General features: G+C 62.8%; 98 protein-coding genes, 1 tRNA gene and 1 pseudogene (2 of these 100 cut by a window edge). 59 read left to right on the forward strand and 41 right to left on the reverse strand.

The window, feature by feature from the left end; genetic code table 11:
• The 10 genes from holA to V6M87_RS10855 all read left to right on the forward strand — a co-directional run.
• On the forward strand, positions 1–1,006 hold the 3' portion of the coding sequence (gene holA / locus V6M87_RS10810; RefSeq protein WP_332876626.1) for a DNA polymerase III subunit delta. 8 nt of this gene lie to the left of the window's left edge; 1,006 of the gene's 1,014 nt are visible here — the last part of the coding sequence; its start codon lies off the left edge, out of view; its stop codon occupies positions 1,004–1,006.
• Positions 1,007–1,021: 15 nt separating this feature from the next.
• Positions 1,022–2,287 carry a glutamate-5-semialdehyde dehydrogenase gene (locus tag V6M87_RS10815; protein ID WP_332876726.1) on the forward strand — a complete coding sequence of 422 codons (1,266 nt, stop codon included), beginning with the start codon at positions 1,022–1,024 and terminating at the stop codon, positions 2,285–2,287.
• Positions 2,288–2,294: 7 nt separating this feature from the next.
• Complete coding sequence (locus V6M87_RS10820; protein ID WP_332876627.1) at positions 2,295–2,705, forward strand: CopD family protein; 411 nt, start codon at positions 2,295–2,297, stop codon at positions 2,703–2,705.
• Between the two features lie 174 nt (positions 2,706–2,879).
• Positions 2,880–4,094 carry a THUMP domain-containing class I SAM-dependent RNA methyltransferase gene (locus V6M87_RS10825; RefSeq protein ID WP_442920572.1) on the forward strand — a complete coding sequence of 405 codons (1,215 nt, stop codon included), beginning with the start codon at positions 2,880–2,882 and terminating at the stop codon, positions 4,092–4,094.
• 153 nt (positions 4,095–4,247) lie between these two features.
• Positions 4,248–5,522 (forward strand): multidrug effflux MFS transporter, encoded by a 1,275-nt coding sequence (locus tag V6M87_RS10830; protein ID WP_332876629.1) that lies wholly within the window; start codon positions 4,248–4,250, stop codon positions 5,520–5,522.
• 208 nt (positions 5,523–5,730) lie between these two features.
• A complete protein-coding gene (locus V6M87_RS10835) occupies positions 5,731–7,875 on the forward strand; it encodes an HDOD domain-containing protein (RefSeq protein WP_332876630.1) in 2,145 nt (714 codons plus the stop codon).
• Positions 7,875–10,127 carry an EAL domain-containing response regulator gene (locus V6M87_RS10840; RefSeq protein WP_442920573.1) on the forward strand — a complete coding sequence of 751 codons (2,253 nt, stop codon included), beginning with the start codon at positions 7,875–7,877 and terminating at the stop codon, positions 10,125–10,127. Before V6M87_RS10835 ends, V6M87_RS10840 begins: the two co-directional genes overlap by 1 nt.
• A gap of 4 nt (positions 10,128–10,131) precedes the next feature.
• On the forward strand, positions 10,132–11,727 hold the full coding sequence (locus V6M87_RS10845) for a tetratricopeptide repeat protein (RefSeq protein WP_332876631.1): 1,596 nt from the start codon (positions 10,132–10,134) through the stop codon (positions 11,725–11,727).
• Between the two features lie 282 nt (positions 11,728–12,009).
• On the forward strand, positions 12,010–13,239 hold the full coding sequence (locus V6M87_RS10850; RefSeq protein WP_332876632.1) for a putative DNA modification/repair radical SAM protein: 1,230 nt from the start codon (positions 12,010–12,012) through the stop codon (positions 13,237–13,239).
• Positions 13,236–14,720 (forward strand): UdgX family uracil-DNA binding protein, encoded by a 1,485-nt coding sequence (locus tag V6M87_RS10855; protein WP_332876633.1) that lies wholly within the window; start codon positions 13,236–13,238, stop codon positions 14,718–14,720. The genes V6M87_RS10850 and V6M87_RS10855 overlap by 4 nt, the downstream gene beginning before the upstream one ends.
• A gap of 144 nt (positions 14,721–14,864) precedes the next feature.
• Here the strand turns inward: V6M87_RS10855 and V6M87_RS10860 are convergent, their stop codons facing one another.
• Positions 14,865–16,703, reverse strand: a complete 1,839-nt coding sequence (locus tag V6M87_RS10860) for a phytase (RefSeq protein ID WP_332876634.1) — start codon at positions 16,701–16,703, stop codon at positions 14,865–14,867.
• On the reverse strand, positions 16,703–19,228 hold the full coding sequence (locus tag V6M87_RS10865) for a TonB-dependent receptor (RefSeq protein ID WP_332876635.1): 2,526 nt from the start codon (positions 19,226–19,228) through the stop codon (positions 16,703–16,705). The genes V6M87_RS10860 and V6M87_RS10865 overlap by 1 nt, the downstream gene beginning before the upstream one ends.
• Positions 19,229–19,488: 260 nt before the next feature.
• Between V6M87_RS10865 and V6M87_RS10870 the strand changes: the two genes are divergently transcribed.
• Complete coding sequence (locus tag V6M87_RS10870; protein ID WP_332876636.1) at positions 19,489–20,367, forward strand: GGDEF domain-containing protein; 879 nt, start codon at positions 19,489–19,491, stop codon at positions 20,365–20,367.
• Complete coding sequence (locus tag V6M87_RS10875; protein WP_332876637.1) at positions 20,364–21,377, forward strand: AraC family transcriptional regulator ligand-binding domain-containing protein; 1,014 nt, start codon at positions 20,364–20,366, stop codon at positions 21,375–21,377. Before V6M87_RS10870 ends, V6M87_RS10875 begins: the two co-directional genes overlap by 4 nt.
• On the opposite strand, the gene V6M87_RS10880 is transcribed toward V6M87_RS10875, so the two are convergent.
• Both V6M87_RS10880 and V6M87_RS10885 read right to left on the reverse strand, forming a co-directional pair.
• On the reverse strand, positions 21,366–22,589 hold the full coding sequence (locus V6M87_RS10880) for a sensor histidine kinase (protein WP_332876638.1): 1,224 nt from the start codon (positions 22,587–22,589) through the stop codon (positions 21,366–21,368). The two genes, V6M87_RS10875 and V6M87_RS10880, sit on opposite strands and share 12 nt — an antisense overlap.
• Complete coding sequence (locus V6M87_RS10885) at positions 22,586–24,139, reverse strand: ATPase domain-containing protein (protein ID WP_332876639.1); 1,554 nt, start codon at positions 24,137–24,139, stop codon at positions 22,586–22,588. Before V6M87_RS10885 ends, V6M87_RS10880 begins: the two co-directional genes overlap by 4 nt.
• Before the next feature lie 137 nt (positions 24,140–24,276).
• Here V6M87_RS10885 and V6M87_RS10890 point away from each other — a divergent pair, with 137 nt between their 5' ends.
• The 3 genes from V6M87_RS10890 (at position 24,277) to V6M87_RS10900 (ending at position 26,944) form a co-directional block, all read left to right on the forward strand.
• A complete protein-coding gene (locus V6M87_RS10890; RefSeq protein WP_332876640.1) occupies positions 24,277–24,813 on the forward strand; it encodes a pyridoxamine 5'-phosphate oxidase family protein in 537 nt (178 codons plus the stop codon).
• A 154-nt stretch (positions 24,814–24,967) separates the two neighbouring features.
• The gene (locus tag V6M87_RS10895) at positions 24,968–25,591 is read left to right on the forward strand and encodes a PEP-CTERM sorting domain-containing protein (protein ID WP_332876641.1); all 624 of its coding nucleotides are present in this window, start codon (positions 24,968–24,970) and stop codon (positions 25,589–25,591) included.
• A 135-nt stretch (positions 25,592–25,726) separates the two neighbouring features.
• Positions 25,727–26,944: a GGDEF domain-containing protein gene (locus V6M87_RS10900; protein ID WP_332876642.1), complete on the forward strand. Its 1,218-nt coding sequence runs from the start codon at positions 25,727–25,729 to the stop codon at positions 26,942–26,944.
• On the opposite strand, the gene V6M87_RS10905 is transcribed toward V6M87_RS10900, so the two are convergent.
• On the reverse strand, positions 26,941–28,407 hold the full coding sequence (locus V6M87_RS10905; RefSeq protein WP_332876643.1) for an aminotransferase-like domain-containing protein: 1,467 nt from the start codon (positions 28,405–28,407) through the stop codon (positions 26,941–26,943). The two genes, V6M87_RS10900 and V6M87_RS10905, sit on opposite strands and share 4 nt — an antisense overlap.
• A gap of 9 nt (positions 28,408–28,416) precedes the next feature.
• Positions 28,417–29,001: a LysE family translocator gene (locus V6M87_RS10910; protein WP_332876644.1), complete on the reverse strand. Its 585-nt coding sequence runs from the start codon at positions 28,999–29,001 to the stop codon at positions 28,417–28,419.
• A gap of 1,062 nt (positions 29,002–30,063) precedes the next feature.
• Here V6M87_RS10910 and V6M87_RS10915 point away from each other — a divergent pair.
• The 5 genes from V6M87_RS10915 to V6M87_RS10935 all read left to right on the forward strand — a co-directional run bounded on the left by V6M87_RS10915 (position 30,064) and on the right by V6M87_RS10935 (position 36,668).
• A tRNA-Gly gene (locus V6M87_RS10915) sits at positions 30,064–30,137 on the forward strand.
• 17 nt (positions 30,138–30,154) lie between these two features.
• The gene (ltrA, locus tag V6M87_RS10920) at positions 30,155–31,822 is read left to right on the forward strand and encodes a group II intron reverse transcriptase/maturase (RefSeq protein ID WP_332876645.1); all 1,668 of its coding nucleotides are present in this window, start codon (positions 30,155–30,157) and stop codon (positions 31,820–31,822) included.
• A 421-nt stretch (positions 31,823–32,243) separates the two neighbouring features.
• Positions 32,244–34,544, forward strand: coding sequence for an FdhF/YdeP family oxidoreductase (locus V6M87_RS10925; protein ID WP_332876646.1), 2,301 nt, complete (start codon positions 32,244–32,246; stop codon positions 34,542–34,544).
• Between the two features lie 144 nt (positions 34,545–34,688).
• Complete coding sequence (locus V6M87_RS10930) at positions 34,689–35,342, forward strand: EAL domain-containing protein (protein ID WP_332876647.1); 654 nt, start codon at positions 34,689–34,691, stop codon at positions 35,340–35,342.
• A gap of 6 nt (positions 35,343–35,348) precedes the next feature.
• Positions 35,349–36,668, forward strand: coding sequence for a DASH family cryptochrome (locus V6M87_RS10935; RefSeq protein WP_332876648.1), 1,320 nt, complete (start codon positions 35,349–35,351; stop codon positions 36,666–36,668).
• 12 nt (positions 36,669–36,680) lie between these two features.
• On the opposite strand, the gene V6M87_RS10940 is transcribed toward V6M87_RS10935, so the two are convergent.
• From V6M87_RS10940 to V6M87_RS10955, 4 genes are all read right to left on the reverse strand, one after another.
• Complete coding sequence (locus V6M87_RS10940) at positions 36,681–38,915, reverse strand: xanthine dehydrogenase family protein molybdopterin-binding subunit (protein ID WP_332876649.1); 2,235 nt, start codon at positions 38,913–38,915, stop codon at positions 36,681–36,683.
• Positions 38,916–38,924: 9 nt separating this feature from the next.
• Positions 38,925–39,953, reverse strand: coding sequence for an FAD binding domain-containing protein (locus V6M87_RS10945; protein ID WP_332876650.1), 1,029 nt, complete (start codon positions 39,951–39,953; stop codon positions 38,925–38,927).
• Positions 39,950–40,468 carry a (2Fe-2S)-binding protein gene (locus V6M87_RS10950; RefSeq protein WP_332876651.1) on the reverse strand — a complete coding sequence of 173 codons (519 nt, stop codon included), beginning with the start codon at positions 40,466–40,468 and terminating at the stop codon, positions 39,950–39,952. The genes V6M87_RS10945 and V6M87_RS10950 overlap by 4 nt, the downstream gene beginning before the upstream one ends.
• A gap of 146 nt (positions 40,469–40,614) precedes the next feature.
• The gene (locus V6M87_RS10955; protein ID WP_332876652.1) at positions 40,615–41,898 is read right to left on the reverse strand and encodes a sugar MFS transporter; all 1,284 of its coding nucleotides are present in this window, start codon (positions 41,896–41,898) and stop codon (positions 40,615–40,617) included.
• Between the two features lie 219 nt (positions 41,899–42,117).
• On the opposite strand from V6M87_RS10955, the gene trmB reads away from it, so the two are divergent.
• The 5 genes and pseudogenes from trmB to V6M87_RS10980 all read left to right on the forward strand — a co-directional run bounded on the left by trmB (position 42,118) and on the right by V6M87_RS10980 (position 46,053).
• Positions 42,118–42,798, forward strand: coding sequence for a tRNA (guanosine(46)-N7)-methyltransferase TrmB (gene trmB / locus V6M87_RS10960; protein ID WP_332876653.1), 681 nt, complete (start codon positions 42,118–42,120; stop codon positions 42,796–42,798).
• Between the two features lie 100 nt (positions 42,799–42,898).
• Complete coding sequence (locus V6M87_RS10965; protein WP_332876654.1) at positions 42,899–44,107, forward strand: sensor histidine kinase; 1,209 nt, start codon at positions 42,899–42,901, stop codon at positions 44,105–44,107.
• Positions 44,104–44,850 carry a LytR/AlgR family response regulator transcription factor gene (locus V6M87_RS10970; RefSeq protein WP_332876655.1) on the forward strand — a complete coding sequence of 249 codons (747 nt, stop codon included), beginning with the start codon at positions 44,104–44,106 and terminating at the stop codon, positions 44,848–44,850. The genes V6M87_RS10965 and V6M87_RS10970 overlap by 4 nt, the downstream gene beginning before the upstream one ends.
• A 239-nt stretch (positions 44,851–45,089) precedes the next feature.
• A pseudogene (locus V6M87_RS10975) lies at positions 45,090–45,401 on the forward strand (2OG-Fe(II) oxygenase); the annotation flags it as partial.
• Positions 45,388–46,053 (forward strand): 2OG-Fe(II) oxygenase, encoded by a 666-nt coding sequence (locus V6M87_RS10980; protein WP_332876656.1) that lies wholly within the window; start codon positions 45,388–45,390, stop codon positions 46,051–46,053. The pseudogene V6M87_RS10975 and the gene V6M87_RS10980, both read left to right, overlap by 14 nt.
• Positions 46,054–46,067: 14 nt before the next feature.
• Here the strand turns inward: V6M87_RS10980 and fliD are convergent, their stop codons facing one another.
• The 4 genes from fliD to V6M87_RS11000 form a co-directional block, all read right to left on the reverse strand.
• The gene (gene fliD / locus V6M87_RS10985) at positions 46,068–46,913 is read right to left on the reverse strand and encodes a flagellar filament capping protein FliD (protein WP_332876657.1); all 846 of its coding nucleotides are present in this window, start codon (positions 46,911–46,913) and stop codon (positions 46,068–46,070) included.
• 80 nt (positions 46,914–46,993) lie between these two features.
• Complete coding sequence (locus V6M87_RS10990; protein WP_332876658.1) at positions 46,994–48,112, reverse strand: succinylglutamate desuccinylase/aspartoacylase family protein; 1,119 nt, start codon at positions 48,110–48,112, stop codon at positions 46,994–46,996.
• A 205-nt stretch (positions 48,113–48,317) separates the two neighbouring features.
• Complete coding sequence (gene recQ, locus V6M87_RS10995) at positions 48,318–50,138, reverse strand: DNA helicase RecQ (RefSeq protein WP_332876659.1); 1,821 nt, start codon at positions 50,136–50,138, stop codon at positions 48,318–48,320.
• Between the two features lie 7 nt (positions 50,139–50,145).
• Positions 50,146–50,979 (reverse strand): undecaprenyl-diphosphate phosphatase, encoded by an 834-nt coding sequence (locus tag V6M87_RS11000; RefSeq protein WP_332876660.1) that lies wholly within the window; start codon positions 50,977–50,979, stop codon positions 50,146–50,148.
• Positions 50,980–51,136: 157 nt separating this feature from the next.
• On the opposite strand from V6M87_RS11000, the gene V6M87_RS11005 reads away from it, so the two are divergent.
• Positions 51,137–51,460, forward strand: coding sequence for a low molecular weight protein tyrosine phosphatase family protein (locus V6M87_RS11005; protein ID WP_332876661.1), 324 nt, complete (start codon positions 51,137–51,139; stop codon positions 51,458–51,460).
• A 143-nt stretch (positions 51,461–51,603) separates the two neighbouring features.
• A complete protein-coding gene (locus tag V6M87_RS11010) occupies positions 51,604–51,876 on the forward strand; it encodes a DUF7660 family protein (protein WP_332876662.1) in 273 nt (90 codons plus the stop codon).
• 12 nt (positions 51,877–51,888) lie between these two features.
• On the opposite strand, the gene V6M87_RS11015 is transcribed toward V6M87_RS11010, so the two are convergent.
• Positions 51,889–52,143: a YkgJ family cysteine cluster protein gene (locus V6M87_RS11015; protein ID WP_332876663.1), complete on the reverse strand. Its 255-nt coding sequence runs from the start codon at positions 52,141–52,143 to the stop codon at positions 51,889–51,891.
• Positions 52,144–52,265: 122 nt separating this feature from the next.
• On the opposite strand from V6M87_RS11015, the gene V6M87_RS11020 reads away from it, so the two are divergent.
• From V6M87_RS11020 to V6M87_RS11035, 4 genes are all read left to right on the forward strand, one after another.
• Positions 52,266–52,931, forward strand: coding sequence for a TetR/AcrR family transcriptional regulator (locus V6M87_RS11020; protein ID WP_332876664.1), 666 nt, complete (start codon positions 52,266–52,268; stop codon positions 52,929–52,931).
• A gap of 155 nt (positions 52,932–53,086) precedes the next feature.
• Positions 53,087–53,740, forward strand: coding sequence for a protein-L-isoaspartate O-methyltransferase family protein (locus tag V6M87_RS11025; protein WP_332876665.1), 654 nt, complete (start codon positions 53,087–53,089; stop codon positions 53,738–53,740).
• Between the two features lie 11 nt (positions 53,741–53,751).
• Positions 53,752–54,075, forward strand: a complete 324-nt coding sequence (locus tag V6M87_RS11030) for a rhodanese-like domain-containing protein (protein WP_332876666.1) — start codon at positions 53,752–53,754, stop codon at positions 54,073–54,075.
• Between the two features lie 39 nt (positions 54,076–54,114).
• Positions 54,115–55,461, forward strand: coding sequence for a TolC family outer membrane protein (locus V6M87_RS11035; protein WP_332876667.1), 1,347 nt, complete (start codon positions 54,115–54,117; stop codon positions 55,459–55,461).
• A gap of 47 nt (positions 55,462–55,508) precedes the next feature.
• Here the strand turns inward: V6M87_RS11035 and gloA are convergent, their stop codons facing one another.
• The 4 genes from gloA to V6M87_RS11055 form a co-directional block, all read right to left on the reverse strand.
• Positions 55,509–55,919, reverse strand: a complete 411-nt coding sequence (gloA, locus tag V6M87_RS11040; protein WP_332876668.1) for a lactoylglutathione lyase — start codon at positions 55,917–55,919, stop codon at positions 55,509–55,511.
• A 62-nt stretch (positions 55,920–55,981) separates the two neighbouring features.
• Positions 55,982–56,410 carry an OsmC family protein gene (locus V6M87_RS11045; RefSeq protein WP_332876669.1) on the reverse strand — a complete coding sequence of 143 codons (429 nt, stop codon included), beginning with the start codon at positions 56,408–56,410 and terminating at the stop codon, positions 55,982–55,984.
• A 72-nt stretch (positions 56,411–56,482) separates the two neighbouring features.
• The gene (locus V6M87_RS11050) at positions 56,483–57,841 is read right to left on the reverse strand and encodes a PQQ-dependent sugar dehydrogenase (protein WP_332876670.1); all 1,359 of its coding nucleotides are present in this window, start codon (positions 57,839–57,841) and stop codon (positions 56,483–56,485) included.
• Complete coding sequence (locus V6M87_RS11055; protein ID WP_332876671.1) at positions 57,841–58,137, reverse strand: hypothetical protein; 297 nt, start codon at positions 58,135–58,137, stop codon at positions 57,841–57,843. The genes V6M87_RS11050 and V6M87_RS11055 overlap by 1 nt, the downstream gene beginning before the upstream one ends.
• A 145-nt stretch (positions 58,138–58,282) precedes the next feature.
• On the opposite strand from V6M87_RS11055, the gene V6M87_RS11060 reads away from it, so the two are divergent.
• The 3 genes from V6M87_RS11060 to recN all read left to right on the forward strand — a co-directional run bounded on the left by V6M87_RS11060 (position 58,283) and on the right by recN (position 61,871).
• Entirely contained in the window at positions 58,283–59,170 is an 888-nt protein-coding gene (locus tag V6M87_RS11060) for a DUF3667 domain-containing protein (RefSeq protein ID WP_332876672.1), read from the forward strand.
• A gap of 133 nt (positions 59,171–59,303) precedes the next feature.
• Complete coding sequence (locus V6M87_RS11065) at positions 59,304–60,206, forward strand: NAD kinase (protein ID WP_332876673.1); 903 nt, start codon at positions 59,304–59,306, stop codon at positions 60,204–60,206.
• A gap of 12 nt (positions 60,207–60,218) precedes the next feature.
• Entirely contained in the window at positions 60,219–61,871 is a 1,653-nt protein-coding gene (gene recN / locus V6M87_RS11070; protein ID WP_332876674.1) for a DNA repair protein RecN, read from the forward strand.
• Positions 61,872–61,886: 15 nt separating this feature from the next.
• Here the strand turns inward: recN and V6M87_RS11075 are convergent, their stop codons facing one another.
• Positions 61,887–63,272 (reverse strand): FAD-binding oxidoreductase, encoded by a 1,386-nt coding sequence (locus V6M87_RS11075; protein ID WP_332876675.1) that lies wholly within the window; start codon positions 63,270–63,272, stop codon positions 61,887–61,889.
• A gap of 105 nt (positions 63,273–63,377) precedes the next feature.
• On the opposite strand from V6M87_RS11075, the gene V6M87_RS11080 reads away from it, so the two are divergent.
• The gene (locus V6M87_RS11080) at positions 63,378–63,518 is read left to right on the forward strand and encodes a hypothetical protein (protein ID WP_332876676.1); all 141 of its coding nucleotides are present in this window, start codon (positions 63,378–63,380) and stop codon (positions 63,516–63,518) included.
• A 162-nt stretch (positions 63,519–63,680) separates the two neighbouring features.
• On the opposite strand, the gene V6M87_RS11085 is transcribed toward V6M87_RS11080, so the two are convergent.
• Genes V6M87_RS11085 through V6M87_RS11105 form a run of 5 tightly spaced genes read right to left on the reverse strand, consistent with a single transcriptional unit; the run spans position 63,681 to position 70,018 of the window.
• Positions 63,681–64,700, reverse strand: coding sequence for a DUF4438 domain-containing protein (locus V6M87_RS11085; RefSeq protein ID WP_332876677.1), 1,020 nt, complete (start codon positions 64,698–64,700; stop codon positions 63,681–63,683).
• Positions 64,701–64,714: 14 nt separating this feature from the next.
• A complete protein-coding gene (locus tag V6M87_RS11090; protein ID WP_332876678.1) occupies positions 64,715–65,803 on the reverse strand; it encodes a hypothetical protein in 1,089 nt (362 codons plus the stop codon).
• 2 nt (positions 65,804–65,805) lie between these two features.
• Positions 65,806–67,701 (reverse strand): hypothetical protein, encoded by a 1,896-nt coding sequence (locus V6M87_RS11095; protein ID WP_332876679.1) that lies wholly within the window; start codon positions 67,699–67,701, stop codon positions 65,806–65,808.
• A gap of 32 nt (positions 67,702–67,733) precedes the next feature.
• Positions 67,734–69,041 (reverse strand): hypothetical protein, encoded by a 1,308-nt coding sequence (locus tag V6M87_RS11100; RefSeq protein WP_332876680.1) that lies wholly within the window; start codon positions 69,039–69,041, stop codon positions 67,734–67,736.
• A gap of 14 nt (positions 69,042–69,055) precedes the next feature.
• Complete coding sequence (locus V6M87_RS11105; RefSeq protein ID WP_332876681.1) at positions 69,056–70,018, reverse strand: hypothetical protein; 963 nt, start codon at positions 70,016–70,018, stop codon at positions 69,056–69,058.
• Positions 70,019–70,487: 469 nt separating this feature from the next.
• On the opposite strand from V6M87_RS11105, the gene V6M87_RS11110 reads away from it, so the two are divergent.
• From V6M87_RS11110 to V6M87_RS11180, 15 genes are all read left to right on the forward strand, one after another.
• Positions 70,488–72,101 (forward strand): methyl-accepting chemotaxis protein, encoded by a 1,614-nt coding sequence (locus V6M87_RS11110; RefSeq protein WP_332876682.1) that lies wholly within the window; start codon positions 70,488–70,490, stop codon positions 72,099–72,101.
• Between the two features lie 125 nt (positions 72,102–72,226).
• The gene (gene hemH / locus V6M87_RS11115) at positions 72,227–73,336 is read left to right on the forward strand and encodes a ferrochelatase (protein ID WP_332876683.1); all 1,110 of its coding nucleotides are present in this window, start codon (positions 72,227–72,229) and stop codon (positions 73,334–73,336) included.
• Positions 73,337–73,698: 362 nt separating this feature from the next.
• Positions 73,699–74,244 carry a nucleotide exchange factor GrpE gene (gene grpE, locus V6M87_RS11120; protein ID WP_332876684.1) on the forward strand — a complete coding sequence of 182 codons (546 nt, stop codon included), beginning with the start codon at positions 73,699–73,701 and terminating at the stop codon, positions 74,242–74,244.
• A 78-nt stretch (positions 74,245–74,322) separates the two neighbouring features.
• A complete protein-coding gene (dnaK, locus tag V6M87_RS11125; protein ID WP_332876728.1) occupies positions 74,323–76,296 on the forward strand; it encodes a molecular chaperone DnaK in 1,974 nt (657 codons plus the stop codon).
• A 128-nt stretch (positions 76,297–76,424) separates the two neighbouring features.
• On the forward strand, positions 76,425–77,555 hold the full coding sequence (gene dnaJ / locus V6M87_RS11130) for a molecular chaperone DnaJ (protein WP_332876685.1): 1,131 nt from the start codon (positions 76,425–76,427) through the stop codon (positions 77,553–77,555).
• Between the two features lie 183 nt (positions 77,556–77,738).
• A complete protein-coding gene (gene tssE / locus V6M87_RS11135; protein ID WP_332876686.1) occupies positions 77,739–78,230 on the forward strand; it encodes a type VI secretion system baseplate subunit TssE in 492 nt (163 codons plus the stop codon).
• On the forward strand, positions 78,227–80,074 hold the full coding sequence (gene tssF, locus V6M87_RS11140) for a type VI secretion system baseplate subunit TssF (protein WP_332876687.1): 1,848 nt from the start codon (positions 78,227–78,229) through the stop codon (positions 80,072–80,074). The genes tssE and tssF overlap by 4 nt, the downstream gene beginning before the upstream one ends.
• Positions 80,074–81,096 carry a type VI secretion system baseplate subunit TssG gene (gene tssG / locus V6M87_RS11145; RefSeq protein ID WP_332876688.1) on the forward strand — a complete coding sequence of 341 codons (1,023 nt, stop codon included), beginning with the start codon at positions 80,074–80,076 and terminating at the stop codon, positions 81,094–81,096. Before tssF ends, tssG begins: the two co-directional genes overlap by 1 nt.
• A gap of 21 nt (positions 81,097–81,117) precedes the next feature.
• Positions 81,118–83,922, forward strand: a complete 2,805-nt coding sequence (locus V6M87_RS11150) for a type VI secretion system Vgr family protein (RefSeq protein ID WP_332876689.1) — start codon at positions 81,118–81,120, stop codon at positions 83,920–83,922.
• A 10-nt stretch (positions 83,923–83,932) separates the two neighbouring features.
• Positions 83,933–85,789 (forward strand): esterase/lipase family protein, encoded by a 1,857-nt coding sequence (locus V6M87_RS11155; RefSeq protein WP_332876690.1) that lies wholly within the window; start codon positions 83,933–83,935, stop codon positions 85,787–85,789.
• On the forward strand, positions 85,789–86,883 hold the full coding sequence (locus tag V6M87_RS11160; RefSeq protein WP_332876691.1) for a T6SS immunity protein Tli4 family protein: 1,095 nt from the start codon (positions 85,789–85,791) through the stop codon (positions 86,881–86,883). The genes V6M87_RS11155 and V6M87_RS11160 overlap by 1 nt, the downstream gene beginning before the upstream one ends.
• A 147-nt stretch (positions 86,884–87,030) precedes the next feature.
• The gene (locus V6M87_RS11165) at positions 87,031–87,297 is read left to right on the forward strand and encodes a PAAR domain-containing protein (RefSeq protein ID WP_332876692.1); all 267 of its coding nucleotides are present in this window, start codon (positions 87,031–87,033) and stop codon (positions 87,295–87,297) included.
• Positions 87,298–87,303: 6 nt separating this feature from the next.
• Positions 87,304–87,459, forward strand: a complete 156-nt coding sequence (locus V6M87_RS11170; protein ID WP_332876693.1) for a hypothetical protein — start codon at positions 87,304–87,306, stop codon at positions 87,457–87,459.
• Between the two features lie 71 nt (positions 87,460–87,530).
• Positions 87,531–88,238, forward strand: coding sequence for a carbonate dehydratase (gene can, locus V6M87_RS11175; protein WP_332876694.1), 708 nt, complete (start codon positions 87,531–87,533; stop codon positions 88,236–88,238).
• Positions 88,239–88,275: 37 nt separating this feature from the next.
• Positions 88,276–88,659 carry a nucleotide pyrophosphohydrolase gene (locus tag V6M87_RS11180; RefSeq protein ID WP_332876695.1) on the forward strand — a complete coding sequence of 128 codons (384 nt, stop codon included), beginning with the start codon at positions 88,276–88,278 and terminating at the stop codon, positions 88,657–88,659.
• A 132-nt stretch (positions 88,660–88,791) separates the two neighbouring features.
• Here the strand turns inward: V6M87_RS11180 and V6M87_RS11185 are convergent, their stop codons facing one another.
• Positions 88,792–90,246: an NAD-dependent succinate-semialdehyde dehydrogenase gene (locus tag V6M87_RS11185; protein ID WP_332876729.1), complete on the reverse strand. Its 1,455-nt coding sequence runs from the start codon at positions 90,244–90,246 to the stop codon at positions 88,792–88,794.
• 145 nt (positions 90,247–90,391) lie between these two features.
• Between V6M87_RS11185 and V6M87_RS11190 the strand changes: the two genes are divergently transcribed.
• From V6M87_RS11190 to V6M87_RS11200, 3 genes are all read left to right on the forward strand, one after another.
• Positions 90,392–91,156, forward strand: a complete 765-nt coding sequence (locus V6M87_RS11190; protein WP_332876696.1) for a gamma-glutamyl-gamma-aminobutyrate hydrolase family protein — start codon at positions 90,392–90,394, stop codon at positions 91,154–91,156.
• A 16-nt stretch (positions 91,157–91,172) separates the two neighbouring features.
• A complete protein-coding gene (locus V6M87_RS11195) occupies positions 91,173–92,543 on the forward strand; it encodes a glutamine synthetase family protein (RefSeq protein ID WP_332876697.1) in 1,371 nt (456 codons plus the stop codon).
• Between the two features lie 63 nt (positions 92,544–92,606).
• On the forward strand, positions 92,607–94,013 hold the full coding sequence (locus V6M87_RS11200) for an aspartate aminotransferase family protein (protein ID WP_332876730.1): 1,407 nt from the start codon (positions 92,607–92,609) through the stop codon (positions 94,011–94,013).
• A gap of 102 nt (positions 94,014–94,115) precedes the next feature.
• Here V6M87_RS11200 and V6M87_RS11205 read toward each other — a convergent pair whose 3' ends face one another.
• From V6M87_RS11205 to V6M87_RS11240, 8 genes are all read right to left on the reverse strand, one after another.
• Entirely contained in the window at positions 94,116–95,579 is a 1,464-nt protein-coding gene (locus V6M87_RS11205; protein WP_332876698.1) for a sodium:solute symporter family protein, read from the reverse strand.
• A 123-nt stretch (positions 95,580–95,702) separates the two neighbouring features.
• Positions 95,703–96,218 carry an RNA 2',3'-cyclic phosphodiesterase gene (gene thpR / locus V6M87_RS11210; protein WP_332876699.1) on the reverse strand — a complete coding sequence of 172 codons (516 nt, stop codon included), beginning with the start codon at positions 96,216–96,218 and terminating at the stop codon, positions 95,703–95,705.
• A gap of 6 nt (positions 96,219–96,224) precedes the next feature.
• On the reverse strand, positions 96,225–97,091 hold the full coding sequence (gene panB / locus V6M87_RS11215) for a 3-methyl-2-oxobutanoate hydroxymethyltransferase (protein WP_442920574.1): 867 nt from the start codon (positions 97,089–97,091) through the stop codon (positions 96,225–96,227).
• Positions 97,092–97,189: 98 nt separating this feature from the next.
• Positions 97,190–97,663 carry a 2-amino-4-hydroxy-6-hydroxymethyldihydropteridine diphosphokinase gene (gene folK / locus V6M87_RS11220; RefSeq protein WP_332876700.1) on the reverse strand — a complete coding sequence of 158 codons (474 nt, stop codon included), beginning with the start codon at positions 97,661–97,663 and terminating at the stop codon, positions 97,190–97,192.
• A complete protein-coding gene (gene pcnB / locus V6M87_RS11225; protein ID WP_332876701.1) occupies positions 97,660–99,075 on the reverse strand; it encodes a polynucleotide adenylyltransferase PcnB in 1,416 nt (471 codons plus the stop codon). Before pcnB ends, folK begins: the two co-directional genes overlap by 4 nt.
• Complete coding sequence (locus V6M87_RS11230) at positions 99,068–99,742, reverse strand: HAD family hydrolase (RefSeq protein ID WP_332876702.1); 675 nt, start codon at positions 99,740–99,742, stop codon at positions 99,068–99,070. The genes pcnB and V6M87_RS11230 overlap by 8 nt, the downstream gene beginning before the upstream one ends.
• Positions 99,739–100,419, reverse strand: coding sequence for a DnaA regulatory inactivator Hda (gene hda, locus V6M87_RS11235; protein WP_332876703.1), 681 nt, complete (start codon positions 100,417–100,419; stop codon positions 99,739–99,741). Before hda ends, V6M87_RS11230 begins: the two co-directional genes overlap by 4 nt.
• A 33-nt stretch (positions 100,420–100,452) precedes the next feature.
• Complete coding sequence (locus V6M87_RS11240) at positions 100,453–101,535, reverse strand: AI-2E family transporter (protein WP_332876704.1); 1,083 nt, start codon at positions 101,533–101,535, stop codon at positions 100,453–100,455.
• 103 nt (positions 101,536–101,638) lie between these two features.
• Here V6M87_RS11240 and purM point away from each other — a divergent pair, with 103 nt between their 5' ends.
• A complete protein-coding gene (purM, locus tag V6M87_RS11245; protein ID WP_332876705.1) occupies positions 101,639–102,682 on the forward strand; it encodes a phosphoribosylformylglycinamidine cyclo-ligase in 1,044 nt (347 codons plus the stop codon).
• Positions 102,683–102,751: 69 nt separating this feature from the next.
• Here purM and V6M87_RS11250 read toward each other — a convergent pair whose 3' ends face one another.
• From V6M87_RS11250 to V6M87_RS11275, 6 genes are all read right to left on the reverse strand, one after another.
• Positions 102,752–103,975 carry a 6-phosphofructokinase gene (locus V6M87_RS11250; protein WP_332876706.1) on the reverse strand — a complete coding sequence of 408 codons (1,224 nt, stop codon included), beginning with the start codon at positions 103,973–103,975 and terminating at the stop codon, positions 102,752–102,754.
• Between the two features lie 108 nt (positions 103,976–104,083).
• Positions 104,084–106,102, reverse strand: a complete 2,019-nt coding sequence (locus V6M87_RS11255) for an alpha/beta hydrolase family protein (RefSeq protein WP_332876707.1) — start codon at positions 106,100–106,102, stop codon at positions 104,084–104,086.
• Between the two features lie 59 nt (positions 106,103–106,161).
• A complete protein-coding gene (locus tag V6M87_RS11260) occupies positions 106,162–108,240 on the reverse strand; it encodes a sodium:solute symporter family protein (RefSeq protein ID WP_332876708.1) in 2,079 nt (692 codons plus the stop codon).
• Complete coding sequence (locus V6M87_RS11265) at positions 108,237–108,536, reverse strand: DUF4212 domain-containing protein (protein WP_332876709.1); 300 nt, start codon at positions 108,534–108,536, stop codon at positions 108,237–108,239. The genes V6M87_RS11260 and V6M87_RS11265 overlap by 4 nt, the downstream gene beginning before the upstream one ends.
• Positions 108,529–110,052 carry a sensor histidine kinase gene (locus V6M87_RS11270; protein ID WP_442920575.1) on the reverse strand — a complete coding sequence of 508 codons (1,524 nt, stop codon included), beginning with the start codon at positions 110,050–110,052 and terminating at the stop codon, positions 108,529–108,531. Before V6M87_RS11270 ends, V6M87_RS11265 begins: the two co-directional genes overlap by 8 nt.
• Positions 110,049–110,762, reverse strand: coding sequence for a response regulator transcription factor (locus V6M87_RS11275; protein WP_332876710.1), 714 nt, complete (start codon positions 110,760–110,762; stop codon positions 110,049–110,051). Before V6M87_RS11275 ends, V6M87_RS11270 begins: the two co-directional genes overlap by 4 nt.
• 191 nt (positions 110,763–110,953) lie before the next feature.
• Between V6M87_RS11275 and recA the strand changes: the two genes are divergently transcribed.
• A complete protein-coding gene (recA, locus tag V6M87_RS11280; RefSeq protein ID WP_332876711.1) occupies positions 110,954–112,075 on the forward strand; it encodes a recombinase RecA in 1,122 nt (373 codons plus the stop codon).
• Between the two features lie 6 nt (positions 112,076–112,081).
• Positions 112,082–112,552, forward strand: a complete 471-nt coding sequence (gene recX, locus V6M87_RS11285; RefSeq protein ID WP_332876712.1) for a recombination regulator RecX — start codon at positions 112,082–112,084, stop codon at positions 112,550–112,552.
• Positions 112,553–112,680: 128 nt separating this feature from the next.
• Here the strand turns inward: recX and V6M87_RS11290 are convergent, their stop codons facing one another.
• Entirely contained in the window at positions 112,681–113,130 is a 450-nt protein-coding gene (locus V6M87_RS11290; protein ID WP_332876713.1) for a DUF4124 domain-containing protein, read from the reverse strand.
• Between the two features lie 312 nt (positions 113,131–113,442).
• On the opposite strand from V6M87_RS11290, the gene V6M87_RS11295 reads away from it, so the two are divergent.
• The 3 genes in view from V6M87_RS11295 to sucD are tightly spaced (at most 15 nt apart) and all read left to right on the forward strand, a layout consistent with a single transcriptional unit that may run on beyond the window.
• Positions 113,443–114,081 (forward strand): DUF2889 domain-containing protein, encoded by a 639-nt coding sequence (locus tag V6M87_RS11295; RefSeq protein WP_332876714.1) that lies wholly within the window; start codon positions 113,443–113,445, stop codon positions 114,079–114,081.
• Positions 114,078–115,247 (forward strand): ADP-forming succinate--CoA ligase subunit beta, encoded by a 1,170-nt coding sequence (gene sucC / locus V6M87_RS11300; protein ID WP_332876715.1) that lies wholly within the window; start codon positions 114,078–114,080, stop codon positions 115,245–115,247. Before V6M87_RS11295 ends, sucC begins: the two co-directional genes overlap by 4 nt.
• A gap of 15 nt (positions 115,248–115,262) precedes the next feature.
• A protein-coding gene (sucD, locus tag V6M87_RS11305) for a succinate--CoA ligase subunit alpha (RefSeq protein WP_332876716.1) crosses the window boundary here: on the forward strand, positions 115,263–115,343 show its 5' portion. It continues 801 nt past the right edge of the window; the window shows 81 of its 882 coding nt (coding positions 1–81); the start codon lies at positions 115,263–115,265; its stop codon lies beyond the right edge, outside the window.

Raw genomic sequence — 115,343 nt, forward strand, 5'->3', positions numbered from 1 at the left:
GCGGCCGGAAGCGCTCGAGGGTCACCTGGCCAAGACGATTGCGCCCCTGTACGTGATCGCCAGCGACGAACACCTGCTGGCGCTGGAAGCGGCCGACAAGATCCGTCGCGCCGCGCGCGCCAACGGCTATTCGGAGCGTGACGTGCTCACCGTCGAGCGCACCTTCAAATGGGGCGAGCTGCTGGCCGCAAACCAGGCCTTGTCGCTGTTCGGCGACAAGAAGCTGATCGAGCTTCGCATCCCGACCGGCAAACCGGGCAAGGATGGCAGCGCGGCTTTACAAGCGTATGCGAAGGACCTCAGCCCCGATAACCTGACCCTGGTGACCTTGCCCAAGCTGGACTGGCAAAGCGCCAAGGCGTCGTGGGTCACGAGCCTGCAGCAGGCCGCCGTCTACATCGACATCCCGAACATCGAACGGGCCGCGCTGCCGGGCTGGATCGGTACGCGCCTGGCCGCGCAGCAGCAGAGTGCCGACCGCCAGGGGCTTGACTTCATTGCCGACCGCGTCGAAGGCAACCTGCTCGCGGCGCACCAGGAAATCCAGAAGCTCGGCCTGCTGCACGAACCGGGCAGGTTGACGTTCGAGCAGATCCACGACGCGGTGCTGAACGTGGCGCGCTACGACGTGTTCAAATTGTCCGAAGCGATGCTGGCCGGCGACCCGGCGCGGCTGGTGCGCATGCTCGAGGGTCTGAAAGGCGAGGGCGAAGCGCTGCCACTGGTTTTATGGGCAGTGGCCGAAGAAATCCGCACGCTGTTGAAACTGAAAGCCGGCATGGAACAGGGCCGTCCGCTGGGCGCACTGCTCAAGGAGCACCGTATCTGGGGCCCGCGCGAACGCATGATGGAGCCGGCCCTGCGGCGCTTGTCGCTGCCCGTTCTTGAAGCGGCGCTGCAGGATGCGGCGCAGGTCGACCGGATGGTCAAGGGTTTGCGCGCGAAGGCCTACGCGGGCGACGCGTGGGACGCGATGCTGCAACTGGCCCTGAAAGTGGCAAGGTAAAAAATGGAGCACATGATGGACATCACCGCTTACATGCAGCAACTGGGCCGCCAGGCGCGCGCGGCTTCGCGCGCGATGGCGCGCGCATCGAGCGCGACCCGCAACCAGGCCTTGCTGCTGATTGCTGCCGCGATCGAACGCGAGGCCGACCTGCTGCGCGCCGCCAATGCCCTCGACCTGAACGCGGCCCGCATCGCTGGCCTGGAGCCGGCGCTGCTCGACCGGTTGGCGCTGTCGGATAAAGCGATCGATACGATGGTCGAAGGCTTGCGCCAGGTTGTCGCGCTGCCCGATCCGATCGGCGAAATCAGCAACATGAAATACCGCCCGAGCGGGATTCAGGTCGGCCAGATGCGCGTGCCACTGGGCGTGATTGGCATCATCTACGAAGCGCGTCCGAATGTGACCGTCGATGCGGCCGGCCTGTGCATCAAGAGCGGCAACGCGGCCATTTTGCGCGGCGGCTCGGAGGCGATCCATTGCAACCGCGCGTTGGCGCGGCTGGTGGCCGAAGGTCTGCTGGGCGCCGGCTTGCCGGCCGACGCCGTGCAGGTGGTCGACACGACCGATCGCGCGGCCGTCGGCGCCATGATCACGATGCCGGAATATGTCGACGTGATCGTCCCGCGCGGCGGCAAGGGCCTGATCGCGCGCTTGATGAAAGAGTCGACCGTCCCGATGATCAAGCACCTCGACGGCATCTGCCACGTCTACATCGACGCGCAAGCCGACCTGGCCAAGGCGCTGCCGATTGCGCTCAACGCCAAGACGCACCGCTACGGCACCTGCAACACCATGGAAACGCTGCTGATCGACCGTGCCATCGCCGCGACCGTGCTGCCGCAACTAGCACCCCTGTATGCGGCGAAAGAAGTGGAACTGCGCGCCGACCCGGATGCGTACGCGCTGCTGACCGGCTATCCGTATCTGGCGCATGCGCTTGAGGCAGACTGGTCCACCGAATACCTGGCGCCGATCCTGGCCATCAAAATCGTCGACGGGATGGATGCGGCGATCGACCATATCAACACCTGGTCGTCGAAGCACACCGATGCCATCGTCACCGAGAACTACAGCGATGCGCTGCGCTTTTTGCGCGAAGTCGACTCCGCATCCGTGATGGTGAACGCCTCCACGCGCTTTGCCGACGGCTTTGAATATGGCCTGGGCGCCGAGATCGGCATCTCCAACGACAAGCTGCACGCGCGCGGCCCGGTCGGGCTGGAAGGTTTGACGTCACTGAAGTACGTCGTGTTCGGTCACGGCGAAATCCGCCAATAAGGAATCTATGCTCTGGATTAAAGCACTGCACATTGTTTTTGTCGCCTCCTGGTTCGCCGGGCTGTTTTACCTGCCGCGCATTTTTGTGAACCTGGCGCAGGAAACCAATGCCGCGGCGCTCGAGCGCCTGCTCGGCATGGGCCGGCGCCTGTACCGGTTCACCTCGATCCTGATGATTCCTGCGCTGGTGTTCGGCCTGTGGCTGTGGCTCGGCTACGGCTTCAAGGGCGGCTGGCTGCATGCAAAACTGGCGCTGGTGATCCTGGCGATCGGTTACCATCACGCCTGCGGTTCGCTGCTCAAGAAATTCGAGCGCGGCGCGAATACCAAGTCGCACAAGTGGTTCCGGTGGTTCAATGAAGTGCCGGTCATCCTGCTGCTTCTGATCGTCATCCTCGTTGTCGTCAAACCGTTTTAACCAGTTAGCAATCACGCGTAATTATCGTCACCACCTCATTAAAAACCGTCATTCCCGCGCAGGCGGGAACCTATACCCCTGATGCTGGTGACGCGCACCTCCGAGTGCTGCACGCGTGCTATGGGTCCCCGCCTTCGCGGGGATGACGGGTAAACAACGGATAAAAGGTCCCCCATGGCATCCTATTTTTGCCCTTGCCCACGCGGCATGGAAGCAGCACTCGCTGAAGAACTTGGCGAAATCGCCCAACTCTCCACCACGTTCAAAGTCCACAACCAGGTCCCCGGCGGCGTGCATTGCTCCGGCGCTCTGGAGGACGCCTACCGCGTCAACCTGCACTCGCGCATCGCCTCGCGCGTGTTGATGCGCATGGGCCACTCGAGCTACGCCAACGAAAACGATATCTACGACCTGGTCATGGAGCAAAAGTGGGAAGACTGGTTCGACGTCGACCACACCATCCGCGTCGACGTCACGGCCGTCAAATCGCCGCTGCGCAGCCTGGAATTTACGACCCTGAAAATCAAGGACGCCATCTGCGACCGCTTCCGCGACCAGTTCGACAAGCGCCCGTCGGTCGACACCAAGGAACCCGACATGCGCATCGTCGGCTTCCTTGACCAGCGCAACTTCACGATCTACCTCGACACCTCCGGCGAAGCGCTGTTCAAACGCGGCTGGCGTGAAGAGACGGGCGACGCGCCATTGCGCGAGAACCTCGCCGCCGGCATGCTGCGCGTGGCCGGCTGGAAGCCGGGCACCCCGCTGTTCGACCCGATGTGCGGCTCCGGCACCATTCTGGTCGAAGCGGCGCAAATGGTGCAGGGCATCCCGCCCGGCGCGCGGCGCCAATTCGCGTTCGAAAAATTCCACGGCTTCGACAAGGCGGTTTGGCAAGACATGAAGGCGTCGATCAAGGCGCTGCCGCTGCCGCTTGAGCCAACCATCTTCGGCTCCGACATTTCGGGCGACATGATCGCGATGACCCGGCACAACCTGAAAGTGGCCGGTATCCTGTTCGATGTGCCGCTGAAACAGATCGAAGCCCAGCAGGTGCAGGCGCCGACCGAACAGCCGGGCATCTTGCTGACCAACCCGCCGTACGGCGAGCGGATCGGCGTGCGCGGCGACACCACCATTCCTGCCGACGACATGGCGGCCGGCTTCTATTCTGCGCTGGGCACGACCCTGAAACAGCGTTTCGCCGGCTGGACGGTGTTCCTGTTCACCGCCGACCTGACCTTGCCGAAGCTGCTGCGCCTGAAAGAAGCGCGCAAAACGCCATTTTTCAACGGTGCGCTGGAGTGCCGGCTGTTCAGGTTTGATATGGTGTCGGGATACAACCGGCGCGAGCAGGCCAAGCCGGTAACTGACGCGCCGACGCAGTAATCCGCGCCTTTAAAACCGTCATCCCCCCGAAGGCGGGGGCCCATAGCACCTTCGATTCGCTGCAGCACTGGGCGTAAGTGGTATGGGTCCCCGCCTGCGCGGGGATGACGGGATAACGATATCTGTTCTGGCCGCGGCCGGGCCAAGGTAAACATGTTCCCTCCAGAGCCCGACAACGTCCCTCCCGATCACCGCGTCCCGGTCCCGCTGCCGCCGCTGCGCTACATCGCTCCCTTGAGCTTTGGGGCGCTGGCGACCGTGCTGGCGGCACTGTCGATGCTCGGCCCGTTTTCGATCGACGCCTACCTGCCGGCGTTCCCGCAGATTCAGTCTAACCTGCACGCCTCGCTGCTCGAAGTCCAGCAAACGCTGTCGATCTACATGCTGGCGTTTGCCGGCATGGTGCTGTGGCATGGCGCCTTGTCCGATGCCTTCGGGCGCAGGAACGTGATCATCGTCGCGTTGATCGTGTTCGCCCTGGCCACCTTTGGCTGCGCCGCGTCGAATTCGGTCCACTACCTGTGGATCTTCCGCATTTTGCAGGGTGTCTCGGCCGGTGCCGGCGTGGTGGTGGGCCGCGCCATCATCCGCGACCTGTATGCCGACGCACCGGCCGCGCGCCTGTTCTCGCTGGTAACGATGATCTTTTCGATCGCGCCCGCGGTGGCGCCGGTGCTGGGCGGCTGGATCGTCACCTTGTTCGACTGGCGCGCAATTTTCCTGGCGCTGTTCGTCTACACCGTGGCGCTGGGCCTGTACTGCTGGCGGTGCCTGCCCGAAACGCTGCCGCGCGAACGCCGCCAGCCGTTCAATCCACGCTTCGTGGCGCGCAACTACCGCGCCATCTTCGGCTCGTTTTTATTCCACATGAAGGTCGGCGTGATTGCGCTGAACTTCGGCGGCCTGTTCCTCTACATTTCCGCGGCCCCGGTGCTGCTGCCCGAGCACCTGCACCTGGGACCGTCGCAGTTTGCCTGGCTGTTCATCCCGAGCGTGTCCGGCATTTTCCTGGGCGCGCTGGCGGCCAACCGCATCGCCGGCAAGGTGCCGTTCGTGCGCCAGATCGGCATCGGATTCTGTTTCATGCTGGCCGCCGTGACCTGCAATGTGGCCTATCACGCCTTCCTCCCGCCGGCGTTGCCATGGACAGTCCTTCCCTTGTTTTTTTATACTTTCGGTAGCTCCCTGATCGGGCCGGGCGCCACGCTGATGGCGCTCGATCTGTTCCCGCACATCCGCGGTACAGCCGCTTCCTGCCAGTCGTTTATGGTGACCCTGACCGGCGCAATTGTGGCGGGCGTGGTCGCGCCGGCCCTCTCGCACTCGGTGCTGGCGCTGGCGCTGGGGCAGGCCGCCTTTGCCGTGGGCGCCTTGTCCCTGTGGCTGAGTGCGCGTCATTACAGGCGTATTCTGGCCCGTCGAATGTAACGGATAGTAACGTGGTTTTAGCGTAACACTTCTACTAAAGAACTATTTCCACTCAGGAAATTTTATGTGTTTATGCTAAGATGGATACTTAAAGCTTTGAACATCGTTGTAAAAAACAGCATGTTCTGGCGATGAGATACCAATTAGTGGTGGGGGCCTGCAATCGGCGTCTCCGCTCTTCCATCGTTGTGGCCGCCTTGCTGAGACCATGCACCAACCTGATCAGGATATTCGCAATCGCTTGTTGATTGCCCGTCTGCCGGCCATGCCGCAGATTCTTATCAAGCTGCTCGGCCACCTCCAGGCCGATGACCTCGGCATGCCTGAACTGGCGGCGCTCATTGCCAACGACGCCGGCATGACGGCCAAGCTGCTGGCCGTCGCCAACAGTTCGGCCTACCACCGCAACGGCCGCACGGTGAACCTGGAGCAGTCGCTGGTCTCGCTCGGCACCGACATGATCAAGACGCTGGTGATCAGCGACTCCGTGTTCCAGACCTTCAACAGTTTCCCGCATTCCGGCAGCACCGACCTGCGCGCATTCTGGAAAAACGCCCTGACCACCGCCGTGATCGCGCGCGAGCTGGCCAAGAGCATGCAGTACGCGCACCAGGAAGAAGCCTACCTGGCCGGCCTGCTGCACAATGTGGGGCGGCTGGCGCTGCTCGCCACCGCGCCCAAGGAATACGCCTTCAATTTCACCGCGCGCGATGACGAAGACCTGTGCGCGGTCGAGCAGCGCACCCTCGAAATCACCCATACCGAAGCGGGCGCCTGGATGATCGAGCGCTGGCAGCTCGACTCCTTCCTGGCCGACGCCGTGCTGTACCACCACGAGCCGAGCGCGCGCCTGGCAGCTAGCCATCCCTTGATCCGCATCGTGCGCCTGGCGCATGTGCTGTCATCACACAGCCTCGACAACGAGCAGGTGGAACAGGCTGGCGTCTTGTGTGGCATCGACGCCGATGAAGCGCAAGTGATGCTGACGCGCGCCGTGCGCCAGGTAGAGAAAGCGGCGCTACACCTGGGCATCGACCTGGCGGGCGCCGACGATATCCCGGCCCCGGCCGCCTTTGCGCCGGTCACAATCGACCCGGTCCAGCAACGCCTGGCCGACGAAGTGCGCAACCTGGTGCTGGTGTCGGAGATCGGCCAATCATTCGCGCGTCAGCTTGATTCGGGAGACTTGCTCGAATGCGTCACCCGCTCGGCCCGTATCTTGTTCGACTTCGACAACACCTGCATTTTGCTGGAAAATCCGACCGGCCACGCCCTGGTGGGCGCCCCCACCGGCACCCAGCAGCGCATCGGCCAGTTTTCCATCCCGCTGCAAAAAGGCGGCCTGGTGGCCGACAGCGCGCTGGGCCGCAAACTTGCCTTCATCCGGCGCGACGGCCAGACGCTCGGCCTCGCCGAAGAACAATTGTTCCGCATCTTGGGAAGCGAAAGTCTGGTCTGCCTGCCGCTGGTCACTGGCCAGCGCTGCCTGGGCGTCATCATCGGTGGCGTGGCCAGCTGGCAAGTGCCGTCCGTGCAAAAGCGCGAGCGTTTCCTGCAATCGTTCGGCACCCAGGCGGCCATCGCTTTGGACAGCGCACTGGCCGAGAAGGGCCAGAGCCGCCAGCAACTGGCGCAGGTGGCCGACGATTACCGCGAAGCCACCCGCCGCGTCGTGCACGAGGTGAACAACCCGCTGTCGATCATCAAGAATTACCTGAGCGTGCTCGACCACAAACTGGCGCAGCGCGAACCGGTCACCGGCGAAATGTCGATCCTCAACGAAGAAATCGACCGCGTTGGGCAACTGATCAGCGGCCTGGCCGATTTAAAGCCCGATCCGGATGCGCCGCGCACGGCCGACCTGGCCAGTGTGGCCGAGGAAGTCATGCGCCTGTTCCGCGCCACCGCGTTCATCCCGGACAATGTCGAGATCGTCGTCAACATGCACGAACCGGCGCGCCGCATCGACGGCGATCCGGACGTGGTCAAGCAGATCCTGGTCAACCTGGTCAAGAACGCCATCGAGGCGCTGGCGCCACGGGGCGGGCGCATCGACATCATTAACCGGGGCCATATCAACCGCGACCGCAAGCTGTACCTGGAGCTGGTCGTCAGCGACACCGGTCCGGGTTTGCCAGCCGACGTACTGGCCAAGCTGTTTTCCGAGGTCAGCAGCAGCAAGCGCGGACCGAACCACGGCCTGGGCTTGTCGATCGTCGACAGCCTGGTCAAGCAACTGGGCGGGCAGATCGCCTGCCGCAGCAGCCGCGCCGGCACCTCGTTTGAAATCCTGCTGCCAGCGAACAGCAACCTGGGTGTTGCGCCGACGCTGCGCGCACTGGGGGCCGCCTGATGCCGCCCCCGGTCAATCTGGTGCCGCTGATGCCGGCGCCGAAGGGCATCGACATTGAAGCGGCCCCGACGCACCTGTTCGACGACGACAAGCCACGCCTGCTGCTGGTCGACGACGAGCCGCGCCTGCTGTCCTCGCTGTATGAACTACTGCGCCCGTTCGACTACAACATGGTCACCGCGACCAACGGCGCCGAGGCGCTGGCGCAGCTGACGCGCGTGCGCTTCGACCTGATCCTGCTGGACTTGCGCCTGCCCGACATGAGCGGGCACGACATCATGGATTTCATCAATGAGAATGGTATCGACGGCGATGTCATCGTGATGAGCGGCGAAGTCGGCATCGACGCGGCCATCGGCGCGCTCAAACGCGGCGCCTACGATTACCTGCGCAAGCCCTACAGCCGCGAAGAGCTGCTGAAAACCGTCGGCAACGCCTTGCAGAAGCGCCGCCTGGCGGTGGCCAACGCGCGCATCGCCACGCAACTGGAAAACTCGGAAAAGCTTTATCGCTACCTGGTCGACAGCTCGCCGGATATCATCTACACGCTGAACCACGAAGGCAAATTCACTTTTGTAAACGACCGGGCCTACCAGCTGCTGGGTTTTACGCGCGAAGAGCTGATTGGCCAGCATTACTCGATCCTGGTGCACGACGACGACTTTGAGCGCGCGCGCTACGCCTTCAACGAGCGCCGCGTCGACGAGCGCGCGTCGCGCAATGTCGAACTGCGCCTGAAGTGCCATCGGGGTCACAGCGCCGCCAGCGGCGAGCGCACCTTCAACACCACGCTGATGACGATTTCGCTCAACGCGATCGGCATGCACCTGCCCGACCAGGATATCAAGCGCCTCGAGTTCTTCGGTACCTACGGCGTCGCGCGCGACATCACCGACCGCAAGCGCGCCGAAGAAGTCATTTCGTACCAGGCCTACCACGACATCCTGACCGACCTGCCGAACCGCATGCTGTTCAAGGACCGCCTGGGCCTGGCCGTCATCCAGGCCAAGCGAAAAGTGACGGAACTGGCCGTGATGTTCATCGACCTGGACCGCTTCAAACTGGTCAACGACACCCTCGGCCACGTCAAGGGCGACGAACTGCTGCAGCAAACCGCCTTGCGCCTGAAAGAATGCCTGCGCCGCGGCGACACGCTGGCGCGCCAGGGCGGCGACGAATTCACCATCGTGCTGCCCGAATTGCGCGACCGTGACGACGCCAAGGCGATTGCCGAAAAATTCCTCGAAGTGCTGCAGGCGCCGTTCGACCTCGATGGCCACGAAGTCCATATCTCCGCGTCGATCGGGATTGCGGTGTACCCGAGCGATGGCGAATCGATCGACGAATTGCTGCGCCATGCCGACATCGCCATGTACCAGGTCAAGGCACTCGGTAAAAACGGCCACAGTTTTTATCACGAGTCGATGCTCGACGTCTCGCATCAGAAGATCGCGCTGGAACAAAGCCTGCGCCGCGCGCTCGAGCACAACGAGCTGGAAATGTATTACCAGCCGCAGATGGATGTCATCACCGGGCGCATCGTCGGCGCCGAGGGGCTGATGCGCTGGAATCACCCGACCCGCGGCTTGCTCAGCGCCGGCGAGTTTTTACCGTTCGCCGAAGAAAACGGCCTGATGCTGCCGATTTCCGACTGGATGATCGGTGCCCTGTGCCGCGACATGCTGATCTGGAATGCGGCCGGTGGCCAGGCGATCCGGCTGTCGCTGAACCTGTCGCCACAATATCTCGACCGCGGCGACTTCTTCGAAAAGATGCGTGGCGCCCTGGTGCGCTACAACATCTCGCCGGACCAGATCGAAGTCGAAATCACCGAAAACATCTGCATCCGCAATCCGCAATACGCGATCGACCAGTTAAACAAGCTGTGCCAGCTGGGCGTGTCGGTGGCGATCGACGATTTCGGTACGGGTTACTCATCGCTGTCGTATTTGCACCGCTTTCCGATCCACACCATCAAGATCGACCAGTCCTTCGTCAAGGAGATCAAGGAAGAACACGGCCACTATCCGGTCATTCTGGCGATCATCTCGATTGCGCGCGGCCTCGGTTTGAACCTGATTGCGGAAGGCGTCGAAACCGATGTGCAGTCGCGCTATCTGAAGGCAAACGGTTGCCTGACGATGCAGGGTTACCTGTATCACCGCCCCATCTCGCTGACCGAATTCATGGGCGTGCTGCACACCCAGCTGGTGCCGATGCGCGGCAGCATCGCCGTCGCCAGCCGCGCATAGGGCCATGCAGAACCTGTCCGCCGCCCCGTCCGGGGTCCGTCCCTCCGTGGTTGCTGCCGAATCCCAGCACACCGCTGAATTCCTGCGCACGAAGGGGCTGGCCGAGCGCGGCGTGGCCAACGCCCAGCACAGCCTGGGATTCATGTACGTGAATGGCCAGGGTGTCGCCAGGGACGACCTCATGGCGATCCATTGGTACCGCCAGGCCGCGGCAGCGGGCCTTGAGCAGGCCCAGTACAACCTCGGCGTGATGTTTCAAAAAGGGCAGGGCGTGGCCAGGGATGAAGGTCAGGCCGCCTACTGGTACGAGCGCGCGGCCGAGCAGGGTTACGCACCGGCCCAGTACAACCTGGGCTGGATGTACGCCAAGGGCCAGGGCGTGACAACCGATACGGCGCAGGCCATGCACTGGTTCAGCCAGGCCGCTGAACAGGGTGACGCCGGCGCGCAGCACAACCTGGGCATGATGTACGAAACCGGCAAGGGTGTGCCGCAAGATGTACGCGAAGCCATCACCTGGTACCGGCGCGCGGCCGACCAGGGTTACGCGCGCTCGCAGTTCAACCTGGGCCTGCGCTACGACAGCGGCCAGGGCGTGACGCGCGACGCGCAGCAGTCGATTGCCTGGTTCCGCAAGGCCGCCGAGCAGGGCCACGCGCCGGCCCAGTTCAACCTGGCGCTGCGCTACGACAAGGGCCAGGATGTGCCGCAGGACAGCCAGAAGGCCATCAGCTGGTACCGCAAGGCCGCCGGGCAGGGCCACGCCAGCTCGCAGTTCAACCTGGGCCTGATTTACGACAGCGGCCATGACGTGATCCGGGACGAAACCCTCGCCCTTGACTGGTTCCGCAAGGCTGCCGAACAGGGCCACGCGGGCGCCCAGGACAACCTCGGTTTGCGTTACGAACATGGTCAGGGCGTCGAGCGCGACCTGGCGCAGGCGGCGCACTGGTACCGTCTGGCCGCCGAGCAGGGCTTCGCCAGCGCGCAGTACCACGTCGGACAAATGCTGGACGCCGGCAGCGGCGTCAAGCGGGACCCTGCCGGTGCGGTCGGCTGGTACCGCAAGGCCGCAGAACAGGGCCATTTGCGGGCCCAGTTCGACCTCGCGCTGCGTTACGAAGCGGCGCAGGATTATGTCGGCGCAATGGATTGGTACCGGCGCGCGGCCGAGCAGGATTACGGCCCGGCCCAGTACATGGTCGGTGCGCTGTTCGACCGTGACGACGCGGGCATGCGCGATCCGCGCCAAGCCTATGGCTGGTACCGCAAGGCGGCCGACGGCGGCCACGCGCTGGCCCAGTTCGCGCTGGGCCTGCGTTACGACACCGGCCACGGCGTCGAACGCGATTTCGAGGCGGCGCATTTCTGGTACCTGTGCGCAGCGCGCCAGGGGCATGCGCGGGCGCAATTCAACCTGGGCGTCATGTACGCCAGCGGCCAGGGCGTGCTGCGCGACCTGGTGCTGGCCCACGGCTGGCTGCAGCGGGCCGCGGGCGTGGGGCTGGCGACAGCTGCACGGTACCTGGAGCGGCTGGTGCTGAAGATGGATGAGGCGGAATTGACGCAGGCAAGAAGGCTGGCGCCAGAACCGGTTTAGTGCCTATCCCAGTAGTGCGGAGTCGCTGCTGCTGCGCCTGACAAGTGTGGACTGGCCGTCATATATGACTTGCCTCGTCGTAGCGTGGCTAGCCATGCGTCCTCCTCTCGCCTTGCCCACACTCGCCATGCATCGCGGACGCGCATGTCGGCATCCGCTTCCTCCTACCTACTGGGATAGGCACTTAGGCGAACCGCGTCTGAACCGAACCCGGCGTCAATACCAATTGTGCGCACGCAGGGCTGATATATACTGTACATCCATACAGTCAGCCCTGCGCCCATGGAACTTACCGACAAGCTCGAAATCCTGGCCGACGCCGCCAAATACGACGCCTCCTGCGCCAGCAGCGGTGCGCCCAAGCGCGGCTCCGAGGGCAAGGACGGCATCGGCGCCACCACCGGCATGGGCATTTGCCACAGCTACACGCCGGATGGGCGCTGCGTTTCGCTGCTCAAAATTCTGCTGACCAATTTCTGCATCTACGATTGCCAGTATTGCGTCAACCGGCGCAGCTCGAATGTGCCGCGGGCCCGCTTCGCCGTAGCCGAAGTGGTGAAACTGACGCAGGATTTTTATTTGCGCAATTACATCGACGGGCTGTTCCTCAGTTCGGGCATCATCCGCTCGGCCGACTACACCATGGAGCAACTGGTGGCGGTGGCGCGTGAACTGCGCGAAGTGCACCAGTTCCGCGGCTACATCCATCTCAAAACCATTCCCGACGCCGACCCGGCCCTGATCGAACTGGCCGGCAAGTATGCCGACCGGCTGTCGGTGAATATCGAGTTGCCGACCCAGGACAGCGTGACGCGCCTGGCGCCGGAAAAGAGCGTGCACACCATCAAGTTGGCAATGGGCAATATCCGGCGCAAGCTGGACGAGAAGGAACAGGAGCCAAAGGCGCCGAAGTTTGCACCAGCCGGCCAGAGCACGCAAATGATCGTCGGCGCCGACGCCAGCGACGATCAAACCATTTTGAATACAGCCGAGACGCTGTACAGCAGCTATAAACTGAAGCGGGTTTACTATTCCGCCTTCAGCCCGATCCCGCAAAGCCCGGACAGCGTGCCGCTGGCGCCGCCGCCGCTAATGCGCGAGCACAGGTTGTATCAAGCCGATTTCCTCCTGCGCAGCTATGGTTTTCAAGCGCGTGAACTGTTGCCGGTCGCGGGCAACCTCGACCTCGACATCGACCCGAAACTGGCGTGGGCGCTGGCGCACCGCGAGCATTTTCCGATGGACCTCAATCGCGCCGACGCGAACATGATTGCGCGCGTACCCGGCATCGGCCTGCGCAACGCGAAACGGGTTATCGAATTGCGCCGGTTGCGCCGGGTGCGCTGGGAAGATCTCTCGCGCCTGCGCTGCAGCATGAAGAAAATCGCGCCCTTCATCATCACGGCCGATTATTCGCCGGTGCAGGGCGCGGCCAGTTCCGACACCCTGCGGCGCGCACTGGCCACGGCGCCTGAGCAAATGAGTCTGTGGCCGGAGTTGAAGGCGGCATGAATAGCGCGGCAGCGTCGGGCGCAGCCGGCCTCGCCGCTGTCGAGACGGTTGCCGCGGGCGAGCCGCTGCTGGTTGCCAATTTTATCGAATGGCGAGACGCGGCGCGCGCGCTGCTGGCGCACGCCATTGCCCCCGACGCGATCACGTGGGCCGGGCAGGATGGCGCTGCCGATTTGCTGATGAGTGCGCCTGTGCCCGCAGCGACGCCGGCGCAGGCCAGGGTCAGCATTCCACGCAGTTTGATGGACATGCTGCAGAACGCCGCCTGCTGCCGCCAGCATGATCGCTGGGCCTTCCTGTACCGCGTTGTGTGGCGCTGGACGCATGGCGAGCACGATGTGCAATCTGCCGCCGACGTCGACGGCGCGCGCCTGCACCAGATGGCGAAAGCCGTGCGCCGCGAGGAGCACGACATGCATGCCTACATCCGCTTTCGCGAACGTCCCGAGGAAGCCGGCGCGCCGCGCTTTGTCGCGTGGTTCGAACCGGCCCACGACGTACTGGCGCAGGTGGCCGAACATTTTGTGGCGCGCATGGGTAAGGTCAGCTGGCTGATTGCCACGCCCGACGCCAGCGTCATGTGGGACGGCGCCACCTTGCACAACACCGGCGCGCTGGTGAACAGTGGTGCCGAGCTGGTCGACTCCGGCGAAGCGCTCTGGCTCACCTATTACCGCAGCATTTTCAATCCTGCGCGCCTGAATGCGCAGCTATTGCAAAGCCACATCCCGTCGCGCTTCTGGAAAAACCTGCCGGAAGGCGCCGTGGTGCCGGAAATGATCAGCAACGCCGCCATGGGTGCGCGCCGCACCGGCCAGATGGAAGCGGTGGGCAGCCGGCGCGGCACCACCATTCCGATTGCGCCGGCCGCTGCGCAACCCGGGCGCGCGCAGCCATCGAGCCTGGACCAATGCCGCCGCTGCGACTTGTGGCAGCACGCGACGCAGGCCGTGGCGGGCGTGGGGCCGGCCACGGCGCGCATCATGGTGGTGGGCGAGCAGCCGGGCGACCAGGAGGATTTGCAGGGAAAACCGTTTGTCGGGCCGGCCGGGCAGTTGCTCGAGCGCGTGTTCGGCGATGCGGGCGTGGCGCGGCGCACGATCTACCTCACCAATGCAGTGAAACATTTTAAATGGGAGCCGCGCGGCAAGCGGCGGCTACATAAAACGCCGGCGCAACAGGAAATCGAGGCTTGCAGTTACTGGTACGAGAAGGAGCTGGAAACGGTGCAGCCGGAGGTGATCGTGGCGCTGGGGAGTACGGCATTGAAGGCGGTGCTGGGGACGAATCACGTAGCGCTGAAGGATACGCTGGGCACGCCGATCCGGCACCAGGGCAGGTGGGTGGTGACCGTGTACCACCCGTCGTATGTATTGCGGGTGCCGGATCAGGCGGCCAAGGACCAGGCTTTCAAGGTGATGGTGGAGGGCTTGAAGATGGCGCAGGGCTTGCTGGATCAAGCGGCGGCGCCGGGACTTTAAACGAGCCACTGCCCTTAAAACCGTCACCCCGACGAAAGTCGGGGCCCATGCTGAGCTTGCAGTTATGCGCTCTGTACGACTTCGGCAGCGTGATATGGGTCCCGGCGTTCGCCGGGATGACGTTTGAAAGCCAACGATGCCCGCTTACTGTAGCCCCAGCGCCTTCGCCACCGCCCCCCACCCCACATATTTAAAATTCTGCGGCCCATCCGGCAAGCGCTTATAGCCATCCTGAATCACCAGCATGCCCTGGCTGAACGCCCCGCCGAAATTGGCCGTGCTGACATCCAGTCCATCGGTCTCCGACGTGCCGTCGATCCCCTTCTCCAGATTGAACCCGACCCGGAAGCGCCCGCGCACCGCAAACGGCGCCGCAGCATCGAGCACGACGTAACTGTTATCGCCCTGGCTCGACACGATCAGATAATCCGCCTTGCCGGCCTGGTACAACGCCATGCCTTCGACATCGGCTGCCAGGTCGGCCCCCACCGGCAATACCATCTTCAGCGCATCCGGTTGCGACGTATCCGCCGATGTGGTCCACACGCCGCGCTTCTCTTCGCCCAGGAACAGACGCGCACGCTTGTCATCGACCACGCACCCTTCCGGCTGCGACGCCACCTTGAACGTGCGCAGCAAGGTGCCGCTGTACTGGCCCGCTTTCAGATCGATGCGATACTGCTGGAACCGGCCATCCTTGTCGTTGACGAAGGCCTGCAGGCCGCCGTCCACTGGCCGATAAAGACACATACCGTATATCTCATTCAAGCCGGTGGCGATGCGGATCGATTCGGCCACGGTGCCGCGCGCGTCGATCGTGAACAGCATCAGGCTGTTGTCGTCGCGCTGCGTGGCGGCGGCCAGGTCGACGCGCTGGCCGGCGAAGGCGATGTCCTGGCGCAGGTCGACGTTGTTCAGGCGGCCCACTTCCAGCAACTGGGTCTGCTTGCCCTGCAGGTCGTACACCAGCAATCCCTGTTTCTTGTTGGTGCCGAGGATGCGCGAACCGGCCGCGTTGGCACGGTCGACCCAGATCGCCGGGTCGTCGGCGGCATCGCCCTGGCGCGCCACCGGTTCGGTTTGTACCTCGGGCATGACAATCGCGATGGGCCGTGCGGCCGGACGTGCGGCCGCGCGCCAAGTCTGCGCGACGCTGGTCCAGCCTTTGGCTTCGGGCAGCAGCAGTTCGAGACGGCCATCGACGCTGCGGCTGGCCAGTTGCTCGGCGCCGCCGCCGGCACGCGAAGGCAGTGCCGTCCATTTAGCGCCATCGCGGTGCAGCAGGTGCAGCGTGGCGCCCTTGGCGTCCAGCACGGCGACGCCGTCCGGCAAGACGGTCAATGCGCCGGCGCCACCCGCCAGTTTGCCGAACGGCGCCCGCAGCGCCACCGGCTCGCGCGCTGCGCCGCCTTCGGCATTGGCGTCGTAGGCCCACAGCCCGATGCCTCCTTCACTGACAAACAGGGTGTGCGCGCCATCGTCGGCGCGGCAATGCTTGACGTGGGTCGGCATGGCCAGCTTGCGCACCAGCTGCGGCTGCGCGCCGGTGAGCGCCCACTGTTCCGAGCTGCCGTCCTTACCGATCATGAACACGTGGTCCAGTTGCTGCGCGTCGCGGTACAGGCAGATCGCCTCGATGCCGAACGCCGGCGCCGGCAAGGGCGCCTGTGCGGTCAGGCGGCCCGCTTTCAAATCGACCAGCACCGGCAGCGCGCGCTCCGCGTTGGCGTCGAGCAGCACCGCCAGCACGCCGCCATCGAGTGGGCGCAGGTCGAGTTGCTTGGCGCGGATCGGCAGCACGGCGCGCTGCTGGCCGGCGCTATCGAGCAGGTGCAGGCCCTGCTTGTCCAGCGTCAGCCAGCCGCCGTCCGGCAGCGCGGCCAGTTCACGGGCCTTGGCCGTCAGACCTGGCAGGGGCGCTGCTGCTGCCAGCGACGAGACCAGCAGGCCGGCGAGGGCCGCTTGTTGGATCAGCTTCGCCATCAGAACATGCTCACTTTCAGGCCGATTTTATAGGTGCGGCCATACTGTTCGTACTGGGTGTTGTACTGCTTCGCACCCTGGTAGACATAGTATTTTTCGTTGTTGATGTTGTTCGCTTCAAACACGAACTGGACCTGCCTGGTGAGCTGGTATGACAGCGACAAGTCCACTTGCGTCTGCGCGTCGACGATGCGGTCCTGTTCAGGGCGCAGGATGTCCTCGCCCATTTCCAGCAGGTAGGGCGACTTGTAGTTCGCTGCGATGCGCGCGGTCAGCGGACCGTGTTCGTAGCCCACCATCAGGTTCAGCACGCGGTCCGACTGGCCCGGGAAGCGCACGCTGCGGTGCAGGGTAGTGGCCGTGGCCAGGTCGTAGCGGGCAATATCCGCGTCAGACTTGGTGTAACTGCCGTTGACGCCCACCAGCAGGCGGTTGAACGGGCTTGGTAACATGCGCAGCGGCTGCTGGTACGACAGTTCCAGGCCCTTGACGCTGGCGGTCTGGCCATTCGCGTACGAGACGGCGCTGCTGAAATCCTTCCACGCGCCGGTGCCGGCCAGGTTGGTCGTGTACGTAAAATCCTTGATGTCTTTGTAGAACAGGTAGGCCGACATGGTGCCGTCGCTGCCCAGGATGCGCTCGACGCCCAGGTCCAGGTTGTGGGCGCGCAGCGGCTTCAGATCAGGGTTGCCGATCACCGCTTCGGTGCTGCTGTCCAGACTGATGCCGGGCGCCAGCTGGCTGAAATTGGCACGCACGACCGCGTTGCTCCAGGCCGCACGCAGGCTGGTGGCGCGATCGAGGTCGTAGCGTGCCTGCAGCGACGGCAGCCAGTTGGTGTACGAACGCTGGCGCTGCACCGGCGCCAGCAGCGCGTCTTCGTCGATCTGCTGGCCGTTGGCTTTGAAACTGGTGTGTTCGGCGCGCACGCCGGCCAGCAGGCTCCAGTCGTCGAAATGGAATTTGTTCTGCAGGTAGGCCGCGTCGATGTCTTCGTTCATCTTGTAGTCGGCGACGGTCGATTCCAGCGCCAGGCGCGCGCCGCTGCGGTCGAGGTTGGCCACCGCGGCGCGCAGGGCGGCGGGGTTCAGTGCGTAGCCGATATTGCCCAGCTTGTAGTCGAGCGTGTCGCCCGTCACATAGCCGGCCATGGCGCGCGCGGCGGTACTGAAATAACTGCTGCCGAAGGTCCATTCATTGGTGTCGTTGACCTTGTCGCGGCGGCTGGTCTTGGCGCCGAATTTGAGGGTGGAGCGCAGGCCGGCAAGGTCGAGGTCGCGCGTCAGGTCGATCTGCGCATGGTGTTCGCTGTCCTTGGCCGCCGCCTGCTGCAGTGTGATGCCCTGCAGTTTGTAGTTGGCGGGATCGAACACGGTGGCGGGGGCAATCAGTTGCGGCATCTCGGTGTTGGTGAAGCCGACGCCCTTGAAACTGCCGCGAAAGCGGCCGTCCTTGAGCGCGTCCGGGGTTTCGTCGGTCGAGCGGCTGCTGCCCGCCACCAGGTTCAGCTTCCAGCCGGCCAGTTGCTGCTCGGTGCCGAGCACGATGGAACGGATGTCCTGCGTGTACTTGCGCTGGCGCAGGCGGCGCTCGACGCGCGCGCTGCTCGTTTCGCCGTCCGCCACCGTTGCGCTGGCGGTGCCGAAGGTGCCGACCGTCATGCGGTCGCGCACTTCGTCGTCGCTGAACTGCGAGAGGAAACTGCGCAGGTAGTATTTGGCGCCGGACAGCGGGTGGTAGTCGACATTCAGCGCGAAGGCCTTGCGCTCACGATTGGGCAGGTAGTCGCGCAATTCGAAACCGCTTAACTTGTTGCCGTTCCAGGCGCCGCCCGTCTCATCGTTGTCCGAGCCGAACTTGCGCTTTTCCAGCGACAGGCCGGCGGCCACGCCCAGGGTGCCGCCCATGAAACGGTCGGCCCACAGCACGCCGCCGTTCGGGCTGGTCTGGCTGGTGTTCTGGTCGTAGCTGGCGCCCAGGTTGGCGGAGAGCAGCTTGCCGGGTAAATCGAACGCCGACAGCGACTTCACTTCCACCGTGCCGCCCAGCGAATTGGCGTCCATGTCCGGCGTCAGGGTCTTGGTCACTTCCAGCGAGCGGATCAGGCCGGCCGGCAGCACATCGAGCGCCACGCCGCGGCGTCCCGCTTCAGGCGACGGCACCAGCGCGCCGTTGATCGTGGTGCTGTTCAGATCGGGACCCAGTCCGCGCACGGTGACGTAGCGGCCCTCTCCCTGGTCGCGCTGCACCGACACGCCCGGCAGGCGTGCCAGCGCTTCGGCCGCGTTCTTGTCGGGCAGGCCGCCGATGTCGTCGCTGCTGACGACGCTGACGATGTTGTCGGCCTTTTCCTGCGCCGCGATGGCATTGCGCATGCTGGCGCGCTGGCCGGTGACAACCACCGTGCTGGCGGCGTCAAGCAGGTCTACCGGGGCGGCCTGGGCCGGTGCGGACAGCAGTGCGAGCACGCCCAGCGACAGTTGGGACAAGCGCAGGCAGGCAGGGGAGGGGGCGGAGATTTTCATGGAGGGGTCATAGCTTCGCGGTAAAGGGAGTGGCCGCAGTGTGTCGCCGGAATGTGTCCGTTGCGTGACACGAAACTGCCGGCTGGCGCTGCGCCTGACCAGATGAGCTGAAATGACCTGCCAACCGCCCGGGCCAGCGGCCGAAACTGCCATTTCGAGGAAAATGGTGCGCCCTTTGCACCTCCCGCAGCAATGCCACGATGTCATCGTCCGGTCATCCGGCGCGGCTAAGCTGGCGCCCATTTATCCGGTTCCCTTCCATGCTCAAGCTCCACCGCACCACGTTTTTTGCCTGTGCGCTCCTCGCGCTGTTGATCCTGGTTTTGTACGCCAGTGTGGGCGCGGTCAAGCCGTTTCACACGTGGGACTGGCGCGACATCGTCAGCGAAGGCGGCACCACGCTGCTGGCCTGCTGCTGGCTCGTCATGCTGCTCAGCAGCCGGCCCGGCGGCATGGTCACGCGCTGGCTGTCCTGCGGCCTGGCCGCCATCATGCTGGGCAACTGGGCCGACCTGATGGATGAATTCTTCAAGATGGGCAAAGCCTTCGAATGGAATCACTGGCTCGAAGCGCTGGTGGGGGTCGGCATGCTGACGCTGACGGTCGGCGTGCATTACTGGCGCCACGAGCAGGCCAATCTGAGCCAGCACCTGGAAAAACGCGAGCGCCTGTTTCGCGACCACCGCGCCTTCGACCGCATCACCCAGCTGGCCGACGCCGACTATCTGCGCCGCCAGATCCGCCTGGAGCGCCAGCGCCGGCCCGGCGAAGACTGTGCCGTGGCGCTGCTCGACATCGACGGCTTCCACCTGATCAACCGCAGCTTCGGCCAGGCCGAAGGCGACCGCGCCTTGCAGGCAGTCGGCCACATGCTGCTGTTGAACTTGCGCAGCGACGATCTGTTGTGCCGTTACGCTGGCGACCGCTTTGCCGTGCTGATGCCGGGCACCAGCGAAGCCGAGGCCACGGTCCTGGCGCACCACCTGTGCGACATGGTCGGGCGTATGCGCCACCACGCGGGCGCCACGCTGGTGCCGCTGACGCTGCGCCACGCCTGCGCCGCGGCCGATGACGCGCCGGAGATTGTGCTGCGCGCGCTGAACCAGGCGGTGCACCAGAGCGCCACGGCGCCGGCGTGATCCGCTACAGCCAGGCTGGCGACCCGTTCATCCCGGCCCGCCATCAGCCGGCGCTGGTGCTCGACTACGCGCGCAGCCGCGACGTGGCTGCGGCCGGCCTGGTGCGCGGCACCGGCTTGCTGCCATTGGGCGTGCCGGCCGCCGGCGATCTGCTGGCGCCGCGCGACTATCTGCAATTGCTGGCCAACGTGAACGGCGCGCTGGCCAGTCCCGACACCAGCTTCATGCTGGGCCAGCAGATGCTGCCAGGGCACTACGGCGCCGTCAGTCACGCCCTGCTGCACGCGCAGAACCTGCGCCAGGCGCTCAATACGCTGGTCGCGTGGCAAAGCCGATTGTGCCCATTACTGAGCCCGCGCTGGCGCGAAGAGGGTGATCTGGCCGTGCTGTACTGGAGCGACGCGTTCGGCGCGCCCGGCCAGTTGCCCTTCCTGGTGGAGATGCACATGACGGCGGTGGTGGCGCTGTGCCGCTGGCTGGGTGGCCAGCGCTTGCCGTGGCGCTTCTGTTTCAACCGCTGCGCCCCGCGCCAGCGCGAGCAGCACGAGGTGCACCTGGGGCCGGCACTGCAGTTCGATTGCCACCTCGACGCCATGCTGATCGACGCGCACTGGCTGGATCAGCCCTGGCCGCGCGGGAATGCCACGGCCGCCGCGGTGGCGCTGGACGAAATCGCCCACGCCACAGACGCGCCGGCGCTGTTGGTGGCGCTGTACGACTACCTGCTGCAGCAAATCCGGTGCGCCCCGACGCTGGAAGGGACCGCCGCCGCCTTCGGCACCAGCGCGGCCACGCTGAAGCGCCACCTGGCGCGCCACGGCACCCATTTCCAGGCCGAGCTCGACCAGGTGCGCACGCATGTGGCGTTGTACCTGTTCCAGATGCGCCGCTACGACAACGAGCAGGCCGCGACCTATCTGGGTTTTCATGATGCGACCAATTTCCGGCGCTCGTTCAAGCGCTGGACCGGCCAGACGCCGAGTTTTCTGCGCAGTTTCTTAAACGGGTAGGCGGATCGCGAAGGTCGCGCCCAGCCCGCGCCCGGCGCTGCTGACACTGAGCGTGCCGCCGTGCAGTTCAATGATGCGGCGCGCGATGTACAGGCCCAGTCCCAGGCCGGTGCCATTGTTTTGCTGTTGCAGGTTGAAGGCGCCGAACACGTGCGCCAGGTCTTCCGGCGCAATGCCCTGGCCCGAGTCGGCGATATCGATTTCAAGGAGGGCGCCGTTGCGGCGAATGCCAATGCGGATCACGCCGCCCTCGGGCGTGAATTTGACTGCGTTGAACAGCAAATTCCACACCACCTGCTGCAGGCGCCGGCCGTCGGCCTCCAGCACGATATGGTCGCCGTAGTCGGCCGGCGTTACCTGCATCAGGATCTGCTTGGCGTGGGCATGGGTTTCGACGGTCGAGATGGCGTCGCGCAGCACCTGGCCCAGATTGATGGGCGCACGGGCAATCGACATCTGCCCGGTCAGGGTGCGCGCCGCGTCGATCAGGTCGTCGACCATGCCGGCTTCCTGGCGCACGTGCACGCGCATCGCTTCCAGGCCGGCCACCGCCTGTGGCGCCAGGTCCGGCACGGTGCGCAGCAGCAGTTCGATGCGCATCGACAGCGCCGACAAGGGCGTGCGCATTTCGTGCGACACGGTGGCCAAAAACAGTTCGCGGGTGCGGTTCACGCGGGTCAGGTCGTCGATGGTTTCGCGCTGCCGGTCGAGGGTTTTCGACAGTGTGCCGAGCAGGGCGGCGTAGGTGTCCATGCGCCGGTTTGACACCGGTGCATCGAGCCGCACTTCGTTCCACAGCAAGTGGCCGGGCAGGCCGATGCGCCGGGCGATGCGTTCGGACGCCAGCGGCGAACTGAAGTCGGCGTAGCGCCAGCCGAACACCAGCACGCCATACACGGCGCCGCGCAGCAGCAAGGGCTGGGTTTGCACGCGCAAGCCATCGTCGAATTGGCTGGCGGCGCTAACACCGGATGCGCACGTCGCCAGCACCATCTCGCGCTCGAATTGGGTGCCGGGACCATCCTCGGCCCACAGGGTCGAGCCGGCCAGCAGGATGCCCAGGCGCGAGCCGACCAGCGGCCCGATGTGGCGCACCCCGGCGGCGTCCCAGGCGCTGGCGACGAGACCGGTGGCGTCCGTGAATTGCTGCAGCGGGGTGCGCCAGTCGTCCCAGTCGACCGGAACGTGATCGGGCAGGGTGACGTTGATCACGCGGCGGGTTCGAGCGGCAAGTCGGCGTCCGGCGGCATGGGCGCGCCGCCGGCGACGGCTTCTTCCACCGCCGGGCTCTGGCGCGAAGGTGAACGTGACAACAGGCCGTAGTAGGCCGAGAACGGCAACTGCGGTACGGCCTGGACGTCGCAGCCGGTTTCATCGATCAGCAGCAGGCCGCCCGCGCCGATGGCGTATTCGCGCGTGATCTGCAGGTTGCGGCTGCCGCGCACTTTGGGCACGGCGATCGCGCGCCGCAGCATGGTCGAAATTTCGACGTAGTTGAGCAGGATGATGTTGTCGACCAGGTGCGAGCCTTTGAGTTCTTCGCTGATCTGCGACACGCCCAGCAATTCAGGGCTTTCGTAGTTGAACAGCGTTGTCGCCAGGCGGTGCTTGAAGAAGGTCGCCAGTGCGTACAGGTAATCGGCCACCTCGCTACGGCTGGTCATTTCGTAGACGGCAATCGAATCGAGCACCACGCAATCGACGTTCCCGGACTCGACCAGCTTGACGATGCGCTCGAAGTGCACGTCCAGTTCGAGTTCCAGCGGCGACTCGTAGTGGATCACCAGCTGGCCGGCGTCGACCAGTGCCTGCAGGTCGAAGCCGAGCGACAAGGCATTGCGCATCAACTGGCGTGGATGTTCGTCCAGGCTCACCAGCAGCGCCTTGTGGCCGCTCGCGATGGCGTGGCTGAGGAACTGGACGCCGAGCACGGTTTTGCCGGTGCCGGAAATGCCGCTCACCATCGTCACCGAGCCTTTGTAGATGCCGCCATCCATCATGGTGTCGATGGCGGGCGAACCGGTCGACATGCGCTCGTCCGAGGTCGGCTGGTCGTAAAGGGAAATCGGGCGCGACTGGGCGCGGCGGTAGACGTGCACGCCCACGTCCGGCTCGATGCGCAGGGTGTGGCTGCCGCCGATAAAATCCTGGCCGCGCGATTTCATCACCGTCAGGCGGCGGTGCACGCGGCGCCGGTTTTCTTCGCGGCTGAGGGTGATGATGGTGTCGAACACGAACCGTTCATGGGCCAGCACGCCGGTCATCGACTCGTCCTTCTCGGCGGTGACGAGGGTGGTCACGCCCAGGCGCGTGAGGCCTTCGATGAGCAGGTGCACGTCCTCGCGAAACTGCATGGCGTGCGCTTCGGCGTACAAACGCAGGGGCGTCAGGCCATCGATCAGCAGGCGCCTGGCGCCCATGCCGCGCAAGGTGGCGGCAAAGACGCCGTCGTCGCTGCGAAATTCGCTCAGCAGCACGGCCGGGCTGGTCTGGATGATCTTGATCTTGCCCTGGTCGATCTGGCCTTGCAGGTCCCAGTTGAAGCCGGCGGCGTCGCGCAGCAGTTTGACGGGGTCGAGCTCGAACGAGACGATGGCGCCCGGTTCGTCGTGGTCCACGGCGCCGTGGTAGATGAAGCCCAGGCCGAGCGTGGTCTTGCCGGAGCCGGGCGGGCCCTCGACGAGCAGGTTGTTATTGCGCGGAACCCCGCCGTGCAGGATTTCATCGAGTCCCGCAATACCCGTCTTGACCAGCTGAGTCACTGACTGTCCCCCTGATTTAATAGGGGGCAAGTTTATCATGCGCGGCGCTTTGCCTGCGTGACGTATCGGTGAGTTGGCGAACGTTCGGCAACCTGGTCTTGGATTAAAGTTGTTTATCACTTAACAGGAGACACACCATGGATTCGATCAACCAGAACCAGCCCGAAGAAAACCACCGCGACCTCGTCGGCGCGGACGCCGTCAAGCAGATCAAGGAAACCGTCGACAGTTCCGATACCTGTTTTTTTGTGACCGCCACCTACAGCGGCGCGTCGAGCGGCGCGCGCCCGATGAACATCCGCCAGGTCGACGACCAGGGCACGCTGTGGTTCCTGAGTTCCAGCGACAGTCACAAGAACGCCGAGATCGCCGTGGACCCGAGCGTGAAGCTGTACTTGCAAGGGTCGACCCACTCGGAGTTCCTGCATCTGTCCGGCCACGCCACCATTTCGACCGACAAGGCAAAAATCAAGGAACTGTGGACGCCGATCCTGAAAACCTGGTTCACCGAAGGCGAAGACGATCCGCGCATCACGGTCATCAAAATCGTGCCGACGGATGCGTATTACTGGGACAACAAGCACGGCAAGGCAATTGCCGGCATCAAGATGCTGATTGGCGCCGCGATCGGGAAAACGCTGGACGATTCGATCGAGGGCACGTTGCGCGTTTGAAGTGTGGTGGCGCGGCATGCCGCACTGTCGAAAAATCTTACAGTGCGGACTAGTTTATGGAACGGCATGACGATAAGTGGTTGATTGCATGAGGAATGTGTATAGTGGAACAGTTATTGCTTTATTGCACGTATACATTCTTAACGGAAATCACATGAAAAAATCGTTTGCCACCTTGTCTGCCGCTTTGCTGTTCGCGTTCGCTGGCAGCGTCCAGGCCGGACCGCTTCTGTATGCCCAGGCGGGCAAGCAAAATGTGACGGAGTACACCTTCACGGCGGCGGCAAGCGGCGACCTGCTGGCGTATTTCGTGGGCGCCACCGCTTCTTATACGGAGGAGATCACGGTGCTGATCAACGGCGTCGCCAGTTCGATCCAGGGTCTCAACAACAAGACCGCGCACAACAATGACACGCTCAATTTCGGCACCGTGCAAGCCGGCGATGCGCTGGTGTTCAAGATGGTCACCATCACCCCGACCACCGGCGTGGGTCCCTGGTACTCGCAAAAAAGCCTGAACAGCGACGGCGTCAACCATATCTATGCCGCCACCTACGCAGGCGACCGCGCCCTGCCTGCCGGCGTCGTGGTGGCATTCGAAGATTTGGCGAAAGGCGGCGACTTCAATTACGCCGACGTGCGCTACTTGTTCACCAACGTCTTGATCAATGCTCCTGCCAGGGCCGGCGCCAACGTCCCCGAGCCGGGTTCGCTCGCCTTGCTTGGCCTGGGAATCGCCGCTTTTGCCGCCAGCCGCCGCAAGCGCGTCACCCGGTAGCGGAAACAATAGTTGAAGAAATGAAATCTTTAACATAGATGCCTGTTATACAATCCTCGGTGGGCCGACATTCGGTTTCTATTGGGGAAAAGTCTTGCAGACCGCAGCTGTTAATTGTTTTACCTGGATCTTGCCGTGAACATTGCACTACGGCTGGACCTGCGCACCATGATGCTGACGATGGCATGCATCAATTTGCTGTTTGCGGCGATGCTGGCGCTGGTGTCCTTGCATTCCGGCAGGGTCAAGGGTGCGCGCCAGTGGGCGGTGGGCATGGTGCTGCTGGGCGCCGGTTATTCCGGAGCCGGGCTGCTGGTCGACACGCCGCCGCCCGCGGCCATGGTGATCATGGCCATGGGCATCGGGCTTGGCCTCGGCATGATGTTCAATGGTATCGAGGCATTCAAGGACCAGCCCTGCAGTTATCGCCTGACACTCGCGCTGGCGGTCGGGATGGGCGTGCAGACGTTTTGGTTCCTGGTCGTCAGGAACGATGTCCAGGGCCGCATTACCGCCAACTGGCTGGTACATTCACTGGTCAACCTGGCCTGCGCACGCGCGCTGTTTGTTCGCGTCGCGCAACCCTTGCGCACCGCGTACTGGCTCGCCGGCGCCTCCTTCCTGGCCCTCGGTAGCGCTACGCTGGCACGCGTGCTGGCTGCGCTGTTTGCGCCGGCCAACACGGTCTACCTGTTCGCCCCCGGCAAAATCAGCCCCGGTGTGTTCATGGTCGCCAGTCTGGCGCAGATGGCGCTCGCGTTCGGCCTGATCCTGATGATTAATTACCGCCTTGCGAGCGATTTGCGCCAGTTGGCCTCGACCGATTCGCTGACCGGCGTACTCAATCGCGGCAGCATCGAGAAAGAGCTGTCGCGTCAGGTGGCGCTGGCGAAACGCAGCGGCGCGGCGCTGGCACTGATGATGATCGACGTCGATCACTTCAAGCGCATTAACGACAGCCACGGCCATCCGGCCGGCGACGAGGTGCTGCGCCAGTTGGCCGCGCTGCTGCGATCCTTGGTCCGGCAGGGTGATGCCGTGGGCCGTTACGGTGGCGAGGAATTCTGCATCGTACTGCCCAACACCAGCGCGCCTGCCGCCGCCCTACTGGCCGAACGCCTGCTGCAGCGCTATGCCGATTTGCGCGTGGCATGGGGCGCGACCGTGCTCAACGGCACCGTCAGCATCGGCATCGCCGATAGCGCCACCAGCGGGCACGCGGTGGCGCCCCTGATCGCCGCCGCCGACCGCGCGCTGTACCAGGCCAAGGCGGCGGGGCGCAACCGGATGGTGCTGCACACGGCGGACGAACCGGCGCTGGCCGAGGCGCAGCCCAGAATGCAGTGGAATTAACAGTTCGCATCCGAACTGGCGGCGCCGCTGACGCGTGCCAAACTTGAGCGCGCTCCCGCAACAGCCTGCAAGCGCTCTTGCAGATAACTACTCAGGCGTGGGTGCTGGCTGAACGCGACGTTGAAACGGATATGCTGGTCGGGTGTGTTATGTGCCGAGAAGGCGGCGCCACGCATCAGCAGGATCTTGTTGCGGAAGGCGTCTTGCACCAGCAAGTCAACGTCCAGACCTTGTGGCATGGTGCCCCACAAAAAAATCCCTGCATCGCCCGGCTGCTCGAACAGCACGCCGGCCGCGCTCAATTGGCGCGCACTGGCGTTGCGCGCCACCATGATCTTGCGCTGCAGGCGGTCCAGGTGTTTGCGCAAGTTGCCGGCTCTGAGTACCTCCAGCAGCACATATTCATTCAGCGCCGGCATCGTCATGATGGAATGGATCTTGGCTCGCATCAGCACGCGCAGCAGGGCAGGGGCGGCGGCGAGATAGCCCAGGCGCAAGGCAGGGCTGAGTGCCTTGCAAAAGCTGGAGTAATAAATCACGCCATCGAGGCCGGACAGGGATGCCAGCCGCGTGCTGTGGCCTTGCTGAAAATGGCCGTGTACGTCGTCTTCAGCGATCAGGACGCCATATTGCTGCGCCAGGATCAGGACCTTGTGCAAATTGGCAGCACTGCTGCTCCACCCAGTGGGGTTATGCAGCGCCGTTTGCATGAATAGCAGGCGCGGGCGGTGCTCGCGGCAAGCGGCCTCGAATGCCGCCAGATCGAGTCCATCCGGGCGGCGCTTGATGGGCACCAGGCGGATGCCATCCTGGCGCAAACGGCCAAACATCAGAAAATAGCCGGGATCTTCCACCAGCACGGTGTCGCCGGCTTGCAAAAAACTACGGCAAATCAGGTCAATGGCATGGGTGCCGCCAAAGGTGGTGAGGATGTGGCTCGCGTCAACGGCCGCGCCGATGCCGCGCAACAGCAGCGCGATGTGCTCACGTAATTCCGGTAGCCCCTGCGGCGGACAGCGCGAGGCCATGCCGGCAGGGCTACGCGCCAGCGCCTTTTGCACGGCCGTGGCCGGTACCGCGTCATGCAGCCAGGTCGGCGGCAATGCGCCGCTGCTGGCCTGCAAGACACCAGCGCGCTGATCGTTTGCCTGCTGCGCCAACCACACCGCCTCTTGCTCCTCGCCCGCTTCGAGCGCGACGTCATCGGGAACCGCGCTGCTGGCGTCGGTCCTTGTGCGCACAAAAAAACCCGCCGTGCCATGCGAATCGATGACGCCTGCCGCGACCAGCCTGTCATACGCCACCACGACTGTATTCGTGCTGACGGCTAACTGCGTGGCGAGCTGGCGTATCGATAACAGTCTGGCGCCGCCAGGCAGGGCCCGGCTCTCGGCCAGATGGCGCAACTTTGCCTCAATCTGCGCGGACAGGGCGGTGGTGGAGGAACGGTCGATGGCGAACATGTTCAAAGTCTAGCGTAAAAACATCACGGCCAGGATTAGCAAGATGGCACCCATTGTCAGGTTGAAGACGCGCTGCTTGTACGGATCTTTCAGCAAGTGACGAATCGAGGCGCCAAACAAAGCCCACACGACACTGCAAGGCGTTCCCACCAGCGTGCCAATCACCGCCACCAGCACCGCACTGCTCAGGGTGTTGTGCCCCACAGGCATGAAAACCGACGCCACGGTAATGGCCTTGACCCAGCTTTTGGGGTTCAGCCCCTGGAATGCTGCCGCCTGAACAAATGACACCGCCTTGGCTACAGATGCCCCACCCACCGATGCCCTGCTGAGTTTCCACGCCAAAAACACCAGGTACAAGGATCCCGCGATGCGCAGCAGCTGCTGTGCCGTTGGATAGGCCAACAGAACACTTCCCAGTCCCACGCACACGAGCATGGTCTGCACGAATGCGCCGGCCTGGATGCCCAGAATCGCCGGCAGCGCGCCGCGCCCGCCAAAATTGGCACCCGTGGCGGCGAGCATGACATTGTTCGGTCCCGGTGTGACCGACATCACAAAGCAGTAGCTCATCAAGGGCAAAAGATCGGTCATGGCATGCAATTCGTCGTGTGGAGTTGGTACGCAGTCTGGGCGCGCAGCGCAGCGCGGACAAGACACAAGGACGAGGAGACAGGCCCATGCTGTATCAATCGATGGACCGCTACAGTTGCCTTGTTGGTGTCGCAGACAATGCGTGGCGGCCATCACACCAGCGAGAAAAGCGGCCATCCGATTTTTCGTCAGAACTGCCGTGTCTGAAATTTGTCAAACATGTCAGAACCCGCGTAGAATGCGGGGCACGCGGGTGTAGCTCAATGGTAGAGCAGAAGCTTCCCAAGCGTGCGACTCGAGTCGCGAGGTTAGCCGGAGACCTTCCCACCACGTAAAGAGTGTGGAAATTCAGTGCACCACCTGGCAAGTCGGGGTGGATTTACGGTAGTTGGAAGTCAAAAGTGTACTTGTTATACGACGAAGGCTGTGTGCCGCAATTGTCTTGAGGTGTCTCAATGAACCTGCAAGACCGAGGGTTCAGCCCCTCGTAGTCTAGGAGCGGTGCGTCACTGGCAACGGTGGGGTGCTAAGCGCTCTGACAATGTAGCCACCCCTCGGGGTATGCCGCGTCCGTGAGGAGGTGGCAGGAGTTCGGCATATGCGGCCGGACGAGGCGCTAGGCTGGGTTGGTTGGTTAATACGTGTGAACTGCTATTAAACGTCGTCAAGCTTGACGAGCCATACGCATTGGTTGGAGGCTCGATGTGATCGGTTGTTTGCTTGCTTGGTGCAAACACGCTGACATTGGTATCACCGGCGAAAAGGCAGAACCTTCCCAATCCTGTTGGGTATACGGAACGAGGAAAGCCTGTTGTGTCGTCTGGCCCGTCTGGCAGACAAGGATGACCGCAAGGTTATTTGATGGCGCAGCAGGTAGAGGATGATGGAAAAAGCGAATGCCTCCCTGTAACGGGGTGGATAGGGGCTGAAACGATCGCCCCGACGCGAAAGCGTGCAGACTTCCATCTGGTGATCTGTCGTAAGATAGGTTTGTAAATCGCATCCTAATCGGGATAACGCATCCCCGTTAGGGGAGTAGTACGTCTTACCGTTAGGGTCAAGGCGGGTGTAGCTCAATGGTAGAGCAACGGCTTCCCAAGCCGACGACGAGGGTTCGATTCCCTTCACCCGCTCCATACTTCCGGAGGCTGATATGGACACAAGTGCAATTGCTTGTGATGTCGCCTCTTCATCTTGGCAGTCTTGGCATGAAGTTGATTGGGTCAAGGTTTATCAAGGTGTCGCGAGGCTGCAGACCAGGATTGCGAAGGCAGTAAAAGCAGGGGAGTGGCGGACGGTACGCGCCTTGCAGAGGCTCCTGACCAAATCCACCGGCGCGAAAGTGCTGGCTGTGAGGCGCGTTACGGAGAATCGTGGTCGGAAAACACCAGGTGTGGATCAGCAAACCTGGAGTACGCCAGAAGAGAAGTGGAGTGCGGTAGAAAATCTCAGCAGGAAGAGATATAAACCGTTGCCTTTACGTCGCATCAATATCCCAAAGTCGAATGGTGAGAAACGCCCCCTGGGCATTCCCACTATGCGTGACCGCGCCATGCAAGCGTTGCATCTGCTGGCGTTAGATCCTGTAGCCGAAACACTCGGTGATCCCCATTCATACGGTTTCAGACGTGAACGCTCTACAGCAGACGCGATCGGACAAGTGCGCAATGTGCTTAGCCGTGACGTTTCGCCGAAATGGGTGCTGGAGGGGGACATCAAGGGCTGCTTCGACAACATCAGTCACGAATGGTTGATCGCGAATGTCTGCATGGACAAAGTGATCCTTCGTAAGTGGTTGAAGGCTGGGTTCGTTGACATGGGCAAGCTTTTTCCAACGACGGCAGGAACGCCACAGGGAGGCATCATTTCCCCGGTGTTGGCAAATATCGCACTCGATGGGCTGCAGGCTGAACTCACCAATCTATTCGCAACGGTGAGGCAGGCAAGGGCAGCCAAGGTAAATCTGGTGCGTTACGCGGACGACTTTATCATCACAGGCAGTTCGAGAGAATTGCTGGAGGATGAAGTCAAACCACTGGTAGAGAAATTCCTGATTACCAGAGGCTTGGTCTTGTCGCCCACGAAGACCAAAGTCACGAACGTGACCGAAGGCTTCGATTTCCTGGGATGGCACGTAAGGTACTTGGGGCAACAACTCCTGGTCCTGCCATCGAAGAAGAACAGGAAAAATTTTCTGGACAAGATCCGCGCCCTGCTGCGCAAGAGAAAGTCTGCCAGTCAGACGGAAGTGATCGAAAAGCTGACCCCGGTTATCAGGGGTTGGGCCAACTATCATCGAAGTCAGAATTCGTCGCGGACGTTTGCCTGGTGCGACAATCAAATTTGGCATGCGCTATGGCGATGGTCGTGTCGTCGTCATCCTGCCAAGGGGAAGAAGTGGATCAAACAACGCTACTTCAAGTGCATCGAGGGGCGCGATTGGCGGTTTACGGAAAAGGACAAGTTGCTGCCGGTACTGGCGGGGTATCGGAAGGTCGATCACGTCAAGATCAAAAGCGATGCAAATCCCTACGACCCAGCGTATGACGGGTACTTTTCGATTCGGCTTGCAAAGCGAATGGACAAGACGCTCGAGGGTCGCCGCAAACTTCGGTGGTTGTGGTGGTGGCAGGAAGGTCTCTGCCCTCTGTGCGACCAGAAGATCACCCGCGAAAGTGGCTGGAATCTGCACCACATCGTGAAGCGGTCTCAACGAGGCTCGGACAAGCTGACGAATTTGGTTTTGCTGCATCCGAGCTGCCATGTTCAATACCATGCCAGGGAATCAGCCGACCCTGCCGGCATCTCGAAATACAAGTAGAGGTGCTTTTAGGTTGCTTGAGCCGTATGCGGGGAAACTTGCACGTACGGTTCTTAGGGGGGAGGGTTCCAGCGATGGAACCTTCCTACCCTCCTTACGACGAGGGTTCGATTCCCTTCACCCGCTCCAGTTCGCGCTTTCCTCTCCCCCTGTTTCCTTCAATTGCACGCTGCTCGCCCGTCGACGCCTCAATTCGTCAAGGAATACATTCGATTCCATTCGGGAGACAGATGATTCCGAATGGGAGACATTCGTTTCCTCTTATATTTTCCATCATGCGTACCGACTTCCTTCTCGGGCATCTGCACACGCGTGCCCACATCTGAACCGTTGCTATTTTCCGCGCCAGGACCTCCGTGCGTGAACGAACAGACGCTACTTCGTAACAAAAGCACATTGACTGCTTCTTCTTGGGGGCGGCATGCGCGAAAAAATTGAAATCAAACAGAACGACGCGCCAGCCGGCGGGTGGGGTTCGGTGAAGGAGGTCAGCACCATCTTGCTGCGCGAAAACGTCATCGCGCAGGGGACGGCCTTGCTGCTGCACCAGAACAAGCCGGACGGCTTTGCCTGCGTCAGCTGCGCCTGGGCCAAGCCGGCCCATCCGCATCCTGCCGAATTCTGCGAAAGCGGCGCCAAAGCCACCGCGTGGGAAATCACCGCGCATAAGCTCGATGCCGAATTCTTTGCCAGCCATACGTTGACGTCGCTGGAAAGCTGGTCCGATCACGCGCTGGAAGAAAAGGGTCGCCTGACCGAACCGATGCGCTGGGATGCTGCCAGCGATACCTATCTGCCGGTCAGCTGGGATGCCGCCTTTGCCGAGATCGCCCGCGAACTGGGGCAGCTCGCGCCGAAGGACGTGGTGTTCTACAGCTCCGGGCGCGCGTCGCTGGAAACGTCGTATATGTACCAACTGTTGGCGCGCATGTACGGCAACAACAACCTGCCGGACAGCTCGAATATGTGCCACGAAAGCACCTCGGTCGGCCTGCTGAAAACCATCGGCGTGCCGGTCGGTACCGTCACCCTGGACGATTTCGAGCACACCGACTGCATTTTCTTTTTCGGCCAGAACGTCGGCGTGAACAGCCCGCGCATGCTGCACCAGTTGCAGGAAGCGAGAAAGCGCGGCGTGCCGATCATCACCTTCAATCCCTTGCGCGAACGGGGCCTGGTGAGTTTTACCAATCCGCAGTCGCCCGGTGAGATGCTGACCGGTAGCGAGACCGCCATCAGCACCCAATATCTACAAGTGAAAGCCGGCGGCGACACGGCCGCCATCATGGGCCTGTGCAAGGCGCTGATCGCTTTTGATGAAGCCGCGCAGGCCGCGTCGATGGCGCGTGTGCTCGATGCCGATTTCCTGGCCACCCACACGCACGACTTCGACACCTTCGCCACCGCCGTCAAAGCCTGCGCGTGGGCCGACATCGAACGCGAATCGGGCCTGGCGCAGGCGGATCTGGAAACTGCGGCGCGCGTGTACGCGGGCGCCAAGGCCGTGATGGCGGTGTACGGCATGGGCCTGACCCAGCACACGAACGGCGTGCAGAACGTCGCGATGGTCACCAATCTGCTGCTCATGCGCGGCAATATCGGCAAACCGGGCGCGGGCGTGTGTCCGGTGCGTGGCCACTCGAACGTGCAGGGGCAGCGCACGGTCGGCATCACCGAAAAACCTGAACTGGCGCCGCTCGACCAGCTGGCCAGCCAGTACAACTTTACGCCGCCGCGCGAGAAGGGCATGAACACGGTCGAGGCGTGCGAAGGCATCCTGTCCGGCGCGGTCGACGCCTTCATTGGACTGGGCGGCAATTTCATTCGCGCCGTGCCCGAGACCGTGCTGATGGAAGCCGCCTGGCGCCGCCTGCGCCTGACCGTGCAGGTGGCCACCAAGCTCAATCGCAACCACGTCATCCACGGCGAAGTCGCGTTCCTGCTGCCGTGCGTCGGGCGCATCGAGATCGACCGCCAGAACGGCGTCGCACAGTCGGTGTCGATCGAGGACAGCACCGGTTTCATGCACGGCTCGAAAGGCCGCGCGGAGCCGGCCAGTGCCAGCCTGCTGTCGGAACCGGCCATCATCGCCGGTCTGGCCAAGGCGCTGCTGCCGACCGTGCCCGCGATGGCGCATGTCGACTGGGATGGCTGGGTGGGCAATTACGCGCGCATCCGCGACGCAATCGAAAAAACCTTCCCCGAGATCTTCTTCCAGTTCAACGAGCGCATGTGGATGCCGGGCGGCTTTCGCAAGCCGGTCGCCGCCTCGCACCGGGAGTGGAACACGACGAGCGGCAAGGCGACCTTCATCGCACCGGATGCCCTCGATGAAAACCCGGACATGCACGAGAACGGCGCGGATATCCTGCGCCTGTTCACGGTGCGCTCGGACGGGCAGTTCAACACCACCATCTATTCGAACGACGACCGCTTCCGCGGCGTGTACGGCACCCGCATGGTGTTGTTCATGGCGCGTGTCGACATGGATCGGCTGGGCTTGGTGGAGGGCGACACGGTGACCGCGCTCACGCCGTCGCTTGACGGCGTGGCGCGCAGCGTGGCCGGCTTGCGGGTGACCGAGTACAGCATTCCGGCGGGGTGTGTCGCGGGCTACTACCCGGAGTGCAATCCGCTCATTCCGCTGTGGCATCACGCCAGGGAGAGCAAGGTGCCGGCGGCGAAAGCAATCGATATCAAGGTGCAACGCCATGCTGCGTAAAACATTGCAGTTGTTTCGCTGCGCGATGCTGCTGCTGGCAACGCGCAGGTGTCCCGACCGCGGTAACCTGAGCGGCACGCCGTAGCGCGCCGCGGCTCGCTTACAATGATCGATTGCCCGGACGGGTCATATTGAAAGCAGCCCATGACGAAAGCCGGACGCGCGCCAGGCGCCACCGCGGTGAGCCAGCGCCGCCTGCAAATGGCGGATATCGCCCGCCTGGCGGGGGTGTCCACCGCCACCGTGTCGCGTGCCCTGAGTAACAGCCCGCTCGTCAACGAGGAAACGCGCAGCCGCATTCTCGATCTGGCCAGTTCCTTGCGCTACTCCGTCAACGTGGCCGCGCAAAACCTGCGCATGAAGCAGAACCGCACCGTGGGCGTGCTCATTCCATTCGAACGGTCCACGCGCCAGCATCTGTCCGATCCGTTCCTGCTGGCGATGCTCGGCAGTCTGGCGGACGCCTTGACCGAGCAGGGCTACGACATGCTGTATTTCGGTACCGGCTACTCATCGCTGAGCCATTTGCGGCGCCTGCCAATCGACACGCTCAAGATTGACCGCTCCTTCGTCAGCAAGCTCGACAGCGAGGCCGACAAGCGCAAGATCGCCGAAGTGATCATCATGCTGGCGCACACGCTGGGCATGGATGTGGTGGCCGAAGGTGTCGAAACCGAAGCCGAACTGGCGGTGTTGCGCGCGATGGGGAGCGATTTCGTGCAGGGCTATGTGTATTTCAGGCCGCTGAGCGCCCAGCTTGCCTGTCCCGGGACCGGCGACGATCCTATATTGGCATGACATCGCATGCATGACGACTCTGCCGCAACGTCCGCGCCAACGCGCATCTACTGGTTCCGCAATGATCTGCGGCTCGAGGATAATCCGGCCTTGCGCGCCGCTTGCGCGCACGCCGGTCACCTGTTGTTCGTGTATTGCCATGGCAGCGCCGATGTGACGCGCTGGAACGTGCCGCGCACCAGCCGGCATCGGCAGCACTTTGTTCGCGCAAGCCTGGCAGATCTGGCCCGGCAACTGGGGGCGCAGGGCAGTCAGTTGCTGGAGGTTGAAGGGGACCCCGCGCAGATACTGCCGGCGCTGGCGCAAGCCATCGGCGCAACCACCATCCATTGCGAAAAGATTGCGGCGCCACAAGAAACCGACGAGCTTGCCGCACTGCGCGCCGCCGGCCTGACGGTGCAAGCAGTGTGGCAATCGAGCCTGCTCGATCCGGCCACGCTGCCGTTTTCGCCTGATGCCTTGCCCGATGTGTTCACCAACTTTCGCACTCTCGTCGAGCGTGGCCAGGTGGTGCCCCCGGCGCCGCTTGCGCGACCTGGAACGATCCCGCCCCTGCCGCCGGCCTTTGCAACACTGGCCGCAAGGTGGGCGCTGGCGCCCGGCGTATGCGCGGACATCCAGCCGGCCGCCGCAGCGTCGTCATTTCCCTACGCGCAAGCGGCGTTCGATGGTGGCGCCACTGCTGCCGCGGCACATCTGCGCCAGTATTTCGATCGTGCGCTGGCGCATACCTACAAGCGCACCCGGAATGGTTTGACTGGCGTGGACTATTCCACCAAATTTTCTCCGTGGCTCGCCTGCGGGGCGCTGTCGGCGCGTGCTGTGTACGCCGCGCTGCGCACGTTTGAAGCATCGCACGGCGCCAACGACAGCACGTATTGGATCTGGTTTGAATTGCTGTGGCGTGACTATTTCCGCTTTCTGCACTTGCAGCATGGCGTTGCCCTGTATCGGGCCGGAGGGCTCTCCAGCCTGGGCCCGCCCGGTCACGTCCCGCGCCAATTTGAAGCATGGTGTCAGGCACGTACCGGCGAGGCGCTGGTCGATGCGGGCATGGCCGAGCTCAATGCCACCGGTTATCTGTCTAACCGGCTGCGCCAGATTGTGGCCAGTTATCTCGTGCACGATCTGGGCTGTGACTGGCGCGCCGGCGCTGCCTGGTTTGAAGCGCAACTGATCGATTACGACGTCTACAGCAATCAGGGCAACTGGTTATACATAGCCGGCCGCGGGACCGACCCGCGCAATGGCCGCCGGTTCAACCTGGAAAAGCAGGTGCGCGAGCATGATCCGGACGGCGTCTATCGCCGCCTCTGGGCGCGGTAGACTGCCATCCGTCTACAGCAACTTGTCCACCGTCACCGGCAACGACCTCACCCTGGTGCCGGTCGCGTGATAAATCGCGTTCGCCACTGCCGCTGCCGTCCCCACGATGCCAATCTCGCCGAGCCCCTTCACGCCCAGCGGCGTGACTTCCGCATCCGGTTCATCGACGAAAATGACCTCGATATCCTCGATGTCCGCATTCACCGGAATGTGGTATTCGGCCAGGCTGTGGTTCATGAAGCGGCCCAGCTTGTGGTCGGTGAACGTTTCTTCGTGCAGCGCCATGCCGATGCCCATCACCACGCCGCCGAGAATCTGGCTGCGCGCCGTTTTCGGGTTGATGATGCGGCCCGCCGCCACCGCGCACACCACGCGCGTGACGCGCACGATGTGCAGCTCGGCGTCGACTTTGACTTCGACAAAAATCGCGCTGTGCGTGTTGCGTGATTTTTGCAGCATGCTGGCCATGTCGAGGATGCCCGGTTTCGCGGTCTCTTCCACTTCGAGCTTGTCCTTGCCGGTGGCGGCCATCACGTCGCGCATGCTGACGCGTTTCTCGGGATTGGCGCGCACGACAATGAAGCCATCGACAAAAGCGATCTCGTCGCGCTTGGCCCCGTCCAGCGGTTTGCCCTCGACCCTGCCGGCAGCCTTGAACAATTCGTCGGCCAGCGATTTGCAGGCCAGCTCCACGGCCGCGCCGGTGGACGCCGCGCCCCACGAGCCGCCTTCCACCGGCGCGGCCGGCAGGTCGCTGTCGCCCAGTTTGGCTGTGATGTCGGCCAGCGGCAGGCCCAGCACGTCGCCGGCCACCTGGGTCATGACGGTGTAGGTGCCGGTGCCGATGTCGGCCGTGGCGCTGGCCACTTCCAGCTTGCCGTCCGCCGTCATGGTGGCGCGCGCGGCGGTCTTCTGGAACATGGCGTCCCACATGCCGGTGGCCATGCCCCAGCCAATCAGGTCATTGCCGTCGCGCATGGAACCCGGCGCCTGCGTACGGCGCGCCCAGCCGAAGCATTCGGCGCCTTGCGCATACGCTTCGCGCAAGGCTTTCGAGGTGAACGGCTTGTCGTGCATCGCGTCCTTCTCGGAATAATTCAGCAGGCGCAGCTGCAAGGGATCGACCTTGGTGGCGTAGGCCAGTTCATCCATCGCGATTTCAAACAGGGTCATGCCGGTGGCGGCGCCGGGCGCGCGCATGTCGCCCGGGGTGTAGGTGTCGACGCTGGCCAGGGTGTATTCGCCACTGGCGTTGTCGCATTTGTAATTCATCAAGCCCCAGTTGACGATCACTTCCATGTAATCCTCGAACTTCGAGGTGGCCGTGGTCGCGTGGTTGATGATGGCTTGCAGCTGGCCGTTCTGGTCGGCGCCCAGCGACACGGTTTGCTGCGCTTCCGGACGGTGCACATGGCTCCACATTTGTGCGCGGGTCATGGTCACACGCACCGAGCGCTTGAGCATTTTTGCCGCCAGCGTGGCCAGCACGACCTGGTACTGCGGTCGCAACCCGGAGCCGAACCCGCCGCCCACGTACGGGTTCAGCACGCGCACGTCCTTTTTCGAGAAGCCGAAAATGCCCGACAAATACGCCTGCACGTTTTGCGCGCCCTGGGTCTTGTCGTGCACGACGATCTTGCCGTCGTTCCATTCGACCGTGGTGCCGTGCATTTCCATCGGGTTGTGGTGGTGGTTGCCCAAGTGATAGGTGGCCCGGTGTTGCACCGGACTATCCGCGAACGCTTCGTCGGCATTGCCACGCGCTTTCGGCCCCTCGAAGGTGCTGCGCTTTTTCTTCGGCTCGTATTTGTCCGCCAGGGCGATGCCGAAGTCGGTGTTGTGCTCTTCCGTTTCGTAGGTCACGTCGAGCAGGGCGGCGGCGTCACGGGCGTTTTCCAGCGTGTCGGCCACGACCAGCGCGACTGGCTGCAGGCTGTAGACAATCTTGTCGTCGTGCAGGGGCCGGAAGGGTGAGCCGGGGGGGGCGACCTCGTCGCCGTAGCTGCCGTCGAGGAAGGCCATGTGCGGCCGGTTTTTGTGGGTAATGATTTCAACCACGCCGGCAATGGCGCGTGCGCGGCTGTCGTCGATGTGCTTGATACGGCCCTTGGCAATGCCGCTCGAGACGATCCAGCCGTACAGCAAATCTGCCGGAAAATGTTCGGCCGCATAGGGCGCGCTGCCGGTGACTTTCTTGACGCCGTCAGTGCGGCTGAGGCTGTCGCCGATTCTTGGATTGCTTGTCATGTGGCCTCCTCAGGCGATGCGTTTGTCGGATTGTGACTGTGGCGTTGCGGCCACGGCCTGCGCCAGCGCGCGCGCGATGGCGCGCCGTGCCAGTTCAATTTTGAAGTCGTTGGCGCCTTGTCCCACTGCGCCGTCGAGCATGCGTGCGGCAGCTTGCTGGAACAGTTCGGGCGATGCGGCTTGACCATTGAGCAGCGCTTCGGCGGCCGCCACGCGCCATGGCTTGTGCGCCACGCCGCCGAGGGCGATGCGCACGTCAAGCAGCTTGCCGTCTTCGATTTTCAAGGCCACCGCTACCGACACCAACGCGAAGGCATACGACAGCCGCTCGCGCAATTTGAGGTAGGTGTAATGGCCGCTGAAATCGCCCGGCGGCAAGTCGATCGACGTCACCAGCTCGCCTTGCTGGAGGTGATTGTCGCGCCACGGTTCATTGCCCGGCAGGCGGTGATAGTCGGCGAAGGGAATCTGGCGTTCGCCGTCCGGGCCGCTGACATTGACGACGGCGTCCAGCGCGGCCAGCGCCACGCACATGTCGGACGGGTGGGTGGCAATGCAGTCGCTGCTGGCGCCGAGGATGGCGTGGATGCGGTTCACGCCGCCGATCGCGCCGCAGCCGGCGCCCGGTTCGCGCTTGTTGCAGGGCGTGGCGGTATCGTAAAAATAGTAGCAGCGGGTTCGCTGGTTCAGGTTGCCGCCGTTGGTGGCGGCATTCCTCAACTGCGGGCTGGCGCCGGCCAGGATGGCGGACGCCAGCAGCGGATAGCGCGCCTTGACCTCGGCGTGGTCGGCCGTGTCGGCATTGCTGACCAGGGCGCCCAGGCGCAGACCGCCGTCGGGCAGTGCGCTAATTTGCGCCAGGGGCAGGCGGTTGATGTCGATGACCGTGGTCGGGCGCTCGACGTTTTCCTTGATCAGGTCGATGAGGTTGGTGCCGCCGGCCAGGAAGCGCACCTCCGGCAGCGGCGCAGCGCCGACATGGGCGGCCCGGGTGGCGCTGGCGACATCGTCCGGGCGCTGGTAGTCGAAGCGGATCATGGCTTGGCTCCCCGTTTCAGCACGTCCATGACGGCGTCGGTGATGTTGCTGTACGCGCCGCAGCGGCACAGGTTGCCACTCATCCATTCACGCACGTCGGCGCGGCTGGTGCAGTGGCCCTCGTCGAGCAGTGCCTTGGCCGAACAGATCTGGCCCGGCGTACAGTAGCCGCACTGAAAGGCGTCGCGGTCGATGAAGGCTTGCTGCAGCGGGTGCAGTTGGGCTTCGGTGCCGATGCCTTCGATGGTGGTGACGGCGGATCCGTCGAGAGAGACGGCAAGTTTCAGGCAGCTATTGATGCGCTTGCCGTCGACAATGACGGTGCAGGCGCCGCACTGGCCGTGGTCGCAGCCTTTTTTTGCGCCGGTCAGGTGCAGGCGTTCGCGCAATAAATCGAGCAGGGTGACGAAAGGTTCGACTTGCAGGTCGTGCTGCTGGCCGTTGATGTGCAGGGAAAGGGGAAGGGTTTGCCCGCCCTTGCTGGTGCTGGCGGGTGGCGCGATGATGGTGTCCATAGGTTTCCTGTGAGCTGGGCGGTGTTGAAAAATTACTAAGTAAGCAATCTTAATAAATGTCGCACGAAGGCCGCGCACTGGAGCTTGCAAGAAACTTTCAACGAAAAAGGGCGCCCGCAGGCGCCCTTCCGGATGCAAATGCTTGCTTACTTCACTGCGGGCTTGCGCGCATACCAGCCAAAGGCCAGGATCAACGCGTAGCACATGGCCGGCACGATCAGCGCCATTTTCAGGCCGGCGGCATCGGCCGCCACACCGGTGATGTACGGCACGATGGCGCCGCCGACAATCGCCATGCAGATCACGCCCGAGCCTTCGGCGGCACGGTTGCCCAGGCCTTCGCTGGCCAGCGAGAAAATGGTCGGGAACATGATCGAATTGAACAGACCGATGGCCAGCAGCGACCAGCCCGACACCAGGCCGGTGCTGTTGGCCGACAGCAGCAACAGCAGGATCGTGGCGGCGGCGGCGCAGGCCAGCACTTTGCCTGGCGCGAACACGCGCAGCAGGTAGGCGCCGATGAAGCGGCCCACCATGGCGCCACCCCAGTACAGGGCGACGTGCTTGCCGGCGTCTTCGGCGCCCATGCCCAGCACATCGGCCTGCATCAGATAGTTGACGATCAATGAGCCGATGGCTACTTCGCCACCCACGTACATAAAGATGCACAAGGCGCCGAAGGCAAAACGCGGCTGTTTCAACAGCGTGAATGCGGCCAGCATATTGGTGGCAGGCTCTGGTGTTTCCACCAGCTTGGTGCGGTTGAACCAGACCACAAGGGCGACGAGCGCCAGCGCAATGGCCAGGCCGATATAGGTCGAGACCACGACTTGCGATTCGGCCGTGCGGTAGGCCGAGAGCGCCGCGCCCGTCAATTGGGTGTGGTCGACCGTGGCCAGCGAACCGAGGATGACGATCGCGCCCACGTAGGGGAACACGGTGGTGCCGAGGGAATTGAAGGCCTGGGCGAAGGTCAGGCGGCTGTGCGCGGTTTTTGGCGCGCCCAGCATCGAGATCAAGGGGTTCGACACCACCTGCACGATGGTCACGCCGGACGCCAGCACGAACAGCGCCAGCAGGAAGGTGGCAAACATGCCCGACGACGCGGCAGGAATGAACAGCAGGCAACCGACGGTCATGGTCAGCAAACCGACCACCGCGGTGCGCATGTAGCCGATGCGGCGCACGATGGCGGCGGCCGGAATGGAGACGATGAAGTAGGCGGCGAAGAAGGCCGACTGCACCAGCATCGACTGCGCGTGCGACAGCGTGAACAGGTCTTTCAGTTTCGGGATAATGACATCGTTCAGGCTGGTAATGCCGCCGAAGATGAAGAACAGGGCGAAGACGAACAGGCGCAGGCTGGCGGCGTTGTCGGGGCCTTGCGCCGGGACGGCGATCGGTGCTGCGGTAGTAGCAGGGGCTTGCATGTAGTTTTCCTAATTGATGGGGCCGGAGGACGGGCGATGATGTACGGACTTGTCTTGGTGATCAAGTAATTTTGTTACATTATTGAGCATATTTGGAAAGCTTGCATCGGCGTCGCCACCGAAAAGGGGCAGGGTGGGGTGAGATATAATGGCGGACTGCCTTCTTCACTCTTCCATTTCATGTCCGACGATACCAAGCCAGGCGCTGCTGCGCGTCCTATGTTGTATGACCCAAGCGAACACCGCATCCGCAGTTTCGTCACCCGCGCCGGCCGCCTGTCGACCGCGCAGGCGCGCGCCCTGGAAGAACTGGGGCCGCAGTTCCTGATTCCTTACGTCAAGGCGCCGCTCGACACGGCCGCCGCCTTCGGCCGCACGGCGCCGGTGGTGCTGGAAATTGGCTTCGGCATGGGCGCGACGACGGCCCATATCGCGCGCGCGATGCCGGACAAGGATTTTATTGGCGTGGAAGTGCACACGCCGGGTGTGGGCAGCCTGCTGAAACAGATCGGCGAAGAAGGCATCACCAATTTGCGCCTGATCCAGCACGATGCGGTCGAGGTGCTGAACCAGATGATTCCCGACGCTACGCTGGCCGGTGTGCACGTGTTCTTCCCGGACCCGTGGCACAAGGCGCGCCACAACAAGCGGCGCCTGCTGCAGACCCCGTTCGTGAAACTGCTGGCCGACAAGCTGGCGCCGGGCGGCTATCTGCACTGCGCCACCGACTGGGAAGACTACGCCATCCAGATGCTCGACGTGCTGGGCAGCGAGCCCAGCCTGGTCAACACGGCCGAAGGGTATGCGCCGCAGCCGGCTTACCGTCCGCTGACCAAGTTCGAGAACCGCGGCATCAAGCTGGGGCATGGCGTCTGGGACCTGGTGTTTACCAAGGCATAATTCGTATTTCGTGACCTGAAGCTCGTCGCCGGTCGCCTGGCGCTTTGCATCGGGGCGCTGCTGCACCACACTGCAAGCTCGATCAGACAAGGGGCGCATCATGTGGCGAAAATTCGTGCAGTGGTACCAGGAATGGGAACGCGAGCAAATGGCGGTGCTGGCCTGTCCGTCACTGGCGAGCCGCACGCCGCTCGGGTATCGCCGCTTTATTGCCACCGGGCTGGCGCAGCTGTCCGAGATCGAACGCCAGCAACTTGCCGATTTCAGCCTGAAATACAAGGGCAGCAAGATCTGGATTCCCGTGGCGTGGATGGCGCTGGCGTTCAGTGTCACCGGCTTGCTGCTGCAACTGGCGCTGGCGCCAAATTTTCCTTTGCATAAAGCCCTGATCGGCGCCAACGCCATCGGTTTTACCTGCCTGACGATGTGGATCGGCGCCTGGTTCAACTACCGCCAGCTGAGCCAGCGCATGGTGCGCGCGCTCGGCCGGACGATCCTGCTGGCCATCGTCGGCGGCTTGTTCGGCTTCGTCATCGCCATGCTGACCGGCGACGGCGGGATGGAAGCCGAACTGCACAAGATTCCGCGCATTGTTGGCATTATCGGCGTGGGCTCGGTACTGCTGCTCGGGGTGCCGATGATGCTGATCACCATTTTCCGCAATCGCCAATACGCCAGCCTCACCGCCGCCCTGCAGCGCGACGCCGAGCAGGACCGCCTCGCGCGCGCGCTCAGTGAAACCCAGCTGCGCCTGCTGCGCGCCCAGATCGAGCCGCACTTCCTGTTCAACACCCTGGGCGCGGTGCAGCAACTGGCGGAGCAGGGCGCGCCGCGCGCCGCCGAACTGACCGCCAACCTGATCGCCTTCCTGCGCGCCAGCCTCGACGAAATGCGCAGTGACACCGTGACGCTGGCCGACGATTTCAAACTGATCGATGCCTACCTGCGCGTCATGCACGTCCGGCTCGGTTCGCGCCTGCGGTTCACGCTGGTGCTGCCGACTGAGCTGGCCCAGCTGCGCCTGCCCAGCATGTTGCTGCTGACCCTGGTGGAAAACGCCATCAAGCACGGCATCGAGCCGGCGCTGCGGGGCGGCGAGGTGACGGTCTCGGCCGAACAAGTCGACGGCATGCTGCACTTGCGGGTGGAGGACAGCGGCATCGGTTTGCAGGACGACGTGGTCGACGGCACGGGGCTGTCGAATGCGCGCCGGCGCCTGGAGCTGGCGCACCCGGGCACGGCCACGCTGTCGCTTAGCGCGCTGGAAGACGGCACGCTGGCCGAAATCGCCCTGCCGGTGGCCCCATGACGACCGTCCTGATCGCCGAAGACGAGCCGCTGATGCGCGAGCGCCTGGTGAACATGCTGGCGCTGGCGTGGCCGCAAGCGCGCGTCGTGCTGGTTGCCGAAAACGGCAACGATGCCTGGGACGGCTTCCTGGAGCACGAGCCGGACGTCGCCTTTCTCGACATCCGCATGCCGGGGCTGTCTGGCCTTGAAGTGGCGCAGCGTATCGGCAAGCAGGCGCACGTGGTATTCGTGACGGCCTACGATCAATATGCGGTCGATGCGTTCGACGCCGGTGCGGTCGATTACCTGTTGAAGCCGGTGCAGGCCGACCGGCTCGACCGGGCGCTGGCGCGCCTGCGCGACAAGCTGCAGGCGAAACCAGCTGATCTGGGCGACATCCTGCGCCACCTGAAAGCGGCCATGCCGGACGCGCCGCGTGAAAAAATGAAGTGGATCCGCGCCAGTGTCGGCCGCCAGATTCGCCTGATCGATGTCGCCGACGTGCTGTTTTTCCAGTCCGACGCAAAATACACGCGCGTGGTGACCGCCGAGTTCGAGGCGCTGGTGCGCATTCCCTTGAAGGATTTATTGAGCGGACTCGACCCGGCCGTGTTCTGGCAAATCCACCGCGGCACGATGGTGAATGTGAACGCGATTGCCGCCGCCGAGCGGGTCGACGCCGAGCGCTTGCAGGTGCTGCTGCGCGGCCACACGGAAAAGCTGCCGGTCAGCCGCAGCTTCGCGCATTTGTTCAGGGACTAGCAAGAAGCGGGGTGGTTTGCTGGTCGCGCCATGCAAGCATGTCTGCCATGACGACATTGACTTCGCTTGACTGGACCGACATCGCTTCTCAACTCGACCGGGAGGGCTACGCCGTGTTGCGCCAGCGGGCCGGCTGCGACCCGGACATGTTGCTAGCCTGCCTGCTGCCGATCGCGACGCGTTGGCTTGGCGCCGCGACCTCGCCTGGACTGCTGCGTATCGACACCAGCACGATGCTGCCCGGCGACTTCCAGCCGTTGCACCAGGACAACGATGTATTTCCCTTGCAAGCGCTGGCGCTTCTTTCCGAGCCCGGCGTGGACTTCACCGGCGGCGCATGCGTGCTGGTGGAGCAGCGCCCGCGCATGCAGTCGCGCCCGATGGTAGTGCCATTGCGCGGCGGCGACCTGGCCCTCATCGCAGCCGGCCGCCGGCCGCTGCAAGGCAGCCGCGGCGTGTATGCCGTGTCGATGCGGCACGCGATCAGCCAGGTTCGCAGCGGCCGGCGCGTCGGCCAGGTATTTAGCTGGGGCAGCCATGCTTGCGCTTGACCTGGACGCCAGCGGCCACGCCATCTTGCCGGCCCTGTTGACGCCGGCGCAATGTGCCGGGCTGGCGGCGCTGTATCCGCAAACCGCGCGCTTCCGTTCGCGCATCGTGATGGCGCGCCATGGGTTCGGCCAGGGCGAGTACCAGTATTTTGGGTATCCGCTGCCGCCCTTGCTGCAGGCACTGCGCGAGTCGCTGTACGCACAGCTGGCGCCGCTGGCCAACCGCTGGCACACGCAGATGCGCATCGCCACGCGCTATCCGCCCACGCTGGCGGCCTTCCTGGCGCGCTGCCATGGCGCGGGCCAGTGTCGGCCGACGCCGCTGATTCTCAAGTATGGGGAGGGGGACTACAACTGCCTGCACCAGGACCTGTACGGCGAACATGTGTTCCCGTTGCAAGTGGCGATCCTGCTGTCGCGTCCGCAGTGCGATTTCACCGGCGGGGAATTCGTCATGACCGAAACCGGCCCCGGCCTCACGCGCGCGGACGTCGTGCCGCTGGGGCAGGGCGATGCTGTCGTGTTTGCGGTCAACCAGCGTCCTGTCGCCGGCATCAGGGGCATGCGCCGGGTGGCGCTGCGCCACGGCGTGAGCCGTTTATTGTCTGGCGACCGCTATACAGTCGGGCTGATTTTTCACGATGCGCTTTGAACCAACAGCGCCGCTTAACCCATCATGTCGAACAGCGAGGTCGCCCCGCCCGATGCGCCAGCCTGCTCCTGCTGGGTGTACAGCGCGGCCAGGGCGGTGGCCTGGGCGGTCAGGGTCTTGGTCAGGGTGGCGCGCTTGGTTTCCGTGGCGCTGATGTCGCGCGTGGCGGCCGACGTTTCGCGGCCGATGGCGCCGCCGGTGGACGTCAGGGCGCCCAGCTTGCTGCTCAATCTGTCGGCAACGCCGTTGCCATTCCCGCTCAGCAGGCCGGCGACAGCGGAAGGATTGGCGGACAGCGCTGCCGTCAGCTTGGTCGAATCGATGGTCAACTGGCCGCCGGACAGCGAAATGCCGGCTTTGCTCAAGGCACCCGTGCTGGACGTGCCACCGGCATCGCGCAAGGTCTGGGTCATCTGGGCGCTGACCTGGGCCAGGCCGGGGTCGGTCTTCAGGTCGCCCGACTGCAAGCTGGCCAGCTTGGTATTGAGGGCGTTGTAAGCGGTGACGAACGATTTGACGTTTTTGGTAACGTCGGCCGACGTGGCGGTGGTACTGCTGCTGCCGAGGGTCTTGGCCAGCGTCTGGAAATCGGCGATGGCGCTTTGCACCTGGCCCAGGGCCGACAGTTTGGTCTGGCCCTGCGTCAGCGAGGTATTGAGTTGCTTGATGCCGGCGGTGGCCGGCGCCAGCGCCTGGGTCACCTTGGCGGCCACGGCCGCCGACAGCTGGCCGCTCGGGTTCGCGGTGGTGCTGGCAGTGGTGTTGCTGGCACTTGCATCGGTGGTGCTGGTGGTGCCCGTGGCCGCGTTGTACGTCACAGCCGAGCTGTAGGTGGCGGCGAGGGAGCTAATGGTGATCATGGAATTCTCCAGGAACTGTCAGCGGTGGTCGTTGCAATGAATGCATCCCGCGCCGAAATCGGGTGAAACAAGGGCCTATTCTACGCCCCTAATAGATTTCCGGTGCGCAATGCCTCAACCCCCGCGATTTTACACACGTTCATGCCCCGCAGAAGGTGGCGGTGGGCTGTGCTGGCAAACAACACCCCGGCGTGCGGCGCGTGCAGGGTGGTGACCTTGCCGCTGACCGGGTTGACCAGGTCGGCAATCGCTTCGCCCGCCACAACCTTGTCGCCCAGTTGTTTTAAAAACACCAGCACGCCGGAATGGGGTGCGGCGATCGGTTCGACGCCTTCGAGCGGGGTGGGCTGAGAGATGGCGGCCGGCAGCGGCAGCACGGGCAGATCCACCACACCGTTGCGCGCCATGTATTGCAGCAGGGCCGCGCTGTCCTGTTGCGCCAGTGCGTAGCTGACATCCATCTCGCCGCGCAACTCGACCGTGATGGCCGCGCAGGACGGCGGCAGCGGGAACGCCGGGCCAAAGTGGGCCGCCAGATCCCACCAGAGGCGGCTGCAGGCTTCGTCGAACGGGTCGCCGCCCGATTCGCGCGCCACCAGCAGGGCGTGCGCACCCATCAGCGCGGACAGCGGCTGCACCTGCTCGGCCAGCGGGGTGCCGCAGTACAGGTGCAGCACGGCTTCGTTGTCGCAATGCAGGTCGAACACGATGTCGGCGTCGATGGCCATCGTCAGCAGCAGCTTTTTGAGCTCGCTGGTGTTGTCCTTCGGGTGCCAACTGGCCAGCGAGGCCAGCGCGTGTGCACGGACCAGCGCAATATTCGTGTCCGCATCGGGACCGAGCTTGCCTTCGAGCGACTTTTTCAGGTCGTCGGCGACGTGTTTATAAGAACGGTTGAAATTGACGCCGGTCGACAAATCGAACCTGCCGAACGGCGCGCCGTGGACCACTTGCGACAGGCCGATCGGGTTGGCCGACGGCACCAGGATGATTTCGCCGAGGATTTTTCCCTCATTCTCGAGCTGTTCGAGTTGGCGGCGCAGCGTGTGCGCGACCAGCATGGCCGGCACTTCGTCGGCGTGCAGCGAGGCCTGGATATACACCTTCGGGCGTGCGCCCGGGGTGCCGAAGTGGAGGGTGGTGAGCTGGTACGCGGCGATGTGTTCTTCCGACGCGATCGGGTGGGTATGGGTTTGCATGGCTGTCCTGGATGCGGCGATGGTCAATTATCGCTCATCCCCGCGAAGGCGGGGAACCATGGTACGTGTGCAGAACCGCGTGCTGCAACGCGTTATCGGACGTGCTATGGTCCCCGGCCTGCTCCGGGCGACGGTCTTTAGATTGTCGGCTAAAACAGCGTCATACCGGCGCAAGCCGGTACCCATGCTGAGCTTGCTTGCCCCGTCACTGCATATCGATGATCAGCGCCACGATCTCGTCGCCATACGACACCAGCTTTTTCTCGCCCACACCGGTCACGCCGCGCAGCTGTTCCAGCGAGGTCGGCTTGACCTTGGCAATTTCGCGCAGTGTCGCATCCTGGAACACGACATAGGCCGGCACGCCATGCGCGCGCGCCGTTTCCACGCGCCACCAGCGCAGCTTGTCGAAAATGGCCTGCTCCGACTTCGACAGGTCCATCTCGACATACCCCTTGGGCGCCGACGGCTGGCGCTTCGGTTTGACGGGTTTCTGGTACTGGCGCAGCTGTACTGTCTGCCCGCCCTTGAGCACGGGTCGCGCCGCATCGGTCAGTTTCAGCGAACTGTAGGATTCGTGGTCCACCGTCACCAGCCCCAGTGCAATGGCCTGGCGCACGATCGCGCGCCATTCCTGCTCGCTGCGGTCGTTGCCGATGCCGTACACCGATAAACTGTCGTGGCGCCACTGGGTGATGCGCTCCGACGTCACGCCGCGCAGTACGTCGATGATGTGGCCGGCGGCAAAGCGCTGGTCGACCCGGTAGATGGTCGAGAGCAGCTTTTGCACCGGCACCGTGCCATCAAAACTGATTGGCGGCAGCAAACAGGTGTCGCAATTGCCGCACGGGCCGGAACGCTCGCCGAAATACTCGAGCAGGCGCATGCGCCGGCAACTGAGCGTTTCGCACAGGCCCAGCATGGCGTCGAGCTTTTGCCCGAGCACGCGTTTAAAGGTTTCGTCTGCTTCGGATTCGTCGATCATGCGCCGTTGCAGCACCACGTCCTGCAAACCGTAGGCCATCCAGGCGCTGGCCGGCATGCCGTCGCGGCCGCCCCGTCCGGTTTCCTGGTAATAGCCTTCGATACTTTTCGGCAGGTCGAGGTGGCAGACGAAACGCACGTCCGGCTTGTCGATGCCCATGCCGAACGCGATCGTCGCGCACATCACGATGTTTTCTTCGCGCAGGAAGCGGGCCTGGTTGGCGGCCCGTTTGGCGTGGTCCATGCCGGCATGGTACGCCAGCGCGCGGATGCCGTTTTCGTTCAGGAATTCGGCGGTCTCTTCGACTTTTTTACGCGACAGGCAATACACGATGCCGCAGTCGCCCGTGTGTTCGGCCTGTATAAAGTCGAGCAATTGCTTGCGGCCATTGCCCTTTTCGACGATCTGGTAGCGGATATTCGGGCGGTCGAACGAGGAGACGAATTTGCGCGCATCGTCGAGTTGCAAACGGTGCGCGATTTCGGCGCGGGTCTGGTGGTCGGCGGTGGCCGTGAGTGCGATGCGCGGCACATTCGGATAACGCTCGTGCAGGATCGACAGCTTGATGTATTCAGGCCGGAAATCGTGGCCCCATTGCGACACGCAGTGGGCTTCGTCGATGGCGAACAGCGAAATATTCGAGGCGTCGAACAGGTCGAGGCAGCGCTGCGTCATCAGGCGCTCGGGCGCCACGTAGACCAGGTCGATTTCGCCGGTGCGCACCAGGCGTTCGATGCGTAGCGTTTCTTCGAAGGTTTGCGTGGAGTTCAAAAAGGCGGCGCGTACGCCGACTTCTTCTAACGCATCGACCTGGTCCTGCATCAGCGCGATGAGCGGGGAAATGACCACGCCGACACCGTCGCGCACCAGCGCCGGAATCTGGTAGCACAGCGATTTACCGCCGCCGGTGGGCATCAGGACCAGCGCGTCGCCGCCGTTGCTGACCGTCTCGACGATCTCCTGCTGCTGCCCGCGAAATGCCGGGTAGCCGAAGACGGTCTGGAGAATGTCGAGTGCGCGCGCGCTGGTAGTGGTATCCATCAAATCCCTATTCCGCCCAGACGATCCAGCCGAAGTGCACGCTTGTCAGGATGAACAGGCCGAACACGATCCGGTACCAGGCAAAGATAGTGAAATCATGCGAGCTAATGTAGCGCAGCAGCCAGCGCACGCACAAGAAAGCGGACACAAATGCCGCAATACCGCCAATGCCGAACAGTGGCAGGTCGGCCATCGACAACAGCGCGCGATCCTTGTACAGCGAGTACACGGTCGCGCCCAGCAGCGTCGGAATGGCCAGGAAGAAGGAGAATTCCGTGGCCGCCGTGCGCGACAGGCCGAACAGCATGCCACCGATAATGGTCGCGCCGGAACGGCTGGTGCCGGGAATCAGCGCAAAGGCCTGGCAGCAACCGACTTTCAAGGCGTCGAGCACGGACATGTCGTCGACCGAGGCGATGCGCGATTCACCCGGTAACATCTTGTGGCGTTTTTCTGCCCACAGGATGAACAAACCGCCGACGATGAAGGCAATCGCAACCGGCGCTGGGGCGAACAATTTCGCCTTGATCATTTTGCTGAACATGAGGCCCAGGATGGCGGCTGGCAAGAAGGCGACGACCACGTTCAGGAGAAATTTTTGCTGGCGCCTGTCGTTGAACATGCCACCCAGCACCGCTGAGATGCGGGCCCGGAACTCCCACATGACGGCCAGCATGGCGCCGGCCTGGATCGCGATTTCGAAGGTCTTTACTTTTTCGCCCGTAAAATTGAGCAGGCTGCCGGCCACGATCAGGTGACCGGTCGACGAGATCGGCAAGAACTCGGTGAAACCCTCAACCAGCCCCATGATGATGGCTTTGAGCGCGAAAATAATATCCATGAATGGTCGTATGAAGTGGGTTGGGAAAGGATGCTTATGAGCCAGAAAAATCGCGGCGTCGAAGCTTACCACGACTGGTGCGGCGGTTGCTGGACAGTCACTGCCGGACGGGTGTGGATGCTAGACTGTTTGTCATCCTTCTTTTGTGGGGCTAACCGTGAAACGTGCCTTGTTCATCTGCACCCAGAATCGCCTGCGCAGTCCCACCGCCGAGCAGGTGTTTGCCAGCTGGCCGGGCGTCGAGTCTGACTCCGCCGGCCTGGGCAATGATGCCGACGTGCCCTTGTCAAGCGAACAAATCGCCTGGGCCAATATCATCTTCGTCATGGAAAAGGTGCATCGCAACCGTCTCTCGAAACAGTTCCGGGCGCACCTGAATGGCAAGCGCGTGATTTGCCTGGATATTCCGGACGACTACGACTACATGCAGCCGGAGCTGGTCAGGCTGCTGGAGGCGAAGGCGGGGAAGTTCTTGCGATGACGCGAGCCTGGTCATACCTGCCGAAAGCGTTGATATGCGTTTGGAAGACAAACAACTAAAAATTTGTCAGCGATTTTATTCAAGCTTCGTTCCGCTGGACGAGTTGGAATGAGCATCTAATATGCGGAAGATCCTGGATGGACTTGAGTGATTACCTGGAAGCAGTCGTAGATGAACCTACATTTCTTACGTTCGTAGAAGCGTTGGCGGACGACCGTCGTCGAGCTGACCGCGCAGTTGCCCGTGCCGTTGGAGAAGCTCAGAACGGATGGGAGAATGATTCGATACAGGACTTTCTCGAAGCCGGGCATGCATGGGCGCAGGATTCGACGTTCGGCGCGGAACAAGGGCTGGCATCTGCGGCGCCGTGGAAAAAATTTGCAGTATTTCTCTACGCGGGAAAAATCTACGAGTAAGCAAATCAGTTGCTAGGGTGCCGTTGCCTGCTCCAGTGTCGCCAGCCACGTCATCGCATACTCGCGACTGTCTCCGCACATTTCGACGGACGGCTGCAAGCCGCCGCAAAACGCCGGCCGCTCGGGATGCCCAAAAATAAGGCACAGGTTGTTGCTACCCAATTGCACGCAGCGCACGCCCGCGGGTTTCCCGTCCGGCATGCCGGGAATCGGGCTGGTGATCGACGGGGCGGTGCAGCAGGCGCCACAGTTGTCGCGACAGTTCATGGATAAGTGTGGTGTGAAGGACGCAAGGACGCGAGTATACTACTGCGCTTGCCGGTGTTGCTTGACCCCGGCAAGCGCACGGCATACATTGTTGACTCATGAGTTAGTTATTGGACAGATGCATGGAATGCAGGTTTGATGCCAAGCCGCGCTGGGAGCGCCGCAAGGAAGCGCGGCCCCAGGAATTGCTGGCGGCGGCGCTGGATCTGTTCGTCGAACGCGGTTTTGCCTCCACCCGGCTGGAAGACGTCGCCAAGCGCGCCGGGGTGTCCAAAGGCACGCTGTACCTGTACTTCGAAAACAAGGATGAATTGTTCAAGGCGGTGGTGCGCAACACCATCGTGCCGGCCATCGGCGCCGCCGAAGTGACGATTGCCGCCGACGAAACCTGCAGCGCCGCCTTGCTGCGCAGCGTGATCCTGTCGTGGTGGGAGCGCCTCGGTGCCACCAAGGCCTCGGGCATCATCAAGCTGGTCACGGCCGAGGCGAACAATTTCCCCGACCTGGCCTGCTTTTACCAGGACGAAGTCATCAACCGCGGCACCAAGATGATTTCCACCCTTCTCGCGCGCGCCGTCGAGCGCGGCGAATTCCGGCCCATGAACGTGACCGTCATGACACAGGTGCTGGTCGCGCCGATGCTCATGCTGATCACCTGGAAGCATTCGGTTGGCCCGTGCGAACGCACCGAACTCGATCCGGCCGCCTTTCTCGATACCTTCCTCGACATGGCGCTGCACGGTTTGTTGTCTGCTTCGCCCCCGTCCGCGCCCGTCGTCCCTGCCTGAGTGTCGCATACGGCGCGGTTTTGTACGTTCAGCCCCGCTAAACTGCAGACTGTCGCAATTTCCCCTGGTCATCGAAAGCAAATCATTAAGATATGCTTTCAGTGGCCGTTCAACGATAAAATATCGCATTCATTAATTTCCCACTGAGTATTTATATGAACATTGAACAAGCCCGCTTCAACATGATCGAACAGCAGATCCGCCCTTGGAACGTGCTGGACCAGGAAGTGCTCGATGCGCTGCACATCGTCAAGCGCGAGCAATTCGTGCCTGCCGCGTGCGCCTCGTTGGCGTTTGCCGACACGGAAATCCCGTTGGGCAATGGCGCGGCCATGTTCAATCCAAAGGTGGAAGCACGCATTTTGCAGGAATTGCAAGTCAAGAAGCATGAGACTGTGCTGGAAATTGGCGCCGGCTCCGGTTACATGGCAGCGCTGCTGGCCTATAAAGGCCGCCATGTGACGACCATCGAGATCAACCCGGCGTTGAAAGAAATGGCGCAGCAGAACCTGGCGCGTGCCAATGTCACCAATGTGACGATCGAGCTGGGCAATGGTTCGGAAGGCTGGACTGCTGGCGCACCTTACGACGTGATCGCCATTTCAGGTGCGCTGGAAGTGTTGCCCGAGGTCTTCCTGAAACAGCTGAAGGTGGGCGGCCGGATTGCCGCAATCGTCGGCGTGGCGCCGGTCATGCAGTGCGTGATCATTACCCGCGTTGCCGAAGCCGCCTGGGACACCGTGCAAGTGTTCGAAACGAATGTCAAGCAGCTGGCGTCCGCGCCACAGCCATCGCATTTCGAGTTTTAAGAGGCCCGGCGATGCAACACATTACTGCGCCTGAATTGGCGGCACGGCTGACAAAGGAGGGCGCAGATGCGCCGCTGCTGCTGGACGTGCGCGAAAACTGGGAATTTGCTACCTGCCAGATTCCAGGCTCGGTGCAAATTCCGATGGCGCTGGTGCCGATCCGCATCAGCGAGCTGGACGACGACAGGGAAATCGTCTGCATCTGTCACCACGGTGCGCGCAGCATGCAGGTCGCGGCTTTCCTGGAACGCAACGGTTTTACCGAGGTAACGAATTTGACGGGCGGCATTCACGCCTGGGCCGTGCAGGTCGATGGGGCAATGCCCACGTATTGATCTGCATTTGAACTTTTTGAAGACCTGTGGAGACAAGCAATGCAGAAATCCCTCATCGCCGCGCTGTTGGCCGGCGCCTTTTTTTCGCCGGGTGCAGTTGCCGCTGACCTGATCCAGGTCTATCAGCAGGCATTGGCGAACGATGCCGTGTACGCCAGCGCGCGCGCATCGGAAGTGGCAGGGAAGGAGCGGATTCCACAGGGAAAATCGGCCTTGTATCCGTCGATCGCCGGCACTGCGGCGATCACGCGTAACATGGGCGACCTTGCCTCGGCCCAGGTCATTCCGAATGCCGACGGCACCACCACCACCGTCATCAACAACACCAATAATACGTCGAAGCAGTACGCAATCTCGCTGACCCAGCCTTTGTTCCGTTGGGATCGCTGGCAAACTTACCAGCAGAGCAAACTGCAGGAAGCCATCAGCGAAGCGCAATTTGCTCAGGCGCAGCAAGATTTGATCACCCGGGTCGCGCAGGCGTATTTCGATGTATTGGCCGCGCAGGACACGCTGGAATCGACCCGCTCGCAAAAAAGCGCAGTGACGGAGCAGCTGGCATCGGCCAAGCGCAACTTCGAGGTCGGTACCCAGACCATTACCGACACTCACGAAGCACAAGCGGCTTATGACTTGGTCATCGCGCAGGAATTCGCCGCGTCGGCCGACCTGGAAAACAAGCGCAGCGCCTTGCTGGCCATTGTCGGCGGCGATGCCGTTGTCCTGGCGCCGCTGCGACCCGGCGTGACCCTGGCATCCCCGTCACCGGCGACGATCGAGCCCTGGCTGTCGGCGGCGCAATCGCAAAACTATGGCGTGACGGTGAGCGAGCTGTCGCTGGAATCGGCCAAGCGCGACATCGAACGTAACCGCGCCGGCCACCTGCCGACGCTCGACCTGATCGCGTCCAACGGCCGCACCCTGCGCAACGGCGATGTCAGTAACACGTCACGTGGCACCAGCAACGCCATCGGCGTGCAGCTGAACGTGCCTATTTTTAGCGGCTTTGCCGTCACCTCGCGCGTGCGCGAATCGATTGCGCTGGAAGACAAGGCCCGCAACGACCTGGAATCGACCCGCCGCAACGCCGTCCTCGGTGTGCGCCAGGCCTACCTGGGTGTGAACAGCGGACTGGCGCAGGTAAAGGCACTGGAAGCGGCGGAAATTTCAAGCCAGTCGGCGCTCGATTCGAACAAGCTGGGTTACCAGGTGGGCGTGCGGATCAACATTGACGTGCTCAATGCCCAGCGCCAGCTGTTTTCCACCCAGACAGATTTGTCGAAGGCACGTTACAGCACCATCATGAGTGGACTGCGCCTGAAGGCCGCCGCCGGTTCGCTGCGCGAAGCGGACTTGGTGCCGGTGAATGCGTTGTTGGTTCGATAGAGATACAAAAACGCCGGCAGCAGCCGGCGTTTTAGCATCGGAGGCGATTAGCTCAAGCCCCGCCCACCCGCATCATCTTTCCGTTCGATCAGCTCGATCTTGTAGCCGTCCGGGTCGGTAATAAAAGCGATCACGGTACTGCCACCCTTGACCGGCCCCGGCTCGCGGGTGATGTTGCCCCCGGCAGCGCGCACCGAATCACAAGTCGCATAAATATCTTCCGCCGAGATGGCGATGTGGCCGTATGCCGTGCCCATGTCGTAGCTTTTCGTGTCCCAGTTATAGGTCAGCTCCAGCTCCGCGTGGTCCGGGTTGTTGCCGTAGCCAACGAAGGCCAGCGTGTATTTGTATTCGGTATTTTCACTCTTGCGCAGCAACTTCATGCCGAGCACGGTGGTGTAAAAATCGATCGAGCGCTGCAGGTCGCCGACCCGGAGCATGGTGTGCAGAATGCGCATCGTAGGTCCTGAAAAAGTAATGAAGAGGCGACGATTGTATGCGCCCGGCCGATTTTCTGCTGTTAAGCCTCGAGCGTCGCGGTCAGCGTGATGGTGGCGTTGAGCAGTTGCGAAACCGGGCAATTTTCCTTGGCATCCTTGGCGATGGCCTCGAAGGTGGCCTGGTCGGTACCGGGCACGGTAGCCACCAGGTCCAGGTGCACAGCCGTGATCTTGAAGCCGCCATCGACCTTGTCGAGCGACACGGTTGCCGTCGTGGCCAGTTTGGTGGCCGTCAGATTGGCCGCGCCCAGCTTGCCGGACAGCGCCATCGTGAAGCAGCCCGCATGCGCGGCGCCAATCAGTTCTTCCGGGTTGGTGCCCGGGCCGTCGGCGAAGCGCGTGTTGAAGCCATATTGGGCGTCCTGCAGCACGCCGCTCTGGGTCGATATGGTGCCCTTGCCATCCTTGATGCCACCAGTCCAGGTGGCGCTACCTTTACGTTGAATCATGATTACTCCTGGTTATGTTGATGCGCAAATGAAAAACGCGCCCGGTTCGAGGCGCGCTTCGAGGGAGTGCGCTTATTTCGCTGCGACGGCGGGCGTGGCAGCGGCGCCCGCTGGCGTCACGCGCCAGACGACGTTGCCGACATCATCGGCCAGCAAAATCGCGCCGGCCTTGTCGACGGCGACGCCAACCGGACGGCCGAACGCCACTTCATCTTTGACGAAGCCGGTCAGGATGTCCTGCGGCGGGCCACTTGGCTTGCCGCCGGAGAATGGCACGTAGATCAGCTTGTAGCCGGAGTAAGGCTTGCGGTTCCATGAACCGTGCTGGCCGACCAGGGCACCATTCTTAAATTGCGGCAGCAGCGCGCCGGTGTAGAACGCCAGGCCAAGTGAGGCCGTGTGGGCGCCCAGCGCGTAGTCGGGCGCGATGGCTTTGGCGACCAGATCCGGGCGGGCCGGCTCGATGCGCTTGTCCACGTTTTGGCCATAATAGCTGTACGGCCAGCCGTAGAACGCGCCATCCTTGACCGACGTGATGTAGTCAGGCACAAGGTCGTTGCCCAGCTCGTCACGCTCGTTGACTGCGGTCCACAGCGCCTTGCTTTCCGGGTTCCATGCCATGCCGTTTGGATTGCGCAAGCCGCTGGCGAAGATGCGGCCTTTTGCGGTGGCCGGATCGAATTCCCAGATCGCCGCGCGGCCCGCTTCGATGTCCATGCCGTTTTCGCCGACATTGCTGTTCGAGCCGACCGTGACATACAGTTTTTTGCCGTCGGCACTGGCCACCACATTCTTGGTCCAGTGGTGGTTGATGCCCGCTGGCAGGTCCCATACCTTGACGCCCTTGTCCGTGATCTTGGTGTCACCTTCCTTGTACGGGAATTTGTAGAGCGCGTCGGAACCGGCCACGTACAGGTCTTTGCCGACCAGTACCATGCCGAATGGCGAGCGGATGTTTTCCATGAACACGGTCTTGGTGACGGCCATGCCGTTTGGCAGAACGCCGCGCAGCAGCATGATGCGGTCAGGCGAGGCCACGCCTGCGCCGGCTTTCTTCATGACCTGCTTCTGGACGGCGCCCTTGATGCTGACCGGGTCTTTTTCGTTGGCCGGCTTGTTCGATTCGGCGACCAGCACGTCGCCGTTGGGCAGCACATACAGCCAGCGTGGATGGTCGAGGCCGGTGGCGTAGGGCGTGACTGCCAGGCCCGCCGCGACGGTCGGCTTGGCGCCATTCGTCCAGCCCTGTGCCTTGGCGATGTGCACCGTCGGGATCAGGGATTTTTCTGGCGCCGGCAATTGCGGGCTGGGGCCGAAGCCGACGGCGTACTGGCCTGGCGCTGGCGTGGCGGTGGGCGCAGTTTGGGCGCAGGCGGCCAAAGCCAGAGTGGACAGGACGACGGCCAGGGGCAGGCGCGGTGTTGGGATCATTATTGGTTTCCTCTTGTTGGTTTCGGTGAATCGTGGTCGCGCATGGCATCGCCGCGGTCGGCTTGCGGTTTTGCCTGGCCGGCGGCGCCGCTGGCTGGCGCCATGCCAGGGGTGTTGCGCAGATCGGTGTCGACCAGGCCCTGAGCCAGGTCGGACGCGGCCTGCTTCATGATACCGGTGGGCGCCTGGTCCTGGCCGTCCGGGGATTCGTCGCGTTCATGCGGCTGGCGCTTGACGCCATCGTTTTCGATTTTTGCGTCGGTGTTCACGCGACGATCGGGCGCTTCTGTTGCCATGGTGTCTCCTTGATCATCAATTGCTTGAATCGTAACCCTTCCCCGGGAACGCAGTCGCGCAATTGGATGATGATTTTTTGCAAGTATTTCGCTACTATCAATACTTGTTTGCTATTTTGGGACCGCTGACTTGAACGCTGACGCCATGCTCCACGCCGCCCCCGGCACTTGCCCCAACTGTTTTGCCGACATTGCGGGGAACTTCTGTCATCAGTGCAGCCAGGAAACGACGCTGCATCCGCCCAGCACGCGCGAATTCCTGCACGAATTCATCGGCCATTACGTGGCGCTCGAAGGCAAGCTGTGGAAAAGCCTGTGGCTGCTGCTGCTCAAGCCCGGCCGCCTGACGCTGGAATACATCCAGGGCCGGCGCGTGCGCTATGTGCAGCCGTTGCGCCTTTACCTGACGTTCAGCTTGATTTTCTTTGCCTTGTTCAAATTGAGCGGGGTCCAGATTCTGAACTTTGACGAGGAAGTGGCGCCGGGCCAGGTCGCCATCGGCCAGGCCGCCACGCCGGCCAAGCCCGGCGCCCCGCTACGCATCAAGAGCGATGGCGAAGATATCACCGGGCGGGTCGGCACTGCGGTCGACACGCTGCATCATGGCTGGGGCGAGCGCGTGAACAAGTTCCTGAGCCAGCCAAAAGAAGACGTCTATCGGCAGATGAACAAGACCTTCTTCAGCTACGGCCCGTATGCCCTGTTTGCGCTGATGCCGTTCTTTGCGCTGCTGTTGAAACTGCTCTACCTGGGCACCGGACGGCGCTTTGGCGCGCACCTGCTGTTTGCCTTGCATGCCAACGCCTTCGCCTTTGCCATGCTGTCGCTCCAGATCGCCGTGCCCCCCGGTTGGGGATGGACCCACTTCATCCTGCTGGTCTGGATGGTCATCTACCTGCCGCTGGCGATGCGCAAGGTGTATGGCGGCGGCAAGCTGGTCACCCTGCTGCGCTGGCTGGTGCTGATGCTGCTGCATATGCTGTGCATCGTGCTGGCAATTCTCATGACGCTGGGGTCGGCCTTCCTCGCCTGAATCCTGCAGAATCTTGCAGGAACCCGGCGGCGGCCATTATACTGTATGGATATCCAGCCTTCGCCAGCCGTCCCGTGGCAGAACAGGAGAGAATCGGTTACTCTCCTGTCCATTGTTCCCTCGCCGAGATCCTATGTCTGCCACGCCTGCAACACAAAAAACCATCGCCCTGGTCGTGCGGCACAACACCCTGGGTATCGAGGAGCCGGTCGCCGGCATTCTCGCCTTCCTGCGGGGGGCCGGCTACCGCGTCGTGCTGGAAGAATCGACCGCCGCGCACCTGGCGCTGGACGATATCGAGGCGCTGTCGATTGCCGCCATCGGCGCGGTGGCGTGCGCCGCCATCGTATTGGGCGGCGACGGCACCATGCTGGGGGTGGCGCGCCAGCTGGCGCCGTGGGACGTGCCCCTGATCGGCATCAACCAGGGCCGCCTGGGCTTTATGACCGACATCCCGATCGACCGCATGATTCCCGTGTTGAGCGATATCCTGGAAGGGCGCAGCAAGGCGGAAAAGCGCTCGCTGCTGCAAGCGAAGGTGATGCGCGACGGCGTCGAAATTGCCCAGGGCCTGGCGGTGAACGACGTGGTGGTCTCGCGCGGCGCCGGCGCCGGCATGGTCGAGCTGAAAGTGGAGGTGGAAGGCAAGTTCATGTACGCCCAGCGTTCGGACGGCCTGATCATCTCCACGCCGACCGGTTCCACCGCCTACGCGCTGTCGGCCGGCGGCCCCTTGCTGCACCCGAGCCTGCAGGGCATCGTGCTGGTGCCGATTGCGCCGCACGCGCTGTCGAACCGGCCGATCGTGGTGCCGGAGGCGAGCGAAATCGTGGTCGAAATCCTCAACGGGCGCGACACCAGCGTCAATTTCGACATGCAGACCTTTGCCAGCCTGCAGGTGGGCGACCGCATCGTCATCTCGCGCTCGCCCAATACCATCACGTTCCTGCATCCGCACGGCTGGAGCTACTACGACACCCTGCGCGAAAAGCTGCACTGGAACGAGAATCCATCGCTCCAGACCAAACCCCGTTAGGAACACCGCCCCATGCTGCGTACCCTCACCATCCGCGATTTCGTCATTGTCGACACGATCGAGCTCGAGTTTTCTTCCGGCTTTTCCGTCTTCACGGGCGAGACCGGTGCCGGTAAATCGATCCTGATCGATGCGCTGCAGCTGGCGCTGGGCGGGCGCGGTGACGCCAGCGTGGTGCGCGAAGGCGCGGCCCGGGCCGACATCACGGCCGACTTCGCCGTCACCGATGGCGCCGCCGCCTGGCTCACCCAGCATGCGCTGGCGGCCGACGAGGGCGGGGCGCTGCTGCGCCGCGTGATCGACAATGCCGGCCGCTCGAAGGCGTATATCAACGGCGTCGCCGCCACCGCCGCGCAGCTGCGTGAACTGGGCGATTTGCTGGTCGACATCCACGGCCAGCACGCGCACCAGTCCTTGCTGAAACTCGACGCCCAGCGCGTGCTGCTGGACAACCAGTCCGGCGGCGGCCAGGCCGAGGTGCCGGCCGTCGCGGCGGCGCATAAAGCGTGGCGGGCGCTGGCGCGCCAGCGTGAAGACTACGAGAGCAATGCAAAAAATGTGCTGATCGAGCGCGAACGGCTTGAGTGGCAGGTGAGCGAGCTGGACAAGCTGGCAGTAAAGGCCGGCGAGTGGACCGACATTGGCAACGAGCACAGCCGCCTGTCGCACGCGGCCAGCTTGCTCGAAGGCGCGCAGGAAGCCTTGTCGGTCATCTCCGATTCGGACCAGCCGATCCTGTCGACGCTGTCTTCGCTGAACCAGAAATTGCTGAAACTGGTGAGCGTGGATGCGGGCTTGCAGCCGGTGCTCGACTGCATGCAGCCGGCCCTGATCCAGCTCCAGGAAGCCGTGTCGGAACTGAACGATTACCTCGACCGGGTCGAGCTCGACCCGGCGCGCCTGCGCCAGGTCGAAGCGCGCCTCGAAGCGATCCACAACGCGGCGCGCAAATTCCGCGTCACGCCTGATGAACTGCCAGAAGAACACGCGGCCCTGGCGGATAAATTGCGCCAGTTGGCCGATGCCAGCGACCTCGATGGTTTGAAACGCCAGGAGCAGCAGAAAAAGGACGACTATCTTGCTGCTGCCGCCAAACTGTCGGCCAGGCGGGTCACGGCGGCCAGGCTGCTCAGCACCCAGGTGTCGGCCGCGATGCAAGACTTGAACATGACCGGCGGCAGTTTTGTCGTCGCCTTGCATCCGGTCGAGCCGACCGCGCACGGCGTCGAGCAAGTCGAATTCCTGGTGGCGGGCCACGCGGGCGTCGCAGCGCGGCCGCTGGCCAAAGTCGCGTCGGGCGGCGAACTGGCGCGTATTGCGCTGGCCATTTCCGTCATCACCTCGCATGCGACGACCACGCCCACGCTGATTTTCGACGAGGTCGACAGCGGCATTGGCGGCGGCGTCGCCGAAGTGGTGGGGCGCCTGCTGAAACGCCTGGGACAGGAACGGCAAGTGCTGTGCGTGACCCACCTGCCGCAGGTGGCCAGCCAGGCCAATCAGCATTTCCAGGTGGCGAAAGGCACGACGGAATCCGGCAAGACCGTCTCGCGCATCGATGTGCTGGACAACAAGGCGCGCGTGGAAGAAGTGGCGCGCATGCTGGGCGGGCTGGAAATTACGGCCACCACCCGCAAGCATGCGCGCGAATTGCTGGCGCTATAGCAGGCGTCGTTGCGCTCAGGCCGGCACAATGTTCAGATTGCTGCGGAATAGGTTGTGCGGGTCGTATTTGGTCTTGATCTGCGCCAGGCGCTGGTAGTTGACGCCGTAGGCATCGGTGCTGCGCGCACTGTCGTCCTCGGTCAGGAAGTTGACGTACACGCCGCCGCTGGCATGCGGCGCCGCGGCGCTGAAGAAGTCCCGCGCCCACGCCACGCATCGGGCGTCGTCGGCCGGGTTGTCCCAGCGCGTGTGCACATTCATGACATACAGCGCATCGCGGTGCGGATAGGCGGTATCGTCGGGCGCGAACGTGGCCGCGCGCCCGCCCAGCAGGCCGAGGAAAATTTCGCAGTGCGGCGTCGGCAGCGTGCCGGCATGCTGCATGACGACGTCGATCGCCGCGAGGCTCAATTGCGTGAAATTGTGCGATTTCCAGTAGTTGCGCGCACCGGGTGTGAGCAGCGGGTCGAAGGCTTGTTGCCAGGCGACGTACGGCGTCGGCCCGACGTGCATGCCGAGTGGCTGGCCGAAGCGGGCGATGCGGTCGATCGCATCCTGCACCGCAGCCATGGGCAAGCGCGAAAAGACCGGCAACACCAGCACGGTCTGTCCATGCACCTCGGGCGCCAGGAACGGCAGGGGCGGCGCGCGGCGCAATACCGCCCACACCGTCAGGTCGTCCGGCATCGCGTGGACCGCGTCGCGGTACTGCGTCAGCACGGCTTTGGCCTGCTCGAATGGAAACACGATCAGACCGGCGGTGATGTCGGGGCCGACCGGATGCAGGCGGAACGCGAAGCGCGTGACCACGCCGAAGTTGCCGCCGCCGCCACGCAGCGCCCAGAACAGGTCGGAATGGTCGGCGGCACTGGCATGCAGGTACTGACCGTCGGCGGTCACGACGTCGGCGCCCAGCAGGTTGTCCGCCGCCAGGCCGAGCGTGCGGGTGAGCCAGCCAAAGCCGCCGCCCAGCGTCAGCCCGGCCACCCCGGTCGTGGAGTTGATGCCGAGCGGCGTGGCCAGGCCGAAGGCTTGCGCTTCGTGGTCGAAATCATGCAGTGTCGCACCCGGTTCCACCAGGGCGCGGCGCTGGTCCGGGTCGACCTGCACCGATCGCATGGCCGACAGATCGATCACCAGGCCGTCGTCGCACAAGGCGCTGCCGGCAATATTGTGACCGCCGCCGCGCACTGACAGGGGCATCTGGTGGTCGCGCGCGAACGCCAGCGCGGCGCGCACATCGGCCACGCCGGCGCAGCGCACGATCACGGCCGGACGGCGCTCGATCATCGCGTTCCAGAGCGTGCGCGCGGCATCGTAGCCGGCATCGTTTGCCTGCAGTAGTTGCCCACGCAGCGCGCCGCGCAGGTCGTCGAACTGGTCTTCGGTCAGGGTGTCCATGGCGTCTCCCGGAAAGCACTGGTTGGTCAATGCTTCATGATAGGAAGGCGATGCTTGCTGAGGCAAGCACGGCTGCGCCAATAAAACGCCCCCGAAGGCGGCGTCATGGTCGACCGGCATGATGAACTTGCTCAGTTGCTCGCCCCCTTGAGCGGCATGACGGCCAGCCTGTCGCATATCGTCGGCAAGGTGGCCAAATGCCGCCATGGTCGAACAAGCCATGTCGGCCTCCAGCGAGGTGAATGACCGGGCCGTTCATCTGGGGAACTGGTCGCGCATTTCAACTGGCATGCGCGGGAGTTGCTGGCGTTGTAAGGTGCCGCTATGCACGTGGTCATGCCTTGTGCCAGACTACCCATGCCATGCCATGCCATGCCATGCACAGGCACAGGCACAGGCACCAAGCGATTATTTCGCGCCCACGCGCGACCTGACCGGCGCAGCCATGCGTTGCTGCGTGCGCGCGCGGCCGTGGATGGGCAAGTAGCGCCGCGCCGGCCCGAGGTGGCGCAAGCCATATACCTCGGCCAGGTTGGCCTGCGCCCCATGCACAGGCCGCAACACCCTGGCCGGTCCCGTGAGCAAGGGCGCCAATCCAGGACCATGCCCAGCCACCGTGCTGTCGCCGTGGACGATGACGCCCACAGTCACGTGGCCGCGCCGGTAATGTCCACCGAACGCCATGTCGACGTCCACGACCGCGACCAGGTCGCCGAAGCGCAAACTGTCGAGCCGGTAGCGCTGGCGCGTGCCGGGGTCGGATAACTGGATATCGTAGTCGCCACGGCACCCGGTATTTTTGCCAAGGCCCGAGCCCATCAGTGCACCGGGCACCAGGTGCGTGACGGGCACCTGCAACTGTCCGCCATGTGCATGCAGTCCCCAGCGCTGCAGCAGGCCGGGCGACGCGTTGAGCACGGTGATATCGGGATGGTCGGGCAGCGCCAGGCCGAGGCCATGGCTGACGATCTGGATGCGGTCGCCGATGCACAGGCGCCGCAGTATTCCCGGCGCAAAATCGACCAGCACATGGTTGATGCCGCCATGCTTGCCGGTGACGCGCCCGACGCTGCCCAGGCACGGGCCGCTGATGACGCGTGCACGGTTGCCAATACAGGCATAGGCAAGCAGCGCATTGTTGGGTCCGTCGCGCGGTCCCACCACCTCGCGGCCATTGTTGTGCAAGGCCACGCCAGGCTCGATGTGATCGCCCGCCAGGCCGACGCAGCGGTCGCCGATGCGGTGGTTCAGGACGATCCCGCCCGTGCCCGGCAAGATACGCGGCACGCCGTCGTTGCCGATGCGGTAAGGATTGGCCTGGCCGATCGGATGGGCGATCTGGCCGGCCACCGCCACGATGGCGAGGTCGCCCAGGTTCATGCGCGGGCCGTGGCCCATCGGGTGCAGGCCGTTGGTGCTGGTGGACATGGCACGTATCCCGATCAGGCGGCCATGGACTGCTTGCCCAGCACGCTGCGCAGTGCCGGCGTCACGCCCGGGAAGCCGCGTCCTTCCGGGGTGGTGCGGTAGGCGGCGATCCAGGCCTCGGCATGGGCGCCCATCGGGCGGATGACCGACTGGAACAGGACGGGATCGATGGACGTTTTGAAGTCGTTGTCGGCGACGAATTGCAGGATGCGCCGGCCGCTCTCGGCCATCTTGGCGCGCTGCGAGAGGTCGGCGCCGCCGCCCAGGTGGCGGTTGACAACGGCCTCGACCACATCCCATTTTGTGTTGGCATCGAACGCCTTTTTGATGTCGGGTGTATCCAGCAGTTTGAGCACGGTACGCAAATAGTGCCCGGTTTCCATCGCCAGTGAAAAAATATTGCCATACGTTGAACGGTCGAGCGCATAGGACAAGTCGAGGCCGAGGCGCTGCACCGTGGCGACACTGCCGAACGGACGCTGGTCGATCAATTGCCCGCCGCGAATCACTTCGCCGATCATGAGGTCGCGGAAGTATTGCGCCACGGCCACCATGAAGCCCACGAGCAGGCGCTGGAAGCCGGTGTTGATGATGGTGCCTGGCGGCGGCACGGCGTTGCCATAATTGAAGGCGCGACGGTAGGCCAGCATGCGGTCGCGCAGCTTGTAGCGCAGGGGTTGCCATTTTTCCAGCAGGTACAAGCCGCGCGCACCGGGCCCGCGCTGGATCCGCATGGTGCCGGCCCGGAACATACGCAGCAGGACCTCTACAACCTGGAAGACCCGCATGCGTTCGTGCTGGTAGATGAAAAACAGCTCGGCGGCAGCATGCCCCTGGCTGGGATTTTTGGAATCGTCGAAATCGGGCTGGATGTGCGGGTACGAAATCTGGTCGAACTCGACCGCGCCCCGGGCGCCCATGCCCAGCATGTCAATGAAGGCGTCGCCTGCGTTGCCGTCAGCGGCCTTGCCGAGCAGTTCAGCAAAGCGGTCTTCGAATTGCTGTTCATAGGGTTGCCGCTCGGCTGGCGCCATGTCCGTGAGCTGCTCCTGCAGGAAGGTTTCCCACAGCCGCTGGATGGTTTCGGTGGTCTGGAAGGTCATCGCTATTCTCCGGCAGGATGAGGTGGATGGTCAGCCGCTTGACTGGCCGATGCCTTTTTTTTGCCCTGCGCATAACCGTTTCCTGGCGGTGGCGTGCCGCCGTTCGGCAGGCGTCTCTCCAGCACGTCGCGGATATTGTTGAGCGCATTTTCGACGGTGCTTGGCACGACAGGCACCGCTTCGACGAGTTCGGCCGGTTTGCTGCCCACCAGCGCCAGCGCGGCGTTGTACACGTCGGTCAGGATGTCGATAAAGATGGACAAGAGGCGGGTCGTGGACATTTGTCCGACCACCTCGAACAGCTTCTGGTCAGCCTGTTGCAGCAACTGGATTTCCTGGACCAGCATGGCAACGTTCCAGGGATGTTCGTCGTGCGGACCATGCGGTTTGTGGTCAAACGCGGCTTCATACGTGTTCACGCTAGCGTTGTCCCAGAAACCGCTGAAACCGTTTGCGGTCGTCGACAAGGCCAACGGCGGGCGCAGCAGGCAGGCCGCCTCGCCCAGCAGGCGGATCAGTTCTTGCGCGGGTGGATTGCCGTCGTTGAGGTAATCCCTGGCCGCCTGCAGCACGAAGCTGTAGGCGGAGGCCCGGGCTTCGGGAATGCCAAGGTCCTTCGCGCCGATGCAATACAGATCGATTGCGCGATCGATGGAATACAGCATCTGGTCGCCGAGCATCTGTGCCTCGGGCTGGCCGGTGAGGCCGTCGCATTCAAAGGCGATGGCGCCGCGGATGATCACGAGTTGCATCAGGCGGCTGTCGGCCTTGCCGGCTTGCGCAGAGCCGTACAGGCCGTAGAACAGCACCGCTGGCCGGGCCACGCGCAGCAGGCGTGCGCCGCCGGCCGGCGCGAAACCGTCGACGAAGGCCAGCAGCGCGTCCTGGAACGCCACCAGCGGCGGCGCCGGTGGGGTGATCACGCTGACCGTCAACTGTACGAAGCGTTTGAACCGGTTCAGGTGGCCCCAGGCCGTCGCGCCCAGGGCGCGCAAGCCCGACGCCGCACCGTTGCCGGCCAGCTGGATCAGCTCATCCATGACACGGGCAAGTTCATTTTCCATCAGCAGCGCACGCAGTTCGCCATGGCCTTGCGCTTCGAACATCAGGAACAACTGGCGATACGCATCGATGCCGCGCGACCAGTCGTTTGGCGCGAATGCTTCCTGCGCCGCACCGGTGAGGTTGCGCAGCGCGTTAAGCGCCACGTCGCGCCGCGTCTGCAGATCGGAAAACGGCGACTGCAACAGGTAACGCCCGCCCGCCATGCCGGTATTGGCAAGCGCTTCGCCCATCAAGACGAGGATGAGCGCCGAGATTTCGTCGAGGCTCTGGCCGAGATTGCGGTATTCGGCGCTGAGCGACGGCGTGAGCGCGCCCAGCATGCGCGCGCCGCGCGCATAGTCACCCAGCTGGCGCCGCATCGCAAAGGCGATGTCGCGGCTGCGCGTATCCATGCCGCGCCGGGCCGTGTCGAGTCCTTGCATGATGGCTGAATTGATGGCCTGGGTCCAGCCTTCGAGTTCCGGCGTGATGTCCTTGGTGAGGTTGCTGCTCGTTAAGGTGCGCAAATCCCTGGCGACGTCGTCGCTTGCCTGCGCCAGGTCGAGGCTGGTGGCGCCTTCCTGCACCGGCAGCGCCGTGCTGGCCGGCTGCGCCGGCAGGTAGGGCAAGCCTTGCGCTTCCTGGGCCATGGCGCGGGCGCGTGGGTCGTCGCGGTAACGGTTCATGAGCGCCTGCGCCACCTCGGCTGCGTCGTTCGGGTCGCCAACTTTCAGTTCGCGCCGGATCAGGTTGTCGAGCGCGGCGCGGGCGCCGCCAATGCTGCGTCCGCCGACGCTGCGGAAGGTGGGCCCGGTGGAACCGGCAGGCGCAGCGGGAATGAGTGAATTGGGCATGATGGTCCTTGTGTCTGGATTGGACTGTCGGTTCAGTGAAAAAGTGCCGCAGGTGCGGGGCGGGCGGGGCGGGCGGGGAGGGCGCGTGGGTCGGGCGCGGCCAGTTCGGTCATCATGCCGACCAGCTGGCGCGACAGCGCCCGGGGCGCGATTTTTCCCGACGCCAGCGCGTAAGCACCCGCACTGACCAGGAAGCGCGGCGGCAATTGCACGCGCTCGGCCTGCCCCTGCATCAGCAAACGGGCACCGGCGATGATGGCCTCGTGGTCGGCGGCGTGAAACGGGATCACGTCCACCAGTGCCCGCTGCGCCAGGTTGCGCCGGGTCTGGAACGCGATCTCGTCGACCACCTGGGCAATGACGCGCTCGGGTTTGTCGAGCAAGGCGACCGGCAGCCGGTGTCCGCGCGCCGGGTTGTAGAGCGTGCGCCACACCCGCGCCAGGCGCGTCGCATTCTCGGCGAAGCCAAGCCGGCGCAGCATTTCGGCGAGCATCAGCACACGCAGATAGCCGGTCGGGTGGGCGCTGCCTGGCCGGTAGGTGAGCACGCGCGGTGCCGGATGCAGCAGGAATTCGGCCATGCCCCAGGCCGCCGCCGGCCCGCCGAGCAAGATTGCGGCCAGGTCGGCAAAGATTTCTTTGTGCCAGCGTCCGTAGACACTGGCCAGCACCGGCCTGGCGTGCGCACCGAGAATGCGCTGTACCACGGCTTGCCGGTTTTCTTGCCAGACGCCGAGGTCAGCTTGCAGGTTGTGAGCGACTTCATGCAGGAAGACGGCTTGCCAGGGATGGTCGCGGTCCCAGGGAATGCGGATCAGTGGAAACGGGTTCGGTTCGCCCAGCAGGCGGTTGAGTGTGACGCCGCGCCGCATGGTTGCCGGCGAGTAGCCGTGTTCCATGTAACAAAAGGGCTTGATGAGGCGTGCGTCGAACATGTTTGGGTCGGCTTGCCGGACGGCGGCATAGCAGTCGATGGCGATGGAATCGTGCGCCGCCAGCACCGGGGCGAAGCTGGAGCCGCGTTGCGCAAAGACTTCAAAAAACAGGCCGAAGGCCCGGCGCGCGCGGTCGATTTCGCGCTCGACCAGGGCCACGTCGACCAGCGCGCGTTGCAGCGGCGCGCGCGCCCAGGTGCCGGCCAGGCGGACGAAGCGACGCTCGATGTTGGCGTCGATTGCGCCCAGGCGCCGGTTGGCGGCGGCGAAGTGGGTGGGCGAAGGCGCGTAGCGCATATCCTGCGCACGCAGTCCGATGGTGCGCGGCGTGATGCGGACCAGGCGCCGCATCCGCGCCGCGAGACCGCGGATACGTACCTGGATGAACCTGCGCGCGAGCTGCATGGCGGCACCCGCATTTAGCGGTTGCTGATGATGATCGTCACAGTCCCCGCACCACGCAGGACGATGCGGCGCGTTCCCGGCCCGGCGTACGGATACGCGCCAGCGCGGGAGGTGGCGCCGCGCCGGCCGGCCGTGGTCAGCGGTCGTGCCAGCCGTTGCAGCGCGTTCGGTGTTTGTGCCACTCGCTGCACGGCGCGGCGTACGGCGCGCGGCACGCCGCGCTGGGGCATCTGGCGTGCGCGTACGGCACGCTGGGCCGTTTGCAGGATACGGGCGGTTGCCCGCGCCGCCGGCGCGCCTTGCTGGCGCACCAGTGCACGCGTGGCCTGGGTGACCCCGCGCACCAGCTGGCGCCGCGCCGCCACCGGCATGCGCGCGACCTGCGGCATTGTGCGCCGCAGCGTCATGCCGGCAATGAGGGGCGCAGCGGCGTCGATCGCGTCGTCGTCATATTCGTCGACCAATTGATCGATGGCCTCGAATTCATCGGCGCCATCGGCCAGCAAGCGTCCTGCAACCGACGCGATACGGCTCAGTGCCTGGGCCTGCGGCAAGGGAATGTGGCGCAGGATCGGGGCCGCCACGCGCGCGACCTGGCCGACGCGCCGGCCCACTGCCTGGGCGCCGCGCGCAATGCGGCGCAGGCGACGCATGAATTCGTCGGCGTCGTCTTCTTCGAGCGCATCGGCCACGGCATCCTCGAAGGACAGGGCGTCGGATTCGCCGGAAGCGGCATCGACGTCGTCAAAGCCGGCAAACAGGTCGTCGTAGGCATCGTCGGCGGTGTCGTCGAAGTCGTCGGCGGCGTACGCGCGGGCCTCCGGCCTGCCGCCGCCGGCGCTGAACTCATCGGCCTCGTCGCCGGCGTCCCACTGATCGGCGCCATCCTCGCCCGCGTCGAACCCGGACTGGGCCGGACCCTCGCCACCGTCGGACAACATGTCTTTCATCATGTCTGCTTCAAAACGATCACTCATGCGATTCTCCCGATAGTGTCAAACGTGCGATTGCCGCACAGACCGTGCCGCCACGAAAAGTGCGGTACTTGGGCGTTCCGGCGTCTTGCGCTGCGTCGCTCTGTGTTTGAATATATCGAGTCGAAATGAAGCGTGTTTGATATCGGTCTATCAAAAGTCGGCACTAAATTCCGGGTTTTGGTGTCGTGCGGCGCTTTCACGCCATATCGGCACCTACCTGTTTGGTAGCGGCCACGCGGACCACCGAAGTGAGCAGACTAACAACAGGTCTTCAAGCTTGGTATTGACAGTGGGTAGGATTGATCGCATTCTTGATCACAAGTGCGTCTGCATTTCGCATCGTGTCCACGCAGCCTGGGCCGGTGCGCGACATTTTTCACCCTTTCTCCTCGCTCTATCGATGCCTCGCTGCCGTCAGGCGAGTTGGCCCTGCGCGGTGCCTGTTTTCATGATCTGAACTGGAACGTCGATGCAAGTGGGACACTGGAAGATTGCCACCAAATTGATGGTGGGTTTTGGGTTCGTGATCGTGCTGTTGTTATGTGTCGTGGGGGTCGGACTGAACCGCCTTGGCACTGTGGGTGGATTAACCCAGAAAGTCATCGAGACCGATTGGGCCAAGGCAGAAGCGGCGGCCAGCATCGCTGCGACCACGCGTGCCAATGCTGCGCTGACGATGCAGTTGTTCATCGCCAGTGACGCGAGCGCGCGGGCGGCGATCCTGGCCCAGGTGGAATCGAACAAGAAGACGATCAGCACGGCACTCGAGACGCTCCAGAAACTCGTCGCCCTGCCCGAGGGCAAGCGCATGCTTGCGACAATCCTGGAACGGCGCAAGGCCTATGTCCAGTCGTTCACGCGGGTTGCCAAGCTGATCGGCGAGGAGCGGCGCGACGATGCCGTCGCGCTGGTGCACCGGGAAACCCTGCCCGCGCTGGAGCAACTCCAGGCGTCAATCAGCGAACTGAACGTGTTGCAAACGACCGTGGCGCATCGCAGCGGCGCGGAGGTGCTGGACAACATCGGCATGGCGCGCATGCTCATGCTGGCGCTGGGCGGCGCGGCGCTGTTGGCCGGGATCGCGTCTGCCTGGATGGCCAGCCGTGCGATCACGGTACCGATCCAGCGTGCCATCGATCTGGCCGAGCAGGTGGCCGCTGGCGACTTGAGCGGCCATGTCGACGTCGACTCGAAGGATGAAATTGGCCAGTTGCTCACCGCCTTGAACAGCATGACGGCGAGCCTGGCGCAGATCGTCGGCCAGGTGCGCACAGGTACCGGCGTGATCGCGACTGCCTCCAGCCAGATTGCGGCCGGCAATATGGACCTGTCGTCCCGCACCGAAGAACAAGCCAGTGCACTGGAGGAAACCGCATCCTCGATGGAGGAAATGAGCGCCACGGTGAAGGAAAACGTCCAGCATCTACGCGACGCGTCGGCACATTCCGCGCAGGCTTCCGGGATGGCCGAACGCGGAGGCGAACTGGTCCGGGAAGTGGTGCGCACGATGGGGGCGATCAATGGTTCCTCGCGCAGGATCGTCGACATCATCGGCGTCATCGATGGCATTGCGTTCCAGACGAATATTCTGGCCCTGAATGCTGCCGTGGAAGCAGCCCGGGCCGGGGAGCAGGGGCGCGGCTTCGCCGTGGTGGCGTCGGAAGTGCGTAACCTGGCCCAGCGCTCGGCGCAGGCTGCGCGTGAAATCAAGCAGCTGATCGAAAGCTCGGTCGGCGACGTGGCCGAGGGATCCCGGCTGGTAGGTCAGGCGGGCGGCACGATGGAGCAACTGGTTGACAGCGTGCGCAAGGTCGCCGTGATCGTGGGCCAGATTAATGCGGCAAACCTTGAACAGAGCATCGGCCTCGAGCAGATCAATCTTGCCATCACTGCGATGGACCTGGTGACGCAGCAAAATGCCGCCATGGTCGAAGAGGCGGCGTCCGCTGCCAGCGAGATGAGCGCTCAGGCCATTCATCTCGAAGGTGTTGTCGCCCATTTCACATTGGATGCAGCGGTCGCGCCGGTGCCGCAGCGCGCAAGGCCGGCGCTGGCATTCACGCCCGGGCACAGATTGCACTGACCGCAAGCGACGGGCCGCGTGTGTGGTTGACCTGTCGTATTGGCGCACGGACAGCCCAAATAGGTGTTTGCAAACAATAGTGGACTTTATAATGGCAAGTTCCTATCTTCACTGTCACCCTTCCGATGCCCTTACGTCCAGAACCGTCCCATACGCACGGCACCGTGCCCACCAGCGCCGTCATCCTGGTCAACCTCGGCACCCCGGACGCCCCCACAAGAAAAGCCGTGCGGCGCTATTTGAAGGAATTCCTGTCCGATCCGCGCGTCGTCGAAATTCCGCGCCTGGTATGGTGGTGCATCCTGAACCTGATCATCCTGCCGTTCCGCTCCGGTCAATCGGCGGCGAAATACAAGATGATCTGGACCAAAGAGGGGTCGCCCCTGAAGGTGCATACCCAGGCGCAGGCGAAGCTGCTGGGCGCGCACTTGGCCGAGCGCGGCCACGCCAACCTGACCGTCACGATGGCCATGCGCTACGGTTCGCCATCGCTGCCCGAAGTGCTGGGCGGCCTGAAAGCGGCCGGGGTTGACCGCATCGCGATTTTGCCTGCCTACCCGCAATACTCCGCCACCACCACCGGCTCCATCTACGACGCCGTGTTCGACTATTACAAGCAAGTGCGCAACGTGCCGGAACTGCGCATGGCCAAGCACTATCACGATGACGAAGCCTACATCGACGCGCTGTGCGCCTCGATCGAAGCGCACTGGGATACCCACGGGCGCAGCGAGAAACTGGTGATGAGTTTTCACGGCGTGCCGAAACGCACGCTGATGCTGGGCGATCCGTACCACTGCGAGTGCTACAAGACCGCGCGCCTGGTTGCGACCAAACTGCGCCTGGACGCGAGCGAGTACATGGTGACGTTCCAGTCGCGCTTCGGCAAGGCCGAATGGCTGCAGCCGTACACGGCGCCGACCCTGGTCGCACTGGCACAAGCTGGCTTGAAGCGCGTGGATCTGATCTGCCCGGGCTTCACCAGCGACTGCCTGGAAACGCTGGAAGAAATCAGCATGGAGGCGAAACACGATTTTATCGCCGCCGGCGGCCAGGAATTTCACTACATCCCCTGTCTGAACGAGGCGCCGCAGTGGATTGCCGCACTGGGAACCATCGCAGAACACCACATGATCGGCTGGCCAACCATGCTCAGCAGCGCCCAGCGCGATGAAGAAAAACAGGACGCCGCGATCGGCCGCGCCAGCGCTCTGGCCTTGGGCGCCACCGATTAAGGAATGTTGTACTGGTTGCCCAGATTGACGTAACAGAGCCACGCCATTGTCAGGATGGTGTAGGCAAGCACTGCGGCGCTAATCAGTTGCAATCTCATACATACACCCTCCAGACTGGCCCCGGGCGTCGTGCGCGCCCGACTGGCCTTGTCAAATCCATACTAGAGCCCCATCTCTGTCATTGATCTGTTCAACAAGTAATAAGTGTAACAATTCATTTCAGGAATTTTTTCAAGGACGCGCTTGCTAATCCCCTTGAAAATGTAGGAGATCACCCCATTTGATTGCCTGTGAGTGTGCAAGTTCATGCGCAAAACAGGTCAATCCCCACTATTTAGTGCTTGATATCAGGAGTTTTTTCAATGCAAGACCAAGAAAACCAAGAGTTGAACCAGGCAGCCAATGGCGAACCGGTCGATGCGGCCCAGGCGCAAACGCCAGCCGGCTCGCCGAGCGTGGAAGAACAGCTGAGCGCGACCGAAGCCAAACTGGCCGACATGCATGACGCGTTCATGCGCGCCAAGGCCGAAGGCGAAAACATCCGCCGCCGCGCCCAGGAAGATGTCAGCAAGGCGCACAAATTTGCCATCGAAAGTTTCGCCGAGGCCATGGTGCCGGTGCGTGACAGCCTCGAGATGGCCTTGAAGGTCGACACCCCGTCGGTCGAATCGCTGAAGGAAGGCGTTGAAATGACGCTCAAGCAGCTGACTTCGGCCTTCGAAAAAAACCGCTTGCTGGAAATTCTGCCAGCGCAGGGCGACAAGCTGGACCCGAACAAGCACCAGGCCGTGGCAGTTGTGCCGGCTGAACAGGAAGCCAATACGGTGGTCACCGTGTTGCAAAAAGGTTACATGATCGCGGACCGCTTGCTGCGCCCGGCCATTGTCACCGCAGCACAAGCAAAGTAAGTAAAAAAACGACGTGCAGCTTACTTATTTTCATAACTAAGCTCTTGAAAGCACGCAGTTTTTCCCTATATCCGAAGCATCCAAACATCAGTACCTACAAGGAAAAAAATCATGGGCAGAATTATTGGCATCGACCTGGGCACCACCAACTCGTGCGTGGCGATCATGGAAAATGGTCAACCGAAGGTCATCGAGAACGCTGAGGGCGCGCGGACGACTCCTTCGATCATTGCTTACCAGGAAGATGGCGAGATCCTGGTTGGCGCGCCGGCAAAACGCCAGGCCGTCACCAACCCACAAAACACGCTGTTCGCCGTCAAGCGCCTGATTGGCCGCAAGTTCGACGAAAAAGAAGTGCAAAAAGACATCGCGCTGATGCCTTACAAAATCATGAAGGCAGACAACAACGACGCCTGGATCGGTGTGCGCGACAAGAAACTGGCGCCACCGCAGATTTCGGCTGAAGTCCTGCGCAAGATGAAAAAAACGGCAGAAGACTACCTCGGTGAAGAAGTCACCGAAGCCGTCATCACCGTGCCTGCTTACTTCAACGATTCGCAGCGCCAGGCAACCAAAGACGCCGGCCGTATCGCGGGTCTGGACGTCAAGCGCATCATCAATGAGCCAACCGCAGCTGCGCTGGCATTCGGCCTGGACAAGACCGACAAGGGCGACCGCAAGATCGCCGTGTATGACCTGGGCGGCGGCACGTTCGACGTCTCGATCATCGAAATCGCCGACGTCGATGGCGAAAAGCAGTTCGAAGTGCTGTCGACCAATGGTGACACCTTCCTGGGCGGCGAAGACTTCGACCAGCGCATCATCGATTACATCATCGAAGAATTCAAAAAGATCAACGGCCTGGACCTGAAAAAAGATCCAATCGCCCTGCAGCGCATCAAAGCGTCGGCCGAGCGCGCGAAGATCGAATTGTCGTCGTCGCAGCAAACCGAAATCAACGAGCCGTACATCGCCATGGCGAACGGCGCGCCGGTCCACCTGAACCTGAAAATGACCCGCGCCAAGCTGGAGTCGTTGGTTGAGGAACTGATCAACGCGACCATGGAGCCATGCCGCATCGCCATCAAGGATGCAGGCGTTAAAGTTTCGGACATCGACGACATCATCCTGGTCGGCGGCATGACCCGTATGCCGAAGGTGCAGGAAAAAGTTAAAGAGTTCTTCGGCAAGGATCCACGCAAAGACGTGAATCCGGACGAAGCGGTTGCTGTCGGCGCGGCCATTCAAGGCTCCGTGTTGTCGGGCGAGCGTAAAGACTTGCTGCTGCTGGACGTGACGCCACTGTCGCTGGGTATCGAAACCCTGGGCGGCGTGATGACCAAAATGATTCACAAAAACACGACGATCCCGACCAAGTTCTCGCAGGTGTTTTCGACCGCCGACGACAACCAGCCGGCCGTGACCATTAAAGTGTTCCAGGGTGAGCGCGAAATCGCAGCCGGTAACAAGGGCCTGGGCGAATTCAACCTGGAAGGTATCCCGCCAGCATCGCGCGGTACGCCACAGATTGAAGTGACCTTCGACATCGACGCCAACGGCATTTTGCACGTCGGCGCGAAAGATAAGGCTACCGGCAAGGAAAACAAGATCACGATCAAGGCCAACTCGGGCCTGACCGAAGCGGAAATCCAGAAAATGGTGAAAGACGCCGAAGTCAATGCCGAGGAAGACAAGAAAGTGAAAGAGCTGGCAGAATCGCGTAACGGCGCCGATGCACTGGTGCACTCGACCCGTAAATCGATGACCGAGCATGGTGACAAGCTGGAAGCGGCTGAGAAAACCGCCATCGAAGAAGCCATTTCGGCCCTCGAAGGTTCGATCAAATCGGGCGACAAGGCCGACATCGATGCCAAGACTGCCACGCTGAACACCGCGGCGCAGAAACTGGGCGAGAAGATGTATGCCGACATGCAGGCGCAGCAGGCAGCCGGCGGCGCCGAAGGTGGCCAGCAGCCTGGTGCCGAGCAAGCCAGCCAACCGCAAGACGACGTCGTTGACGCCGACTTCAAGGAAGTCAAGGACGCGAAGTAATTACAGTCGGGCCGGAGATTTCCGGCTCGATTGAGGGAAGGCCGAGCCGCAAGCAGCCCAAAAGGTGCCCGGCTCGGTTTTTTTGCATAGACCGTTTCATTAGCAGATAAACAGCAAGGTGCCCGCACATGGCAAAGCGTGATTTTTACGAGATTCTTGGCGTCTCGAGGACGGCTTCGGAAGAAGAGATCAAGAAGTCCTACCGCAAGCTCGCGATGAAATATCATCCGGACCGCAATCCAGATAATAAAGAGTCGGAAGAGAAGTTCAAGGAAGTCAAAGAAGCGTACGAGATGCTGACCAATCCGGACAAACGCGAAGCGTATGACCGGCATGGTCACGCCGGCGTGGACCCGAACATGGGCGCTGGTGGCTTTGGCGGTGGCGCCGGTGGTTTTGGCGACGCCTTCGGCGACATCTTCGGCGATATTTTCGGCGGCGGCGCCGGGCGCGGCAGGTCAAACGGTCCGCAGGTCTACCGTGGCGGCGACTTGCGCTACAACCTCGAGATCACGCTCGAGCAGGCCGCAGCCGGCTACGACACGCAGATTCGCGTACCGAGCTGGGACAAGTGCGACACCTGCCACGGCAGCGGCGCCAAGCCGGGTACGCAGCCGGTCACTTGCACCACCTGCGCCGGTCACGGCCAGGTGCGCATGCAGCAGGGTTTCTTCAGCATCCAGCAAACCTGCCCGAAATGCCACGGTTCCGGCAAGATCATTCCCGAGCCATGTGCAGCCTGCAGCGGCGCGGGTCGGATCAAGCGCAACAAGACGCTGGAAGTGAAAATTCCGGCGGGTATCGACAATGGCATGCGCATCCGCTCCACCGGCAACGGTGAACCGGGTACCAACGGCGGCCCTGCGGGCGACCTGTACGTCGAGATCCATATCAAGGCGCACGCGGTGTTCCAGCGCGAAGGCGACGACCTGCATTGCGAAATGCCGATCTCGTTCACCAAGGCGACCCTGGGCGGCGAAATTGAAGTGCCTACGCTGTCCGGCAAGGTGTCGTTCACGATTCCTGAAGGTACCCAGTCCGGCAAAACCTTCCGCCTGAAGTCGAAGGGTATCAAGGGCGTGCGCTCCGGTTACCACGGCGATCTGTTCTGCCACGTGGTGGTCGAAACGCCGGTCAAGCTCAACGACAAGCAAAAAGACCTGCTGCGCGAGTTCGACCGTCTGACCGCCGAAGGTGGCGCCAAGCACAGCCCGCAAAGCAAGGGCTGGATGGACAAGGTCAAGGATTTCTTCGAGTAAGCACTTCCTTGAATCAATCAAACAGAACCGCCGCTGGCCGATGCCACCGGCGGTTTTTTCATGGTTGTCTCTGGTTTGCAACGTCACGAAAGACATTGATCCGTCGCAAATTGCCATTGCTCAATAACCTGATACTCGCCTCTGGTTCAGCGTATGCTGCTGCGCAACTTCTGGCGAGGAAGCATGAAAAAAGATCTGTTCTTGCCCGGCATCTGGGACCGCTTGATGGCCGCCGGCCAGGCCCCTGCGCATGGCACCCCGTCTACCCGGCCATCCCAGTCCCTTGCCCAGCTACATGCCTCGATCGCGCGCGACCTGGAGGATTTGTTTAACACGCGCCTGGCGCTGCCTGCCAGCACCCTCGACAACTACACGGCATGTCGCCAGACCATACTCAACTTCGGCCTGATGGATTTTGCTGCGCTGTGCCTTGGCAGCAGCGACGATCAAAAAATCATCTGCGCGTATGTCACGGAAACCATCAACCGTTTTGAACCGCGTCTGGGCGACGTCTTCACCTCGATTGCACCAGCCATCGATTCCACCAACCGGCTCGATGTCGTCATCCACGCGACCATCAAGGGCGCGGCGCGCGCGCGGGTAAAATTCAACGCCATGCTGCAGCCGTCAACGCTGCAGTATTCGGTGAGTCAGGCGCGGGGGCCGCAGGCATGATCGACGACATCCTGCCGTATTACGAACGGGAGCATGCCAGCACCGCGCGGATGGTGGACGAATTCATCGAGCAATATCCCCAACTCGCTGGCGTACTGGGATTCGATGGCAATGACTGCAGCGATCCCAGCGTGCAGCGCATCATTGCCGCCATGGTCATGATGGGCGCCACCATTTTGAAACTGCTGGATGACAATTACCCGCAGTTCACCGGCAGCCTGCTGAGCATGAACTACCCACATTTTACGCAACCGTTTCCCTCGACGTCGATTGCGCGCTTCGATGCCAGCACGGCCGACGCCAAGGCGCTTTCCAGCGTTGTCACGGTGCCACGCGGCGCCTGCCTGCATGCGAGCGCGCAAGATGACGTCGTCTGCAAGTTCGACACCGTTTATCCGGTCACGCTGGCGCCGGTGCGTATCGACAGCGTGCGCTGTGCAGATGTGCACGCCGGCCACCATGGCGATCGAATGGTGGCCGGGGCCACGGCGCTGATCGACCTCACCGTCAGCGGATTCGATGCCACCCGGACGCTGGCGCAACAGGCGCTGCCATCCCTGCGCGTGTACATCGATGGCGAACCGTCCTTGCGCGCGTGCGTGCGCGACCTGCTGTTCATGCACACGCTCGCAGCCTATGTCAATGTGGGCGCTGACGATGCACCCTGGACGCGCCTGGAACAGGTGCCGCTTGCGCCGGTTGGTTTTCGCAGCGACGAAGCGGTGATTCCCTTCAAGGCCACGTCGCACCCGGCGTATCGCATCCTGCTCGAATACTTTGCCTGTCCCGAGAAATTCAATTTTTTCGATATTGACATGGCGCTGCTGTGCAGCTATTTGCCCGCAGGCGGCCAGCGCGTGCGCTTGCGTCTGGCTGTCGACTCGGTGGCGCCCGATTCGTCCGCTGCGCGCATCCTGCGCGCGCTGTCGACGAAAAATTTTCTGCTTGCCTGCACACCCATCGTCAACCTGTTCCCGCGCGCCGCCTCACCAGTCGATCTGACCCATACCAAGGCCGAATATGCCGTGCTGGCCTGCGCCGAACATCCGGCGGCGTATGACATCCACAGTGTCAGTGCGGTGCGGATGGTACGCGATACCCCCAAGGGCGCGGTTCAAACCATTTTCCATCCGTATTATTCTCTGCGGCATGGCATGGCCGGCGGTCGCAAGGGCCATTACTACACGATGCGGCGCGATGCGACGCTGGCCGGGATCAGCCCTGGACACGAGATGCGCCTGGCACTGGTCGACAGCGAGTTCGACCCATTGGCGGTGGAGGCGGCCACGGTGTCGATCGCGCTGCTCTGTACCAACCGCGACTTGCCGAGCCGGCTGCCGCTGGGACAAGCTGGCGGTGACCTGCGCCTTGAGAATTGCAGCAATCCCCATCCGGTGCGATTGTTGCGCAAGCCAACGCCGACGTACCGCTTTTCCCAGGCCGCGCAGTGGCGCCTGATTGCACAAATCGCCCTCAGCGAGCAGGCGCTGACCGATGTCAACCTGGAAGCGTTCACCGAATTACTGATGCTGCACAACCTGCCGCAATCGAACGTGACCCTGCGCCAGATCGGCGGCGTGACCGGTTTTGCGCGCACCAGCGCGCGTGCGTGGATGCCTGACGCGCACGGCGGCGCGCGCCAGCATGGCGTGGGTGTGCGCATGACGGTCGACGAGTCCGCCTTTGTTGGGAGTGGCATCCACGTGTTTGCGCAGGTCATCGACCATTTCCTTGGCCACTACGCGCAACTGAACACCTTCATTCAACTGACCGTCGTGTCGCACGCGACCGGCAAGGAGCTGATCCGATGCGCGCCTCGCAGCTGTGCCGCCAATCTGGCGTAATGGATCGACTGTTTGAGGCGCCGTGGCGCTTCGACCTGGTGCAGGCCCTGCGCCTGATCGAACTGTGGCTGCGCCGAAACGGCGTGGCGTGTGACGGCGATTTGCTGCACCACGTGCGCTTTCGTAACAGCCTGTCGATGCATTTCCCGGCGAGCCAGATCGAAGCACTGGCAGCAATGGGCGACGCACCGATTACTTCCGGCAGCGCCTTGCAAGCGGCGTTTGATGCTGGCCAATTGCGGACAATGACATTCACGCCGGCGTTTCTCGGCTTCTTCGGCGTGAACGGCATGATGCCGAACTTTTACACGGACGATATCGTCGACCAGATCCGGCACGACAAATATGAAGGCACCCGCGCGTTCTTCGACATTTTCTATAACCGGATCATGACGCTGTATTTTCAGGCCGCCTGCAAGCATCGCGTGCAGCATCGCTTCGACGAGGACGGTGTCGCGGCCATCTTGCCGATGCAACTGGCACTGGCCGGCCAGAAGACCGCGCGTGACGATGACGGTATTCTCAGTGACACGGTCGTCGCGCATTACGCGGCGCTGCTGCGGCACCGCCCGGTATCGGCCAGCATGATCGAAAGTATCCTCACCGAATACTTCGACCTGCCGATCCGGCTCGAGCAATTCGTCGGCTCGTTCGACCGCTTGCATCGGAATGAGTTGTGCATGCTTGGCGTGCAGTGCGCCACGCTGAGCGCAGGCGCCGTGCTGGGTGAGCGCGTGCGCGAGTGCCACGCGCGTGCGCGCCTGCATATCGGGCCGCTGTCGATCGCCGACTACGAGCGCTTCCTGCCGGGCGGCGCGGCTGCTGCGCAGCTCAAGCAATTGCTGGCCTTGTTTGCGACGCCGACCATCCACTTCGAGTTGCACCTGATTCTGCGCGCAGCCGATGTACTGCCCGTGCGCTTTGATGCACCGCACGGCAATCGTCTCGGCTATGACACCTGTCTACTCAGCAGTGCCGCGCGTGACGATTGCGGCGAATTTTTATTCGACCTGAACCGCTAACTGGCCACGTTGGAGTAACCGATGGAAAACATGAACGACCTGGTCGACCTGATGTTCTCGGGCCAGCAGTTCGACACCTTGCACCGCGCCTTGCGCCTGCGGATCGCCTTCCCGGACGGCATCTCCGATTGCGTCTTGCTGCCCCAGCGCGTGCACGGCGCCGAGTCGATGTGCGGCGGCATCGCCTACACGATCTTGTGCGTGTCGGCCTCGAGCGACCTGCCCCTGAAAAGTTTTATTGGACTGGCGGCCGAGCTGCAACTGGTGACCGACACGGGCGAGCTACACGGCGTCTGCGGCCTGATCACGGAAGCTGCTTCCGGCCAGAGCGACGGCGGCCTGGCCACCTACCAGCTGGTCTTGCGCGATGCTTTTTCCAGCGTGATGGCGCTGGGCGCCAACACGCGCGTGTTCATCGACAAGAACGAAATCGAGATTGCCGCCATCGTGCTTGCCGGCTGGCGCGAACGCAGCCCGCTGCTGGCCGCTGCCTTCGACTACAAACTTTCCGTCGAAATGGCGCAGCAACAGTTCCCGCAACGCGCCTTTACGCGCCAAGACAACGAGTCCGATTGGGCCTTCCTGACGCGTCTGTTCAAGCGGCGCGGCATTGCCTGGTTCGTGCGACCCGGGCGCGCCATGCCGGGCGAAGACGATGATGACGACAACGGCGCGCCGGTGCACACCCTGGTGCTGTTCGTCGAGCAGTTGCGCCTGCCACAAAACGCCGCCGGCACCGTGCGCTACCACCGCGCCGACGGCACCGAGGAACATGACAGCGTCACTGCCTGGCGCGCGGTACGCACGCTGGGGCGCGGCAGCGTGTCGCGCTTCAGCTGGGATTACGACGACCCGCTGGCAACCCCCTTCATGGCGGCCGGCGCGCGCAGCCGCCAGGACCAGGGCCAGCGCGGCAACCGCATCGCCATCGACATCAACGACTACCGCATCGACCCGCCGCATGTGGGCGATACCAACGCCGACCACATCGATTTGACCAGCGCGCGCATGGCCGGCCACGACTACGCCGTTAAATCCTTTCATGGCGAAGGCACGGTGCGCGACCTGCGCGTGGGCGAATGGATCACGCTCGACGGCCATCCCGAGATCGACCGCCACGACGACGAGGCTCGCCAGTTCATCGTTACGGCGTTCCAACTTGCGGCGCGCAACAACCTGCCCAAAGCGCTCAACGGGCGCGTCGAGCGCCTGTTCGCGCGCAGCCGCTGGCATGGCGCGCAGGATAATGGCATTGCCGAACTGATCGACACCGAGGCGCAGCCGTTCCGGATTCACTTCACCTGTTCGCGGCGCAGCATCCGCATCGTGCCGCCCTACGATGCGCGCGTGGACGTGCCGTCGGCGCGCCTGCACAGCGCTATCGTGGTCGGCCCGGAAGGGAAGACCGTTCACTGCGACGACCTTGGCCGCATCAAGATCCGCTTTCCGGGTACGCGTGCGGTAGACCACCAGCATGCCGGTGGCGCCGGCGCCTCCGGCACCGACACCGATTCCGCGTGGGTGCGCCTGGCCATGCCCTGGGCCGGCAACGGGCCGGGCAGTTTCAACCAGTTCGGCGCCGTGTTCCTGCCCCGTGCCGGCAGCGAAGTGCTGATTGACTACATCGACAGCGATCCGGACCGCCCGGTGATCGTCGGCCAGTTGTACAACCAGGCCGGCATGCCCGCAGCACTCAGTTCGCGTGGCGCCTTGCCGGGCAACCGTTACCTGGCCGGCTTGCGCAGCCGCGAGGTGCGCGGCGCGCGCGGCAACCAGCTGCGCCTGGACGACACGCCCGAACAGATCAGCGCCCAGCTGGCCAGCGACCATGGCGCCAGCGCGCTCAATCTCGGGTGGCTCAGCACGGAGCGGGCCGATGGCGCAGGCCAGCCGCGCGGGGAGGGGGCGGAGTTGCGCAGCGATCAGGCGGTGGCGCTACGAGCCCGTCATGGCATTTTTCTCACGGCATCGTCCGCATCGAATGCCGAGGCTGCGCAACTAGAGCGCACAAACTTGATCGATAGTGCCGAGGCCGCGGTGAGCGTTACCCAGGAACTTTCCGACTCTGCTGCCGCGCACAGCGTTGACTCGGCCGAAGGCGAGCAGCTTGGCGAACTTCTCGGCGCTGTACGCAATTGGCACAGTGGCTCGAATGTCGCTCCGCGTGAAGCGCAGGCTGGCGGACGGCCGATCGTGGCGGCCAGCGCCGAGGCGGGCATGCTGCTTGCCAGCACCGACAATCTGGCGCTTGCTGCGAAGACGCGGATTGACATCGCCAGCATTGCCGACACGCAGCTCTCAGCCGGGCGCAGCCTGTTCTTGCGCGCCGCCTGCGGCCTGAATCTGGTTGCCTTCAAACTCGGCATGAAACTGGTGGCGGCCGCTGGCAACTTGCGCATCGAGGCGCACGACGGCGACATCGTGATCACGTGCCCCAAGAAAATCCGGATTGTGGCAGGTGAAGGCATCGACATCGAAGCAATGAAGGTCAAGGTCGTGGCGCAGGGCGTCCAGGCCGACTTTGGCGGCGGCGCCATCACGCAGCAAAGTTCCGGGGCGCACACCATCAAGGCATCGTGCTTCGACCAGCTGGGCGCCGGCGACGCGACGCCGGAGGGCGTCAAGCTCCCGGTGTCGAGTATGAACCATGACCAGCAGGTGCAACTGGTCGACATGATCTCGTGCGAACCGGCACCGAAGCGGAAGTACCGGATTACGACTGGAGACGGCGCGGTGATCGAAGGTGTTAGCGATGACGCAGGGATGACCGAGCGCTTCACGGACCAGTCCGCCTTTTCCCCTTACAAAATCGAACTGCTCGACTGAAAGGACCATCATGGCACATGGCGCGACACTTCCTGTCCAACCTGAAACAGGCGGCAAAGTTGCCGAAGGTTACAGCACTCCAAAGGCCGACCAGCTGGTACAGCGCATGGTCATACCGCCGAAAAGAGTCCTGCCGATTGTTTTCTTGCCCGGCATCATGGGCTCCAATCTGCGCATGAGCGCGGCGCGGCAGGCGCTGCTCAAGAAATCGAACAATATGGCATGGCGCCCTGAGGACAAGACCGAATCAAAAGCGCTAATTAATGCCTCGGCGGCAAGGCGGCAATCGCAACTCGATCCGGACACAACCGAGGTCGATATCTACGACCCGATCACCAACCCCACCGGCGATGAAAGCGAAACGTCGTACGAGCGCCACGATAACGTCAAGCTTGGCTCGTACTATGTGGGAGTCGGCATCAATACGCCTCTGTTAGTGAGCGACGACAGGAGGGCGGCAAACAGCAGGACTCGCGAACAGAAGGCACGCGAGCGCGGTTGGGGCGAAGTTTATTACAGCAGCTATCGCGAATTGCTGGAAATGTGCGAAGCGCACCTTAATCAGCCTTACGTCCGTCCCGGTCAACCGACGGCATGGTGGAAAAGCGAGATGCTCGGAATATCCCCGCAGACTTGGCAAGCCCTGCGCGAGTTCAATCTGGCGCCACTCGATGAACCCATGCTCAGGCAAGCCGTAACGGGTTGCTGGTTTCCCGTGCACGCGATGGGCTACAACTGGCTCCGTTCAAACCAGAAATCTGGAAAGGAAATCGCCACGCGCATCGAGGCGCTGATCAAGCGCTATCTCGCGCAGGGCTTTCAGTGCGAGAAGGTCATCATCGTCACGCATTCGATGGGCGGGCTGGTGGCGCGGGCGCTGATTCATCCGGACATGGGGAACTTAAAGGAGAAGGTGCTGGGCATGGTGCATGGCGTGATGCCAGCCACAGGCGCTGGTGCCAGCTACAAGCGCATGCGCTGTGGATTCGAGGGATGGATGCTGGATATAGGCTCCAAAGTGTGCGGCAACACCGGTTCGGAAGTTACCGCCATATTGGGCAATGCGCAGGGTGGGCTGGAACTTTTGCCAAGCCAGGCTTATGGCAATGCATGGCTCCAAGTGCGCCATCAGGATTCCATTCTGCTGAGCTTGCCCAAGGACGGTGACCCCTATAAAGAGATCTACAAAATTAAAAATAAATGGTATGGCCTGGTTTATGACGAGAAGTGGTTAAATCCAGCTCGCCTGGAAAACCGAAACTTAGCCAGAACACACAGCTTGCTGGATGCAGCGAAAGCTTTCCACAACGCCATCGAAAATACATTTCATGACCAAAGCTATGCGCATTACGGCAACGATCTTACGCGTCGTGCATGGCGCCACGTGCTGTGGGACATTTCGCTCCCGGTCGCGCCTGGGCAGATTGACCTATTACGTTTGTCCGTTGACAGCCTCCAGGGCGAACTGACACTGACCGATCCGAGCAGGCGGCCGAATCCCATCAGCCCGGCGACCGGTCAGCTCAAACCGCCCCCGGCGCCTGATTCGCGCACCTCGATCTTGCCGCCTGCATCCGGTCTGAGTGACTTGACCGGGCCAGTCACTTCCGCCGGCCCAGCAAAGGGGGCCGTCAAACTTCCTTCGGTGCCGAATTCGCTCACCGCGATCTTGCGGCCGGCAACCGATGCGGGTGACATGACCGTACCTGTCCATTCAGCCGACAGTCAACACGCGAGCGGGAAGTTCAAAGGCATTTTCAGGCAGACCGGTTATGAACATCAGTCCAGTTATTCAGACAATGGCGCCTTGCGCAGCACGCTCTACAGCATCGTCCAAATTGCCCGCACCATGACCTGGAGTAAATAATGAAACAAGCTCTGCGTTCCCGTTTTTTTGCACTCACCTGCACTGCCTTGATCGGCGCGTCGCTTGCAGGCGCCGCTCCCCGCGCACCTGACAATCTCAAAAGGGCCAATATGACTACGCAATCTGCGCGTGTGGAAAAAATTTTTGCGAAAATCAAGCCTGTATGTTTCGGCCGTTTCGTCATCGATGTACCCGAGACGGCGACCGTCGTCTTCGGACGCATGACGGTCGATTTCGAGATCGGCCACTTTCCTGGCGAGGCCAGCATGGCCGACAAGCATATCGCCAAGCAAGTGTTGAAACTCGAAAAAGAAGATTTCCTTTATAAAGATATGAACAAGCCAGGGTCTCTGTACGGTCAAGTTTTAAATGACGGCGTTCCTGGCCAAAAAACTTTTATAGGTGCGGGTGACGACAGCTATCGTCTTTCCTCATACGTTCCTGTAGGGTCGGATCTATTTGTGTTTGAGTCCAATAGTCTTCCGGATACAGCAGCAGTCAAAAAGAGAGTTGCTAAAGCTGGGTATTTTGGAAGTCAACTACGCTTCCGTGCAGAAAACGACATTCCTTTGGAGCGCGGCATCTGCCTTGAAGGTGGCTTTATCAGTCTCAACCCGACTTTTGAAAACATCTCCATGGGGGTTCGGCTGGCCGAATTGCCGGATGTGCATTTATCGATCAGCACCCTGAAAAACGGCGACGAGCCGGACGAGTACTCAAAACTGGAATTCCGGTTAAAGGGGGCGGAGCAGAACGCGATTCAGGCGGGCAAGGGCGAACTGTACCAGCGCATCAAGTTCTTGCGGCGCGCACCGCGCCAGATGGGGGACTGGATCGGTGAAGAAGCATTGGCCCGTATGCCCGCCGAAAAAGGCGGTTTCGCGACCCACCAGTTTGTGTTCTATGCAATGGGTGCCGCCAACGATATCCTGCTGCCCGTCGCCGATGTCCAGCTCGATACGGGTGTGTCCGGCAATGCGACAAAAGCCAGGCCACCCAGCGTGACCGACAACGAAGCGATCGCGATTTGGGATCGTTTGACCGGCTCAATTCGCGCGCGACCGACGACGCCTGTGATAAGCGCCAAAAAATAGTCGGTTCCCCCATTCGTCGGCAGAAACGCGGTAAAGGCAGTCATGCTGCCGGCAGAACGCGATGGGGCTGTATCACTGAACGGTGCCGTCAGGTGTACGCAACGGCACTGACCATCACGGTGTCACACACGCGATCAAGGAGACTGCATGGCCAACGTTATCCGTTTGGGCGACCCTACGTCGCACGGTGGACTGGTTGTCGATTGCTGCGCGACCAGCGTCAAGGCGGGCGGCAAACCGATGGCCGTGGTGGGCGACAAGGTCATTTGTCCGGTGCGGGGGCATACGAATTGCACGATTGCCACCGGCAACGCGCGGCACCGCATCGACGGCAAGGCTGTCGCCTATGAAGGCGATACAACAAGCTGTGGGGCGGTTCTGCAGTCGACATATTCGTGCTTTTCGATTTCGTAATACGGCATGTCCGCGCCGATGACGAGCGTGTTGTGTACCTGTCCAAACGCCACGCCGTCGCATACCCTGGTGCTGTTCTACGAGCAGCGCCATCACGACACCAAAGTCGCCTACCACAGCGACGTGACAGTCTGTGGCGCGAAACTGGTTTCGACAATTTGAACAGGCACTGACGTCGCCGCGAGCCTCCGTGGTTTTCTTGATGCGCCTGAAGTTTAAGATAAACTGTCGGCATGGATACTAAAAGCACTGGCCTGACGGCCGAAGAATTATTTGCCCGCAACCGTGAGTGGGCCGCAACCATGGTTGCGGAAAACCCGGATTTTTTCAAATCGCTGGCCTCACAGCAGGCCCCCGAATACCTGTGGATCGGCTGCTCGGACAGCCGCGTTCCCGCCAATGAATTGCTCGGCATGGCGCCGGGCGAGCTGTTTGTGCATCGGAATATCGCCAACGTGGTGGTGCACTCCGACCTGAATGCGCTGACCGTGCTGCAGTTCGCCGTGGACGTGTTGAAAGTTAAACACGTGATCGTCTGCGGCCACTACGGCTGCTCAGGCGTGCACGCCGCAATGACCGGCCGCCGCGTGGGCCTTGCCGACAACTGGCTGCGCCACGTGCAGGATGTGGCGCACAAATATGATCGCTACCTCGGCGAAGTGGTCGACATTCCGGCCCGCGCCGATCGCCTATGCGAGCTGAACGTGGCCGAGCAGGTCATCAACGTGGCCCAGACCACCGTCGTGCGCGACGCCTGGGAGCGCGGGCAGGAACTGACCATCCATAGCTGGGTGTACGGCCTGTCGGACGGCTTGTTGCGCGACCTGGGGATGACGGTCAGCAGCCACGATGAAATCGCGTCCAAGCTCGAAGCGCGCTTGCTGGCCTACAAGGTCAAAGTGGGCCTTGCGGGCGAAGCAGGCATCTTCAGCGGCCGCTAACGACAGCCAGAACGCGCATGACCACCGGAGTTTCACAGTGACGCAAGAAAGCGGAGAATTTGACCAGCTGCGCGACCTGGTGCGCGTGTTTGTCGACGAGCGCGATTGGGACCAGTTTCATACGCCCAAAAACTTGTCGGCGGCGCTGTCGGTCGAGGCAGCGGAGTTGCTGGAGCATTTTCAGTGGCTGCGCGACGGACGGATGGACGAACTCGGGCCGGAGAAACTGGTGCAGGTGCGGCACGAGATGGCCGATGTGCTGGTGTACCTGGTGCGGCTGGCCGATAAACTCGACGTCGATCTGGTGGCGGCGGTGCAGGAGAAGATGGTGCTCAACCGGGCAAAGTATCCAGCCGATCTGGTGCGCGGCGATGCGCGCAAGTATCACGAGTACAAGTCGATTCCGAAGTCGGACTCGTAGTTTCAACACCATCCTTCTTGACGTCATCCGCGCGGAGGCGGGGACCCATACGATGCGACTTCGGACGCAGGCTATGGGCCCTCGCCTGCGCGAGGGTGACGGCTTTTAGCGCGGAGGTGATCGCAAACGTCGTTAAATCCCGCTCATCATGATGTACTTGATGACGAGGTAATCCTCCATCCCGTACTTCGATCCTTCGCGCCCTAGTCCCGACTGTTTCACGCCACCAAACGGCGCCACCTCGTTCGAAATCAGCCCGGTGTTCACGCCCACCATCCCCGATTCAATTGCCTCGGCCACGCGCCACACCCGCCCGATATCGCGCGCATAGAAATATGCCGCCAGCCCGAACTCGGTGTCATTGGCCATGGCGATCACTTCTTCTTCGGTTTTAAAACGGAACAGCGGCGCCAGCGGCCCGAAGGTTTCTTCGCGCGCGACCAGCATGTTCGAGGTCACGCCCGTCAACACGGTCGGCTCGAAAAAGCTGTGCCCCAGCGCATGGCGCTTGCCGCCCAGCGCCAGCGTCGCGCCCTTGGCCAGCGCATCGGCAATATGCTCCTCGACCTTCTTGACGGCCTTCTCTTCGATCAGCGGCCCCATATTGATACCCGCCCCGGTGCCATCGCCCACCTTCAGTTTGGACACGGCTGCCACCAGCTTGTCGGCAAACTGTTCATACACACCGTCCTGCACATACAGGCGATTCGCGCACACGCAGGTCTGGCCGTTGTTGCGGTATTTCGATGCCAGCGCGCCTTCGACGGCGGCATCGAGATCGGCATCATCGAACACGATGAACGGCGCATTGCCGCCCAGTTCGAGCGACAGTTTTTTAATGGTCGGCGCGCACTGCTCCATCAGGATGCGGCCGACGGCCGTCGAGCCGGTAAAGCTCAGTTTGCGCACGGTCGGATTGGCACACATCTCGGCGCCGATGGATTTCGAGTCGCCCGTGATGACGTTGAACACGCCTTTCGGCACGCCCGCGCGTTCGGCCAGCACGGCCAGCGCGTAGGCCGAAAACGGCGTCAGCTCGGCCGGCTTCAACACGATCGGGCAACCAGCCGCCAGCGCCGGACCGACTTTGCGGGTGATCATCGCCGCCGGAAAATTCCACGGTGTGATGGCCGCGCACACGCCGATCGGCTCGCGCGTGACGACGATGCGGCTGCCGCGTGCGGGCGACTCGAGCGTGTCGCCGGCGATGCGCTTGGCTTCTTCGCCGAACCATTCCAGGAACGATGCGGCGTAGGCGATTTCGCCCTTGGCTTCCGCCAGCGGTTTGCCTTGCTCGGCCGTCATGATGGCCGCCAGGTCGTCGGCGTTTTCCAGCATCAGGTCGTTCCACTTGCGCAGGATGGCGGCGCGTTCCTTCGCCAGTTTCTTGCGCCAGGCCGGCCAGGCGGCAGCGGCCGCGGCAATCGCGCGTCTGGTTTCCTCGGCGCCCATGTGCGGCACGGTGCCCAGGTCAAAGCCAGTGGCCGGGTTGATGACGTGAACCGTGTTCGCGTCTTGCGCGTCGCACCATTCGCCGTCGATAAACGCCTGGTGGCGCAGCAGGGTTGGGTCTTTCAGGTTCAGCATCATGTCCTCATGTTCGGTCGATATCGATGCAATATCCTAGACCTTTTTGCAAGATGCCGTATGCTGGCCGAGGCTGACGTGTGGGCATGTCAGCACAAATAGGCTTATGATCTTGGCATCAAGCAACCATCTACAAGAGGTAGCCATGCGTCCAACAGTCATCGTTCCAGCCTGCACCCGCGACTTCGGCGAGCACCCTTATCATGCAGCGCAATATAAATATGTCGACGCGGTCGTCATCGGCGCCGACTGCGCACCGATGATCCTGCCCTCGCTGGGCGCAGCGCTCGACCTGGAGACGGTACTCGGCACCATCGACGGCATCATGCTGACCGGTTCGGCGTCGAATGTGCACCCGAGCTACTACTCGCAAGAGGTGCTCGACCCGTCCCTGCCGCAAGATCCGGCGCGCGACCTGACCACCTTGCCGCTGATCCGGGCCGCCGTGGCACGCGGGATTCCGATCCTGGCGATTTGCCGCGGGTTCCAGGAAATGAATGTGGCGCTGGGTGGCAGCCTGCTGCAGGCCGTGCAGTCAGTGGCCGGCAAGATGGACCACCGCGAGAACGCCGCCCTGTCGATGGACGACCAGTACGGCGACGCCCACGCGGTCAACATCCTGCCCGGCGGGGTGCTGGAGCAGGTGCTGGCGCTGACCAGCATTCGCGTCAATTCGCTGCACGGGCAGGGCATCGATGCGCTGGCGCCCGGCCTGCGCATGGAAGCGACCGCCGATGACGGTCTGGTCGAAGCGTTTTCGGTGGCCGATGCCCCCGGCTTTACGCTGGCGCTGCAATGGCATCCCGAATGGCGCATTGCCGAGAACCCGCATTCGATGAAGATGTTCGGCGCCTTCGGCGACGCTTGCCGCGCCCATCACGCACAACGCATGGCCCTGGCTAACCTATAACAAGAGAGTAACGATTATGGCAATCCGCGAAAATTTTACCTACACCGACATGGACGAATGGCTCAATGCCAAGCGCGTGACGGAAATCGAATGCCTGGTCCCCGATTTGACCGGCGTGGCGCGTGGCAAAATCCTGCCGCGCGGTAAATTTACCCAGGAACGCGGCATGCGTATCCCGGAGGCCGTGCTCGGCATGACCGTGACCGGCAACTATCCGACCCACGACGACGCCTACGACCGCGCCATCTCCAGCATCGACCGCGACATGATCCTGAAAGCCGACCCGACCACCATCACGATGGTGCCGTGGGCGGTCGACCCCACCGCGCAGGTGATTCACGACTGCTACTTTGCCGACGGCAAAATGGTCGACTTCGCCCCGCGCACGGTGCTGCGGCGCGTATTGAAACTGTATGCAGATAAAGGCTGGAAGCCGGTGGTGGCGCCCGAACTCGAGTTTTACCTGACCGCCAAGAACATCGACCCGGATTTACCATTGCGCCCGCCGATCGGCCGCAGTGGCCGCGCCGAAACCAGCCGCCAGGTCTACAGCATCGACGCCGTCAATGAATTCGATCCATTGTTCGAAGACATTTACGATTACTGCGAGCTGATGAACCTGGACGTCGACACGCTGATTCACGAAATCGGCGCCGGCCAGATGGAAATCAATTTCCAGCACGGCGACCCGCTCGGCCTGGCCGACAAGGTGTTCTTCTTCAAGCGCACGCTGCGCGAAGCGGCGCTCAAGCACGATATGTACGCCACCTTCATGGCGAAGCCAATGGCCGGCGAGCCGGGGTCAGCCATGCACGTGCACCAGAGCGTGGTCGACGCCACCACCGGCCTGAACATTTTCAGCAAAGATGACGGCTCGCCGGCCCCGATCTTCAATCACTACATCGGCGGCCTGCAGAAATACATGCCGTCGGCCATGGCCATCATTGCGCCGTATGTGAACTCGTACCGCCGCATCGTGCGTCATACCGCCGCGCCGATCAACCTGCAATGGGGTGTCGACAACCGCACGGTGGGCTTTCGGGTGCCGGTATCCGGTTCGCAGGACCGTCGCGTGGAGAACCGCATCATCGGCGCCGACGCCAATCCCTACCTGGCCCTGGCGGTGACGCTGGCCTGCGGCTACCTCGGCATGACCGAGGCGCTCGAGCCGACGCCCATTTCGGCCGGCAGCGCCTACGAGCATCCGTTCGAACTGCCGCAGGGCTTGCCCGAAGCGCTGCACCTGTTGCGCAACGAGGACAAGCTGCGCACGGTGCTGGGCGAACGATTTATCGATGTGTATGCTGCAATCAAGGACCTGGAGCACCAGGAATTCATGACCGTCATCAGTCCCTGGGAGCGTGAGCACTTGCTGCTGCACGTTTAACCTTCCTACAGGAGTTTTATCATGGCACCGCCTTCCTCCAGTGCAGCGCTTGCTGTGCCAGAAATGATTTCTACCGGCGTCCACGCCAGCTTCGACACCGCGGCCCTGCAAGCTGCCGACGCCGCGCACTTCCTCCACCCGTTCAGTGACCACACCGGTTTTCTGGAGAAGGGCGCGCGCGTCATCGTGCGCGGCGACGGCATTTATATCTGGGATTCCGAAAATAAACAGATCCTCGACGGCATGTCGGGCCTGTGGTGCGTGAACGTGGGTTATGGCCGCACCAGCATCACCCAGGCGGTGGCAAAGCAGATGGACACGCTGCCGTTCTACAACAGCTTTTTCCACACCAGCAATGTGCCGGCGATCGAACTGGCGGCAACCCTGACGGCACTGGCGCCGCCCGGCTTCAACAAGGTGTTTTATACCGGTTCCGGCTCGGAAGCGAACGACACCATCGTGCGCATGGTGCGGCGTTACTGGCATTTGCAGGACCAGCCCGCGCGCCAGACCATCATCAGCCGCGTCAACGCGTATCACGGCAGCACGATTGCCGGGGCGTCGCTGGGCGGCATGGCTGGCATGCATGCGCAGATGGGCACCGTATTGGGCGGCATCGTCCACATCGGCCAGCCCGATTATGTGCACGCAGGGCAGGGCATGACGCAGGACCAGTTCGGCGTCCATGCGGCCGGCTGGCTGGAAGACAAGATCCGCGAACTGGGGCCGGAGAATGTCGCCGCCTTCATCGGAGAACCGGTGCAGGGCGCCGGTGGCGTGATTATTCCGCCAGCCACCTATTGGCCGGAAATCCAGCGTATTTGCGACAAGTACGGCATCTTGCTGATCGCCGACGAAGTCATCTGCGGCTTTGGCCGCCTGGGGGCGTGGTTTGGTTCGACCGTACTGGGCATCCGGCCGGATTTGATTGCCTTTGCCAAAGGCGTGACGTCAGGTTATGTGCCGCTCGGCGGCGTGCTGGTGGGCGACCGCGTGGCCGATGTGCTGATTCAACAAGGCGGCGAATTCAACCATGGGTTCACGTATTCCGGCCATCCGGTGGCGTGCGCGGCGGCGCTGGAAAACATCCGGATCCTGGTGGATGAACAGCTGATCGAACGGGTGGCCGGCGCAACCGGGCCCTATCTGAAAGGCGCGTTTGCGGCGCTGGCGACGCATCCTTTGGTCGGGTATGCCGACAGCCTGGGCATGGTGGCCGGCCTGAACCTGGTGCGCGTGAAGGGCGCCACGGTGCATGACAATGTCCCGTTCGATGCCAAGCTGGGCGTGGGCATGATTTGCCGCGGTCACATGTTCGATTGCGGCGTCGTGATGCGCGCGGTTGGCGAGCGGATGATTGTTGCGCCGCCGCTGGTGATGACCTGTGCGCAGATCGACGAGATGGCGGGGCGGATTCGGAATGCGCTGGATTTGACCTTGGCCGAGGTGAAAGCACGGGGCATGTTGTAGCGAGCTCAGCATGGGCCCCGGCGTGCGCCGGGGTGACGGTCTTATGTGTGTTGGCTTTAAAACCGTCATCCCGACGCAAGTCGGGACCCATAACCAGTCAATTCAAGACGCGCTGCCAACAATCACCGACCCCTTGTCATGCCGATTTTTGAGCACCTGCGGCGCCAGCGACCCCACGACCATCCCGATAAACGCCGCCACCAGTCCCGCCAGCTGCCCCGGAAACACCGTCCCAAACGTGCTGATCTGCGGGAAATAAACAATCCACACCCCCACGCCCAGCGCCACCGACAGGATCGCCCCCTGGGTGGTGGCGCGCTTCCAGTACAAGCCGGTCACCAGCGGCACGAAGGCGCCCACCAGCGTGACCTGATACGCCGACGATACCAGCTCATAAATCGAGGTCCCCTTCATCGCAATCGCATACGCCAGCACCAGCAACGCAAACACCACGATCGTGCAGCGCATGGCAAACAGCGACTGCCTGTCGTTCATGTCGGGCCGCAGGTTTTTCAGGATGTTTTCCACAAAGCTGGTCGACGGCGCCAGCAAGGTGGCCGAGGACGTGCTTTTGATAGCGGAAAGCAGCGCGCCGAAGAACAGGATCTGCATCGTCAGTGGCATTTTGGTCATGATGAAGGTCGGCAGCAGGCGCTGGTAATCGTCCTTGGCCAGTGCCATTGCGCTGTCGCCCATGACGATCACGGCGCAGGCCACGATGAACATCGGCACGAAGGCAAACAGGATATAGCTGACCCCGCCGATCACGGCGCCCGCGCGCGCGGTCGGCGCGTTTTTGGCTGACATCACGCGCTGGTAGACGTCCTGCTGCGGAATGCTGCCAAACATCATCGTCACGCCGGCGCCGATGAACATGGCGATATCGGTAAAATTGGCCGGCGGCAGGATTTTCCACAAATCGGCCTTGCTCGCCATGGCCAGCACGGGTCCGGCGCCGCCGGCCAGGTCGGCGGCAAAAAACGCGATGATCGACAGGCCGATGACCAGCACGATCATCTGGATAAAATCGGTGATCGCCACGGCGAGAAAACCGCCCACCACCACGTAGATCAGCACGGCCATCGTGCCGACGATCATGCCCATCGTTTCCGACATGGCGCCGCCCGTCAACACGGAAAACACCAGGCCCAGCGCGGTGATCTGCGCCGCCACCCAGCCCAGGTAACTGAGAATGATCGCCACTGAGCAGAAAACTTCAATGCCCTTGCCGTAACGCTCGCGGTAATAGTCGCCGATGGTCAGCAGGTTTAACTTGTACAGCTTGGTCGCGAAGAACATGCCCACCAAGATGAGGCACATGCCGGCGCCGAACGGGTCTTCAACCAGCGCGCCCAGGCCGCCCTGGATGAACTTGGCCGGGATGCCCATCACCGTCTCGGCGCCGAACCAGGTGGCAAACGTCGTCGTGATCACCATGATCAACGGCAGGCTGCGACCGGCAATGGCGAAATCGCTGGTGTTCTTGATGCGGGTGCCGGCCCATAGACCCAGTCCGAGCGTGCCCAGCAGGTACAACACGACGAAAGTAATCAGGGTGGCATTCATCGGGGGCAGGCTCCAGGTTGATACAAGGAAATCGGGCGATTATAGCGGGAGAAACTGCTGCTCGGAGTGATTTTGCCAACATTGCCGCACAGGTGATGCGGGCGCGCCACGCACGCGAATGCATCAAAAATAGGCGCGCAGCACGACATAGCCGCCGTGCTCGGGTTTCGATTCGACCAGGGCGTAGCCGCCGACCGGCCAGCTGATGTGTGCAGGCGCCAGCGGCGCAATGGCGCCGCTGGCGTGGCGGCCCATGGTGACGTGGGGGCGAAATGGTCGATCCTCGAGCGTGACGCCGAGGCCGGCGAGTGCCTGGCCGAGGTCATCGTGCAGATCCATCAGCGCGCCCGGCATCGCCAGCGGTTCCAGCACGGCGGAACCGTGGCGCCAGACTTCAGCGTGGCCGAAGTCCAGTCCAAACGGTGTGAACGGCAGCGCCAGCGCCTGCGCCAGTTGCGGAATCAGCGCACGCGGCTGGCTGCCGAGAAAGTGCAGCGTCAGGTGCAGCTTGTCGCTGTGCATGGCAGCGGCGGAACGCGGCCACTGCCACTGGTTACGGTACGCCCGCAGCGCAGCGCGCACCGTGTCATCGGGCCAGAGCGTCACGAACAGCCGGGCGGTGTCGGGTTCGCTCTGCATGATCGGTCAGAAGCAGTGTTCGAGCGCCGGGAAGCTGCCGTCTTTCACCGCGCCGACGTAGGCGGAAATCGCCGCGTCGATGCTGGTTTGCCCGTCCATGAAATTCTTCACGAATCGCGCCTTGCGTCCCGGGAATACACCCAGCAGATCGTGCATGACCAACACCTGACCGGTGCAGTCGGGACCGGCCCCGATGCCGATGGTTGGCACGGATAACAGGTCCGTCACTTCTTTGCCCAGCTTGGCGGGAATGGCTTCCATCAGCACGAGCGCCGCACCGGCCGCCTGCAGCGCCAGGGCGTCCTGTTTCAGCTGCTCGGCGCTTTCGATGGTTTTGCCCTGCACTTTGTAGCCGCCCAACTGGTGGACGAACTGGGGCGTCAGGCCGATGTGGGCGCACACCGGCACCGCGCGCTCGGCCAGGAAGCGGATGGTTTCGGCCAGCCAGGCGCCGCCTTCGATTTTCACCATGTGGGCGCCGGCCTGCATCAGCTGCACGGCGTTGTTCAGCGCCGCTTCCGGCGTGCCGTAGCTGCCGAACGGCATATCGGCCAGCACCAGCGCATTCTTGTTGCCGCGCGCGACGGACGCGGTGTGGTACGCCACTTCGGCGACCGTCACCGGCAAGGTCGAGGTATGCCCGGCGCAGACCATGCCGAGCGAATCACCGATCAGCAGGATTTCCACGCCGCAGCGGTCCATCAGCGACGCGAAGCTGGCGTCGTAGCAGGTCAGCATGGTGATTTTCTGCCCGCTGGCGCGCAGCGCTTGCAGCGTGCCGATCGTGACCGCTTTCGGCTGGGCCGTCTGCACGGGTGCTACTTTCGTTGGCTCGGTGCTGGCCATGTCCTTGCCACCCAGGTATCCGCTCATCTTTATCCTTTTATTTCAAATGTTTGCGACGGCGGTAGTGTAATGCGCCCGGTGAAATCGCGCTCACAATGGGTCCCGACTTGCGTCGGGATGACGTTTTAGTCGAGCCGCTCGATGACCTGTTGCCCCACGCTGGAGAAAAACGCCGCCGCCCGCCCATGCCCCGGCACCGCAATGGCCGGCGCAATATCGAGCAGCGGGCGTAGCACGAATGCGCGTTCCAGCATGCGCGGATGCGGCACGGTCAAGGTAGCGGTCGCGATGACCTGCTCCCCATACAGCAGCAAATCGAGGTCCAGCGTGCGCGGCGCATTCCGGTACGGCCGCTCGCGGCCGTGTTCAGCTTCGATGGTGTGCAGGGCTGCCAGCAGGTCGGATGCAGTCAAACGCGTGTCGATCGAGACGACGGCATTGACGTAATCGTCGCCCGACGAATCGATGGGCGCGCTGCGGTAATACGGCGACGTGCGCAGCAGCCGGCTATCGGGCAACAGCCCCAGGCGCGCCACGGCATCGTCGACATTGGCGCGCGCGTCGCCCAGGTTGGCGCCGATGCCGACGTAGGCAATCATTCGTCGGACAGTTTCGCACCCGAGCGGAATTCGGCGCTGGCGCCGGACGGGCCCTGGTCGACTTCCGGGATGTCGGCCCGGTTGCGCGGCGCACGCCGCGGCGGACGCTTGGCCTTGGCCGGCGCCGCCGGGGCAGTGATGGGCGTCGTGATCAGGCGCTCACGGTCATTCGCTTCGCCTTCGTAAAACGCGGTCCACCACTCGCCCACGCCAGCCTCGAGCTCGCCCGACGCGCAGCGCAGCAGCATGAAGTCATACCCGGCGCGGAAGCGTGGATGTTCCAGCAATTTGTACGGCGCCTTGCCGGTGCGGCGCTCGAAGCGCGGCTGCATGGCCCAGATGTCGCGCATGTCGGAGCCGATGCGGCGTTGCAGCGCCAGCTTTTCGGTCTGGTCTTCCAGCACGTCGTCGGCCGCCAGGTGCAGTGCAGGAATCGACGATTCGCCGCCGGCCTTGTACTGGTCCCATTTTTGCAGCGTCTCGTGCCACAGGAGCGAGGCGAACAAAAAGCCGGGCGAGACGGTTTTGCCGGCGTTGATGCGCGCATCGGTCGATGCCAGCGCCAGCGTGACGAACTTCATGCCGATCGGCTGTTCCAGCACCACGTCGAGCAGCGGCAGCAGGCCGTGATGCAGGCCCGAATTGCGCAGCTCCTTCAAACACGCCAGCGCATGCCCGCTCATCAAGAGCTTGAGCATCTCGTCGAACACGCGCGCGGCCGGCACGTTGTGGATCAGCTCGGCCATGGTGGCGATCGGCGCGCGGGTGTCCGGCTCGATCTGGAATTGCAGCTTGGCCGCGAAACGCACCACGCGCAGCATGCGCACCGGGTCTTCGCGGTAGCGCTCTTCGGGCACGCCGATGATGCGCAGGATCTTGTCGCGGATGTCGGCAATGCCGCCGTGGTAATCGAGCACCGACTGCGTGGCCGGGTCGTAATACATGGCGTTGATGGTGAAATCGCGCCGCATGGCGTCTTCATGCTGCGGTCCAAAACTGTTGTCGCGCAGGACGCGGCCGTGTTCATCCTTCGGCGCGTTGGTGGCGCCGGCGCCGCGGAAGGTGGTCACTTCCAGCAGTTCCTGGCCGAACATCACGTGCACGATCTGGAACCGGCGGCCGATGATGAATGCGCGCCGGAACAGGCGTTTTACTTGTTCCGGCGTGGCATCGGTGGCGATGTCGAAGTCTTTCGGTTTCACGCCCAGCAGCAGGTCGCGCACGGCGCCGCCAACGACGAACGCTTTAAAACCGGCGTCCTGCAAGGTCTGGGTCAGGCGCACGGCGTTTTGCGACAGCAGGCGCGGGTCAATCCCGTGTTCTTGCGGCCCCAGCACATCCGGCTCGGTCGGATCGCGGGCCGGCTCGTCTTCTTTGACGCCAAGGATCTTGCGGATGAATTTTTTAATCATTGAATAAGTGAAGTAAAGGCCAGCCGTGGGATTGTGCGTGCGAGGTCAACACGGCGTTCGGATTGGTTGCAATCGGGTGCGACACGACGGCCAGCAGCGGGATGTCGTTGTGCGAGTCGCTGTAGAAATGGCTGGTGCCGAACGAGACGAAGGGCTGGTTCAGCTTTTCCAGCCAGGCGTGCATGTGCACCACCTTGCCCGCGCCCGACGTTGGCACGCCCAGCAGCTTGCCGGTGGGGCGGCCGCTGGCGTCTTCTTCCGGCACGGCGGCGATCAGGTGCTCGACCTTGAACGCGCGCGCAATCGGCGCGGTGACGAAACGGTTGGTGGCGGTGATGATCGCCACCAGGTCGCCGGCGTCCTGGTGGCGCTGCACCAGCGCCAGCGCCTCGGGACGGATGGCAGGCAGGATCACTTCTGCCATGAACTGCGCGTGCATCGCATCGAGTTCCGGGCGTGTGTACTGGGCCAGCGTGCCCAGCGCGAATTCGAGGTATTCGACCGGGTCGAGCGTGCCGGCCTGGTACTGGGCAAAGAAATCGTCGTTGCGGCGCTTGAATGCGGCGGCGTCGATATAGCCGTGGCGCACCAGGAATTCACCCCATTCGTGGTCGGAGTCGAGCGGCAGCAGCGTGTGGTCGAGGTCGAACAGAGCAAGCCGCGTCATGCTTTTGGCTCCTGCGATTCCTGCAGCAGCAGGTCGCGCAGCAGCGGTAACGTTACCGGACGTTGTGTTTCGAGGGAGTACTGGTCAAGCGCATCTAGCATGGTCGAGAGGGAGCGCATGTCGCGCTTGAAATGAGACAGCAGGTAAGGTAACACGCTGGCCGAGAGCGTCAAGCCGCGCGCTTCTGCGGCGTGGGTCAGCGCGGCAATTTTTTCATCGTCGGACAGGCCGTGGATCTGGTAAATCAGGCCCCAACCCATGCGCGTACGCAGATCTTCGCGCACCGGCAGCACCACCGGCGGCACCGGGCCGGTGCTGACCATGTAGGCGCCATGTTCGCGGATCTGGTTGAACAGGGCGAAGGCGTCGATCTGGGCGTCGGGACTGAGCTTCGGGCAATCGTCGAGCAGGTACAGGGAAATATCGGGCGAATAGACGAAGTCGGCCTCGGTTGCCTGTGCGGCGGCGATGTAGCGCGCGCCGGGTGTGGCGGCCAGGCCCTGCAACAGATGCGTTTTGCCCGCGCCGGAGTCGCCCCACAGGTAGGCAAAATGTTCACGCGAGGCGCGTTGGGCGAACTGGTGCATCAGGTGTGCCAGCTCGGCATTGGCCCCCACCTCGAACGTATCGAGGCTGCGCGCCGGTTCGGCGCCGAGATCGAGCACCAGTTGTTTCATGGAGTGCTTCTCAATGGGATTGAATCTTGTGCATCATGCATTATAGAAGCTGCTGCGCAAATAATGGTGGCGCAGGTGTCGAAACGCGACCATCAGGACCGCCGAAGCGGGCAAAGCGAGCAGCACGCCGACAAAACCGAACAGCTGGCCGAACGCCAGCAGCGCAAAAATCACGGCCAGGGGATTCAAGCCAATGCGCTCGCCCACCAGGCGCGGTGTGAGGAAAAATCCTTCCAGCACTTGCCCGGCGCCGTAGATGACAGCCACCCCGACCAGCCCGGTCCAGTCGGGAAACTGCAGCATGGCGGCAATAAGCGCCAGCGCCAGGCCCAGGCCGAAGCCGAGGTAGGGAATGAACACCAGGATGCCGGTCAGGATGCCGACCGGCAGCGCCACGTCCAGGCCCAGCATCGACAGGGCGACCGAATAGTAGGCCGCCAGCACCAGCATCACCAGCAACTGGCCGCGCAGGTATTGGGCCAGCAGCACATTCACTTCATGCCCGGCCGAGACCGCCTGCGCGACGAAGCGGCGCGGCACGGCAGTGCTGATCTGGCCGAGCAGGCGATGCCAGTCGAGCAGCAAATAAAACAACACCACCGGAATCAGGATCAGGGTGGCGGCCCAGCCGAGCAGGGCGCTGCCGCCGATGCGCGCCGAGGCCAGCACCTTGGCCCAGATTTCGTCGCCGCTGCCGGCCATTTGCTGGGTCAGCAGGCTCCAGATGCCGCTGCCGTCGAGCTTGACCTTGACGCCGTAGCTGGCCAGGCGTGGCGAAAGGAGGGCGTCGAGCCTGGCGAGGAACATGGGGAACTGGGCTTGCAGCAGCGGAATTTCGGTGGTGAGCACCGGGATGACGATCAACACCAGCGCGGTGGCGGCGGCCAGAAACAGGATCATCACGGCGACCACGGCCAGCGCGCGCGGCATGCGCCAGCGGCCGATTTGCAGGCGGCAGAAATAATCGACGCCGCCACCCAGGGCGTAGGCAATGATGGCGGCGGCGATGAACGGCGTCAGGACCGGCCCGAGGGCGTACAGTAAAACGAAGAAGGCGAGCCATACCAGGCACCAGAAAGTGGTTTGTTTTTGTTCTGGCGTGAAAGGAAATGGCATGAAGTCGGGTTGGATCCTGCTGGTTTGATAAAATACTGGATTAATCAGTGCATCCGACTGATTCTCCGCCCTTCATTTTACCGCCTCCGCAGCCAAAGCCACCATGAGCCAACCATCTAATGTTTCCCTCTCCTACCGCGACGCCGGTGTCGATATCGATGCGGGTGATGCCCTGGTCGAAGCGATCAAGCCGTTCGCCAAGCGCACCATGCGCGAAGGCGTTTTGAAAGGGATCGGCGGCTTCGGCGCGCTGTTCGAAATCAGCAAGAAATACAAGGAGCCGGTGCTGGTGTCCGGCACCGACGGCGTCGGCACCAAGCTGCGCCTGGCGTTCGAACTGAACCGCCACGACACGGTCGGCATCGACCTGGTCGCGATGAGCGTCAACGACATCCTGGTGCAGGGCGCCGAGCCACTGTTCTTCCTCGACTACTTCGCCTGCGGCAAGCTCGATGTGCCGACCGCGACGGCGGTCGTGAAAGGCATCGCGCAAGGTTGCGAGCAAGCCGGTTGCGCCCTGATCGGTGGCGAAACGGCCGAAATGCCAAGCATGTACCCGGCCGGCGAATACGACCTGGCCGGCTTCGCAGTGGGCGCGGTGGAAAAATCGCAGATCATCGACGGCACCAAAATCACCGCGGGCGACATCGTCCTGGGCCTGGCCTCGTCGGGCGTGCACTCGAACGGCTATTCTCTGGTGCGCAAGATCATCGAAGTGGCCAAGCCTGACCTGGAAGGCGATTTCCACGGCCGCAAACTGGCGGACGTGCTGATGGAGCCAACCCGCATCTACGTGAAACCGCTGCTGGCGCTGATGGCCTCGATGGAAGTCAAAGGCATGGTCCACATTACCGGTGGCGGCCTGGTCGAAAACGTACCGCGCGTGCTGCAGCCTGGCCTGACCGCCGAGCTGGACTCGAAAGCCTGGACGATGCCGCCGCTGTTCCACTGGCTGCAGCAGCACGGCGGCGTGGCCGACGCCGAGATGCACCGCGTGTTCAACTGCGGTATTGGCATGATCGTCATCGTGTCGAAAGAAAACGCGGACGCGGCGCAGGCGCAGTTGCAGGCGGCCGGCGAAAGCGTGTCGCGCATCGGCGTGATTCGCGCGCAAGTTGAAGGCGAGCACCCGACCATCGTTGTGTAAATAAACGTTGGTAAAGTGATACAAAAATCGGCGCCTGGTGCGCCGATTTGCATCATGTTGCCGTCGTTGCTACACGCGCAGGATCCTGGCCACGGCCGGACTGCGCAGCCGCGCCGTCTCGGCCATGCCTGCGCCGACCAGCGGACGCAGATAATCAAGGAACGCCGGCGTGACGTCGTTGCCGGCAGCGTTGATGAAGGCGTCTTCCATGACCCGGGTCTTGCCCGCCACATCGGCCAGCGGCAGCAGCACGTATTGCACCGCGTAGTTGCCCGTTCTCTGGATGGCAATCGAACCATCCCTATCTCCCCATAAGGCGAACTGCACCGCCTGCTCGCCAGCCTCGCGCGCCTCTCTCTGGTCGACCTCGGACACGCAGCCGAGGAAGGAGCGCTGCAGGTAGCCGAAGGTGTCGCCGCGCACGCGCTTGATGCCCAGGCCCGCCTTGATTTCGTCGCACAGCAGATCGGCCAGCGCGCCGGTGCCGGACAGTTGCACGTTGCCGTGCGCGTCGCGCTCAACTTCCCTGGCCAGCAGGCTGGCAATGGCGCTGCCGGACGCGTCGTGGATGCCTTCCGAGACCGCGATGACGCAGCGGCCGTGGCGGTCATGCATCGTCTGCACGTCGGCCAGGAAGTGCGCCATGTCGAAGGTGCGTTCGGGCAGGTAGACCAGGTGCGGGCCGTCGCCGGGGAAGGTGCGCCCGAGCGCGGCGGCGGCCGTCAAAAAGCCGGCGTGACGGCCCATGATGACGCCGACGTAGACGCCAGGTAAGGACGCGTTATCCAGGTTGGCGCCGGCAAACGCTTGCGCGACAAATTTTGCCGCCGACGGAAACCCGGGCGTGTGGTCGCTGCCGACCAGGTCGTTGTCGATGGTCTTCGGGATGTGGATGCAGCGCAGCTGGTAGTTGGCCGCCTGGGCGTGCTCGCTGACGATGCGCACCGTGTCGGACGAATCGTTGCCGCCGATGTAGAAAAAATGGCGGATGTCGTGCGCGCGCAGGGCGTCGAAAATGCGCGCGCAGTAGGCTGCGTCGGGCTTGTCGCGGGTGGAGCCAAGCGCGGACGAGGGGGTGGCGGCGACCCGTTCCAGGTTGGCGCTGGTTTCAAAACTGAGGTCGATGAAGTCTTCGTCGACGATGCCGCGCACGCCGTGGCGGGCGCCGTAGACACGCCCCAGTTCAGGGTGGCGCCGCGCCGCCAGCACCACGCCGGCCAGTGATTGGTTGATGACGGCGGTTGGGCCGCCTCCTTGGGCAACTAAAACGTTTCCGGTGGAATTGGTCGGCATGGGCGCAGTCTCCTTGGTGGAGAACACAGCTTACTCCAGAGCGCACAGCGACGGCTGCGCTTTTTGCACCACGCACCCGGGAATGCGGTGTGTGGTGCAGGTCGAGTTTTACTGCGCCGCGCCGATATTTTTATCCAGGAACTTTTCCACGCGGGTCCAGAAATCGATGCGGTTGGCAGGCAAGCCCCAGCCATGTCCCTCGTTGCCATACTCGATCCACTCGACGCGGGCATTGGTGGCCTTGGCCTTGCTGTACAGGCGCCGTCCATGGACGATGGGCACGCGCCGGTCAGCGCCGCCGTAGGCCATCAGCAGCGGCTGGGTGATGCGTGCGGCCTGCTCGACGGGGGACGTGGCCTTCAGTTGGACGGCATCTGCGACCGGGTCGCCGAGCAAGCGCGGCATGCCGTATTTGCGGCTGTTGTCGTCGGCATCCGAACCGGCGGTGAACCAGGCATCGTTGTACATCAGGGCGAGATCGGTCACGCCGGCCCATTCCACGCCGCACTTGTACAAGGCAGGATCGTTGATCAAGCCCATGAGTACCGCATAGCCGCCGTAGCTGGCGCCGGCAATGCAGATGCGCGCCGGGTCGGCCACGCCCTGCGCAATGGCCCAGCGCGCACCGTCGGCGAGGTCGTCCTGCATGGCCAGCCCCCATTGCTTGAAACCCGCACTGAAATGGCGGTGGCCGAGGCCTGTGCTGCCCCGAAAGGATGGCTCGAGCACGGCGTAACCGCGCGATGCCAGGAACTGGCTCTGCGCATCCCAGCCCCAGGTGGCACCACGCACCCACGGCCCGCCGTGCACCAGCACCACCAGTGGCAAGCCTTTGCGCACGCCGCCTGCAGGCAAGGTCAGCAGCGCAGGGATGACGAGGCCGTCGCGCGCCTTGTAGTGCACCATTTCCTGGCTGCCCATCCGGGCCGGGTCGATGGCGGCATGGCTGTTGCCGACCGGGCTCAGTTCGCGTGTTGCGCGCTTGTACAGGAAATAACGCGATGGCACTTTGTCGGAAAACGACTCGACCAGGAGCCATGGCGCGGCCGGGTCTGCCGCCACGGTGACCAGGTTGACCATGCCCGGCAGCGCCTGGTCGATGGCCGCCTGGGTCGCCTGCATGGCCGGATCGAACCAGACCATGCTGCGCGCATCGGTGCTGATGCGCGCCCCCAGCATGGTGGCGCGGTTGCCCACCAGTTCGGCATCGACATCGAAGCCGGGCGCGGCAATCAGCGCCTGGCCTGTGACCTGGCCCGTGACCAGGTCGAAACGGCGCAGGGACGCGGTGTCGCTGTGCTGCGTGCTGGTCACGTACAGGGCGCCGTCGGGCCCGAAACCGATCGGCTCGAAGCCGGCGGCGTCCGGCAGGTAGGCGTCGTAACTGGCCACGATGCGCCACGCATCGGTAGCCGGATCGCGGTAGTACACGGACGCGACGTCTTTTTTGCGCGTGGTTGCCAGGCGCGGCTGGCCCTTCTGGTCGAGCAGCCATTCCATGGTATTGCCGGGCCGCGGCACCGCCTGCGCGCTGCCGGTGAGGGTGTTCAGACGCAGCAAATCGACGTGCTCGATATTGTTGCCATAGCCGCTGTCGTCCCAGGCGGGACTGGAGACATAGATGAAGTCGGTGTCCTGTGCGCCCGGCGCCATCAGGTAGGTATGCCAAGGCAGTATATTGTTCTTGAGGCGGCTGCCTTCGCGCACAAAGCTGGCATCCCGTTCGGCCAACTGGAGGGGTTTGCTGCCGTCGCGGTTGACTGCGTACAGGCCTGGCGCCAGCACGCGCTGACCTTCCGCCAGCTGGCGGTCGCCCAGCGTGTACACCAGGCGCTCGTCATTGACCCATTGAAATTGCCGGATATCTGCATCGTTGTAAGCCGCCGCAAGCGTGCCGTCGCGCGTGGCCAGGTCGATCACGACCAGCACCTGGCGGCCATTTTTTGCGACCCCGCGTGCCGCCAGAGACTTTCCGTTGGGTGACAGCACGGCGCCACCGAACGATGCGTGCGCAAAAAAGACGTCCACAGGTACCCTGCTTGCCGGCATCGGCGCTGGCGCCGCCAGCGCCAAGCCCATGCCGGCGCCAAGGAGCAGAAACAGACAGATATGGCGCAAGGACGGCATGGCATTCCCTCGTGAGTGATGCCGTCTAGATTGCCATATAACAAGTGCCTAATCGATATTTATTTGTAAATCCCGGTCGTTATTTTTATTTCTTCGGGCGCCCGGATATGGTCGAGCAAACCATGCGCCGCGTGATCCGGCGCCCGGGTCAGCAGACTGCCCAGCACCAGCGCCAGGATCCCGGCCGGCACCCCGAACACGCCGGCCGAAATGGGCGCGATATGAAACCACTGTGCGGCCGCGCTGCCGCCCAGGATCGGGTTGGTGTGCAGCATGTAGAACATGCAGACCAGAAAGCCGGTCAGCATGCCGGCGATCGCGCCCACGTGGTTGGCCCGCTTCCAGAACACCGCCGCCGCCAGTGCCGGAAACAGGAGCGACGCCGCCAGCGAGAACGCCGCCCCGACCAGGGAGAGGATATCGGCGGGTTTTTGCGACGCGGCGTAAGCGGCAATAAAAGCGACTGCCAGCAACAGCAATTTGGAAATGGTCACGCGCTTCTGGGTCGACGCGTTCGGGTCGACCATCTTGTAATAGACGTCGTGCGACAGCGCGTTCGAAATGGCCAGCAACAAGCCGTCGGCGGTCGACAAGGCTGCCGCCAGGCCGCCGGCCGCCACCAGGCCGGAGATCACATACGGCAAGCCGCCGATTTCCGGCGTGGCCAGCACCAGCACGTCGCCGTCGATGGCAATTTCGGCCAGCTGCACGATGCCGTCGCCATTTACGTCGACAATGCTGATCAGGGGATTGAGCTTGTCGACATTGCCCCAGTAGGAAATCCAGTTGGGCAGATTGGTGAAATCGCTGCCAACCAGGCTCGTGTAGAGATCGTATTTGGCCAGCACCGCCAGCGCGGGAATGGTCAAATAAATCAGCAGAATGAAGAACAGGGTCCAGAACACCGACTGGCGGCTTTCCTGCACCGACGGCGTGGTGTACGAGCGCATCAGGATGTGCGGCAGGGCGGCCGTGCCCAGCATCAGGCACAGCACCAGGGCCAGGAAATTGTTGCGGCGGATATCCGAGCTGGCGCGATCCGGGCCGGGGAAGGGCGTCGCGTGCGCTTCGGGAATCTGGGCGCGAACCAGGTTGGCGTCGCGCTGTTCGCGCCACTGACGGGCCGCATCGGCCGGCGTTTTGGGATACGCAATCAGGCCCCGTTCGGCGGCGCGCAGCTCGGACAGCGAGCCATTGCGCAGGCGCACCGCGTCGAGCTGGCGCTGGGCTTCGCGCCGGCCCACGTCCCACGAGGCCGGCAGTGCCGCCAGCCTGGCGCTGAAGGCATCGGCGCGGTCGCGGAAAAGGTGGCGCACCTCGGTTTCTTTCGGGTCATTGACCAGTTGCGCTTCGCGCGCGGCCAGCTTGGGCAGCACCGCGCCGTAAGCCACCTGCGGCACCGGGTTGTCGGCGTGCTTGACCGACAGCCACATGGTCGGGATCAAAAACGCGACGAGGATGATGATGTACTGCGCCACCTGGGTCCAGGTGATGGCGCGCATGCCGCCCAGGAAGGAACAAACCAGGATGCTGGCCAGGCCGAGGAAAATGCCCACCGAAAAATCGACGCCGGTAAACCGCGAAGCGATCAGGCCGACCGCGTAAATTTGCGCAACCACATAGGTGAACGAGACGATGATGGTGGCCGCCACGGCCATCGCCCGCACCGGCGCACCGCGTCCGCCGGCGCCGCCGCCGTAGCGCGCCGCCAGAAAATCGGGGATGGTGAACTGGGTCGATTTACGCAGGTAGGGTGCAATCAACAACGCCACCAGGCAATAGCCGCCAGTCCAGCCCATGATGTAGGCCAGGCCATCGAAGCCGTGCAGGTACAGGCCCCCGGCCAGGCTGATGAAGCTGGCTGCCGAAATCCAGTCGGCGGCGGTGGCCATGCCGTTGAACAGGGCCGGCACGCGCCGCCCGGCGACATAGTATTCGGTGACATTCGCCGTGCGGCTGATGACGCCGATGGTGGCGTACAGGACGATGGTGGCAAACATGAACAGATAGCCGATCCACAGGCGCGGCATGCCTTCCTTTTCCAGCACGGCCAGCGCAATGAGAAAGGCACCGAAGCAGGCCGTGAACCACAGATAGTAACGGCGCAGTTTGCGGAAATAGCGTTGCGCCTTGTTCATGGCTGCCCTTCCAGCGCTTGCACATAGCGCGCATCGGCGCGCCGCATCAACCAGGCATAGGCGCCGATGACGGCAAGGTAGATCAGCGAGGCGCCCTGCGCCGCCATATAAAAGGAGAGCGGCCAGCCGAACACGCTTAAATTCTGCAGGTCGCGCGCGAACCAGACGGCGCCGAAGCTGGTGGCCAGCCAGATCGCCAGCAGCAACGCGGTCACGCGGCGGGTGGTGCGCCAGTGCGCGGCGCGCGCGGTCAGCAGGCGCGCGCGCCGTTGGGTGGGATCAGGCAGGTCAGGCATCGTCGGCGCGGGGAACGGGAGGGGGGAAGGTCAGCCGAAACAGGCTGCCGGGATATTTTTTATTGGTACTGCGCGGGTTGTCGAACAGGTCGATCTCGGCATTGTGCTGCTGGGCCACCTCGCGCACGATGGCCAGGCCCAGGCCGCTGCCGGTCGCACTGCTGCCGAGGATGCGGTAAAACCGCTCGAAGACGCGGCTGCGCTCGGCGGGCGCGATGCCCGGCCCGGTGTCTTCCACTTCCAGTAAAACGTCGTCTTCCATGCGCCGCACGCGCACCGTGACGCTGCCGTCCACCGGCGTGTAGCGCAGCGCGTTGTCGATCAGGTTCGACAGCAATTCATGCAGCATCAACGCATTGGCCGCGATCACCAGCGCGCCGGGCGGCGCTTCAAAGCCCAGGTCGATGCGCCCGGCAAACGAGGCCGGCACCCATTCCTGCACGGTGCTGCGGGCCAGCGCCACCAGGTCGACTTCCTCGAAGGCGAGGCCGGCGTTGGGCTGGTGCTCGGCACGCGCCAGCGCCAGTAGCTGATTGACCAGGCGCGTGGCCGATTCGCTGCTGGTGGCCAATTGCTCCAGCGAGCGATGAATCTCCTGGGCATCAACCTGGCGCAGCGCCAGTTCGGACTGCATGCGCATGCCGGCCAGCGGCGTCTTCATCTGGTGCGCGGCGTCGGCAATGAAGCGTTTTTGCATGTCGATGGTTTGCTCCAGGCGCGCCAGCATGTCGTTGAACGAGCCGACCAGCGGAGAAATTTCCTCCGGCACCTGGCGGGCGTCGATGGGAGACAGGTCGTCCGGGCGGCGCGCGCGGATTCTCTCCTGCAGTTCGGCCAGCGGCGACAGGCCGCGCGACAGCGCAAACCAGACCAGCGCCAGAATCACCGGCAAAATGATGAACTGGGGCAGGATCACGCCCTTGATGATTTCGTTGGCGAGGCCGGCGCGCTTGTCCAGCGTTTCGGCCACCTGCACCAGCGCGCTTCTCGGGTCGACTTCGGCGCCTTCGGCCAGCGGCTGCAAGGCGACCCAGGAGTAGGCGACGCGCACCTGCGCGCCGTGCATGGTGGCATTCCGGAAGTGCACCGTGCCGCTGGGATAGCGCTCTTCTTCGGTGGGGGCGGGCAGGTCGCGGTCGCCGTCGACGTATTCGCCGCGTGGTCCGACCACCTGGAAGTACACATTGTCGACGTCGTCGGCGCGCAGGATGTCGCGCGCGCTGCCGGGCAGGCGCGCCGTGACCTTGCCGGCCACTTCATGGACTTGCTGGGCCAGCACGGTGACACTGTCTTCGAGCGCGCGGTCGAACGGTTGATTGGCGATCGACTTGGCCACCAGGTAAGTAATGGCAATGCTCATTGGCCACAACAGCAGCAGCGGGGCCAGCATCCAGTCGAGGATTTCGCCGAACAGCGAGTGCTGGATGCTTTCGTCCGGCTCCGGATTGGGCGGCTGGTAACTTTCTTCCGGCGCCAGGATGGGGTCGGGGTGCTGGTCGAGATTGCGCCGGATCACTTGCCGGAGTGAAGCACGTCGGATTGTGGCGGCCGGACCGGTTCGGCGAATTTTTCCAGGCAATAGCCCAGGCCGCGCACGGTGGCGATGCGCACGCCGCCCACCTCGATTTTTTTGCGCAGGCGGTGCACGTACACCTCAATGGCGTTGTTCGAGACTTCTTCTCCCCATTCGCACAGGTGGTCGACCAGCTGCTCTTTCGACACCAGGCGCCCGCTGCGCGCCAGCAAAATTTCCAGCAGGCCCAGTTCGCGCGCGGACAGGTCTAGCATCTGCTCGTTGATATAGGCCGAGCGCCCGACCTGGTCGTAGGCCAGCGGGCCGTGACGAATGACGGTGGGGCCGCCGCCGGCGCCGCGCCGGGTCAGCGCGCGCACCCGTGCTTCCAGTTCGGACAGGGCAAACGGCTTGGCCATGTAGTCATCGGCGCCCAGATCGAGGCCGTTGACGCGCTGCTCGATCGAGTCGGCGGCGGTAAGGATCAGCACCGGCAGGTTGGAAGCGCGCGCGCGCAGGCGGCGCAGTACTTCCAGTCCCGACAGGCGCGGCAGGCCCAGGTCGAGGATCAGCAAATCGAACTCCTGGGTGGACAGCGCCGTGTCGGCGTCGGCGCCATTCTTGACGCAGTCAATCGCGTAGCCGGACTGGCGCAAGGAGCGCGTCAATCCATCGGCAAGTACGCTATCATCTTCGGCGAGCAAAATGCGCATCGGATCCCTCTGTGCCATCACTGGTTAGACTGCAGTATGCATATTGTGTTTCATCTTCCGCAACATAGCGAGCTTTTGTCACATCGGACGTAAATAGCACTTGCTAAAACCACTGTTTGTTTATACAGTGGTGGGTATTGAATTCGGGCGCATCCACCCTATCTAGGCATCTCCGATACTGAAAGAAAATAATGGACGATAAAAAAACCAACCTCAACGCGGCAGAGAAGGGCAAGGCTCTGGCCGCCGCCCTGGCGCAGATCGAAAAGCAGTTCGGCAAGGGTTCCGTGATGCGCATGGATGCCAACACCCCGGTCGAAGAAGTGCAGACCGTGTCCACCGGCTCGCTTGGCCTGGACATCGCGCTGGGCGTGGGCGGCTTGCCACGCGGCCGCATCGTCGAAATCTACGGTCCGGAATCGTCGGGTAAAACCACGCTCACCCTGCAGACCATCGCACAAATGCAAAAGCTGGGCGGCACCTGCGCCTTCATCGACGCCGAGCACGCGCTGGACGTCGGTTACGCGCAAAAGCTGGGCATCAACCTGTCCGAACTGCTTATTTCGCAGCCGGACACGGGCGAGCAGGCGCTGGAAATCACCGACGCGCTGGTGCGTTCCGGTTCGGTCGACCTGATCGTCATCGACTCGGTCGCGGCCTTGACGCCACGCGCCGAAATCGAAGGCGACATGGGCGATTCGCTGCCAGGCTTGCAGGCACGTTTGATGTCGCAGGCGCTGCGCAAGTTGACCGGTTCCATCAACCGCACCAACACCCTGGTTATTTTCATCAACCAGATCCGCATGAAGATCGGCGTCATGTTCGGCAGCCCGGAAACCACCACCGGTGGTAACGCGCTCAAGTTCTACGCGTCCGTGCGCCTGGATATTCGCCGTACCGGTTCCATCAAGTCCGGCGACGAAGTGATCGGTAACGAAACCAAGGTCAAGGTCGTCAAGAATAAAATCGCGCCGCCATTCAAGGAAGCGCACTTCGACATCCTGTATGGCGAAGGCACGTCCCGTGAGGGTGAAATTCTCGATCTCGGCGCCGATAACAAAATCGTCGAGAAGTCCGGCTCGTGGTACAGCTACAACGGCGAGCGCATCGGTCAAGGCAAGGACAATGCGCGTTTGTTCTTGAAAGAGCGTCCAGCCCTGGCCCGTGAAATCGAGAACAAGGTGCGCGTTGCACTGGGCGTGCGCGAGATCCCGCCAGGTCCGGGCGAAGTTGAAGAGACGGGCAAGTCGGCCAAGGCCACCAAGGCTGCTGCTGCTGCATCTGCCGCTGCTGCGCCTGCCGCTGCCGAATAAGTCAACATGCGGGGTCCGGCCTTAAGCCTCAAAGGCCGTGCCTTGCGCTATCTGTCGATGCGAGAGCACAGCCGTCTGGAACTTGGGCGCAAGCTGGCCCGCTACGCCGAGGAGGGCGATGACGTGAACGCCTTGCTCGACTTTTTGGAAAAGAATAACTGGCTGTCGCAGGAACGTTTCTGCGAATCCCTGCTCAACCGCCGCTCTGCGCGGTTCGGCAACAACCGCATCATGGCCGAACTGCAAAGCCATGGCGTGAACGGCGAAGCGTTGGCTGGTTTAAAGGCCGGCCTGGCAGACAGCGAAGCGGCGCGCGCCTCTGATGTGTGGCGGCGCAAGTTCGGCACCGTCGCTGCGGACGCTGCCGAGCGCAGCAAGCAGATGCGGTTCTTGTTGCAGCGCGGTTTTTCGCAACGGGCAGCGCGCGTGGCCATGCAGGGGCTGGAAGAAACATTCGGCGACCACGACGACGCTTGAGCTTGGCGCGAAGGCGTCAGCGCGGAGCGTCATTCGCCGCAAACGACTTGATCAAGTCATTTGCTCCTCATCCGTGAATGGCGCTGCGCGCTGGCGTTTTGCCTCCCACCTGTCTGGTTCGTGTCGCTCTAGCGGCAGAATGTTTTGATGTCGTTCGTGGCGATATCGCGGTCGTTCTGGTCCGTCGGTTTGCGATTGGTATGCTGCGCCGCGCCACTCAATATATCGCGTGCCAGCCCGCACTTTGCGCCCGGCTTCTCACTCCGATAGCTGAGATCTGACGCACTCCCACTACGCGCAGACACCGTCGGAAAGCGCGGCTCCGGGGTCGCCGCCATGCGCTGGCGCTTCTGGAATTCTGCTTCCCGGACGCGCCAATCTTGCGCCGGTGGCGCGTCGCCTGCTGGCTGCGCGGGCGTCACGCGGATCTGGGTCGAACGGCCTGCGCTGGCGTCGCCAGCGTAGTCGCTGTAGTGGATCTTGCCTTGCGCATCGGTCCATTTATAGATTTGGGCCGCCACAGGCAGCGCGGTTGTCAGCACGGCGACACCAAGCATGCAACTGTAAAATTTCAACATAACATTCCCGACAGGTCTCCGTTCGTTATTCGCTTTAGTTCTACTTGGAAACATACCAGAAAGCAGTATCGGCGGATACTGCACATTGCTTCCAATCTAAGTGATATTGCTTATCACCAGAACGAATATCTGGTGTGATCCCTCCGGGAATCTGTCGTGCATACTATGTTGCAGTGCAACTGACCGACGCATGTGCTAAACTTTTGGGGTTTTAGCAGCGCCGCATGAGCGGTTGTCATCGTAGAAACTGCGTTGACGTGCATCTGCACACGGCTGCACACACTTACTACCGCCCCGCCGGTTTTGTTCTTTATGCCTTTGTCACCTCCCGCACCGCGCACGCTCCGGCACACGCGCACCATCGAAGTCGCTGCCTACTCGCGCGAAGATGGACTGTGGGATCTCGATGCCAATATCCGCGACGTCAAGACGCGCGCTATCCAACTGGCCTCGGGACTGCGTGCCGCTGGCGACCCCATCCATGACCTGAAGCTGCGCATCACGATCGACCGCGCCTTCAACATCGTTGCGGCCGACGCCGCCTCGGATGCCGTGCCTTATCCAGGCATGTGCAACACGATTGGTCCGGCCTACCAGGCGCTGGTGGGGCTGAACCTGATGCAGCATTTCCGATTACACCTGAAAGACCGCCTCCACGGCGTGCTCGGCTGTACCCACCTGACCGAACTGGCGCAAGTTTTACCGACCGCCGCCGTGCAGGCGTACGCCAACGAAGTTCTCTCGACCCATGAAGGCGTCGACAATGTTGAAACCCCTGCGACGGAACGTCCGTTCCAGCTCGACCGCTGCCACGCCCTGCGTGTCGACGGTCCCGCAGTCGCCAAGTTTTACCCGCGTTGGGCCGAAGCTGCGCCCGGCGGTGAACAAGTAGTTGCAGTTCCATCTAATCGTATTTCTCAATCAGTAACAGAAGAAGGGAAGCCAGCATGAAGATCCATGAGTATCAAGGCAAAGAAATCCTCCGGCAGTACGGAGTGACGGTTCCGCGCGGCATTCCGTGCATGTCCGTAGAAGAGGCTGTGAAAGCAGCTGAAACGCTGGGCGGCAAGGTGTGGGTCGTCAAAGCCCAGATCCATGCTGGCGGCCGCGGCAAAGGTGGTGGCGTGAAAGTTGCGTTCTCCCTCGACCAGGTCAAAGAATACGCAGAACAGATCATGGGCATGCAACTGGTCACGCACCAGACTGGCCCTGAAGGACAAAAAGTCCGTCGCCTGCTGGTTGAAGAAGGCGCCGACATCAAGAAAGAACTGTACATCTCGCTGGTCACCGACCGCGTGTCGCAGCGCGTCGTGCTGATGGGTTCTTCCGAAGGCGGCATGGACATCGAAGAAGTTGCCCACTCCAACCCGGAAAAAATCCACACGGTCGCCATCGACCCGTCGGCCGGCCTGCAAGACGCAGAAGCCGACGACCTGCTGACCAAAATCGGCGTGCCTGCCGCATCGCTGGCCGATGCCCGCGCGCAGCTGATGGGCCTGTACAAAGCCTACTGGGAAACCGACGCATCGCTGGCCGAAATCAACCCGTTGATCCTCACCGGCGAAGGCAAAGTCATCGCCCTGGACGCCAAGTGGAACTTTGACGCCAACGCGCTGTATCGCCATCCAGAAATCGTCGCTTACCGCGACCTGGACGAAGAAGACCCAGCTGAAATCGAAGCATCGAAATTCGACCTGGCCTACATTTCGCTCGATGGCAACATCGGTTGCCTGGTGAACGGCGCCGGCCTGGCCATGGCCACCATGGACACCATCAAACTGTTCGGCGGCGAGCCTGCCAACTTCCTCGACGTCGGCGGTGGCGCCACGGCTGAGAAAGTCACGGAAGCGTTCAAGATCATGTTGAAAAACCCAGGCCTGAAAGCCATCCTGGTCAACATTTTCGGTGGCATCATGCGTTGCGACGTGATCGCCGAAGGCGTGATCACCGCATCGAAAGCTGTTTCGCTGCAAGTCCCGCTGGTGGTCCGCATGAAGGGCACCAACGAAGAAATCGGCAAGAAAATGCTGGCCGATTCCGGTCTGCCGATCATCGCCGCCGATACGATGGAAGATGCAGCCAAGGCCGTGGTCGCCGCTGCCGCCGGTCACGCTTAATTCGAGGAAATTACAATGTCGATCCTGATCAACAAAGATACCAAAGTCATCACCCAAGGGATTACCGGCAAGACCGGTCAATTCCACACCCGCATG

The organism is Massilia sp. S19_KUP03_FR1 (assembly GCF_036688685.1).
In the GTDB taxonomy this organism is placed as follows: Bacteria; Pseudomonadota; Gammaproteobacteria; order Burkholderiales; family Burkholderiaceae_D; genus JALYUM01.

Coding starts and splice junctions, on each gene's coding strand:
- V6M87_RS10815 (WP_332876726.1), top strand. CDS start 1,022: ATGGACATCACCGCTTACATGCAGCAACTGGGCCGCCAGGCGCGCGCG.
- V6M87_RS10820 (WP_332876627.1), top strand. CDS start 2,295: ATGCTCTGGATTAAAGCACTGCACATTGTTTTTGTCGCCTCCTGGTTC.
- V6M87_RS10825 (WP_442920572.1), top strand. CDS start 2,880: ATGGCATCCTATTTTTGCCCTTGCCCACGCGGCATGGAAGCAGCACTC.
- V6M87_RS10830 (WP_332876629.1), top strand. CDS start 4,248: ATGTTCCCTCCAGAGCCCGACAACGTCCCTCCCGATCACCGCGTCCCG.
- V6M87_RS10835 (WP_332876630.1), top strand. CDS start 5,731: ATGCACCAACCTGATCAGGATATTCGCAATCGCTTGTTGATTGCCCGT.
- V6M87_RS10840 (WP_442920573.1), top strand. CDS start 7,875: ATGCCGCCCCCGGTCAATCTGGTGCCGCTGATGCCGGCGCCGAAGGGC.
- V6M87_RS10845 (WP_332876631.1), top strand. CDS start 10,132: ATGCAGAACCTGTCCGCCGCCCCGTCCGGGGTCCGTCCCTCCGTGGTT.
- V6M87_RS10850 (WP_332876632.1), top strand. CDS start 12,010: ATGGAACTTACCGACAAGCTCGAAATCCTGGCCGACGCCGCCAAATAC.
- V6M87_RS10855 (WP_332876633.1), top strand. CDS start 13,236: ATGAATAGCGCGGCAGCGTCGGGCGCAGCCGGCCTCGCCGCTGTCGAG.
- V6M87_RS10860 (WP_332876634.1), bottom strand. CDS start 16,703: ATGGCGAAGCTGATCCAACAAGCGGCCCTCGCCGGCCTGCTGGTCTCG.
- V6M87_RS10865 (WP_332876635.1), bottom strand. CDS start 19,228: ATGAAAATCTCCGCCCCCTCCCCTGCCTGCCTGCGCTTGTCCCAACTG.
- V6M87_RS10870 (WP_332876636.1), top strand. CDS start 19,489: ATGCTCAAGCTCCACCGCACCACGTTTTTTGCCTGTGCGCTCCTCGCG.
- V6M87_RS10890 (WP_332876640.1), top strand. CDS start 24,277: ATGGATTCGATCAACCAGAACCAGCCCGAAGAAAACCACCGCGACCTC.
- V6M87_RS10895 (WP_332876641.1), top strand. CDS start 24,968: ATGAAAAAATCGTTTGCCACCTTGTCTGCCGCTTTGCTGTTCGCGTTC.
- V6M87_RS10905 (WP_332876643.1), bottom strand. CDS start 28,407: ATGTTCGCCATCGACCGTTCCTCCACCACCGCCCTGTCCGCGCAGATT.
- V6M87_RS10910 (WP_332876644.1), bottom strand. CDS start 29,001: ATGACCGATCTTTTGCCCTTGATGAGCTACTGCTTTGTGATGTCGGTC.
- ltrA (WP_332876645.1), top strand. CDS start 30,155: ATGGACACAAGTGCAATTGCTTGTGATGTCGCCTCTTCATCTTGGCAG.
- V6M87_RS10925 (WP_332876646.1), top strand. CDS start 32,244: ATGCGCGAAAAAATTGAAATCAAACAGAACGACGCGCCAGCCGGCGGG.
- V6M87_RS10930 (WP_332876647.1), top strand. CDS start 34,689: ATGACGAAAGCCGGACGCGCGCCAGGCGCCACCGCGGTGAGCCAGCGC.
- V6M87_RS10935 (WP_332876648.1), top strand. CDS start 35,349: ATGCATGACGACTCTGCCGCAACGTCCGCGCCAACGCGCATCTACTGG.
- V6M87_RS10940 (WP_332876649.1), bottom strand. CDS start 38,915: ATGACAAGCAATCCAAGAATCGGCGACAGCCTCAGCCGCACTGACGGC.
- V6M87_RS10945 (WP_332876650.1), bottom strand. CDS start 39,953: ATGATCCGCTTCGACTACCAGCGCCCGGACGATGTCGCCAGCGCCACC.
- V6M87_RS10950 (WP_332876651.1), bottom strand. CDS start 40,468: ATGGACACCATCATCGCGCCACCCGCCAGCACCAGCAAGGGCGGGCAA.
- V6M87_RS10955 (WP_332876652.1), bottom strand. CDS start 41,898: ATGCAAGCCCCTGCTACTACCGCAGCACCGATCGCCGTCCCGGCGCAA.
- trmB (WP_332876653.1), top strand. CDS start 42,118: ATGTTGTATGACCCAAGCGAACACCGCATCCGCAGTTTCGTCACCCGC.
- V6M87_RS10965 (WP_332876654.1), top strand. CDS start 42,899: ATGTGGCGAAAATTCGTGCAGTGGTACCAGGAATGGGAACGCGAGCAA.
- V6M87_RS10970 (WP_332876655.1), top strand. CDS start 44,104: ATGACGACCGTCCTGATCGCCGAAGACGAGCCGCTGATGCGCGAGCGC.
- V6M87_RS10980 (WP_332876656.1), top strand. CDS start 45,388: ATGCTTGCGCTTGACCTGGACGCCAGCGGCCACGCCATCTTGCCGGCC.
- fliD (WP_332876657.1), bottom strand. CDS start 46,913: ATGATCACCATTAGCTCCCTCGCCGCCACCTACAGCTCGGCTGTGACG.
- V6M87_RS10990 (WP_332876658.1), bottom strand. CDS start 48,112: ATGCAAACCCATACCCACCCGATCGCGTCGGAAGAACACATCGCCGCG.
- recQ (WP_332876659.1), bottom strand. CDS start 50,138: ATGGATACCACTACCAGCGCGCGCGCACTCGACATTCTCCAGACCGTC.
- V6M87_RS11000 (WP_332876660.1), bottom strand. CDS start 50,979: ATGGATATTATTTTCGCGCTCAAAGCCATCATCATGGGGCTGGTTGAG.
- V6M87_RS11015 (WP_332876663.1), bottom strand. CDS start 52,143: ATGAACTGTCGCGACAACTGTGGCGCCTGCTGCACCGCCCCGTCGATC.
- V6M87_RS11020 (WP_332876664.1), top strand. CDS start 52,266: ATGGAATGCAGGTTTGATGCCAAGCCGCGCTGGGAGCGCCGCAAGGAA.
- V6M87_RS11025 (WP_332876665.1), top strand. CDS start 53,087: ATGAACATTGAACAAGCCCGCTTCAACATGATCGAACAGCAGATCCGC.
- V6M87_RS11030 (WP_332876666.1), top strand. CDS start 53,752: ATGCAACACATTACTGCGCCTGAATTGGCGGCACGGCTGACAAAGGAG.
- V6M87_RS11035 (WP_332876667.1), top strand. CDS start 54,115: ATGCAGAAATCCCTCATCGCCGCGCTGTTGGCCGGCGCCTTTTTTTCG.
- gloA (WP_332876668.1), bottom strand. CDS start 55,919: ATGCGCATTCTGCACACCATGCTCCGGGTCGGCGACCTGCAGCGCTCG.
- V6M87_RS11045 (WP_332876669.1), bottom strand. CDS start 56,410: ATGATTCAACGTAAAGGTAGCGCCACCTGGACTGGTGGCATCAAGGAT.
- V6M87_RS11050 (WP_332876670.1), bottom strand. CDS start 57,841: ATGATCCCAACACCGCGCCTGCCCCTGGCCGTCGTCCTGTCCACTCTG.
- V6M87_RS11055 (WP_332876671.1), bottom strand. CDS start 58,137: ATGGCAACAGAAGCGCCCGATCGTCGCGTGAACACCGACGCAAAAATC.
- V6M87_RS11060 (WP_332876672.1), top strand. CDS start 58,283: ATGCTCCACGCCGCCCCCGGCACTTGCCCCAACTGTTTTGCCGACATT.
- V6M87_RS11065 (WP_332876673.1), top strand. CDS start 59,304: ATGTCTGCCACGCCTGCAACACAAAAAACCATCGCCCTGGTCGTGCGG.
- recN (WP_332876674.1), top strand. CDS start 60,219: ATGCTGCGTACCCTCACCATCCGCGATTTCGTCATTGTCGACACGATC.
- V6M87_RS11075 (WP_332876675.1), bottom strand. CDS start 63,272: ATGGACACCCTGACCGAAGACCAGTTCGACGACCTGCGCGGCGCGCTG.
- V6M87_RS11080 (WP_332876676.1), top strand. CDS start 63,378: ATGGTCGACCGGCATGATGAACTTGCTCAGTTGCTCGCCCCCTTGAGC.
- V6M87_RS11085 (WP_332876677.1), bottom strand. CDS start 64,700: ATGTCCACCAGCACCAACGGCCTGCACCCGATGGGCCACGGCCCGCGC.
- V6M87_RS11090 (WP_332876678.1), bottom strand. CDS start 65,803: ATGACCTTCCAGACCACCGAAACCATCCAGCGGCTGTGGGAAACCTTC.
- V6M87_RS11095 (WP_332876679.1), bottom strand. CDS start 67,701: ATGCCCAATTCACTCATTCCCGCTGCGCCTGCCGGTTCCACCGGGCCC.
- V6M87_RS11100 (WP_332876680.1), bottom strand. CDS start 69,041: ATGCAGCTCGCGCGCAGGTTCATCCAGGTACGTATCCGCGGTCTCGCG.
- V6M87_RS11105 (WP_332876681.1), bottom strand. CDS start 70,018: ATGAGTGATCGTTTTGAAGCAGACATGATGAAAGACATGTTGTCCGAC.
- V6M87_RS11110 (WP_332876682.1), top strand. CDS start 70,488: ATGCAAGTGGGACACTGGAAGATTGCCACCAAATTGATGGTGGGTTTT.
- hemH (WP_332876683.1), top strand. CDS start 72,227: ATGCCCTTACGTCCAGAACCGTCCCATACGCACGGCACCGTGCCCACC.
- grpE (WP_332876684.1), top strand. CDS start 73,699: ATGCAAGACCAAGAAAACCAAGAGTTGAACCAGGCAGCCAATGGCGAA.
- dnaJ (WP_332876685.1), top strand. CDS start 76,425: ATGGCAAAGCGTGATTTTTACGAGATTCTTGGCGTCTCGAGGACGGCT.
- tssE (WP_332876686.1), top strand. CDS start 77,739: ATGAAAAAAGATCTGTTCTTGCCCGGCATCTGGGACCGCTTGATGGCC.
- tssF (WP_332876687.1), top strand. CDS start 78,227: ATGATCGACGACATCCTGCCGTATTACGAACGGGAGCATGCCAGCACC.
- tssG (WP_332876688.1), top strand. CDS start 80,074: ATGGATCGACTGTTTGAGGCGCCGTGGCGCTTCGACCTGGTGCAGGCC.
- V6M87_RS11150 (WP_332876689.1), top strand. CDS start 81,118: ATGGAAAACATGAACGACCTGGTCGACCTGATGTTCTCGGGCCAGCAG.
- V6M87_RS11155 (WP_332876690.1), top strand. CDS start 83,933: ATGGCACATGGCGCGACACTTCCTGTCCAACCTGAAACAGGCGGCAAA.
- V6M87_RS11160 (WP_332876691.1), top strand. CDS start 85,789: ATGAAACAAGCTCTGCGTTCCCGTTTTTTTGCACTCACCTGCACTGCC.
- V6M87_RS11165 (WP_332876692.1), top strand. CDS start 87,031: ATGGCCAACGTTATCCGTTTGGGCGACCCTACGTCGCACGGTGGACTG.
- V6M87_RS11170 (WP_332876693.1), top strand. CDS start 87,304: ATGTCCGCGCCGATGACGAGCGTGTTGTGTACCTGTCCAAACGCCACG.
- can (WP_332876694.1), top strand. CDS start 87,531: ATGGATACTAAAAGCACTGGCCTGACGGCCGAAGAATTATTTGCCCGC.
- V6M87_RS11185 (WP_332876729.1), bottom strand. CDS start 90,246: ATGCTGAACCTGAAAGACCCAACCCTGCTGCGCCACCAGGCGTTTATC.
- V6M87_RS11190 (WP_332876696.1), top strand. CDS start 90,392: ATGCGTCCAACAGTCATCGTTCCAGCCTGCACCCGCGACTTCGGCGAG.
- V6M87_RS11195 (WP_332876697.1), top strand. CDS start 91,173: ATGGCAATCCGCGAAAATTTTACCTACACCGACATGGACGAATGGCTC.
- V6M87_RS11200 (WP_332876730.1), top strand. CDS start 92,607: ATGATTTCTACCGGCGTCCACGCCAGCTTCGACACCGCGGCCCTGCAA.
- V6M87_RS11205 (WP_332876698.1), bottom strand. CDS start 95,579: ATGAATGCCACCCTGATTACTTTCGTCGTGTTGTACCTGCTGGGCACG.
- thpR (WP_332876699.1), bottom strand. CDS start 96,218: ATGCAGAGCGAACCCGACACCGCCCGGCTGTTCGTGACGCTCTGGCCC.
- panB (WP_442920574.1), bottom strand. CDS start 97,091: ATGAGCGGATACCTGGGTGGCAAGGACATGGCCAGCACCGAGCCAACG.
- folK (WP_332876700.1), bottom strand. CDS start 97,663: ATGATTGCCTACGTCGGCATCGGCGCCAACCTGGGCGACGCGCGCGCC.
- pcnB (WP_332876701.1), bottom strand. CDS start 99,075: ATGATTAAAAAATTCATCCGCAAGATCCTTGGCGTCAAAGAAGACGAG.
- V6M87_RS11230 (WP_332876702.1), bottom strand. CDS start 99,742: ATGACGCGGCTTGCTCTGTTCGACCTCGACCACACGCTGCTGCCGCTC.
- hda (WP_332876703.1), bottom strand. CDS start 100,419: ATGAAACAACTGGTGCTCGATCTCGGCGCCGAACCGGCGCGCAGCCTC.
- V6M87_RS11240 (WP_332876704.1), bottom strand. CDS start 101,535: ATGCCATTTCCTTTCACGCCAGAACAAAAACAAACCACTTTCTGGTGC.
- purM (WP_332876705.1), top strand. CDS start 101,639: ATGAGCCAACCATCTAATGTTTCCCTCTCCTACCGCGACGCCGGTGTC.
- V6M87_RS11250 (WP_332876706.1), bottom strand. CDS start 103,975: ATGCCGACCAATTCCACCGGAAACGTTTTAGTTGCCCAAGGAGGCGGC.
- V6M87_RS11255 (WP_332876707.1), bottom strand. CDS start 106,102: ATGCCGTCCTTGCGCCATATCTGTCTGTTTCTGCTCCTTGGCGCCGGC.
- V6M87_RS11260 (WP_332876708.1), bottom strand. CDS start 108,240: ATGAACAAGGCGCAACGCTATTTCCGCAAACTGCGCCGTTACTATCTG.
- V6M87_RS11265 (WP_332876709.1), bottom strand. CDS start 108,536: ATGCCTGACCTGCCTGATCCCACCCAACGGCGCGCGCGCCTGCTGACC.
- V6M87_RS11275 (WP_332876710.1), bottom strand. CDS start 110,762: ATGCGCATTTTGCTCGCCGAAGATGATAGCGTACTTGCCGATGGATTG.
- recA (WP_332876711.1), top strand. CDS start 110,954: ATGGACGATAAAAAAACCAACCTCAACGCGGCAGAGAAGGGCAAGGCT.
- recX (WP_332876712.1), top strand. CDS start 112,082: ATGCGGGGTCCGGCCTTAAGCCTCAAAGGCCGTGCCTTGCGCTATCTG.
- V6M87_RS11290 (WP_332876713.1), bottom strand. CDS start 113,130: ATGTTGAAATTTTACAGTTGCATGCTTGGTGTCGCCGTGCTGACAACC.
- V6M87_RS11295 (WP_332876714.1), top strand. CDS start 113,443: ATGCCTTTGTCACCTCCCGCACCGCGCACGCTCCGGCACACGCGCACC.
- sucC (WP_332876715.1), top strand. CDS start 114,078: ATGAAGATCCATGAGTATCAAGGCAAAGAAATCCTCCGGCAGTACGGA.